109 protein-coding genes and 2 pseudogenes (1 of these 111 running past the window's edge) are annotated in these 115,343 nt (G+C 60.8%); 45 read left to right on the forward strand and 66 right to left on the reverse strand.

The window, feature by feature from the left end; genetic code table 11:
- The 3 genes and pseudogenes from CHB75_RS08060 to CHB75_RS21635 form a co-directional block, all read left to right on the forward strand.
- Positions 1–373, forward strand: a pseudogene (locus CHB75_RS08060) (integrase core domain-containing protein); the annotation flags it as partial.
- A gap of 59 nt (positions 374–432) precedes the next feature.
- Positions 433–811: pseudogene (locus CHB75_RS22015) on the forward strand (transposase); the annotation flags it as partial.
- A 267-nt stretch (positions 812–1,078) separates the two neighbouring features.
- Positions 1,079–1,240: a hypothetical protein gene (locus CHB75_RS21635; protein WP_176439088.1), complete on the forward strand. Its 162-nt coding sequence runs from the start codon at positions 1,079–1,081 to the stop codon at positions 1,238–1,240.
- A 24-nt stretch (positions 1,241–1,264) separates the two neighbouring features.
- On the opposite strand, the gene CHB75_RS22020 is transcribed toward CHB75_RS21635, so the two are convergent.
- The 11 genes from CHB75_RS22020 to CHB75_RS08115 form a co-directional block, all read right to left on the reverse strand.
- Positions 1,265–1,546, reverse strand: a complete 282-nt coding sequence (locus tag CHB75_RS22020) for a hypothetical protein (RefSeq protein ID WP_245840844.1) — start codon at positions 1,544–1,546, stop codon at positions 1,265–1,267.
- A gap of 33 nt (positions 1,547–1,579) precedes the next feature.
- Positions 1,580–2,659, reverse strand: coding sequence for a glycine oxidase maturase GoxB (goxB, locus tag CHB75_RS08070; RefSeq protein WP_089270035.1), 1,080 nt, complete (start codon positions 2,657–2,659; stop codon positions 1,580–1,582).
- Positions 2,656–4,683 carry a CTQ-dependent glycine oxidase GoxA gene (gene goxA, locus CHB75_RS08075; protein WP_217898772.1) on the reverse strand — a complete coding sequence of 676 codons (2,028 nt, stop codon included), beginning with the start codon at positions 4,681–4,683 and terminating at the stop codon, positions 2,656–2,658. Before goxA ends, goxB begins: the two co-directional genes overlap by 4 nt.
- A gap of 214 nt (positions 4,684–4,897) precedes the next feature.
- On the reverse strand, positions 4,898–6,124 hold the full coding sequence (locus tag CHB75_RS08080; RefSeq protein ID WP_089270227.1) for an efflux RND transporter periplasmic adaptor subunit: 1,227 nt from the start codon (positions 6,122–6,124) through the stop codon (positions 4,898–4,900).
- 5 nt (positions 6,125–6,129) lie between these two features.
- Entirely contained in the window at positions 6,130–8,493 is a 2,364-nt protein-coding gene (locus tag CHB75_RS08085; RefSeq protein ID WP_089270037.1) for an ABC transporter permease, read from the reverse strand.
- Positions 8,493–9,200 carry an ABC transporter ATP-binding protein gene (locus CHB75_RS08090; RefSeq protein WP_089270038.1) on the reverse strand — a complete coding sequence of 236 codons (708 nt, stop codon included), beginning with the start codon at positions 9,198–9,200 and terminating at the stop codon, positions 8,493–8,495. Before CHB75_RS08090 ends, CHB75_RS08085 begins: the two co-directional genes overlap by 1 nt.
- 326 nt (positions 9,201–9,526) lie before the next feature.
- Positions 9,527–10,567: a LacI family DNA-binding transcriptional regulator gene (locus CHB75_RS08095; protein WP_089270039.1), complete on the reverse strand. Its 1,041-nt coding sequence runs from the start codon at positions 10,565–10,567 to the stop codon at positions 9,527–9,529.
- Between the two features lie 44 nt (positions 10,568–10,611).
- A complete protein-coding gene (locus tag CHB75_RS08100) occupies positions 10,612–11,418 on the reverse strand; it encodes an ABC transporter permease (RefSeq protein ID WP_089270228.1) in 807 nt (268 codons plus the stop codon).
- Positions 11,408–12,187: an ABC transporter ATP-binding protein gene (locus tag CHB75_RS08105; RefSeq protein ID WP_089270040.1), complete on the reverse strand. Its 780-nt coding sequence runs from the start codon at positions 12,185–12,187 to the stop codon at positions 11,408–11,410. Before CHB75_RS08105 ends, CHB75_RS08100 begins: the two co-directional genes overlap by 11 nt.
- A gap of 64 nt (positions 12,188–12,251) precedes the next feature.
- Entirely contained in the window at positions 12,252–12,965 is a 714-nt protein-coding gene (locus tag CHB75_RS08110; protein ID WP_217898773.1) for a M24 family metallopeptidase, read from the reverse strand.
- A 3-nt stretch (positions 12,966–12,968) separates the two neighbouring features.
- Entirely contained in the window at positions 12,969–13,958 is a 990-nt protein-coding gene (locus CHB75_RS08115; protein ID WP_089270041.1) for an ABC transporter substrate-binding protein, read from the reverse strand.
- Positions 13,959–14,161: 203 nt separating this feature from the next.
- Between CHB75_RS08115 and CHB75_RS08120 the strand changes: the two genes are divergently transcribed.
- The 4 genes from CHB75_RS08120 to CHB75_RS08135 all read left to right on the forward strand — a co-directional run bounded on the left by CHB75_RS08120 (position 14,162) and on the right by CHB75_RS08135 (position 19,882).
- Positions 14,162–14,932: a glutamine amidotransferase gene (locus tag CHB75_RS08120; protein WP_089270042.1), complete on the forward strand. Its 771-nt coding sequence runs from the start codon at positions 14,162–14,164 to the stop codon at positions 14,930–14,932.
- Between the two features lie 17 nt (positions 14,933–14,949).
- Positions 14,950–15,822, forward strand: a complete 873-nt coding sequence (locus tag CHB75_RS08125; protein WP_089270043.1) for a nitrilase family protein — start codon at positions 14,950–14,952, stop codon at positions 15,820–15,822.
- Positions 15,823–16,371: 549 nt separating this feature from the next.
- Positions 16,372–18,366: a S8 family peptidase gene (locus tag CHB75_RS08130; RefSeq protein WP_176439089.1), complete on the forward strand. Its 1,995-nt coding sequence runs from the start codon at positions 16,372–16,374 to the stop codon at positions 18,364–18,366.
- A gap of 286 nt (positions 18,367–18,652) precedes the next feature.
- The gene (locus CHB75_RS08135) at positions 18,653–19,882 is read left to right on the forward strand and encodes a class I SAM-dependent methyltransferase (protein WP_245840815.1); all 1,230 of its coding nucleotides are present in this window, start codon (positions 18,653–18,655) and stop codon (positions 19,880–19,882) included.
- A gap of 380 nt (positions 19,883–20,262) precedes the next feature.
- Here the strand turns inward: CHB75_RS08135 and CHB75_RS08140 are convergent, their stop codons facing one another.
- From CHB75_RS08140 to CHB75_RS08160, 5 genes are all read right to left on the reverse strand, one after another.
- Complete coding sequence (locus CHB75_RS08140; RefSeq protein WP_089270045.1) at positions 20,263–20,664, reverse strand: response regulator; 402 nt, start codon at positions 20,662–20,664, stop codon at positions 20,263–20,265.
- Between the two features lie 217 nt (positions 20,665–20,881).
- Positions 20,882–21,454, reverse strand: coding sequence for a cob(I)yrinic acid a,c-diamide adenosyltransferase (locus CHB75_RS08145; protein WP_089270046.1), 573 nt, complete (start codon positions 21,452–21,454; stop codon positions 20,882–20,884).
- 4 nt (positions 21,455–21,458) lie between these two features.
- A complete protein-coding gene (locus CHB75_RS08150; protein ID WP_089270047.1) occupies positions 21,459–21,662 on the reverse strand; it encodes a twin transmembrane helix small protein in 204 nt (67 codons plus the stop codon).
- 72 nt (positions 21,663–21,734) lie between these two features.
- Entirely contained in the window at positions 21,735–22,559 is an 825-nt protein-coding gene (locus CHB75_RS08155; RefSeq protein WP_089270048.1) for an SDR family NAD(P)-dependent oxidoreductase, read from the reverse strand.
- 73 nt (positions 22,560–22,632) lie between these two features.
- Complete coding sequence (locus CHB75_RS08160) at positions 22,633–23,226, reverse strand: SH3 domain-containing protein (RefSeq protein WP_089270049.1); 594 nt, start codon at positions 23,224–23,226, stop codon at positions 22,633–22,635.
- Positions 23,227–23,401: 175 nt separating this feature from the next.
- On the opposite strand from CHB75_RS08160, the gene CHB75_RS08165 reads away from it, so the two are divergent.
- From CHB75_RS08165 to CHB75_RS08175, 3 genes are all read left to right on the forward strand, one after another.
- Entirely contained in the window at positions 23,402–25,717 is a 2,316-nt protein-coding gene (locus CHB75_RS08165) for a DNA topoisomerase IV subunit A (protein ID WP_089270231.1), read from the forward strand.
- A 311-nt stretch (positions 25,718–26,028) separates the two neighbouring features.
- Positions 26,029–26,787 (forward strand): electron transfer flavoprotein subunit beta/FixA family protein, encoded by a 759-nt coding sequence (locus tag CHB75_RS08170; RefSeq protein WP_089270050.1) that lies wholly within the window; start codon positions 26,029–26,031, stop codon positions 26,785–26,787.
- Positions 26,787–27,713: an electron transfer flavoprotein subunit alpha/FixB family protein gene (locus CHB75_RS08175; protein ID WP_089270051.1), complete on the forward strand. Its 927-nt coding sequence runs from the start codon at positions 26,787–26,789 to the stop codon at positions 27,711–27,713. Before CHB75_RS08170 ends, CHB75_RS08175 begins: the two co-directional genes overlap by 1 nt.
- Positions 27,714–27,777: 64 nt before the next feature.
- Here the strand turns inward: CHB75_RS08175 and CHB75_RS08180 are convergent, their stop codons facing one another.
- A complete protein-coding gene (locus CHB75_RS08180) occupies positions 27,778–28,620 on the reverse strand; it encodes a DUF6473 family protein (RefSeq protein ID WP_089270052.1) in 843 nt (280 codons plus the stop codon).
- Positions 28,621–28,778: 158 nt separating this feature from the next.
- Between CHB75_RS08180 and CHB75_RS08185 the strand changes: the two genes are divergently transcribed.
- A complete protein-coding gene (locus CHB75_RS08185) occupies positions 28,779–29,654 on the forward strand; it encodes a 3-hydroxybutyryl-CoA dehydrogenase (protein WP_089270053.1) in 876 nt (291 codons plus the stop codon).
- Between the two features lie 11 nt (positions 29,655–29,665).
- Here the strand turns inward: CHB75_RS08185 and CHB75_RS08190 are convergent, their stop codons facing one another.
- From CHB75_RS08190 to CHB75_RS08215, 7 genes are read right to left on the reverse strand one after another with little or no spacing between them, the layout of a single operon-like run.
- Positions 29,666–30,547 (reverse strand): lysophospholipid acyltransferase family protein, encoded by an 882-nt coding sequence (locus tag CHB75_RS08190; protein WP_089270054.1) that lies wholly within the window; start codon positions 30,545–30,547, stop codon positions 29,666–29,668.
- A gap of 50 nt (positions 30,548–30,597) precedes the next feature.
- Positions 30,598–30,876, reverse strand: a complete 279-nt coding sequence (locus tag CHB75_RS08195; protein ID WP_089270055.1) for an HPr family phosphocarrier protein — start codon at positions 30,874–30,876, stop codon at positions 30,598–30,600.
- Between the two features lie 18 nt (positions 30,877–30,894).
- Entirely contained in the window at positions 30,895–31,332 is a 438-nt protein-coding gene (locus CHB75_RS08200; protein WP_089270056.1) for a PTS sugar transporter subunit IIA, read from the reverse strand.
- On the reverse strand, positions 31,329–32,252 hold the full coding sequence (gene rapZ, locus CHB75_RS08205) for an RNase adapter RapZ (RefSeq protein ID WP_245840817.1): 924 nt from the start codon (positions 32,250–32,252) through the stop codon (positions 31,329–31,331). The genes CHB75_RS08200 and rapZ overlap by 4 nt, the downstream gene beginning before the upstream one ends.
- Positions 32,253–32,264: 12 nt before the next feature.
- The gene (locus CHB75_RS22025; RefSeq protein WP_245840819.1) at positions 32,265–32,693 is read right to left on the reverse strand and encodes an HPr kinase/phosphorylase; all 429 of its coding nucleotides are present in this window, start codon (positions 32,691–32,693) and stop codon (positions 32,265–32,267) included.
- A 12-nt stretch (positions 32,694–32,705) separates the two neighbouring features.
- On the reverse strand, positions 32,706–34,433 hold the full coding sequence (locus CHB75_RS08210) for a sensor histidine kinase (protein ID WP_089270057.1): 1,728 nt from the start codon (positions 34,431–34,433) through the stop codon (positions 32,706–32,708).
- On the reverse strand, positions 34,433–35,137 hold the full coding sequence (locus tag CHB75_RS08215; protein WP_089270058.1) for a response regulator transcription factor: 705 nt from the start codon (positions 35,135–35,137) through the stop codon (positions 34,433–34,435). The genes CHB75_RS08210 and CHB75_RS08215 overlap by 1 nt, the downstream gene beginning before the upstream one ends.
- A gap of 343 nt (positions 35,138–35,480) precedes the next feature.
- Here CHB75_RS08215 and CHB75_RS08220 point away from each other — a divergent pair, with 343 nt between their 5' ends.
- From CHB75_RS08220 to CHB75_RS08230, 3 genes are all read left to right on the forward strand, one after another.
- Positions 35,481–37,079, forward strand: coding sequence for a phosphoenolpyruvate carboxykinase (locus tag CHB75_RS08220; protein ID WP_089270059.1), 1,599 nt, complete (start codon positions 35,481–35,483; stop codon positions 37,077–37,079).
- A 72-nt stretch (positions 37,080–37,151) separates the two neighbouring features.
- On the forward strand, positions 37,152–37,559 hold the full coding sequence (locus CHB75_RS08225; protein ID WP_089270232.1) for a VOC family protein: 408 nt from the start codon (positions 37,152–37,154) through the stop codon (positions 37,557–37,559).
- On the forward strand, positions 37,556–38,149 hold the full coding sequence (locus CHB75_RS08230) for a DUF3859 domain-containing protein (protein ID WP_089270060.1): 594 nt from the start codon (positions 37,556–37,558) through the stop codon (positions 38,147–38,149). Before CHB75_RS08225 ends, CHB75_RS08230 begins: the two co-directional genes overlap by 4 nt.
- A 39-nt stretch (positions 38,150–38,188) precedes the next feature.
- On the opposite strand, the gene CHB75_RS08235 is transcribed toward CHB75_RS08230, so the two are convergent.
- The gene (locus CHB75_RS08235) at positions 38,189–38,959 is read right to left on the reverse strand and encodes a sulfite exporter TauE/SafE family protein (protein WP_089270061.1); all 771 of its coding nucleotides are present in this window, start codon (positions 38,957–38,959) and stop codon (positions 38,189–38,191) included.
- Between the two features lie 147 nt (positions 38,960–39,106).
- On the opposite strand from CHB75_RS08235, the gene CHB75_RS08240 reads away from it, so the two are divergent.
- Positions 39,107–40,792, forward strand: a complete 1,686-nt coding sequence (locus tag CHB75_RS08240) for an acyl-CoA dehydrogenase family protein (RefSeq protein WP_089270062.1) — start codon at positions 39,107–39,109, stop codon at positions 40,790–40,792.
- Between the two features lie 91 nt (positions 40,793–40,883).
- Here the strand turns inward: CHB75_RS08240 and CHB75_RS08245 are convergent, their stop codons facing one another.
- Together CHB75_RS08245 and CHB75_RS08250 are read right to left on the reverse strand one after the other, a co-directional pair.
- Positions 40,884–41,486, reverse strand: coding sequence for a PASTA domain-containing protein (locus CHB75_RS08245; RefSeq protein WP_176439090.1), 603 nt, complete (start codon positions 41,484–41,486; stop codon positions 40,884–40,886).
- A 568-nt stretch (positions 41,487–42,054) separates the two neighbouring features.
- Positions 42,055–44,556, reverse strand: a complete 2,502-nt coding sequence (locus CHB75_RS08250) for a GcvT family protein (protein WP_089270233.1) — start codon at positions 44,554–44,556, stop codon at positions 42,055–42,057.
- A 355-nt stretch (positions 44,557–44,911) separates the two neighbouring features.
- On the opposite strand from CHB75_RS08250, the gene CHB75_RS08255 reads away from it, so the two are divergent.
- Genes CHB75_RS08255 through rpe form a run of 7 tightly spaced genes read left to right on the forward strand, consistent with a single transcriptional unit; the run spans position 44,912 to position 52,170 of the window.
- A complete protein-coding gene (locus tag CHB75_RS08255) occupies positions 44,912–45,958 on the forward strand; it encodes a rod shape-determining protein (protein ID WP_089270064.1) in 1,047 nt (348 codons plus the stop codon).
- Positions 45,959–45,989: 31 nt separating this feature from the next.
- The gene (mreC, locus tag CHB75_RS08260; protein WP_089270065.1) at positions 45,990–46,910 is read left to right on the forward strand and encodes a rod shape-determining protein MreC; all 921 of its coding nucleotides are present in this window, start codon (positions 45,990–45,992) and stop codon (positions 46,908–46,910) included.
- Positions 46,903–47,442 (forward strand): rod shape-determining protein MreD, encoded by a 540-nt coding sequence (locus CHB75_RS08265; protein WP_089270066.1) that lies wholly within the window; start codon positions 46,903–46,905, stop codon positions 47,440–47,442. The genes mreC and CHB75_RS08265 overlap by 8 nt, the downstream gene beginning before the upstream one ends.
- Positions 47,439–49,382 carry a penicillin-binding protein 2 gene (gene mrdA / locus CHB75_RS08270; RefSeq protein ID WP_089270067.1) on the forward strand — a complete coding sequence of 648 codons (1,944 nt, stop codon included), beginning with the start codon at positions 47,439–47,441 and terminating at the stop codon, positions 49,380–49,382. The genes CHB75_RS08265 and mrdA overlap by 4 nt, the downstream gene beginning before the upstream one ends.
- Positions 49,379–50,518, forward strand: a complete 1,140-nt coding sequence (rodA, locus tag CHB75_RS08275; protein ID WP_089270068.1) for a rod shape-determining protein RodA — start codon at positions 49,379–49,381, stop codon at positions 50,516–50,518. The genes mrdA and rodA overlap by 4 nt, the downstream gene beginning before the upstream one ends.
- Position 50,519: 1 nt before the next feature.
- Entirely contained in the window at positions 50,520–51,455 is a 936-nt protein-coding gene (locus CHB75_RS08280) for a 2-hydroxyacid dehydrogenase (protein WP_089270069.1), read from the forward strand.
- Between the two features lie 31 nt (positions 51,456–51,486).
- Complete coding sequence (rpe, locus tag CHB75_RS08285) at positions 51,487–52,170, forward strand: ribulose-phosphate 3-epimerase (protein ID WP_089270070.1); 684 nt, start codon at positions 51,487–51,489, stop codon at positions 52,168–52,170.
- A 65-nt stretch (positions 52,171–52,235) separates the two neighbouring features.
- Here rpe and CHB75_RS08290 read toward each other — a convergent pair whose 3' ends face one another.
- The 5 genes from CHB75_RS08290 to CHB75_RS08310 are packed head-to-tail and all read right to left on the reverse strand — an operon-like array spanning position 52,236 to position 56,968.
- Entirely contained in the window at positions 52,236–52,646 is a 411-nt protein-coding gene (locus tag CHB75_RS08290) for a PaaI family thioesterase (protein ID WP_245840821.1), read from the reverse strand.
- Entirely contained in the window at positions 52,643–53,623 is a 981-nt protein-coding gene (locus CHB75_RS08295; protein ID WP_089270235.1) for a phosphotransferase family protein, read from the reverse strand. Before CHB75_RS08295 ends, CHB75_RS08290 begins: the two co-directional genes overlap by 4 nt.
- Before the next feature lie 39 nt (positions 53,624–53,662).
- Positions 53,663–54,898: an acyl-CoA dehydrogenase family protein gene (locus CHB75_RS08300; protein ID WP_089270071.1), complete on the reverse strand. Its 1,236-nt coding sequence runs from the start codon at positions 54,896–54,898 to the stop codon at positions 53,663–53,665.
- A 2-nt stretch (positions 54,899–54,900) separates the two neighbouring features.
- Entirely contained in the window at positions 54,901–55,347 is a 447-nt protein-coding gene (locus CHB75_RS08305) for a MaoC family dehydratase (RefSeq protein ID WP_089270072.1), read from the reverse strand.
- Positions 55,337–56,968 (reverse strand): long-chain-fatty-acid--CoA ligase, encoded by a 1,632-nt coding sequence (locus CHB75_RS08310; protein WP_089270073.1) that lies wholly within the window; start codon positions 56,966–56,968, stop codon positions 55,337–55,339. The genes CHB75_RS08305 and CHB75_RS08310 overlap by 11 nt, the downstream gene beginning before the upstream one ends.
- 107 nt (positions 56,969–57,075) lie before the next feature.
- On the opposite strand from CHB75_RS08310, the gene CHB75_RS08315 reads away from it, so the two are divergent.
- Positions 57,076–58,095: an NADP-dependent oxidoreductase gene (locus CHB75_RS08315; protein WP_089270074.1), complete on the forward strand. Its 1,020-nt coding sequence runs from the start codon at positions 57,076–57,078 to the stop codon at positions 58,093–58,095.
- 96 nt (positions 58,096–58,191) lie between these two features.
- Here the strand turns inward: CHB75_RS08315 and CHB75_RS08320 are convergent, their stop codons facing one another.
- The 6 genes from CHB75_RS08320 to CHB75_RS08345 all read right to left on the reverse strand — a co-directional run bounded on the left by CHB75_RS08320 (position 58,192) and on the right by CHB75_RS08345 (position 64,377).
- Positions 58,192–59,724, reverse strand: a complete 1,533-nt coding sequence (locus CHB75_RS08320; RefSeq protein WP_089270075.1) for an ATP-dependent DNA helicase — start codon at positions 59,722–59,724, stop codon at positions 58,192–58,194.
- Positions 59,725–59,761: 37 nt separating this feature from the next.
- Complete coding sequence (locus tag CHB75_RS08325) at positions 59,762–60,400, reverse strand: acyl-homoserine-lactone synthase (protein ID WP_089270076.1); 639 nt, start codon at positions 60,398–60,400, stop codon at positions 59,762–59,764.
- Between the two features lie 86 nt (positions 60,401–60,486).
- Positions 60,487–61,200, reverse strand: a complete 714-nt coding sequence (locus CHB75_RS08330) for a helix-turn-helix transcriptional regulator (protein ID WP_089270077.1) — start codon at positions 61,198–61,200, stop codon at positions 60,487–60,489.
- The gene (locus CHB75_RS08335; RefSeq protein ID WP_089270078.1) at positions 61,154–61,360 is read right to left on the reverse strand and encodes a hypothetical protein; all 207 of its coding nucleotides are present in this window, start codon (positions 61,358–61,360) and stop codon (positions 61,154–61,156) included. The genes CHB75_RS08330 and CHB75_RS08335 overlap by 47 nt, the downstream gene beginning before the upstream one ends.
- A gap of 214 nt (positions 61,361–61,574) precedes the next feature.
- Positions 61,575–62,861: a crotonyl-CoA carboxylase/reductase gene (gene ccrA, locus CHB75_RS08340; protein ID WP_089270079.1), complete on the reverse strand. Its 1,287-nt coding sequence runs from the start codon at positions 62,859–62,861 to the stop codon at positions 61,575–61,577.
- A gap of 169 nt (positions 62,862–63,030) precedes the next feature.
- On the reverse strand, positions 63,031–64,377 hold the full coding sequence (locus CHB75_RS08345; RefSeq protein ID WP_089270080.1) for a 1-acyl-sn-glycerol-3-phosphate acyltransferase: 1,347 nt from the start codon (positions 64,375–64,377) through the stop codon (positions 63,031–63,033).
- A 411-nt stretch (positions 64,378–64,788) separates the two neighbouring features.
- Between CHB75_RS08345 and CHB75_RS08350 the strand changes: the two genes are divergently transcribed.
- From CHB75_RS08350 to deoD, 3 genes are all read left to right on the forward strand, one after another.
- Positions 64,789–66,753: a protein meaA gene (locus tag CHB75_RS08350; RefSeq protein WP_089270081.1), complete on the forward strand. Its 1,965-nt coding sequence runs from the start codon at positions 64,789–64,791 to the stop codon at positions 66,751–66,753.
- A gap of 154 nt (positions 66,754–66,907) precedes the next feature.
- Positions 66,908–67,216, forward strand: a complete 309-nt coding sequence (locus CHB75_RS08355) for an H-NS histone family protein (RefSeq protein ID WP_089270082.1) — start codon at positions 66,908–66,910, stop codon at positions 67,214–67,216.
- Positions 67,217–67,220: 4 nt separating this feature from the next.
- Positions 67,221–67,925 carry a purine-nucleoside phosphorylase gene (gene deoD, locus CHB75_RS08360; RefSeq protein WP_089270083.1) on the forward strand — a complete coding sequence of 235 codons (705 nt, stop codon included), beginning with the start codon at positions 67,221–67,223 and terminating at the stop codon, positions 67,923–67,925.
- Positions 67,926–67,961: 36 nt separating this feature from the next.
- Here the strand turns inward: deoD and CHB75_RS08365 are convergent, their stop codons facing one another.
- From CHB75_RS08365 to CHB75_RS08415, 11 genes are all read right to left on the reverse strand, one after another.
- Positions 67,962–68,804, reverse strand: coding sequence for an urea carboxylase-associated family protein (locus CHB75_RS08365; protein ID WP_089270084.1), 843 nt, complete (start codon positions 68,802–68,804; stop codon positions 67,962–67,964).
- A 387-nt stretch (positions 68,805–69,191) separates the two neighbouring features.
- A complete protein-coding gene (locus CHB75_RS21640; protein ID WP_176439091.1) occupies positions 69,192–69,350 on the reverse strand; it encodes a hypothetical protein in 159 nt (52 codons plus the stop codon).
- Between the two features lie 181 nt (positions 69,351–69,531).
- On the reverse strand, positions 69,532–70,311 hold the full coding sequence (locus CHB75_RS08375) for a succinate dehydrogenase iron-sulfur subunit (RefSeq protein ID WP_089270085.1): 780 nt from the start codon (positions 70,309–70,311) through the stop codon (positions 69,532–69,534).
- Between the two features lie 9 nt (positions 70,312–70,320).
- A complete protein-coding gene (locus tag CHB75_RS08380) occupies positions 70,321–70,650 on the reverse strand; it encodes a hypothetical protein (RefSeq protein ID WP_245840823.1) in 330 nt (109 codons plus the stop codon).
- On the reverse strand, positions 70,650–72,452 hold the full coding sequence (sdhA, locus tag CHB75_RS08385; RefSeq protein ID WP_089270086.1) for a succinate dehydrogenase flavoprotein subunit: 1,803 nt from the start codon (positions 72,450–72,452) through the stop codon (positions 70,650–70,652). The genes CHB75_RS08380 and sdhA overlap by 1 nt, the downstream gene beginning before the upstream one ends.
- 23 nt (positions 72,453–72,475) lie before the next feature.
- The gene (sdhD, locus tag CHB75_RS08390; RefSeq protein WP_089270087.1) at positions 72,476–72,847 is read right to left on the reverse strand and encodes a succinate dehydrogenase, hydrophobic membrane anchor protein; all 372 of its coding nucleotides are present in this window, start codon (positions 72,845–72,847) and stop codon (positions 72,476–72,478) included.
- Between the two features lie 11 nt (positions 72,848–72,858).
- Positions 72,859–73,242, reverse strand: coding sequence for a succinate dehydrogenase, cytochrome b556 subunit (sdhC, locus tag CHB75_RS08395; RefSeq protein WP_089270088.1), 384 nt, complete (start codon positions 73,240–73,242; stop codon positions 72,859–72,861).
- Between the two features lie 564 nt (positions 73,243–73,806).
- On the reverse strand, positions 73,807–74,838 hold the full coding sequence (locus tag CHB75_RS08400; RefSeq protein ID WP_089270238.1) for a MaoC family dehydratase: 1,032 nt from the start codon (positions 74,836–74,838) through the stop codon (positions 73,807–73,809).
- Between the two features lie 12 nt (positions 74,839–74,850).
- A complete protein-coding gene (locus tag CHB75_RS08405) occupies positions 74,851–75,054 on the reverse strand; it encodes a DUF1737 domain-containing protein (RefSeq protein WP_089270089.1) in 204 nt (67 codons plus the stop codon).
- A 4-nt stretch (positions 75,055–75,058) separates the two neighbouring features.
- Positions 75,059–75,604 carry an NnrU family protein gene (locus CHB75_RS08410; protein WP_176439092.1) on the reverse strand — a complete coding sequence of 182 codons (546 nt, stop codon included), beginning with the start codon at positions 75,602–75,604 and terminating at the stop codon, positions 75,059–75,061.
- 3 nt (positions 75,605–75,607) lie between these two features.
- Complete coding sequence (locus CHB75_RS08415) at positions 75,608–76,465, reverse strand: HpcH/HpaI aldolase/citrate lyase family protein (protein ID WP_089270091.1); 858 nt, start codon at positions 76,463–76,465, stop codon at positions 75,608–75,610.
- Between the two features lie 260 nt (positions 76,466–76,725).
- On the opposite strand from CHB75_RS08415, the gene CHB75_RS08420 reads away from it, so the two are divergent.
- The gene (locus tag CHB75_RS08420) at positions 76,726–77,040 is read left to right on the forward strand and encodes a hypothetical protein (RefSeq protein ID WP_089270092.1); all 315 of its coding nucleotides are present in this window, start codon (positions 76,726–76,728) and stop codon (positions 77,038–77,040) included.
- A gap of 83 nt (positions 77,041–77,123) precedes the next feature.
- Here the strand turns inward: CHB75_RS08420 and CHB75_RS08425 are convergent, their stop codons facing one another.
- Entirely contained in the window at positions 77,124–77,879 is a 756-nt protein-coding gene (locus tag CHB75_RS08425; protein WP_089270093.1) for a sulfite exporter TauE/SafE family protein, read from the reverse strand.
- A 159-nt stretch (positions 77,880–78,038) separates the two neighbouring features.
- On the opposite strand from CHB75_RS08425, the gene mdh reads away from it, so the two are divergent.
- A complete protein-coding gene (gene mdh, locus CHB75_RS08430; RefSeq protein WP_089270094.1) occupies positions 78,039–79,001 on the forward strand; it encodes a malate dehydrogenase in 963 nt (320 codons plus the stop codon).
- Between the two features lie 272 nt (positions 79,002–79,273).
- Here mdh and CHB75_RS08435 read toward each other — a convergent pair whose 3' ends face one another.
- Positions 79,274–80,338, reverse strand: a complete 1,065-nt coding sequence (locus CHB75_RS08435) for a glycosyltransferase family 2 protein (RefSeq protein WP_176439093.1) — start codon at positions 80,336–80,338, stop codon at positions 79,274–79,276.
- 258 nt (positions 80,339–80,596) lie between these two features.
- Here CHB75_RS08435 and sucC point away from each other — a divergent pair, with 258 nt between their 5' ends.
- The 8 genes from sucC (at position 80,597) to lpdA (ending at position 90,337) form a co-directional block, all read left to right on the forward strand.
- Positions 80,597–81,790 (forward strand): ADP-forming succinate--CoA ligase subunit beta, encoded by a 1,194-nt coding sequence (gene sucC / locus CHB75_RS08440; protein WP_089270096.1) that lies wholly within the window; start codon positions 80,597–80,599, stop codon positions 81,788–81,790.
- An 88-nt stretch (positions 81,791–81,878) separates the two neighbouring features.
- Positions 81,879–82,229: a hypothetical protein gene (locus tag CHB75_RS08445; protein ID WP_089270097.1), complete on the forward strand. Its 351-nt coding sequence runs from the start codon at positions 81,879–81,881 to the stop codon at positions 82,227–82,229.
- Positions 82,230–82,369: 140 nt separating this feature from the next.
- Positions 82,370–83,251 carry a succinate--CoA ligase subunit alpha gene (gene sucD, locus CHB75_RS08450; protein WP_089270098.1) on the forward strand — a complete coding sequence of 294 codons (882 nt, stop codon included), beginning with the start codon at positions 82,370–82,372 and terminating at the stop codon, positions 83,249–83,251.
- A 97-nt stretch (positions 83,252–83,348) separates the two neighbouring features.
- On the forward strand, positions 83,349–86,321 hold the full coding sequence (locus CHB75_RS08455) for a 2-oxoglutarate dehydrogenase E1 component (RefSeq protein ID WP_089270099.1): 2,973 nt from the start codon (positions 83,349–83,351) through the stop codon (positions 86,319–86,321).
- Positions 86,322–86,324: 3 nt separating this feature from the next.
- Positions 86,325–87,845, forward strand: a complete 1,521-nt coding sequence (gene odhB / locus CHB75_RS08460; protein WP_089270100.1) for a 2-oxoglutarate dehydrogenase complex dihydrolipoyllysine-residue succinyltransferase — start codon at positions 86,325–86,327, stop codon at positions 87,843–87,845.
- Between the two features lie 79 nt (positions 87,846–87,924).
- Entirely contained in the window at positions 87,925–88,470 is a 546-nt protein-coding gene (locus CHB75_RS08465; RefSeq protein WP_089270101.1) for a hypothetical protein, read from the forward strand.
- Entirely contained in the window at positions 88,467–88,862 is a 396-nt protein-coding gene (locus CHB75_RS08470) for an MAPEG family protein (RefSeq protein WP_089270102.1), read from the forward strand. The genes CHB75_RS08465 and CHB75_RS08470 overlap by 4 nt, the downstream gene beginning before the upstream one ends.
- Positions 88,863–88,948: 86 nt before the next feature.
- Positions 88,949–90,337 (forward strand): dihydrolipoyl dehydrogenase, encoded by a 1,389-nt coding sequence (gene lpdA, locus CHB75_RS08475; protein WP_089270103.1) that lies wholly within the window; start codon positions 88,949–88,951, stop codon positions 90,335–90,337.
- 136 nt (positions 90,338–90,473) lie between these two features.
- Here the strand turns inward: lpdA and CHB75_RS08480 are convergent, their stop codons facing one another.
- Genes CHB75_RS08480 through CHB75_RS08495 form a run of 4 tightly spaced genes read right to left on the reverse strand, consistent with a single transcriptional unit; the run spans position 90,474 to position 93,376 of the window.
- Positions 90,474–91,076 carry a pyridoxamine 5'-phosphate oxidase family protein gene (locus tag CHB75_RS08480; RefSeq protein ID WP_089270104.1) on the reverse strand — a complete coding sequence of 201 codons (603 nt, stop codon included), beginning with the start codon at positions 91,074–91,076 and terminating at the stop codon, positions 90,474–90,476.
- Positions 91,063–91,797, reverse strand: coding sequence for a lysophospholipid acyltransferase family protein (locus CHB75_RS08485; protein WP_089270105.1), 735 nt, complete (start codon positions 91,795–91,797; stop codon positions 91,063–91,065). Before CHB75_RS08485 ends, CHB75_RS08480 begins: the two co-directional genes overlap by 14 nt.
- The gene (locus CHB75_RS08490; protein WP_425439495.1) at positions 91,797–92,702 is read right to left on the reverse strand and encodes a cell division protein FtsX; all 906 of its coding nucleotides are present in this window, start codon (positions 92,700–92,702) and stop codon (positions 91,797–91,799) included. The genes CHB75_RS08485 and CHB75_RS08490 overlap by 1 nt, the downstream gene beginning before the upstream one ends.
- Positions 92,699–93,376, reverse strand: coding sequence for a cell division ATP-binding protein FtsE (locus tag CHB75_RS08495; RefSeq protein ID WP_089270106.1), 678 nt, complete (start codon positions 93,374–93,376; stop codon positions 92,699–92,701). Before CHB75_RS08495 ends, CHB75_RS08490 begins: the two co-directional genes overlap by 4 nt.
- 160 nt (positions 93,377–93,536) lie before the next feature.
- On the opposite strand from CHB75_RS08495, the gene CHB75_RS08500 reads away from it, so the two are divergent.
- The 5 genes from CHB75_RS08500 to plsY all read left to right on the forward strand — a co-directional run bounded on the left by CHB75_RS08500 (position 93,537) and on the right by plsY (position 97,996).
- On the forward strand, positions 93,537–94,445 hold the full coding sequence (locus CHB75_RS08500) for a zinc-ribbon domain-containing protein (RefSeq protein WP_089270107.1): 909 nt from the start codon (positions 93,537–93,539) through the stop codon (positions 94,443–94,445).
- A gap of 69 nt (positions 94,446–94,514) precedes the next feature.
- Positions 94,515–95,465: an aspartate carbamoyltransferase catalytic subunit gene (locus tag CHB75_RS08505; RefSeq protein WP_089270108.1), complete on the forward strand. Its 951-nt coding sequence runs from the start codon at positions 94,515–94,517 to the stop codon at positions 95,463–95,465.
- On the forward strand, positions 95,462–96,010 hold the full coding sequence (locus CHB75_RS08510; RefSeq protein ID WP_089270109.1) for a hypothetical protein: 549 nt from the start codon (positions 95,462–95,464) through the stop codon (positions 96,008–96,010). The genes CHB75_RS08505 and CHB75_RS08510 overlap by 4 nt, the downstream gene beginning before the upstream one ends.
- Before the next feature lie 76 nt (positions 96,011–96,086).
- Positions 96,087–97,385, forward strand: a complete 1,299-nt coding sequence (pyrC, locus tag CHB75_RS08515; RefSeq protein ID WP_089270110.1) for a dihydroorotase — start codon at positions 96,087–96,089, stop codon at positions 97,383–97,385.
- On the forward strand, positions 97,385–97,996 hold the full coding sequence (gene plsY, locus CHB75_RS08520; protein ID WP_089270111.1) for a glycerol-3-phosphate 1-O-acyltransferase PlsY: 612 nt from the start codon (positions 97,385–97,387) through the stop codon (positions 97,994–97,996). Before pyrC ends, plsY begins: the two co-directional genes overlap by 1 nt.
- Positions 97,997–98,053: 57 nt before the next feature.
- Here plsY and CHB75_RS08525 read toward each other — a convergent pair whose 3' ends face one another.
- Positions 98,054–98,851: an alpha/beta fold hydrolase gene (locus CHB75_RS08525; protein ID WP_089270112.1), complete on the reverse strand. Its 798-nt coding sequence runs from the start codon at positions 98,849–98,851 to the stop codon at positions 98,054–98,056.
- Positions 98,851–99,450, reverse strand: a complete 600-nt coding sequence (locus tag CHB75_RS08530) for a 2-hydroxychromene-2-carboxylate isomerase (RefSeq protein ID WP_089270113.1) — start codon at positions 99,448–99,450, stop codon at positions 98,851–98,853. The genes CHB75_RS08525 and CHB75_RS08530 overlap by 1 nt, the downstream gene beginning before the upstream one ends.
- Before the next feature lie 109 nt (positions 99,451–99,559).
- Here CHB75_RS08530 and CHB75_RS08535 point away from each other — a divergent pair, with 109 nt between their 5' ends.
- Positions 99,560–100,567 carry a ribose-phosphate pyrophosphokinase gene (locus CHB75_RS08535; protein ID WP_089270114.1) on the forward strand — a complete coding sequence of 336 codons (1,008 nt, stop codon included), beginning with the start codon at positions 99,560–99,562 and terminating at the stop codon, positions 100,565–100,567.
- Between the two features lie 255 nt (positions 100,568–100,822).
- Here CHB75_RS08535 and CHB75_RS08540 read toward each other — a convergent pair whose 3' ends face one another.
- From CHB75_RS08540 to CHB75_RS08565, 6 genes are all read right to left on the reverse strand, one after another.
- Entirely contained in the window at positions 100,823–101,257 is a 435-nt protein-coding gene (locus CHB75_RS08540; RefSeq protein WP_089270115.1) for a F0F1 ATP synthase subunit epsilon, read from the reverse strand.
- A gap of 55 nt (positions 101,258–101,312) precedes the next feature.
- The gene (atpD, locus tag CHB75_RS08545; protein ID WP_089270116.1) at positions 101,313–102,737 is read right to left on the reverse strand and encodes a F0F1 ATP synthase subunit beta; all 1,425 of its coding nucleotides are present in this window, start codon (positions 102,735–102,737) and stop codon (positions 101,313–101,315) included.
- A gap of 16 nt (positions 102,738–102,753) precedes the next feature.
- Complete coding sequence (locus CHB75_RS08550; protein WP_089270117.1) at positions 102,754–103,629, reverse strand: F0F1 ATP synthase subunit gamma; 876 nt, start codon at positions 103,627–103,629, stop codon at positions 102,754–102,756.
- 15 nt (positions 103,630–103,644) lie between these two features.
- Positions 103,645–105,180 carry a F0F1 ATP synthase subunit alpha gene (gene atpA / locus CHB75_RS08555; RefSeq protein ID WP_089270118.1) on the reverse strand — a complete coding sequence of 512 codons (1,536 nt, stop codon included), beginning with the start codon at positions 105,178–105,180 and terminating at the stop codon, positions 103,645–103,647.
- The gene (locus tag CHB75_RS08560; RefSeq protein WP_089270119.1) at positions 105,181–105,747 is read right to left on the reverse strand and encodes a F0F1 ATP synthase subunit delta; all 567 of its coding nucleotides are present in this window, start codon (positions 105,745–105,747) and stop codon (positions 105,181–105,183) included.
- 413 nt (positions 105,748–106,160) lie between these two features.
- On the reverse strand, positions 106,161–106,904 hold the full coding sequence (locus CHB75_RS08565; RefSeq protein WP_089270120.1) for a methyltransferase domain-containing protein: 744 nt from the start codon (positions 106,902–106,904) through the stop codon (positions 106,161–106,163).
- A 61-nt stretch (positions 106,905–106,965) separates the two neighbouring features.
- Here CHB75_RS08565 and gloB point away from each other — a divergent pair, with 61 nt between their 5' ends.
- A complete protein-coding gene (gloB, locus tag CHB75_RS08570) occupies positions 106,966–107,736 on the forward strand; it encodes a hydroxyacylglutathione hydrolase (RefSeq protein ID WP_176439094.1) in 771 nt (256 codons plus the stop codon).
- 155 nt (positions 107,737–107,891) lie between these two features.
- Positions 107,892–110,219, forward strand: a complete 2,328-nt coding sequence (gene clpA, locus CHB75_RS08575) for an ATP-dependent Clp protease ATP-binding subunit ClpA (protein WP_089270122.1) — start codon at positions 107,892–107,894, stop codon at positions 110,217–110,219.
- A gap of 268 nt (positions 110,220–110,487) precedes the next feature.
- On the opposite strand, the gene CHB75_RS08580 is transcribed toward clpA, so the two are convergent.
- The 3 genes from CHB75_RS08580 to CHB75_RS08590 all read right to left on the reverse strand — a co-directional run bounded on the left by CHB75_RS08580 (position 110,488) and on the right by CHB75_RS08590 (position 114,363).
- Positions 110,488–112,539 carry a peptidoglycan -binding protein gene (locus tag CHB75_RS08580; protein WP_089270123.1) on the reverse strand — a complete coding sequence of 684 codons (2,052 nt, stop codon included), beginning with the start codon at positions 112,537–112,539 and terminating at the stop codon, positions 110,488–110,490.
- A 3-nt stretch (positions 112,540–112,542) separates the two neighbouring features.
- Positions 112,543–113,754: a biopolymer transporter ExbB gene (locus CHB75_RS08585; protein ID WP_089270124.1), complete on the reverse strand. Its 1,212-nt coding sequence runs from the start codon at positions 113,752–113,754 to the stop codon at positions 112,543–112,545.
- Between the two features lie 78 nt (positions 113,755–113,832).
- Entirely contained in the window at positions 113,833–114,363 is a 531-nt protein-coding gene (locus CHB75_RS08590) for a gamma-glutamylcyclotransferase (RefSeq protein WP_089270125.1), read from the reverse strand.
- A 68-nt stretch (positions 114,364–114,431) separates the two neighbouring features.
- Between CHB75_RS08590 and CHB75_RS08595 the strand changes: the two genes are divergently transcribed.
- Positions 114,432–115,343, forward strand: partial view of a DUF2125 domain-containing protein gene (locus CHB75_RS08595; RefSeq protein ID WP_089270126.1) — the 5' portion only. It continues 48 nt past the right edge of the window; only the first 912 of its 960 coding nucleotides appear in the window; it begins with the start codon at positions 114,432–114,434; its stop codon lies off the right edge, out of view.

The following is a 115,343-nucleotide window of genomic DNA, read 5'->3' on the forward strand; positions in this document are numbered from 1 at the left end:
TCCGGAGCCTCAACAACATCATCGAATGGCGCGGCAAGCCCAGGACCATCCGCGTGGATAACGGCCCTGAATACATCAGCCATGCGCTGCTGGAATGGGCTGAGAAACACGGCATCGCCCTCGCGCACATCCAGCCGGGCCAGCCGCAACAGAACGCCTGCATCGAGCGCTATAATCGCAAGGTCAGGCACGAATGGCTGGACCAATACATCATCAACAGCATCAAGGAGACCCAACACTTTGCCACACAGTGGCTCTGGACTTACAACAACCCCTCTCATGGTTTGCACGCAAACCACTGCCGGGCAGCGGACCGACCGAACATGGGCATCGGCGGCATCACACCCGCAAGAAACTGAAAATGGCTGCGTAAATTCTACGACCTCGTCACGTTAAAAACGGGAGGATTACCACCTGCCGGTCAGCGGGCAAGCGGACTTCTGCGTCGAGGCGCTGAACGAGGCCATCTATCGGTTTGGACCGCCGGACATCATGAACAGCGATCAAGGATCTCAATTCACGTCGTTTGCCTGGACAGACCGCCTACGGCGGATGGGCGTCCACATATCGATGGATGGCAAACCTGGACAACATCTTCATCGAACGCCTGTGGCGCACGCTGAAATACGAGTGCGTCTATCTGCATGCCTGGGAGACCGGGTCTCAGGCCCACGCGGGTGTCCGGAAATGGATGGAATTCTACAATCACCTCCGCCCGCACCAAGCCCTTGGCGGACAACCACCCGCGGTGGTCTACTCGCTGAAAGTCGCCGCACCGCAACCCGATCAGCAGGAGCAGATCAGAACTTAAAAAGCGCCAGAGCCTGTCCAATGAATGGGGAGCACCTCAAACCTATATTTGAAAGGTAATAAGCGTCGAACCCAGCATGGCCGGTCCTTAAGCTTCTCGTCCCGGCTCCGTATAAGAAACAGGTCCCCCACAGCAAGACATCGGGCGCCGCGGCTTCGATCTGGTCATGGCCGATCACTTGACTGCGTGGCGATCAACGGTGCGGCAAAGTTGGAAGGTATCATCGCTGCTGGCGTAGCCCGAAAGCGGACGCAGCGGGTCAGTGCAATGTTATCGTATTATGTGATCGGCGACATCTACGGCCGCTCTGGTAAGGGGATGAACAAAGGCAAGATCGAAGGACTGACCAGCTATTCCCGTCGCAACGGCATGGTGCCAATGCCCTGCTTTGCGGGGTGGAATGCATTCAACGATGACCTAGTCGGATAATGCCGCAGGCGGCAGGGCGATACCCTACGCGGCTACAAGATCAGCATAGGTGAACGCGAGGTTGCCGTACCCCCTCTCGCCAGCATCCTGCGGATTCGCCTGTCTGCCAGTGGGACGCGATAGCGTGCTGAAGTCGGGCACTGCCCGGTTCAGGCTGAGCAGGCGCAACAGGCTCTCGACGAACCCGGGCGTCTGGCGCTTGAGCGCCTCATTGCAGGCTGGCCAGTTCCTGGCTTCGCAGGTTGGGGGCGCGATCTGATCATGCCGCTCTGCTACCAGGCTGGTTTCACGAGATGAATCCCTCACGAGATTTATGCGTCAAAGCCATGTGGCTTGGCACTAGGCGGATGCTTCAGGGCCCTTTGCGCTGTTGGAATGCCTCCGCGCCCAGAACAGGCTGTTGGCCCACCTTTTCTCGCAACTGTAGACGTGGCATCTTGCGGTCAGATAATCCTGCACACCGCTGGCCACGTTTTCGGCGTAAGCCTGCATTTTCTGGCGATCCTGGGCGACAAAAGCGTCTGCGGCCTGGATTGCGGACCATAGCGCTGTGGTCATGCCATGAGATGACAGCGGATCGAAGGCTGCAGATGCATCACCGATGGCGACCCAACCGGCCCCGATTGCCGGGGCTATCCAACTGCTATTCGTTGTGATGCGTGTCGGATGGCCGGAACTTCCATAGCCGTAGTCGGACAAATAGGCGGATATAACCTTTGTTCTGCGCGCATTCGCGTCCAATTCAGTACTGTCAAATCCTGGCAGGTCCGCATCCGAATAGAAATTCACGACAACGCGGCGATCCGCAAGCACAGACATATACCACCAGCCCCGCTCTTCCGCCTCAATGAGGGTGACTGGTCGGGGCTCTTCCCGGTCGGAACTGGAGAACACTGCGTACTGACAGCTTAGCTTGTCGGCCTGAAACCGGGGCGAGAATTTTGAGGCGACAATTGCCTTTCGCCCCGTGGCATCAAAAACGAAATTGGCCTCGATACACGTCTCGCCCGTGTCCAGTCGCCAATGTCCGTCAGTAATGCGCAGATCAACGACGTCGCGCTCCATCTTTTCGGCACCGGCGGCGATCGCCTGCGCAGAAAGAGCATCCTCAAAGGCCCCGCGATCCAAGACGATGGGAGCCCCTTCGATTTGAGAAATTGCGTTGCGCTGGATTAATGTCTCGCTGCCCCATGCCGAATAGGTGCTGTGGGCGTGCCTGTGCACTTCGGATCGCAACATGGCATCCGACCCGAGGGTTTTGAGCAATGGGATCGCGGCAGCGCTGAGATGCTCGCCCGGCTTGAACGTGTCGCGACGATCCGCAGCGATCCAAACAGGGCGCAGGCCGCCCTGGGCGAGGCGCAAAGCGGCGGCAGCACCCGCGATCCCTCCGCCCAGGACGGCAACCGCATGGATCAATTGGGCAGCATTCCCTGTCCGGGGTTCCAGTCGAACCGCGTCTCCATGTTGTCGGCATGCTGCATTTCAACAAAGACATCGCCCCGTGGGGAGGGCATTCTGACGACAAAGCCCATGCGTTCCCACACGGTAATCATATTGGTGATCCCGTCCCAGTAACTGCCATTGGCATGATATCCGATCCCCGCAGCGCCGCGCGACCAGTTGACCCGGTTGGCAAGAAACTTTTCACGTTCCTCTTCTGACAGGGTCTCGTCAAGACCAGCTGTATAGTAGGGCTCCGGCAACACATCGATGGGCAGCAGAGCTGGCCACCAGACGGCGGTGGGATAGTTCTGTTGCATCAGCACCTGCTGGCAGCTGAATGCGTCGCACTGCCAAGGCAACCCCATCCAGCGTGTCAGATCCCCCGCCATCTGGGGCCCGATTGGCGGCGGGGTGCCGTCAAATCCGCCAAAGGCGACCTCGGGCGTCAACAGGCGACCGAGGTTCTGGTTCAGGCTCGCACGGTCCCCGTGCGCGATGCGAAACGGCTCGGACGTATCATCGTAATTGCGCGCATACATTTCTTTGAGCCGCAGGTAATAGGTCAGCTCCACGCCGGGGTGGAACGCGCCGCCCGAGCACGGTTCGAGTGCTGCCTGAGTCAGCGCGCCGGGCTGCAGTTCCAATGGGATATCGTCGAATGTCTGGTAGTCCGTCACGACATCCTCGGCCACTTGGCCGTCATAATCGTCGACGAATTGTCCAGCGGCCCAGGCGCGCAGATATTCATATTGCAGCTTGGGAAACTGGAACCATTGCAGCGGGCTGCCGTCATAATTGACCCCGTCCCCCAGCATATAAGGGATCTTCAGCCGCTCTTCGAGATAGGCGGTGTCGCTCAGATTGTACGGGTCACGGAAAAGATCGAATATCTGCTCGCGGAATGCGGCATTTGCAGGATCAGGATTGGCCAGTTGCGCAACATATTCTGGATCACCAAGATCACCAATCGCCATCCATCCCTGACGCAGGTTTGCGGCTTGCGTCACCCATTCCATCAGTGCCAGCCGCCTGAATGTCGGATAGATGTATGTCATGAAGGACAGCGGCAGCTCCGGCAGCTCCGACCATCCCTCCTGAACGTTCATATCCGCGATCACGTCATAAAGCGTGGTGATGGGCGGAATTTCGGGCGCGAAGTTTGGCCCGACGCAGGCCACCCAGGACGGCTCCGCTTCGAACACCTCTTCGCCAATTTTGACGTTTGCGGTCACCGGCCCATCGCACCAATCATCATGCCAGGCATTGTTATCGGCAAAACTTGTGATGGCGGCCCCGCTGGGTGAATTCGAGACACCATCTGGCGGCACCACCATCAAACGTCCCGCGTCGTCGGTCTGCAACCTCCCCAGGCCGACAGCTGCTGCGTCAGACTGGCCACCCCAGAAAGTGCCCGCAAACTGGTACGCAGCGTCGGTGCCAGCAAGGTTCGTGTCGAGGCCAGAGATCTGGCGCGCACCGCCATCGATAATCAAATTCTCTTCTCGGTCCTGATCTGTCACAAAGTACTGATTTCTTTTTTGCGAAGGCAGTCCCGGGGCCAGATCACCATTGTCGAGCGGGTTGTTGAACCCGTACCAATTTGCCTTTGTGTTTGCCAAATGAACGCCCCACGTGATGCCCTCGCCGGTCACTTCACCGATGATGTCGTCATTTGCATCGAACGCATAGACGCGGAAACGCTGAACCTGTTTCTTGATCTTTTCCAATCCGTCTTTGAAATTGCCATCACTGGGCATGGGTGGCAGACCGGGCACTTCGGGGGCAAAAAACCACTTTTCAGACCCGCCAACCCGGCAAATTCCAAGCGCCGGGTAGATCCGCACTTTGGCTACGGCTGCGTCCGGCGGCGCAAGTGCGTAAGCGTTTTGTTGATTGATGTTCGCGCGGGCGGGCCATGGCGCGCCTGCGATCAACGCTGCACTGGACGCCATACCAAGAAACTGGCGGCGCGATTTGAAAGACTTTTGATCTGACATAATGTGATCCTAAAAAATATTTAGATGAATAGGGATCATCACTGTAAAGGCGAAAATAATCAACCAGAAGGTGTACGAACTCGAGGACCCCTTGGATCTGACATCTCTGCGGGACTTTGCTGCGCCGCAGTAAATCCTCGTTTCGGAACCTACTGCCCGGTGGCGATGCTACTGGTTCAGCTCTTGCGGCTCGGTAGCTGCGGGCGGCGGCGGTTCAGTCACCGGGATCTTCGCTCAGGGCGCGGGGTTCGATCTTGACACCGCTGTGGATCGCGGCGCCGGGATAGGCGATGACGCGTTCGCCGGGCACGAGCCCCTCCATGACTTCCGCCGTGTCACCCGTCATGTGGCCAACCTCGACATAGCGGAGCGCGGCACGGCCATCTTCTTCCACGAAGACGGCCCAACGTTCGGCATGGCGGAAAAGCGCGCTTTGCGAGATCTGCAGGACATCCTCGCCCGCCCAGGTAACGATGCGCACAAAAACCCGGTACTGGTCACCAAGCCCCTGCCGCTGCTCCGGTGGGGATAGGATATCGAGCAGAAGGCGCACACGCTGTTCTTCGATGCCCAGGGCCGAAACGCGGGCAAATGCCGAAGGGTCAATCCGGCGCACCTGCGCTTTGATCACGCCCTTGCCGCCCCAGCGTTCGACATAGGCGCCTGCGCCACTTTCGATTTCCACTGCGTCGGTGGACAGCAGATCAACCTCGATTTCAAGATCCGACAGGTCGCCAATGGTCAACAGGGCGGTCCCGGCTTCGACCAGCCGGGCGTTGACGTCGACAACATCGAGAACGATTCCATCCTGAGGCGCGGTGATGCGAAGACAGCACTCGCCGGGTTCGCTGTCGGGATCAGGCATGGTCGGGGCCGAAAGCTGGGCCTCCATGCGCACCTTCGTCGCTTTACGCTGCTCCAGTTCGTAAAGCGCAACGTCCCGTTCCGCCCGGGCGGTTATCGCGCTTTGCTCGGCATCTTCCAGCATCGTGACAGACACCGTACCGCGTTTGGCCAGAATCTGGGTGCGCTCCAGCTCGACCTCGATATGCGCAAGCTCCGCATCACTACGCGTGAGGTTGGCCTCGGCCAGCCGCACTGCGGCGGCAGCTTCCTCAACCGACACTTCGGCAAGCCGACGGGCACGCGCGTCAAGAAAGGCAGGTTCGCCCGGCTGAATGACGGCAACCACTGTACTGCCCTTTGCTACCTGATCACCCACATCGACAGGGGACCGCAGGGTGTTGCCCGTCACCGGGGCGATGACCGCCCACTTTTCGCGCACTTTGGTGACTCCTTCGCCCGCGACGGTGACTTCCATCGGGCCGCGCCGGGCTTCGGAAAGGTCAACAAGCACTGGCTTGGGCAGCAGCGCCCAGACAAGCGTCCCAAGGAGGATTGCGGCAAGCGAGATGCCTGCGATGATCCGAAGCATACGCATCTGGTTCATTCTTTCTGTTTCAATGCACTGACAATATCGATGCGGTCCAGCCTGCGCCTGACGAACAGAACGGCGCCCAAAGCCGAGCCTATTACGATCAGAGCGGCCAGCGCAAAGGTGCGTTGGGTGACGACAACCGGGATGGTGACCACATCAGTGGAAAAGCCCTCTGCCATGAGCAGCGCGAAACCGTATCCGGCAAGCCATCCCAGTGGAATTGCGAAGACGGTCAGCACCATCTGTTCGACCACCAGAACATAGCTTACCTCGGACCGGCGGAATCCCAGCACGCGCAGGCTCGCCAATTCATGGGCGCGCTCGGCCAACTGGATGCGGGCGGCGTTGTAAATGACCCCGACCGTGATCAGCATCCCGAGTGTGGCAAAGATCAGCGACATGGAGACAAGGCTTTCGGTGAGGGTGTCGACGAATTCGGCGCGCACATCTTCCCACAGGGTAAAGCCCGCGATGGCCGGGGTTTCCTGCACCTTGGCTTGCAGATCAGCCAGCCGGTTCTGGTCGATGGCGAGATGAATCATGTTGACCTGCGGTGTCTGCCTCAGCCAGTGAAACAGTGTTTCGCGATCCAGATAGGCATCCTGCCCAAGGCTCTGGCGGAATACCGAGGCGACGGGCACCTGCCACGTCTCGCGCGGCGGGCTCAGCAAGTCGAGGCGCAAGCTGTCGCCCGGCGCGACGCCCAGACGCCGGGCTAGTTCTTCGGGTAGATCAACACCCGCGGTCGACGGCGTGATCGGATGACCTTCGGGATCGAGGATCTGGGTCAGCGCGGCCCCCGGCGCGCGCGCCTGTAGTGTCACAAGCCGCGTGCGCGTGCCGTTCACCAACCGGATCGGAATGGCATAGATGCCTTCGGCCCGCAGCACGCCGGGCAGATTGCCCGCGTCGATCACCGCGCTGTCATTCAAGTTGCCGCTGAGGGTGAGCGTGACATCCTGCCGGTTTGTTTCGTCAAAGAGTTCCTGCATGATCAGATCGATCGCATCGAAGGTGAAGAACGACACCACCAGAACGGCAACGGATCCCGAAACCCCGAAAATCGTCACAGCCGCGCGCCCCGGCCAGCGGATAATCGAGCGAACGATCATCATCGTGGTTTGACGCAGAGAGAGCATTTCCCCCAGACTGTCGGCCCAGCCGCGTTGAAAACGGGGGGGCGCAGGCGGCGACATCGCGACCGAAGGGGCAAGCCGAACAGAGGCGCGCACCGCGCGCAGGGCACCGATGATCACGGTCGCCATGCCCAGTATGCCCGAGATCACCAGCGGCCCGGGGCCGGGGCGATAAAGCAGCCAGGGAAATCGAAAGAACTCGGTATACATCTCGGTCATCTCGCGGCCCAGCCACCAGCCAAAGCCCCAGCCAATCAACACGCCAAGGATGCCGATGCCCGCGGTCATCTTGAGATAGTGCAGCGCAATCGTCCGGGTGCTGTACCCCACCGCCTTGAACAATCCGATCTGCGCGCGGTCAAGTGCGACGAGACGACCGAGAACCATGTTCACCAGGAAGGCCGACACAACCAGAAAGATCGGCGGCTGCACCGTGGCCAAGGCCCCCAGCTGCTTCAACTCACCCTCGATGAAGACATTCGACACCTGCCGGTCCCGCCCGTAGGCACCGGTGCCGCCATAAGGCGCAAGAATGCGATCCACCGCGTCGATGACGGCGGCCTCGTTGGCGTCGCGCGACAGGCTGAGGGTGAGATCGTTGAACGCCCCTTCGAGATCCTTGACCGGGGCGGCGGCGGTTTCGCGCATCCAGATCAGGCCGAAATGCCGGTCATCCGGCATCAGTGCGCCAGCGCCGATTGTATAGATATATTCGGGCGACAGCACGATGCCAGTCACCACCAGTTCGCGCTTGCGGCCGTTGAGAATGGCGCGAAAGGTGTCGCCCGGCCTGAGTTCGTTAGCCTCGGCGAAGGGTTCGGAAATGGCGACCTCGTCCTGTTGCAGCGCCTCGGGCAACCGGCCATGACGGATCAGTGGCACGTTCAGGATGGCCCCGCCCGAGGCAGGCAGCGAAATCACCCGGGCCGAAGCCGGTTCAGTCATGTTTTCAAGATCGAGAAGTGCTGTGAAAACGACGCGCCCTTCCACCCGCTTCACGCCGTCGATCCGGGCGATTTCATCCAGAACCTGTTTCGGGGCGCGGGTGAGGCTAGAGAAGACATCGGCAAAGCGGTGGCGTTCGTAATAGACCGCGCGCGTTTCGTTCAGCGACCGCTGGGTCCCGGACGCAAGCATCATGACCATGATACCGCACGCCAGAACCAGCGCGATGGCGAGGCTTTGGGCCCAGATATGGCGCAGGTCCCGCAGTAATTTGAGGTCGAGCGCACGCATCACCAGCTGACCTCGGACGGAGCGACCCGATTGGCGTTTTCCTCGATACGCGAGATGCGACCGTCGGCCATGTATATGACACGGTGCGCAATCCGCCGGATTGCGGCGTTATGGGTGATCAGCGCGGTCGTCGTGCCCAGACTGCGATTTACCTCGATGAGGGCTTCCAGAACGGTAATACCAGTCTTGCTGTCAAGCGCACCTGTCGGCTCGTCGCAAAGCAGGATGTCCGGCCGCTTGGCAATGGCGCGCGCGATAGCGACGCGCTGTTGTTCGCCGCCCGAAAGCTCCGCCGGGAAATGCGACATCCGGTCCGATAACCCCACGCGCTCCAGTGCTTCTTCCGGCGACATGGGGTTTTCGGCGATTTCGGTCACCAGCGCCACGTTTTCGCGGGCAGTGAGGCTGGGAACAAGATTGTAAAACTGGAACACGAAACCCACATGGTCACGCCGGAACTCCGTCAGGGCGCCGTCCGACAGGCCGGTGAGATCTTCCTTGCGGAAGAAGACGTGACCTTCGCTGGGTCTGTCGAGCCCGCCGAGGATATTGAGCAGAGTGGATTTGCCAGAACCCGAGGCGCCCAGAAGCACCACGACCTCTCCTTCGAAAAGAGAAAGATCAATGCCGCGCAAGGCATGCACGTCCACCGCTCCGGTGTGGTAGACTTTGGTGACATCGTCAGTTCTGAGAATGGGCATCCGCATCGGGTGGAGCTGACTTCCTGTTTCGTTCCCGATGTTTGTAAAAGATGACGCAAGCCGCAGTATTGATCTGCCGCAAGGTAGGCATGGTTGCCCTTGGTCTACCGATTTTCGACGGTGCCCCGATCAGGACGTAAATGCCTTCTCAGCACCGAGCCGGACAATAGGAATTGCAGCCGGTTTTCAAAGCCGCATTGGTCCGGTCCCGCACGGGACGCGCGCACCTGAGGCAGGCATATGAATTGGTGAAAATCCTGCCTGTGGATGTGCAACACACTACCGGAGAAGCCTTGCAGCCAAAATGATCGCCGCCAACTCTGGCTTCGCGCTCACTTTGGCGGTTTGGAAACGCTGCCACGGATACGTACATTGGTATCAAAATCGCAGCGCTCTGGTGGCTCGGCTCGAACGCCAATCGAATGGAGCAAAAGATGCGCCGCCGCGCGACCCATGTCAAAACCGGGCTGCGAAACTGTGGTCAATGTTGGACGGGTCCGGCGTGCCTCTGCAATATCGTCAAAACCGGTGACAGAAACCGCCTGAGGGACCGATATCCCGGCTTCTCCGCAGAAATCCAGCACGCCGAGCGCCATTTGATCGTTGGCGCAGATCACTGCCGTCGGCCAATTACCCTCCTCGCCCGAAAACAGCTCTGCCGCAGCTTGATAACCCGATTTCTCAGTATAATCCCCCAGCAGGTAACGCATCTTGTCCGGATCCAACCCGCATGACGAAATCGCTTCTCTAAATCCCGACAGGCGCTGATCTGCCGTCCAGAGGCGTCGGGGGCCTTCAATCACGGCGATTTCGGTATGGCCCGCATCCAGCACGCAGCGTGCCACCTCGCGGGCACCACGGCGGTTATCGCTACAAACCGACGGACAATCGACGCCTGGCAGCACTTCGTCGACAAAGACAACCGTCCCGGTTTTGGTCAGTTCCAGCAGCGATGTCGAAGGCAGGCCCGTTCCGGACAGATAGACCACCCCATCCAGACGCTGGCTGCGCAGCAGTTGGGCAAAATATTCTTCGCGTTCTGATTCAGCCCAGCTCAAACACAGGGTCATGAGGATATCATGACCCGCAATGCCACGCTGCACGCCTTCGGCAACCTGAGAGAAAAAGCTGTTGCGCAGGTCGGGGACGATCAACCCGATCGACGACACAAGATTGCGGCGCATGGCGCGGGCGGCACTTTTGGGCTCATAGCCCATGCGTTTCATCACAGCCTCGACATGGTCGCGGGTCTCACGGGCCACATTGGCGCGACCGTTCAACACGGCACTCGCGGTGCCGACAGAGACCCGCGCCTCGACCGCGACATCCTTGATTGTGGGTCGGCTTTTGTCACGCTGTTTGGCGTCATCCATGCGGTAAAAACCCCTCGCCTCCAGAAGGCTTTAGCACCACGCCCTCAGTTTCGCCAGAAGCGAGACGACCAGCGTGGAACCGTGGGTTTGTGCCGCCAGGGCGTCAGCAGGTGTTCCACTGCGATGACCAGCACAAAAGCCACCAGCCCCAGCAATGCCAGATAAGCGATAGCGGCAAAGGTGCCGGATGTATTCAGCCGCGAATTTGCCTGCATGAGATAGGCGCCGATCCCACCGCTGGTGGATGCCGACCATTCCGCGATCACGGCACCCGTCACCGAAAAAGTCGCAGACAGCTTGAGCGCGGAGAAAAGCGGCGTCAGAGTCGCGGGCATTTTCACATGACGGAAAATCGACCAGGTATTGCCGCCCATCGAACGTGCAAGTCGCAGCAAATCTGCATCCACCGACCGAAGGCCGTCCAGCACGTTCACCACGACAGGAAAGAAGACCACCAGTGCGACAATGACCAGTTTCGGAGCCAGACCAAAGCCCAACCAGATCGTCAGAGCAGCCGAGATGGCAATAATCGGCACCGCCTGGCTGAAGATCAGGATCGGATAAAGCACGCCTCGCACGGTTTTGGATGCATCCATGGCAACCGCCATGGCAAAGCCGGAAAATGCACCAAGCACAAAGCCGATGATGAATTCCTTGAAAGTGACCCGAAAGCCGATCCAGAGCGCGACGTGGTCGTCGAGGATATGCGCCCAGACGTCGCCGGGACTGGGCATCACATAGCGTGGGATGTCATAGGCGATCACCGACACCCACCAGATCCCGATGACCAACAGGAAGGCGATCAGCGGATAGAGGATCGTCTTCCAGACAGGTTGTTTATCAAGCTGCATCAGTGGCTTCCCCATCGTCATAGATATAGGTCATGATCTGATCCTTCAGGTGAAGGAATTCCTTCGAGGTATAGACATCGCGTCCCCGCGGGCGCGGCAGCGTCACAGGTAGAATGTCGCGGATGCGCCCCGGTCGCGGCGACATCACCACCACACGATCGGCAAGAAAGATCGCCTCGTCGATATCGTGGGTGACGAAAACCACCGTGCGTTTCTCGGCAGCCCAGACCGAAAGCAGCCATTTCTGCATGGCCATCCGCGTCATGCTGTCGAGCGCGCCAAAGGGTTCGTCCAGCAACAGGACATCGCGGTGCATGGCAAGGGTCCGCATCAGCGCAACGCGCTGGCGCATGCCACCCGAAAGTGCCGCCGGGTAATGGTTGATGAAATCGCCAAGGCCATAGCGATTGGCCAGGGCAACGCCCTCTGCGCGTTGCTTGCGTGTGGTGCGGCCATGCAGGATCGCGCCAAGGCAAATATTGTCGAGCACGGTACGCCACGGCAGCAGAAGGTCTTTCTGCAGCATATAGCCGACCTCGCCGGCCTTGCCGGTGATGTCACGCCCATCCAGGGCGACACGGCCCGCGCTGGGCTGCAATACCCCCGCAATGATGTTGAACATCGTGCTTTTGCCGCAGCCCGAAGGACCGACGACACAGATGAATTCGCCCTCTGATATTTCGATGTCGGTTGGGGCCAGCGCCAGGTTCTCGTCGAAACTGCGCGACACACCCGATAGTTTCAGCTTCGGGATCGGTGTTTCAGGCATGGGTATTTCCCTTGATCTTCTTTGGGGTGGCAGTCGTCTAGGCGCATCGCCCCAACGGGACGGATCAGATCATCACGCAGCCGTCGCGACCGAACCAAAAAAGGTCTTCGACCTTGACGGCTGCGCCGTCGCGTTCGGCAAATGGCTCAACTGCCCAGGCACCCCACATTGGTGTATCGTTTCCGGCGTCGATAAAGTCATGCAGATAGGCCGCGCCGGGCGTCAGAGAATGGCCGATATTTTCCAGCGTATCGAGAAGGGTGAAACCTTCGGCTGACATCCTGTCATGCATTTCCCCAAACAGGTCTTGCGCCGGCATTCCCGAACGCGCGGTATTCATCACCGCATGATAAAGCGCAGTCAGATCAACAAGGCTTTGGCGGGCCGCAGCTGCCCTGCCCACGATGGCGCATCGGGTGCAGTCAGACCAGAATCCATCCGCCGTGATGGGGTGGACATCGATCATCGCCAGGTCTTCCTCTGCCATCGCACGGTCCGACGGGCCTTGGGTGGGAAAGCAGGTATGGGCGTTGGGACCGACCCCGACATTGGTGATGGTCCAAACGTCTGCGACCCCCTGCCCTGCCAGCCAACGGCTGACCGCCAGAAGTATGTCGATTTCGGTCGCGCCGGATTGTGCGGCGGCACAGCCTGCAGCGGCGGCACCACGCGCGATCTCCTGTGCAGTCACCAGACCGCTGGGGGGCAAAACCGAAACATCCGGCCCTGGACGATAGGTCCAGGGCGGGACGATCCGGCCATCTGCAAGCTGTGGCAAGGTTTACTCCGGCAGGTAGGCGTTGGTGAAATACTCCGACGATGGCAACAGGTTGTCCAGCACGTCGAACTTGTCCAGCGCAGCAACAAGCGTGTCCCAATCTTCGGACTGGTTCACCAGCATAGTGCCGTCGACGTCACCGAAAAGCGGGATGGTGTCCAGCCACTGCTGGTGGATGAACGCCGGATCATAGGCCTTGGCGTAGCGGGTGCCAAAGGCTTCGACTGCCTCTTCGGGATGTTCCACCGCGTAGGTGATGCTTTTGCTTGTCGCCCGCAGAAATGCCTTGGCCAGATCGGGGTTATCAGCCAGCCAGTCGGTATTCGCCGCCAGTGCAAAAATGGGTGTGTTGGGCGCACCATGTTCGATGGCAGGCAGGAACTCTCCGGCCTCACCGGTCACGGTGACGATCGCGGTGCCTTCGGCGTTCGTGATCCCGGTGATGGCGTCGACACGTTCCTGCAAGAGCAGTGGCACGGTGTCATCCGAAGCGGCGACCGTTTTGATGTCATTGATCGTCATGCCCGCGTCTGCCAGAACCATGCCAAGTTGGGCCAAGGTCCAGGCGTCGTTGTAGATCCCGACGGTCTTGCCCTTCAGATCAGCAACATTCATCGGCGTACCCGTGGGCGACAGGATACCCCAGTTGTTGCTGCGTCCATAGCGACCGATCGCAACGACAGGCGCTTCTTCTGCCTTGGCAAAGATGATGTCCATCGACGTGGTGAAAGCGACCTGCGCACGGGCCGTCCCCAGGAATTTCATCGTATCCGCAACAGTCGGCGGCGTGACGATTTCCAGTTCGATACCTTCCTCGGCATAGAAGCCTTTGTCCGAGCCAACGATCCACGGAATCCAGAAACCATCCGGCGTCGGCCATTCCTGAATAAAGGTCAGTTTCGTAAGGTCCTGCGCCATGGCTGCGGGCGCCATCAAGGTCGCGGCACTGGCTATGGCGGCAGATGCCAGAAGGATGCGGCGTGTCAGTTTCATTGGGGTGTTCCCTGTTGTTCGTTTCGACAGAAGTCTTCGCTTCACCCGCCAACTTGAAACGTTTCAACTTGCATCTGTCAACATAAAATTTATGACCGGATTAACTTGATTTAATGCGCGACGCATGGTTCAAGATGAAAATTGAACCGTTTCAATTATGCTCACATCCCTGTCAATTCAGGGCCGAACCTTCAGAGGGCCACATGTCAGACACACCCAAGAAAATCCTGCTGATTGGCGAAAGCTGGGTCAGTTCATCCACGCATTACAAAGGGTTTGATGCCTTCGGCTCTACCACCTTTCACTCCGGCGCAGGCCCGTTTCTGAAAGCCATGGAAGGCACCGGATTCGAGGTCACGCACATGCAGGCACATGAGGCGCCCGAGGCCCTGCCGCTGGAACTTGACGCTCTGCAGAAGTGGGACGCGATCATCCTGTCCGACATCGGCGCCAGCTCACTTTTGTTGCATCCTGATGTCTGGCTGCACTCCAAACCCGTACCGAATCGTCTGACCCTGCTGCATGACTATGTCGCTCAGGGCGGCGGTCTGGCGATGGTCGGCGGCTATCTGACGTTTCAAGGTATCGACGGTCGTGGCCGCTGGCGCAATACCCCGGTCGAACGCACCCTGCCCGTCCGCTGCCACCCCTATGACGACCGGATCGAAGTGCCGGAAGGCACCCGCACGATCCTCAATGCGCCGGATCACCCCCTCCTGAATGCCGTCCCTTCGGACTGGCCCGCCTTGCTGGGCCTGAATGAAGTGACGCTTGCTGATGGTGCCACGCTGATCGCCAGCGCCGAAACCGCACAAGGCACCCATCCGTTGCTGGCCACCACGACCTATGAAAAGGGCAGAACGCTGGCATGGATGTCCGATATGTCACCGCACTGGCTGCCGACTGCGTTTTCCGACTGGCCCGGCTATCGGCAGATGTGGATAAATTATCTGACCTGGCTCACCGCAGCCTGAATCGGAAAGTGACCCCAATGACCTCAGCCGAAGCCAATGTCACCGTTGCGGCCATCCAGATGGAGCCCGTCTTCGGCCAGACCGAACACAACGTGGCGCGCTCCATCGCCATGATCGAAACCGCAGCGGCACAGGGCGCACAGGTTGTTGTCCTGCCAGAGCTCTGCAACACCGGATACATGTTCCAAAGCCGGGCAGAAGCAGCCGCATTAGCCGAACCTGTGCCAGCGGGTACTTCGACCCAGGCATGGATCGAGGCTGCCCGGCGTCTTGGCCTCTACATCGTCGCGGGAATCACGGAATCGCAGGGCGCGCTGCTTTATAATTCGGCCGTGATCATTGGCCCGGACGGATACATGGGGACCTATCGCAAGCTGCATCTTTGGGGGGACGAGGCGCTTTACTTTACTCCGGGCGATCTTGGCGTTCCGATCTTTGACACACCACTGGGGCGGCTGTCCTGCCACATCTGCTACGATTGCTGGTTCCCCGAAGTCTGGCGTCTCCAAGCGATGCAGGGCGCCGAGCTCATCTGTGTGCCGACCAACTGGGTGCCAATTCCCGGGCAGGATCCGGATCGCGAGGCGATGGCCAATATCGTCGTCATGGGCGCCGCGCATTGCAATTCTCTGTTCGTCATCGCCGCCGACCGTGTGGGTACCGAACGTGGCCAGCCGTTCATTGGCCAATCCCTGATTGTTTCGCAAACCGGCTGGCCCGTCGCCGGCCCCGCCAGCAATATCGCCGAAGAGTTGCTGCTCGCCACGATCAATCTGGCTGATGCGCGCCGCAAACGGAACTGGAATGACTTCAACCAACCGCTCCGCGATCGCCGCACGGATCTTTATGACGAAATGCTGGGCAGCGTCCTGCCACGCGGAATGATTTGATAGACCCGCATGTCAGTTGTCATATGAAACGGGACATTGCAGCAGCTTGAGCTCTGGAGGCTCTGGTGCGTCCGCGTGACTGATTTTGCTTAATTGCCTGCAAGCCTCATGGGCCGCCTCAGGAAAACAAAGTTCCTGATCTACCCCGTGCCACAGAGTATACTCCGGAGAACAAGCACCCGAAGCAGTGCGTCCTTTGGCGTGTTAGGCCTGCGGCGCAGCGTGTCGAAAGCACGGCTTTAGTTCCTTGTTAATCAGCGTGAGCCATGATCTGGCATCCCCCTCAGTTGCCCGCGGTCCCGAGTGTACAACAGTCAAGCCTTTGCCCCCCCGCCCGCCACGCACGCGTCGAATCACTCGACATCCAGCGTGGAACGGGCGCCGTTAACCGGCGGCTGGCAAAGCCTGCACCGTCATGGCTTGGCCTCGCGGCGGCTCGCTATGCTCTTGCTGGTCCCGCTTGCCCTCTCCGCCTGCAAAAGTGACGGAGGAAGCGAAACCTCTGCCTCCGACAACGGCCCGATCATATCCACATCCCGGACATCCCCCTTGGCACTCGATGCTTTCTTCGTCGAGAGTTTCGGCCCCTTCGAGGACACCGCGAGGGCCCTGATCGAGCAAGCACCGCGGTATTTGCGGCAGCAAATCGACTGGTACAAGGACTTGAACAACAACGGTGTCTATGACGCCGGGACCGAAGCACGACTTTCGACCTATTCTCTGAAAAGCGCAGGAATCCACTACGCACATGCTGCGGGACTGTCCGGCGCGGGCCAGATCATCGCCTTCACTGACAGCGGCTTTCTTCTGGGCCATGAGACCCTTGCCGGGAAGACGATCTGGCAATCCACCGGCGTCGGGGTTTCAGATCACGGGACGGCGGTCGCGTCGGTCGCGACAGGCAATTCCGGATACATGGTCGGCGTGGCCCCCGGGGCCGATGTCGCCTTCGGCAGCTTCGCCACCTTCGAGACCCGCGCAGATGCCACCCGGCTTGCGCACCGTCTGGGGGCCGTGGCGCAGAACAATTCCTGGGGCTTCGTGGGCGCATCGGCCACCCGCAGCACCTACGATGCAGTATTCTCCAGCGCGGCAAGTCAGGATTACCTGAGAGCGCTCAGAACCTACAGCCAGGAAGGCGTGGTTATCTTCGCGGCCAGCAATGACGAACAAGATGTCCAGGCCGATCTGATGGCCGCCCTGCCCCTATTCGAGCCAACCCTCGAGGCCGGATGGCTGGCCGTCATCAACGGAGCAGCGGATCTGGTGGGGGATGACGTGGTCGGTGCCACGCGCGTTTCCTCCGCTTGCCTTGAAGCGGCGGCCTGGTGCCTGGCGGCAGAAGGTGCCTGGACGGCTGCAAGCTCCGATGCCTCGAACGACTATGGGTTCTGGGTCGGAACGTCCTTCGCCGCACCGACCGTTGCCGGCGCGATGGCGCTCCTTGGCGAAGCCTTTCCCAACCTGACGCCGCACGACCTGCGTATCCGGCTGCTGGCAACGGCGGACAATGAATTTGCAGGGTTCAACGCGACCGGTGAGGTCGAACTCGCCGAGGGCTTCAGCCATGCGATCAGCGACGAATGGGGCCACGGCTTTCTAGACGTCAAAGCCGCATTGCTGCCGATCGGAGAAACCACCGCAACGATGGCGGACGGCAGCACCTACAACGTCGAACAACCGCTCGTGGTCGAAGGCAGCGCCACGGGCGACGCCGTTGCCCGCGCGCTCCAAGGCGTATCGCTCGTGGCCAGTGATGCGCTACAGGCGAATTTCTCGATCCCTGCCACCAATCTGGTCGCCCGGCGCGACCGGCAGCCGATCATCGAAGGGCTGGCCCGGAGGTGGCTGGTCGGACAGGACCATTCGTGCTGCGGTCTCGAACAGTTCTATCAGGATACGCTCCTTATCGCCGGATCGGGCGGGGATATGTCCATCGGCCTGATGCTGCCTTCCGACCCGGCGCAGGCCGGGAATTTCGGAATGGTGGTCGGGCGGACCTTCCACAACGGCTCGGCCGAGATCTCTTTCGACATGAGCCTCGGGCATGACAATGGCCAGTTGCTGCCGAAATGGTATTCCGGCGAAGGCAGTACGATCATGGCAGCAGAAGTGTCGCTTGCAGCGCCTATCGCACCCCTGACGCAGATTGGTATCTCCGCAGCTCTCGGCGGCAGAATTTCGGGCTCCGGCGATCAGGCCGGAAGCGCGACGTTCAACTCGGCCAGCGCGGCGCTGACCCAACGCAGCATCTTTGGCGCCAGAGATCGCCTGTCATTCACGCTGGGTCTTCCTGTGGCCGTGTCACGGGGCCACGCCGCAGTCACGCTCCCGGTGGCAACCCGTAGCGGCAAAGCAGAGTATCAAAGCATTGACGTGGATCTCGCACCGCAGGGCCGCGAGCTTCGTATCGGCATCGAATATCACTATCCCCTGGGCACGGGGGCCGAGATGCTGGTTTCGGCGGTACACGCCGAGAACTTCGGCAACATTTCCGGCGACTCGAGCAGAGGAGTGTTTGTCGGGTTCAGAAGCAGGTTCTGAGAGCTGGCTGCATGAGCACGCAGCACGACCCCCGCAAGAGTGCCCGAACATCCGTGTACTGGCGAACAGCTCGGCCAGACCCAAGCACTGTCCACAATGACAGGCGGGAACGCAACCCTGTGACCGATATCGCCGCTGCCCATTAATTCTCTGATATTGCACGCAGCGAAACGCGATACCGGCGGACCGATCAGTGCGCAGCCAATGATTTCCCTTTACCATATTTTAGATGCTCACGCTCAATATGCAAATCAGCAGAATTTACATCAAATGAGGAAGCATAAAATTGTTAGAAACAACGCCTACTCCTTCGCAAAAAACTCAAGACTTTAATGAAGCCGCGCAAAAAGCAGACGGGCTCGTCCAACTCGCAAAATTCGAATCCCTGGCCGATGGCGGCATGCGGACATCACAGCTTCTCTCGGAAGCTCTCACCATAGCTCCCCACCACCACGAAGCGCAGGTGCTGCGGGAACGGCTCCATCAGATGTTCGTTCCCCGCTGGCATTTTCCAATGCTCGCAGACAAGGTCCGCAACAGCGCTTATGCCAAGGCCATTAAGGCGAAAGTCCGGCCTGGTGACGTGGTCCTGGATATTGGCTGCGGTGCGGGTTTGACGGCGATGTTGGCTGCGCGTGCTGGTGCAAAACATGTCTACACCTGCGAGCAACAACCTCTGATCGCCGCGGCTGCAGTCCGGGTCATCGAAGAGAACGGCCTGAGTGATCGCATCACGGTAATTCCGAAACTATCGCACGAACTTGTCGTTGGCGTGGACATTCCGGAACCTGCAGATGTCGTGATTTCAGAAATTGTCGATACCGTTCTGCTCGGCGAAGGTGCGCTCGCGACACTCACCCATGCAATGTCCGTGCTTGCCAAGCCAGACGCACGGGCGATCCCTGAACGCGGAACACTGATGGCCCAGCTGGTGGAGAGCGACAAACTCCTGGCCCTGTGGCGACCACAAAAGGCAGAGGGCTTTGATCTGAGCGCCTTCCATCGCTTTGCCAGCGTTGCACAAATGACTCCTAATGATTTCGCGGCCTGTGGCCTGCGCGCTTTGGGCCCAGCAACGGATCTGTTTCAGTTTGATTTCACCAAGCCACACACAAAACCGGAGCGAACAACCGAAGAACTCGCTTGCTCCATCGCAGGCACCATCCATGCCGTCTTTGTGAGTTTTGAGATGGAACTGGCACCCGACATTCTGTTGACAAATGACCTGTATTCCGACGGCCATTGGGGGCGAACGGCCTTCTTGCTGGACCACCCGAAATCTGCTGACGCGGGAAGTCTTTTGAGGATTACTGCTCAACATGACTCGGCCCAGTTGAGCCTGTCAGTGCACGATATCATACCCTGTGCCGACGATGCTGGTCACGCTACAGTGTGGATGAAGCGGGCAATGCGTTCACCGCGCCACCTCCAGGATACCCACGACCTTGCCGCGACGGCCAACTCGAAACGCCGCCAGTCGGATACCAAGGAAAGTCTGGAGAACCTCGTGCTCTGAGCGGCTTGGAATGGACTGGGGAGGATGAAGAAGGATGCGATTGGCGGGTGATGGGTGCACATCCTGCGAGGCTGGCCAGCTGGTTTCGGTCAAGCGGCCGATTCCGGTATCAGGGTCAGTATTGGCCTAGCCGTGAAGCTGCCGCAGCCCTGATTGAAGCGCGGTAGCCTCCCGCGTCTCGATCAGCGCTGCACTTTGGGCGTCCAGCTTGGGGATTGGCCCTGATGACATATGCCTCGGCAAGCCGACGCGCTTGTAACGGCTTTACCTTGGCCAAAGAAAACCTCCAGCCAAACATCGTTTCAAAGACCTTGTGTGACAAACCCTTGGCCCAAACACGATCCGGGTTTGTCACATGCGTAACCGTCCGGGCCCTTGCACTAGGCGCCTCGTCTGGCTCCTCCAACATACTTCGCAAAGAGGGCGTTTACAGCGGCCCAGTCGAATTGTTCCTTGGTCCAGATGGCGACCACGTTTTGTGCCTTGGCTTTTGCGTACATGAATGGCGAAGGGAAATCGGTCACCATGACCACCGGGGTATTCTTCCAGATCTTGTGCGCCGCCAATTCCAGAACGAAATCAGCGCCATTGCCATCAGGAAGTGCATTGTCCAGAAATATGATTGCGTAGGATCTCTCACTCAGCTTCACACGCGCATCGGCGAGCGACAGCGCAAAAGTGACATCGCAGCTGCGCCCTAATTTGGTCAGCACCGATTTCATGATCATTCGGTCTACGACGGTGTCCTCGATGACCAGGCAATTGAATTCTGGAGCGGCCATGAAGTCTTTCGTGCTCCAATACAAAAATTCCCGCCCCCTTGTGACACGGGCCTCTTAAAAAAACGGTAAGAAAACTACCTGACCTGGGACGATCTGATCAATTGAAGTCAATCGCCGCTATTCTGGCGTGATCGGGATGCAATCCCGCCATAGGTTCTACCTCGCGCGCCTGTCGGCTATGCCAGGATCAAATCGCCCACCGAACGACCCGCCGCTTTTAGCGGTTCGCCCCCGGAACCCACAATACATCCGCGCGGCCCTCGTCGTTGGCGATCCGGGCGGCGACGAAAAACCAGTCGCTGAGCCGGTTGAGGTATTTCACCGCCGCAGTATTCACCGATTCCATCGTGGCCAGTTCGACGACATGCCGCTCGGCCCGACGCGCCACGGTGCGGCACTGGTGCAGATAGGCCGAGGCAGGCGATCCCGCCGGAAGGATGAAACTGCGCAGCGGCGTGAGCCGGGCGTTCATCGCGTCGATTTCACGTTCCAGCCGGTCGGTCTGGGAATCGATCATGCGCAGCACCGGATATCCGGCCTCGGAATCGCTCTCCATATCAGGGCGACAAAGATCCGCTCCCAGATCGAACAGGTCGTTCTGGATCAGCGCAAGCTGCGCGCTCATCTCCTCGGGTGCGTGCAGGCGGGCAAGGCCGACGATGGCGTTCAGCTCGTCCGTGGTGCCATAGGCCGTGACCCGCATCGAATGTTTGGCCACGCGCGCGCCGTTGCCCAGCGCGGTTTCGCCATCATCGCCGGTCTTTGTGTAGATCTTGTTCAGGACAACCATGATATCAACTACCGCCCCGCAGCCAGACAAACAGAAGGATCAGCACCACGGCCACGAATTGCGCCCCGATCCTGTAGCGCATCAGCCGGTTGGCGTGCTTGCGATTGAACTCGCCGCCCTTGGCAAAGCCGCCGATGCCCAGCATCAGGATGGCGACCACCGCGAGTATCGCAAGCGCCATGACAATGAATAGTGGATCGTGCAGCATCTGCCCGGCTCCTCTTTAAGGTGTCTCTTTCGCCTGATGTAGCGGGTCAGACGGCAAAAGCGAATGGCAATTTCAGCCCCGGCTCAGCAGCCAGTCCAGCATCCGGGTCGGCAGCAGCCGCCGCATGACCGCCATAACCTTGGTTGGTGTGGTCACATGGTAGCGCGCCCGGGGGCGGTTATTCTCAACCGCATGGATCAGCGCGTCGGTCACCGCCGATGCAGGCCATTGCGGCCCTTTCGAACTGCCCTTGTAGAGCTGATCCAAAAGACTGGCGCGGTATTGCTCAACGCGGGCCGAGCGTTCCCAGTCGATCCACTTCTCGAACTGCAGAATCGCGTTCTTGCGAAAATCGGTCTCGATCGGGCCGGGTTCGATCAGGATCACCTTGATCCCCGTATCGGCCATTTCCATGCGCAACACGTCCGACATGCCTTCAAGTGCGAATTTCGTTGCCACATAGGCGCCGCGCCATTTCATCCCGACCAGGCCCAGCACGGACGAATTCATCACGATCCGCCCGTGCCCCTGCGCGCGCATCACCGGGATCACGAGGTTCGTCAACTCGTGCCAGCCGATAAGGTTGGCCTGAAAGATCGCGCGCATGGCATCGCCGGGGATATCTTCCAGCGGGCCCGCAATGGCATAGGCCCCATTGTGGAACAGCGCATCCAGCCTGCCACCGGTCTGCCCCAGCAGTGTGTCAAGCGCGGGGCCAAAGGTCGTCGGATCCTCATAATCGATGTGGAGCCCGACCAGCCCTTCGTCGCGCAGCATGGCACAGGCCTCGGCACTGCGGGCCGAGGCAAAGACCTGCCAGCCGCGCTGCGACAGGCTGCGCGCGGCATCAAGCCCGATGCCAGAAGAACAGCCGGTGATTAGGATAGATTTCTGCATGTCGCCCCGCTCGCATCAGTCCTGTCGGTGATGCAGGCGCGGGCGCAAAGATGCAATGGTGGGCCGTGTCGCCCTATTCAGCCGAGGCCGTCACAAGGAAATCGGCAATCCAGCCAACACGGTCCGAATCCGCCAACCGCAGCTTCAGCCAGCCGTTGCCGTTGTCCTCCAGCACCTCGACCCTGTCGCCTTTGCCCAGCTTGCGCAGGATCGAATGATCGGTCGAGGGCCCGGCGCGCAGGTTGACGCGGCTGCCGTCGATCTTGCGGATATCCGCCTTCTTTTCAACGGCCTTCGCCGGATCCCCGGCGCGACCAAGCGCCTGACTCCCCTTGGAAGAGATGACCTCGCGCGCCTTGATCGGCCCGATTGCTGGCCGTGCCACCACTGGCCTTTCCAGTGAGGCAAGGATAATTCCGGGCGTGTTGATGTCGGGCCTTGCGACCAGCTTGGTCACGGCAGCAGGCTTTGCCTGACGCGTTGCCGTGGCACGCGGCGTGACGGATGTGTCCGCATGCGCCATGGTCTGAGGCGCCTGCACAGGTTTGCGGAAGACGCGTAGCGCTTCGGCGGTCGTGTGGTTGCCAGGCTGAAAATCGGCACCGCCGCTCAGCTCGTAAAACGCAAATCCCATGACTGCAAAAGACAGCAAAACATACCGCGACATGCGATAATCCTCCAAAATTCAGAACCTGTATGATCACCTGAAACGCCACAGGGCACGTCGCCCGACAATTGTGCGTTCCAGCCGTTGAATGTCCGGATCTTACCGCCGGACGAATTGCCAAAAAACGTCAGTCCATCGCTTTACGGCTGTCATGACTGTCGATATCACACCATCCATGACAGATACCGTTGATGACCCCGACATGAACCCTCGCGACGTCTCCGAACCGCTTCGTCGCGCGATTGGGGACCGTTACTTAACTTATGCGCTGTCCACGATCATGCACCGCGCGCTACCTGACGCCCGCGATGGGCTTAAGCCCGTGCACCGGCGTATCCTGTATGCAATGCGCGAACTGCGACTTAGTTCCACTGGGGGCTTCAGAAAGTCGGCCAAGATCAGCGGCGACGTGATGGGCAACTACCACCCGCACGGCGATATGGCGATCTACGACGCCATGGCGCGGCTGGCGCAGGATTTCAACGTTCGCTACCCGCTGGTCGATGGTCAGGGCAACTTTGGCAACATCGACGGCGACAACCCCGCCGCCTCTCGCTACACCGAGGCGCGCCTGACAATCGTGGCCGAGGCGCTGCTGGACGGGCTGACCGAAAACGCCGTCGATTTCCGCGACAACTATGACGGCACGCTGACCGAACCGGTGGTCATGCCTGCCTCCTTTCCGCACCTTCTGGCCAACGGGTCCAGCGGCATCGCGGTCGGCATGGCGACGAATATCCCGCCGCACAACATTGCCGAACTGATCGACGCCTGCCTGCACATGATCAAGGTGCCGGACTGCCTTGACGACACGCTGATGAAATACGTTCCCGGCCCGGACTTCCCCACCGGGGGCATTCTGGTTGAACCGCGCGACAACATCGCACAGGCCTACCGCACCGGCCGCGGGTCCTTCCGTCTGCGCTGCAAGTGGGAGGTCGAGGATCTGGGCCGCGGCACATGGCAGATCGTCGTGACCGAAATCCCCTATCAGGTGCAGAAATCCAAGCTGGTCGAACGGCTGGCCGAGTTGATCCAGACCAAGAAGGTGCCGATCCTCGGAGATATCCGCGACGAATCCACCGAAGACGTGCGCATGATTCTGGAGCCGCGCTCCAAGAACGTCGATCCCGAAGTCCTCATGGGGATGCTGTTTCGCAATTCGGACCTAGAAACCCGGTTCAGCCTCAACCTCAACGTGCTGATCGACGGCGTCACGCCCAAGGTCTGCTCGATGAAGGAGGTGCTGCGCGCCTTCCTCGACTTCCGCCGCGAAGTCCTCGTGCGCCGCTCCACCCACCGGATGGAAAAGATCGACCACCGGCTCGAAGTGCTCGAAGGCCTGATCGTCGCCTTCCTCAACCTTGACCGCGTGATCGACATCATCCGCTACGATGATGAACCCAAGGCCGCGCTGATGCGCGAAGACTGGGGCCGCACCTTTGTGCGCGCCATGAGCGAAAAGGACTATGTCGCCCCGCCCATGGTTGTCGGCGACGACGCACTGGGGCTGACCGAAGTCCAGGCCGAGGCGATCCTGAACATGCGCCTGCGGTCCTTGCGCCGCCTCGAAGAGATGGAGCTGGTGGCCGAACGTGACCGCTTGATGGAAGAGCGCGCCGGACTTGAGGATCTGCTGGAAAGCGGCGATCTGCAGTGGTCCACCATTGCCGATCAGCTGCGCGAAACCAAAAAGAAATTCGGCAAGGACTATGCCGGGGGGGCCCGCCGCACGACCTTTGCCGAAGCTTCTGAGGCACCCGACGTTCCGCTGGAAATGATGATCGACCGCGAACCGATCACCGTTGTCTGTTCTCAGATGGGCTGGATTCGTGCCATGACCGGGCATATCGACCTCAGCCGCGAGTTGAAGTTCAAGGACGGCGACGGCCCGCGCTTTGTCTTTCACGCCGAAACCACCGACCGGCTGCTGGTATTCGGCTCGAACGGCCGTTTCTATACCCTGTCCGCCTCGAACCTTCCCGGGGGGCGCGGCATGGGCGAACCCCTGCGCCTGATGGTGGACCTCCCGAACGAGGCCGAGATCATGGATATCTTCATCCATAATCCCGAACGCAAGCTGCTGCTGGCATCCTCTGCTGGCGACGGGTTTATCGTGCCCGAGACCGAAGTCGTGGCCCAGACCCGCAGCGGCAAGCAGGTGCTGAACGTGCGCGAACCCGCCCGCGCCACCATTTGCAAACCGGTGAACGGCGATGCCGTCGCTGTGGTCGGCGAAAACCGCAAGGTGCTTGTCTTCAAGCTGGATGAACTGCCCGAAATGGGCCGGGGCAAAGGTGTGCGGCTGCAAAAATACAAGGACGGGGGGATGTCGGATGCGACCACCTTTAGCCTTGCAGACGGCCTGTCCTGGCGCGACCCGGCGGGACGGACCCGCACCGAAACCGCACTTGACGAATGGATCGGCAAGCGCGCCAGTTCCGGGCGCATGGCCCCGCGCGGTTTCCCGCGCGACAACAAGTTCAACTGACCTTTCGGGGCCCGCCTGCTGCGCCGTCAGCGTGGCGGGCCCCGCGCCGAATTTGCGGCTGACCCTGCCTTTGGCCCGCGTCAAAGGCTGCCTATTTTTGAAGAGAAGAAGCGCACGAAACCGATACGCGACGTAGGTTGGCGCTAACGTGACGATTTTGCTCTGTTTCACCCGGGCTTCTGACGGTATCACCCCTGTGACGCTTGTCACTCGTGTCCCGGAGCGGGGCGCGGCACACCTGACGCACCAGACGGTGCGCCCAAATCGTCGCACCAAACCGGTGCGCCCAAATCTGAGGGAGACCTGCGCAGATGAAGGTTCTGGTACCTGTCAAACGCGTGATTGACTATAACGTAAAGGTTCGCGTCAAAGCGGACGGAAGCGGTGTCGATCTGGCCAATGTGAAAATGTCGATGAACCCCTTCGACGAAATCGCTGTCGAAGAAGCGATCCGTCTGAAAGAGGCCGGCACAGTCTCCGAGGTCATCGCCGTCTCCATCGGTGTGAAACAGTCCCAGGAAACTCTGCGCACGGCGCTTGCCATGGGTGCGGACCGGGCGATCCTCGTGATTGCAGCGGATGATGTACATCAGGACATCGAACCGCTGGCCGTCGCCAAGATCCTTGCCGCCATCGTCAAGGAAGAAGAGCCGGGTCTGGTTCTTTGCGGCAAGCAGGCGATCGACAATGACATGAACGCCACCGGTCAGATGCTGTCGGCGCTGCTGGGCTGGTCGCAGGCGATGTATGCCAACGACATCAAGATCGACGGCGACCATGCCGTGGTCACACGCGAAGTCGACGGCGGTCTGCAGACGATCAAGGTCAAGATGCCCACCATCATTTCGACCGACCTGCGGTTGAACGAACCGCGTTATGCGTCGCTGCCCAACATCATGAAGGCCAAGAAGAAGCCGCTGGATGAAAAGACCGCCGCCGATTACGGCGTCGATGTCACCCCGCGTCTGACCGTGGTCAAGACAGGCGAGCCTGCGGAACGCGCCGCCGGTATCAAGGTGGGCTCGGTCGACGAGCTTGTGGCGAAACTCAAAGAAGCGGGGGCTGTGTAATGGCTGTTCTTCTGATTGCCGAAATCAACGACGGCGCGCTGGCGATGGATGCCACCGCCAAGGCCATGACGGCTGCCAAGGCGCTGGGTGACGTGACGGTTCTGTGTGTCGGGGCTTCGGCTGCCGATGCTGCAAAAGAGGCCGCGACGATTGACGGCGCGGCCAAGGTGCTGGTGGCCGAGGATGCGATCTATGGTCACCGTCTGGCCGAACCTGTGGCGGCGCTGATCGCCTCGATCGCAGGCGGCTACAGCCACATCGTGGCGCCCGCGACCACGGACGCCAAGAACATCCTGCCGCGCGTTGCCGCCCTGCTGGACGTGATGATCCTGACCGATGTGACCGCCGTGATCGACGCCGACACCTTCGAACGTCCGATCTATGCGGGTAACGCGATCCAGACCGTGAAATCGTCGGACAGCATCAAGGTGATGACCGTCCGCACGACGACCTTTGATGCGGCAGGTACGGGCGGTTCCGCCGCTGTCGAAGCCGTTGCAACCGGTGACAACCCCGGCCTGTCGGACTGGGTCGAAGACAAGGTCGCGGCATCTGACCGCCCCGAGCTGACCTCTGCCGGGATCGTCGTGTCCGGCGGACGCGGCGTGGGTTCGGAAGAGAACTTTGCCCTGATCGAAAAGCTGGCGGACAAGCTGGGCGCGGCTGTCGGCGCATCGCGCGCGGCGGTCGATTCGGGCTTTGCACCCAACGACTGGCAGGTCGGTCAGACCGGCAAGGTCGTGGCGCCGGATCTGTATATCGCTGTCGGGATTTCCGGGGCAATCCAGCACCTTGCGGGCATGAAGGATTCCAAGATCATCGTCGCGATCAACAAGGACGAAGAGGCGCCGATCTTCCAGGTCGCCGACTTTGGCCTTGTTGCGGATCTGTTCACGGCCCTGCCGGAACTGACCGAAAAGCTGTAAAAACCGGGTCTTTGCCGACCCAGAAAACGTTACCAAGGCCCGCCCATTCCCCGGGCGGGCCTTTTCAATCCGGCATTCCACTCGGGAAAAGCAGTGGCTTGATCACTGCGGCCAGAGCTTCGGCCGCCTCTTCATGCGCCCGGGGGCCCATCAGTTCGGCGGCAGCACCGGCTTCGAAATCGTTGAACACCATATCGTCAGTCCCCATGTCGCGCGCCTCTTCCGACGGTGTCGCGACGACCAGCGTGGCGATCCGTGGCCGCAGCGCCTCAAGCATGCTGCTATCGACGAACAGCGGATCACCATCCAACCCGTTGCTGGGCGCGCCGGGGGGAAGCGGCGCAAACCACACCAGAATGCTCGGACCGCGCATCGCCCCCAGCAGGTATTTCATCCGCGACATCCAGGCCGACCGCAGCTCCTTTGCGATTTCCTCGAACCGCTCTTCGGAAACCTGACGCAGATGCCGCAACAAGTGCCGATTGAAATGGAATTCCGTGAAATCGACATCGTCATATAGCGTCTGCAGCAGGGGCGAGGCACGCAGGAACCGGTCATTGCGGCGCGGATGCACGGAATAATACCGGTTCGACATGTTCTGCGCGCCCATCACCTGAATGATGTTCAGGCGCGCGCCCTCAATCGCATTCAGGACCGCCGCATCGTGCATATAAAGATCAACACCCGCGTTGATCGAACCGAAATTGACGCAGGGCTGACCAATCTCCTTTTCGACCAGCTCCGGATAGGGAAAGTTCACAAACCGGCCATAGGTTTCCGTCCCGCCAAGGAAGGCAAGATAGTCGCCCTGTAGTCGCCGTCGGGGTCCCCGGAACAGAACACGCGACCGGCCATATCGGCACGGGTAATACTCAAGACCAGACTGGCCCTGCATCAGATAGGACATGTCACTCACCATTCGTTCACTCACCCGCACTCAGAGTCGTCCATTCACCTTTCAGAATCGCTAAAGCTAAAATGTGTCTCGAACTTGCCGGACCGCCTTGCAGCCCCCCGCTCCCCGCGCCTATTGTTGCGGCGCAGCACAAGCAGGGATAGCAGGACATGGAGATCAGATCGGTCGGCGTCGTGGGCGCGGGACAGATGGGCAACGGGATCGCTCATGTCATGGCGCTTTCGGGCTATGACGTCATCCTGAACGACGTTGATGGCGCGGCACTGGACCGTGCGGTCGAAATCATCGGTCGCAACCTCGACCGTCAAGTCAGCCGGGAAAAGATCACCCAGTCTGACAAGGATGCCGCCATGGCGCGCATCTCGACCACGATGGAGATCAAGGATCTGGGCCAGAGCGATCTGGTGATCGAGGCCGCAACCGAACGCGAAGAGGTCAAGCAGAAGATATTCGACTCCCTGCTACCGCACCTCAAACCCGAAACGATCCTGACCTCCAACACCTCTTCCATCTCGATCACCCGGCTCGCCTCGCGCACCGACCGCCCGGAAAAATTCATGGGCTTCCACTTCATGAACCCGGTGCCGGTGATGCAGCTGGTCGAACTGATCCGCGGCATCGCGACCGACAGCGAAACCTACGACGCCTGCCTCGCGGTCGTCGAAAAGCTGGGCAAGACCGCCGCCAGCGCCGAGGATTTCCCCGCCTTCATCGTCAACCGCATCCTGATGCCGATGATCAACGAAGCCGTCTATACGCTCTACGAAGGCGTCGGAAAGGTAAGCTCGATCGACGAGGCGATGAAACTGGGCGCGAACCACCCGATGGGCCCGCTGGAATTGGCCGATTTCATTGGCCTCGACACCTGCCTTGCCATCATGAACGTGCTGCACGACGGTCTGGGCGATTCCAAATACCGCCCCTGCCCGCTGCTGTCCAAATATGTCGAAGCCGGTTGGCTGGGCCGCAAGACCAAGCGCGGCTTTTATGACTACCGCGGCGAAACGCCGGTCCCGACCCGCTAGGAAACCCGGCCTCAGCTATCCGCCTGCCCCAGCTTCAGCGTTTCGTCGCGCAGCCAGGCCACCATTTCGCGATTGCGCCCGCCCCATGTCCTGAACGCACTGGGCGGGATCGCCGCACCGATCACCGGGGCCTGCGGGCGGTTGCAGGCGTGCACCACCTCGTGGATCAGCAGGCCTTGGCGCAAAGTCGGCGAAATCCGGTTCGCAATCTGATACATGCGCGAATTCTGACCGGGGAAATGTACCGGCACCACCGTCGCCCCGGACCGCTGGATCATGCGCGCGGTGAACGGATTCCACGCCGCCTCGCGCGCCGGGCCAAAATACGTCTCGGACGATGCGACAACCCCTGATGGGAACAGAACGATCACGCCGCCCGCTTCCAGCATCTCCATTGCAGCGCGGCGCATCGCAAGGTTCTGCTCACGCGAATCCGCTTCATGTGGAAAGGGCACCGGGATCATGAATTGTTCGACCTCGCTCACCCCCGTCAGCAGAGACCTCGTCAGGATCTTGTAGTCGGTGCGCACCCGGCCGATCAGTTCGGCCAAAACCATGCCATCAACCAGCCCGTGCGGGTGGTTCGCCACAATGATCACCGGGCCGGTCTTGGGGATGTTCGCAATCTGCTCGGGCGGGGTCTGCAACGCGATCCCCATGATGTTCAGCGCCTGCCCCCAAAACGCCTGCCCCTCAGCGGGCCCCATGCGTTCAAACCGCCGGACCATCCGCAGCAGGGGCAGCTTACCGGTCAGCCATTCCAGCGTGCGGATGACGTTCGCGTTCCAGGGGTTGGTGAAGGTATTGGCATAGCTCAGCTTGCGTTTGTCGTAGGGCGCTAACGTCGGGGGCGGTGCACCGCGTTCGGCTTCGGATGGGAAAGTCTCGACCATACGATTGCCTGCGTCCCGTTCCCTGTTTGAACAACCACCACGCGGTGATCTCAGCGACCCTCACCGAATTTATTGGCGACCAGCGCCTCGATCGCATCGGCCAGGACCGCGGCATCCGGCCCACGCGTTGCCACCTCAATAGAGGTTCCCTTGGAGGCCGCCAACATCAAAAGCCCCATGATGCTGTCACCGCCCGCGCTCATCCCGTCCTTGGAGACTTCGGCGGTGGCATCAAAGCCTTCCACAACTTCAACCAGCTTGGCCGAGGCGCGGGCATGCAGGCCCTTTTCGTTGACGATCCGCAATTCGCGGAGAATAGTCTCGGTCATTGTCAGGTTCAGTCCAATCTATGTCGCGGCGCGGGGTGCATCGTCCATCCCGCCCTGCGCGCCGCCCTGCGGCTTTATATTCTGACTGTCGATATACTTGCGCCCGGCCTCAAGAGCGCTGCGCACGGCGTCAGTCACGCTCATCTGGCGGCTTTTGGCCAGTTTTATCAGCATTGGCAGGTTCATGCCATAAAGGATGCGCCGGTTGTCAGGTTGGCAGGCCAGCAGGCTCAGATTGGACGGGGACCCGCCGAATATGTCGGTCACCACGATCACGCCATTGCCCTCATCGACAGAATTGGCGGCGTCACAGATCTCGTCCTGCTTGGTCTGGCGGTTGTGGTCGGCTTCAATCGCGATGGCGCGGATGCCCGGCTGGCGTCCGACAACATGTTCCACTGCCGAGAGATATTCCCGGGCCAGGCCGCCGTGCGCTACGATCACGATGCCGATCACGACCCAGTTTCTCCGCTCATGTTCAAAACCCGTGTAGATGCCCCCGCAATGCCGCGGCGCTCCAGTTCCCGATGCCTAATTGACACCCGCCAGCCTGCCTGCGCAAGGCCATCAGCCACTTTTTCCGTCACTGCCACAGATCTGTGTTGTCCGCCGGTACACCCGATGCCGACAGCAAAATGCGCCTTACCCTCGTCCAGACAGGCCGGCAGCTGAAAGGTCAGCAACCCAAGCAGATGATCCAGAAAAGGCGCATGCCGCAGGTCCTGCGAAATGAAATCTGTCACCGCCGTATCCAGCCCGGTCAGGCCGCGCAGCTCCGGCTGCCAGTAGGGGTTGTTCAGGAACCGGCAATCGAAAACCACGTCGACCCCATGCGGCAACCCGCGCTTGAACGAAAAGGAATGAACGGACACCGCCATCCCCTGCCCCGTGTCATGCCCGAACCAGCCCTGCAACTGTGCGCGCAGATCATGTGGCGTCAAATCCGTCGTGTCGATCAGAATGTCGGCGCGGCTCCGCACGGTTTCCAGCAGCTGAATCTCCAGCGCGATCCCCTCCGACGGCGCGCCGTTGGGCGCAAGCGGATGACGGCGGCGGGTTTCCGAAAACCGGCGCACCAGCACCTCGGGATTGCAATCGAGATAGAGGATTTCCAGCCCCTGCTCCCCGCCCGCCCGCGCCTGCAGTTCCAGCAGACCGTCCGGGCTGAAATCACGGTTTCGCACATCCAGCCCCAGCGCGAGCGGACGCAAAAGCGCCGGACCTTCCAGCAGGCGCGGAATGAGGCTGAGCGGGATGTTGTCGATCGCCTCATATCCCAGATCCTCAAGCGCGTTGATCGCGGTTGACCGCCCGGCGCCCGAGGGGCCGGTGACCAAAACCACACGCTGGCTGGATCTTTCTGGGTCCGAAATCATCAAGGCGCTCCGTCAGGCATGTCTGCCACATCGCAGATATTGGATCAAAGCTGCGGGAAAGTAGGGCGCAGCGACATTGTGAAGCAAGGGGACGCTGGCCCCCAGAAGCACGGTGTTTCGCACCGGCGGCAACCGGTCCGTTTCGGTCTGGTCAAGGTCGACGACGACGGCCAGCAGGGCCGTTCTGGCAGCATCCGCTTGCAACAGGCCCACGCCCCGGGCCTCGATCAGGCCGCGGATCGCACCCGGCGCGATAAGCGCGATGCCCTCGGGCGTGGCGTGCAGGATAACCTGATCATCGGCGATCAGCTGCGCGCCGCGCGTCATCAACTCTAGCGCAAGCGCGGACTTCCCGCTTCCCGACGCGCCCCGGATCAGCGCCGCGCGTGTCCCAAAACAGACGGCGCTGGCATGCAGGACTAGCTGGCGTTCCTGTTCCATCGGGGTGCCTCCTCAGATCGGAAGGCCGACGACAAAGCGTGCGCCCAGTGGCTCCGAGGTGACATCCGCCTCCGTCGGGCGAATGTTTTCGGCCCAGATCACGCCGCCATGCGCCTCGACGATCTGTTTCGAGATAGCGAGTCCCAGACCCGAATTATTGCCGAAATCCTTGTCGGGGCGGTGCGAATAGAACCGCTTGAAAATGTTGGTAAGCGCCTCTTCCGGGATGCCGGGGCCAGTATCCTCGACCACCACGAGCACGCGGTTTTCCCGACGCCGCGCCCAGATACGGATGGCATCGCCCTCTTCGCAAAAGCTGATCGCATTGGTGATCAGGTTAACAAAGACCTGCGCAAGCCGCGCTTCGAGCCCCTGAATCTCGATCGGTGTCTGCGGCAGGTCGATGATGAACTCGATGCCCCGCTGTGTGGCATCCTCGCCCAGATACTGCGCCAGATTCTTCAGCATCGGCAGCAGATCAAAGCGCAACTCCTCTTCCTTGACCAGTTCGCCATCAAGCCGCGAGGCGTTCGAGATGTCACTGACTAGGCGGTCAAGGCGCTGCACATCGTGTTCGATCACATCCAGCAGCCGGATCCGGTGCTCTTCCTTCTTGATCATGCGCAGCGCGCCCACGGCTGATCGCAGGCTGGCCAGCGGGTTCTTGATTTCGTGTGCAACATCGGCGGCGAACTGTTCGTTGCCGTCAATCCGGCCGTAAAGCGCCGTCACCATGCCCCGCAGTGCGCCGGAAAGGCGGCCAATTTCATCCGGGCGTCCGGTCAGATCGGGGATACGGATCCGGCTCGAAGTGGTGCTGCGCTTGTTGCGGTCACGGCCGATTTCGGCAGCGTCCGCGAGGTCGGAGATGGGGTTGGCGATGGTCGAAGCCAGAACAAGACTGAGACCAATGGAAACCAGCGTGGCAACCACGAACATCTGCAACACGCGCTCGCGTTCCGACCGCACGGCGGCGTCGATCTCGACCGCGGCAGCGGCCATTGCGACGATACCGACGATCTGCTCGCCCTGACGGATCGGTGTCACGGCCTTGAACATTGTATCGCCATGCCCATCCGTAACCGAAGTGACCCGTGTCGTGGACGGATCGCCGCTTTCAACCATCTCCCGCAGCTGTTGCTCTATCGGGGCGTTCGGTTCGTGGGCTGTCAACCCGAGCATTGTGGAAAGACCGTGCCAGACCGCATGCAGAAAATCGGAAATGACGGCCGGTTCCTTTTGCGTCGGTCCCTCGACAGGAATGGCGGGCAGCAGCATGCCGGTCGCCTTGCCCAAAATGGAATGCGCCGCGTCAAAAATCAGCACCTCGACGCCGACGCGCAACTGGATATTGGATACGATGGCGGCCACATCGATCCCGTCGTCGGATCCCAGACTGACCGGCGCGCTTTCGGGTAAACGCGCCTCAAAGATGTCGGCGATCAGCATGATCTCGCTCTGCATCGCATTTGCGCGCTGCACGGCAAGGGAATCACGCGAGGAGTTGATATACAGAATACCCGCCACCAGCACGTTCAGCGCGATCAGATTGAACGTGATGATCTTGCGGGTCAGGGGCGAGCGGTTCAGAGAGAACATTCTGCGATGCGCGCGGCTATCGAGCAATTCTTTCTCTACCGTTGCATCCGGAGCGACCCAGTCATCGCCCAGAACAACATCAGCATCCCGGTCTGCACCGGAGCGGTCTTCGCTTGATTTCGTCCCCCCGGGCAGAGCCATCATCGCTCTTCGTTATAGCGGTAACCGATTCCATACAGTGTCTCGATTGCCGAAAAATCGTCGTCCACGCTGCGCATCTTCTTGCGCAGGCGTTTGATATGGCTGTCGATCGTGCGGTCATCAACATAAACCTGATCTTCGTAGGCAACATCCATCAGCTGGTCCCGCGATTTGACGAAACCGGGACGCTGCGCAAGAACCTGCAGCAGCAGGAATTCCGTGACGGTCAGCGCCACATCCTTGCCTTTCCACACCACGGAATGGCGCAGCGGATCCATGACCAGGCTGCCGCGTGTCATGATCTTGGTCTCTTCGGTGTCGCCCACCACATCGTCGGCCACCGCTTCCATGCGGCGCAACAGGACGCGGATACGTTCCACCAAAAGCCGTTGCGAAAATGGTTTCGTGACGTAATCGTCGGCGCCCATACGCAGGCCCAGAACCTCGTCGATCTCATCATCCTTGGACGTCAGAAAGATGACCGGCATCTTGGATATCTGCCGAACGTGCCGAAGAAGGTCCATGCCATCCATCCGCGGCATCTTGATATCGAACACCGCCACGTCAGGCAGACTCACGTTGAATGCGTCAAGCGCCGCCTGCCCGTCATTATAGGTATCAACCTCGAAACCTTCAGCCTCGAGCGTCATCGAAACCGATGTCAGGATGTTACGATCATCGTCTACAAGGGCTATTCGCGACATGTCTACTTCCTTGTTCAGATCCGGAAACCTGATTTTACAATACTATGCGTGGTCTTACCTCCAACAACATCGAAGTACGAATCACCAGAGCCCCCCGGTTCGAATACACCCGAAATGTTGTAAGGAATGACTAAATTGCCTCACTTTCACAGGCAGTTCTGAAATATGGTTGCGCTAAACTTGATTTGGTTGCGCTAACGAACTGCTTGCGTCCTGTTCACGCCGCAAATTGGCATGCTAAAGCCACCCTTACGGGACGTGATCCGCGTCCGGTTGGCGGAGTGTTCGACGCCGCCAGAATTTTAGGTCTGCCGCCCGATACGCGGCTACAGGAGCTTGGCAAATGACATTTGGACGGGTGAACCCGAACTTCCGCCTCGAAGATCAAGGCATCGAGGGACTGGGAAATGTCTATTACAATCTTATGGAGCCCGCGCTGATCGAAGCCGCGCTCAAACACGGCGAAGGCACGCTGGGCAAGGGCGGCGCATTCCTTGTCACCACGGGCAAGTTCACCGGCCGCTCGCCCAAGGACAAGCACGTCGTCAAGACCGACTCGGTCAAGGACATCATCTGGTGGGAAAACAACGCCCCGATGTCGCCCGAAGGCTTTGATGCCCTGCACGCCGACATGCTCGAACACATGAAGGGCCGCGACTATTTCGTGCAGGACCTGATCGGCGGAGCGGACCCTGCCCATGCCATCGACGTGCGCCTGATCACCGAACTGGCCTGGCACGGGCTGTTCATCCGCCACATGCTGCGCCGCCCGGATCAGGAAAGCGTGGATGACTTCACCGCCGATTTCACCGTGATCAACTGCCCGTCCTTCAAGGCAGACCCGGAAAAGCACAACTGCCGGTCCGACACGGTCATCGCGATGAATTTCGACAAGAAACTGATCCTGATCGCCAACACCGAATATGCCGGCGAAAACAAGAAATCGGTTTTCACCCTGCTGAACTACCTGCTGCCCGAAAAGGGCATCATGCCGATGCACTGTTCCGCCAACCACGCGGTCGGCAACCCGGTCGACACCGCTGTCTTCTTTGGCCTGTCCGGCACCGGCAAGACGACGCTTTCGGCAGATCCGTCGCGCATCCTGATCGGCGATGACGAACACGGCTGGTCGGATCGCGGCACCTTCAACTTTGAGGGCGGCTGCTACGCCAAGACGATCAACCTGTCGCGCGCGGCCGAGCCGGAAATCTACGACACCACGACGAAATTCGGCACGGTGATCGAAAACATGGTCTTCGACCCCGAGACCTTCGAGCTTGATTTCGAAGATGACAGCCTCACCGCGAACATGCGCTGCGCCTATCCGCTGGAATATATCTCGAACGCCTCCAAGACGGCGCTGGGTGGCCACCCCAAGAACATCATCATGCTGACCTGCGATGCCTTTGGTGTTCTGCCCCCGATCGCGCGGCTGACGCCGGCACAGGCGATGTACCACTTCCTGTCAGGCTTTACCGCCAAGGTTGCCGGCACAGAACGTGGCGTGACCGAACCGCAGCCGACCTTCTCGACCTGCTTTGGCGCCCCCTTCATGCCGCGCCGCCCCGAGGTTTACGGCAACCTCCTGCGCGACAAGATCGCCAAGCACGGCGCGACTTGCTGGCTGGTGAACACCGGTTGGACCGGCGGCGCCCACGGCACAGGCTCGCGGATGCCGATCAAGGCCACCCGCGCGCTGCTCTCCGCCGCCCTCAGCGGCAGTCTGGCCGATGTGGAATACCGCAAGGATCCGAACTTTGGCTTCGAAGTCCCGGTCGAGGTCGAAGGCGTGGCCGAAATGCTGCTGAACCCGCGCCGCACATGGGATGACAAGGCCGCCTATGACGCACAGGCGGCCAAGCTTGTTCAGATGTTCGCCGACAACTTTGCGCAATACGTGCCCTACATCGACGAAGACGTGAAAGCCGCCGCCATCGGCTAAGGCTTTCGAAGAAATGACAGATATCCCCGGTTATGATTGCCGGGGATGTCTGCGTATCACGGTGGCCTGCCAATGAACCAAAGTCTGGCCCATATCGCCCTTGTCGTGCGCGACTACGACGAAGCCATCGACTTTTATGTCAATACGCTTGGCTTTGAACTGGTGACCGACACCTACCAGCCCGAACAGGATAAACGCTGGGTCGTTGTGCGCCCAAAGGGGACTGGCACCTGCTCCATCCTGCTGGCACGCGCCGCAACTCCGCATCAGGAAAGCTACATCGGCGATCAGACCGGGGGCCGCGTCTTCCTGTTCCTGAGTACAGACGATTTCTGGCGCGACTATAAACAGTTGCTTGCCAAGGGCGTCACCTTCGAACGCGAACCCAAGCAGGCCGATTATGGCACCGTCGCTGTGTTCCGGGACCTTTACGGCAACCTCTGGGACCTGATCGAATTCACCAGCGACAGGCCAGAGTGACCGCCACCGACACTTTCCGCCACCTTGCCAACCGCCAGACCCCGTCGCATCATCGCTGCATGAAACACGCCCTGCTCAGCCTCGCCCTGACCACCCTGCCCGTCTGCGCCACGGCTCAGACCTCCTCCGCCCCCCCCCAGATCACCGTGACCCAGGGCATCTTTTGCGAGATTGTTTCAGTCGCCACAATGGACGCCCCCGGCACCGCCGCCGGTCAGATCGAACTCTACGACCATACCCCCGAATTCCAATGGCTGGGCAGCACCGTTCCCACGGTTCCCGGCCTGAGCTTTGGTGTAAGAGTCGATACCCAAGGCGGGCTGTCCTTTGGCGGCACGGTCATCACCCTGACCCATCCGCCACTGACCGGCACCGATATCACCGAACAGAGCTATGTGACCACGCTGGGCGGCGAAGGCCCCTCGGTCAACGCCTATACCTTTGATCTGCCACAGGAAATGGTGACAGGCACATGGACGTTCACGGCACAGCAGAACGGCCGCGAACTCTACAAGGTGCAATTCGACGTGGTGCCGCCGTCACAGGTGCCCCAGATTGCCCTCGGCTGCGAAGGCAACCTGCTGTCCTGAAGAAACACCCATAGGGCGGGGGTCACCCCGCCACGCTGCTCAGGCGAAAAACGCCCGCCGCAGCAGGTTCAGCGCCGCAATCAGCAGCACGAACAATGTGGCCTTGCGGAACGCCGCCTGATCGATCCGGTCCTGAAACTGTCCGCCGATCCACATGCCCAGCACCGCCGGCACGATCAGCAGCAGCGAAAACAGCGCCGTCTGCATATTCAGCACGCCAGACACCACATGCGCCCCGGTCAGCGCCACGGCCCCAAGACCATAGATCACGCCCTGAACGCGCATCTGATCGCGCTTTTCCGTGCCCAGCGCCGTGAGGTACGCCACCACCGGTGGCCCCCAGACACCCGACATCCCGCCAATGAAACCCGCAAAGGCGCCGATGCCGATTTCCAGCTTGTGGCTCGGGCCACCCGGCAATTCGCCCTTCCAGCCCAGCAGCTGCGCCGCCGCGAACAGCGCTACCGGCCCGCCGATCACCGTCAGCAGCAGCCAGACCGGCATCACGGTGACCAGCTGCGCCGAGAACAGCATGAACACCAGCCCCACCAGCAGGAACACCTGGAACCGTTTGACCGACCCCCATGCCGCCACCGGCCCCTGCCGCAGCGCCTGCATGCCGTTGGTCACAAGCGTCGGCAGGATCAGCCCGCCCAGCGCCAGTTCAGGCGATACAACCGACCCCAACCCCGATATCATGATCATCGGCATGGCGAATCCGACCACCCCCTTGACGATGCCCGCCAGCAGGGTGATTCCCAGACAGATCCCCAGCAAAGGCAGGGGCATGAGGGTCAATAAACTATCCATAACCGCCTCATATCAGAGCATTTAACCGAGTACCGCAAAAAAGCAACGCGCAATATTTGAACGAATACAAACGTCCGTTGGTATTTTTGTTGCGCTGCACCTGCGAAATAGATATGCCCGGTCGCAACAAACGAAAGGACGTGAAACATGGCACATGACGGTCAGGATCTGACAGGGACAGACGGCATTCTTCTTCCCGATCTCCTCACGCTCACCAGTGCTGCGGTCCCCCCGGTCGAGGCGATCCTCGAGGTGGCCAAAACCTACGTCCGCGCGCTGGTCATCCAGGACGGTCGCGTCGCAGGCGCATTGGTCGAGGCGCACCAGACCGCCGCCCACGGCCTTGCATGGCTCGCCACCTACACCGAAGCCCTGCGCCAGATGCAGCACTGGGCCGGGATGCTTGTCGAGACGGCCAAGTTCTCCGAGGTCGAACAGCTGATCCACCAGATCGCATTCGGCGAATACCTGAACCAGATCGCCGGCGGCATCCCGATGAGCCAGGGCGAAATCCTGCGCCTGTCCGACATGGGCCTGCCGACTGATGTGATCGCGATGCTCGACACCCCCGAAATCGCTGCTCTGCGACGCGCGGGCAACACCCAGGCCGCGCGCACGCGCCTTGTCGAACTGATGCAGGAACGCTCGGCCGAAATCACCGTCGGGGCCACCGGCCTTGATGACGAACTCGAAATGATCCGCGAACAGTTCCGCCGCTTTGCCGTGGACAAGGTCGAACCCTTTGCCCACGAATGGCACCTCAAGGATCAGCTGATCCCGATGGAAATCATCGACGAACTCGCTGAACTCGGCGTCTTTGGCCTGACCATCCCCGAGGAATACGGCGGCTTTGGCCTGTCCAAGGCGTCGATGTGCGTCGTCTCCGAGGAACTCTCGCGCGGCTATATCGGTGTCGGCTCGCTTGGCACCCGGTCCGAAATCGCCGCCGAGTTGATCATCGCCGGCGGCACCGAAGAGCAGAAACAGAAGTGGCTCCCCGCCCTCGCCTCGGGCGAAAAACTCCCCACGGCGGTTTTCACCGAACCCAACACCGGCTCTGACCTCGGATCTTTACGCACCCGCGCGGTCAAGGACGGCGATGACTACAAGGTGACCGGCAACAAGACCTGGATCACCCACGCCGCCCGCACCCACGTCATGACCCTGCTGGTCCGCACCGACCCCGACACGACAGACTACAAGGGCCTGTCGATGTTCCTGGCGGAAAAGACCCCCGGCACCGACGACGCCCCCTTCCCGACCGAGGGCATGACCGGCGGCGAAATCGAGGTGCTCGGCTATCGCGGCATGAAGGAATACGAACTCGCCTTCGACAACTTCCACGTCAAAGGCGAAAACCTGCTGGGCGGCGAAACGGGCAAAGGCTTCAAGCAGCTGATGGAGACGTTTGAATCCGCCCGCATCCAGACCGCCGCCCGCGCCATCGGCGTCGCGCAATCCGCGCTCGACGTGTCGATGAAATACGCACAGGACCGCAAGCAGTTCGGCAAATCCCTGATCGAATTCCCCCGCGTGTCAGGCAAGATCGCCATGATGGCGGTCGAGATCATGGTAGCCCGCCAGCTCACCTACTTCTCGGCCCGCGAAAAGGACGAAGGCCGCCGCTGCGACCTTGAGGCCGGCATGGCCAAACTGCTCGGCGCCCGCATCGCCTGGGCCTGCGCCGACAACGGCCTGCAGATCCACGGCGGCAACGGCTTTGCGCTGGAATACACCATCAGCCGCATCCTGTGCGACGCCCGTATCCTCAACATCTTCGAAGGTGCCGCCGAAATTCAGGCCCAGGTCATCGCCCGCCGCCTGCTGGGCTAACCCCTGTCACCCCCAGACCAAAGCCCCGCCGGTTCATCCGACGGGGCCATAAATGCTTAAGCTCACGATTTTGCCGAAGCAGGAGACTGCCTTAGGGGCAGATACGCCCTGCAGGTGGCGGAAAGCTGCGGTATTCGGTCTTTTTCTTGGTGGTGATCCGCAGCGGGGTCCTGCCCTCGCGCCACTCGGTGCCGGCGGGCGGTGAAATGCTCTCTACAACCGGATACCACACCTTGCTTTCGCACAGATTGAGAGGTCGCGACCCCTCCTCGAGCGAGCCCGCAACATGGGTATAGGGGATTTTCAGCTTACCCAGCTGCCGTGTGGCAACAGAGTACTTCTCGCCAATCAGAGCGGGCACAAAGATGGGCTGCGATGCTGGCCCTTTGGAAACCGAAAGCACCACCAACCTACCCTCCACAATCTCCACTCCGGGGGCCGGGTCCTGCTTGAACACCGTATCCTTTGGGGCGTCATTCGTGGATCTGGCAAGGCCGATTGCCATCTGAGGGTCGAGGTTGCGAAGAATGGAAACCGCCTGACCGCTGCCAAGCCCGACCACATCGGGCATGATGACCAGTGTCTCCGACGCGGCGGTGTCGGCGGGGACAGCCGGGGGTTGGCGCGGGGTCTCTTGCGGAACACAGGCCCCTAATAGAACGGCAGCAAAAGCTATAATAAACGTCTGTTTCATCTTAATACCTCCTGAATTATCTGCGTGAAATTGGACGTCTTCCTGAACACCAGCCGCAAACTTACGTGTACTGCAACAAAATATGCCGCTGACCAGCTCTCTATACGGCATCACCATCGTCGCGTCAGCAACTTGGGAAACATTGGCTCTTTCAGAAGGTTAGAGCCTCAATTTCGCAAAAAAATTCGGCATTCCCTTCGCGGAAACCCTGTATAAACTCGTCCGGCTCTGGGGGGCTCTGCCATCAGGCCACTGCGCGGGAACATCGACAAAGCCCCTGAAAAGACTGTGCACGCGAAAACAGCGCTCATGGCGAAGCCCGTTGAGCTTGTTTTGGAAGAGTTGCTCATCTTTTGCCGAGGGTTTTTACAGCGCTTTATCGCTCGACAAAAAGAGCGGTTTCTGTCGCTTGCCTGAACGTCGCCAAATCCCGCTCACCACCTTTTGCGGCGGTGTCCCCAATTCCTGAGCGTCCGGTCAGAGCCATACGCCAGCCATACGCTTTCCATATGCAAGCCATACGGGTTCCATACGCCGTTTTGGCGGGGTTTCCCCCGCCGCTCCGGTATCAGGCGTCCTTGCGGATTGTCGCGTTCTGGGGGTCGTAGGGGCTGTCCTCGGTCACCGTCGCATCCCACAACTGGTTCAACATCTTGAGTTTTAGCACCTTGCCAACCACAGCATGTTCCGGCTTCACATAGCCCATCCCGATGCTTTTTCGAAAGGCAACAGAATACCCACCCGAGGTCAGACGCCCCACCCGTGTACCATCCTCGGCATAGAGCGCCTCACGTCCCCAAGGGTCCGCATCGCTAGGTCCATCAATCAGCAAAGTGATGCATTTGCTACGGATTCCGGTGGCTTCCATCGCCCCTTTACCGTTGAAATCCTTGGACAAATCCACGAACCGCGGCAGATCCGCCTCCAGCGGCGTCGCATCGCGCCCCAGCTCATTCCCAAACGCGCGATAGGATTTTTCCTGCCGCAGCCAGTTCTGCGCCCGCGCCCCCACCAGCTTCATGCCATGCGCCTTGCCAGCCCCCTCAAGCAGATCAAAAAGATAGGCCTGCATCTCGATCGGGTGGTGCAATTCCCAGCCAAGCTCACCGGTATAGGCCACGCGGATCGCACGCACCGGGCACATGCCCAGCTCGATCTCACGCATCGAAAGCCATGGAAAACGCTTGTTTGTCAGCGCAGTATCTGGATCCGCATCCTTGATCACCGCGTTCAGAACATCGCGGGACTTCGGCCCGGCGATGGCAAACACACCATATTGTGTGGTGACATTCTGGATCTCGATATAGCCAAACTCCGGCGCTTTGTCCGCCGCAGCCTTGCGCAGGAAATCGGCGTCATAATCTGTCCATGCCCCTGCTGAAACGAGGTAATATTCACCATCCGTTAACCTAATGATCGTAAACTCTGTTCGAGTGGTGCCCATGTTGGTCAACGCATAGGTCAGGTTGATCCGCCCCGCCTTGGGTAATTTGTTGCAGGTGAACCAGTCTAAAAATGCGGTGGCGCCAGGGCCTTTAACGATGTGTTTTGTAAATGCGGAGGCGTCGATCAACCCGACGCCTTCGCGAACTGCCTTCGCCTCGGCCACTGCATATTCCCACCAGCCGCCACGACGGAACGACCGCGAATCGTGGTCAAAACTGTCCGGCGCATCCAGCGGACCGAAATAGTTGGGGCGCTCCCATCCGTTGACATGACCGAACTGGGCGCCGCGGGCCTTCTGTCGCTCATAGGCGGGAACAGTGCGCAGGGGGCGGCAGGCAGGTCGCTCTTCGTCCGGGTGGTGCAGGACAAAGACGTGATCATAGGCTTCTTCGTTCTTGCGGGCCGCATATTCCGTGGTGATCCAGGACCCAAAGCGTTTCGGGTCGAGGCTCGCCATATCTATCTCGGCCTCTCCTTGCGTCATCAGCTGGGCCAGGTAATGGCCGGTGCCGCCCGCGGCGGTAATCCCAAAGGAAAAACCCTCGGCCAGCCACATGTTGCGCAGGCCCGGCGCAGGTCCGACCAGCGGGTTGCCGTCGGGTGTGTAGCAGATCGGACCGTTGAAATCATCTTTGAGTCCAACGGTTTCCGATGACGGAATCCGGTGGATCATCGACATGTATTCCTCTTCGATCCGCTCAAGATCCAACGGGAAAAGGTCGGCGCGGAAACTGTCGGGCACGCCGTATTCAAACCGCGCCGGGGCACCTTTTTCATAGGGGCCAAGGATCCAGCCGCCACGCTCTTCGCGGACGTACCATTTGGCATCGGCGTCGCGCAGGACGGGGTGCTGATCGTGGGTCTTGCGGTATTCGACCAGCGCGGGATCGGGTTCGGTCACGATGAACTGGTGTTCGACCGGAATCGCAGGGATCTTGATGCCCAGCAGGCGCGCGGTGCGCTGCGCGTGGTTGCCCGTCGCCGTCACCACATGTTCGGCATGAATCACAGATGTCTCTTCAGACGGCACAAGATTGCCGCCCTTTTCCACCATCTTGGTGATGCCGACGTCCCAGTGATCGCCCATCCAGGTATAGCTGTCGACCTGCCACTTGCGCTCGATCACCACACCGCGCTGGCGGGCGCCCTTGGCCATCGCCATCGTCACATCGGCGGGGTTGATGTAGCCGTCTGTCGGATGAAAGATCGCGCCCTTCAGGTCATCGGTGCGCACCAGCGGCCAGCGGTCCTTGATCTGCGCCGGGGTCAGCCATTCGAACGGAACGCCGCAGGTTTCGGCGGTGGTCGCATACAGCATATATTCGTCCATGCGCGCGTCGGTCTGCGCCATGCGCAGGTTGCCCACCACGGCGAAACCAGCGTTCAGGCCGGTTTCTTCCTCAAGCGTCTTGTACAGCTTGATCGAGTGGTCGTGGATGTGCGTCGTCGCAAAGGACATGTTGAAATAGGGCAGCAGACCCGCCGCGTGCCAGGTCGAACCGGACGTCAACTCGTCCCGTTCCAGCAGCATCACATCGTCCCAACCCGCGCGGGCCAGATGATATGCGATAGAGGTGCCGACAGCGCCACCGCCGACGACCAGTGCTTTGACGTGGGTTTTCATGATTGTGCTACTCCCGCAGGCTTCGCGCCCTGCATAGCGCAGCCCGGGGCCGTTCGTCGACGCGGCCCGACCTGTCATGTCAGGAAAACGACGCAGGATCGCAAGGTGGCCACCATCGGCGCGGGATACCTCCTGCCAAACCGCAGGAAAGGCCGGAATCGGCACCGCTACCCTGTGGAAACGCCTCCCGAAAGGACGTGGCAGAGCGCAAAAATTGGCACCCTGACGCCCCTATGGCAGTTTCACGCTGATTTGCCCAAGAGGAACCCTTTCGCTACCAACGATCCGTGCCTATAAGGGCCACCGGCCTGCCTCGGGAGAGTCGCGGGCCTAAAACGATATTGGGGCGCGTCATATGTTTGGACTAGAAAAGCTCATGGGTCTGTTCTCGGCGGACATGGCCATTGACCTGGGGACAGCGAATACGCTGATCTACGTCAAGGGACGCGGGATCGTACTGTCCGAACCGTCCGTCGTAGCCTACCACATCAAAGACGGCGTCAAAAAGGTGCTCGCCGTGGGCGAAGATGCCAAGCTGATGCTGGGCCGCACCCCCGGCAGCATTCAGGCGATCCGGCCCATGCGCGAAGGTGTGATCGCGGACTTTGACGTGGCCGAGGAAATGATCAAGCATTTCATCCGCAAGGTCCACAAACGGTCCACTTTCTCCAAGCCCAAGATCATCGTCTGCGTACCCCACGGCGCGACCCCCGTGGAAAAACGCGCGATCCGTCAGTCGGTTCTGTCGGCAGGTGCGCGCCGCGCCGGGCTGATTGCCGAACCGATTGCGGCGGCCATCGGGGCAGGCATGCCGATCACCGATCCGACCGGCAACATGGTTGTCGATATCGGCGGCGGCACGACCGAGGTGGCCGTTCTGTCGCTTGGCGATATCGTTTATGCCCGCTCGGTCCGCGTCGGTGGCGACCGCATGGATGAGGCGATCATCAACTATCTGCGCCGCCAGCAGAACCTGCTGGTGGGCGAATCGACCGCCGAACGTATCAAGACATCCATCGGCACGGCCCGGATGCCCGATGACGGGCGCGGATCGTCCATGCAGATCCGGGGCCGTGACCTGCTGAACGGTGTTCCCAAGGAAACCGAGATCAGCCAGGCTCAGGTGGCCGAGGCGCTGGCCGAACCCGTGCAGGCGATCTGCGAGGCCGTGATGACCGCGCTGGAAGCGACCCCGCCGGATCTGGCGGCGGATATCGTCGACCGGGGCGTGATGCTGACCGGAGGCGGTGCGCTGCTGGGCGATCTGGATCTGGCGCTGCGCGAGCAGACCGGGCTTGCGGTGTCTATCGCCGATGAATCGCTGAACTGCGTGGCCCTCGGCACCGGCAAGGCGCTGGAATACGAAAAACTGCTGCGTCACGCGATTGACTACGACAGCTGATCCCCTCAATTTCTGAGAGATAGGGGGACTTGTGGCACGGGACAATTCTTATGGCGACAGCTACACTGGCCCGCTGAAGCGTCTGCTTTTGGCGGTGCTGGTGCTGTGCCTTCTGGGGCTGTTCCTTGTCTGGCGGATCGACAGCCCCCGTGTCGAACGCTTTCGCGCGCAGGTGCTGGATACGGTGGTGCCCAGCTTTGGCTGGGCCATGGCGCCGGTCACGGCCAGCGTAAAGCTGCTGCGCGACTTCCAAAGCTACCAGAACATCTATGATCAGAACCAGGAGCTACGGCGCGAGCTGCGCCAGATGACCGCCTGGAGAGAGGCTGCGTTGCAGCTTGAACAGGAAAATGCCCGACTGCTGGACCTGAACAACGTGCGGCTTGATCCCCGGCTGACCTACATAACCGGCGTGGTGCTGGCGGATTCCGGGTCGCCTTTCCGGCAGACGGTGCTGATCAACGTGGGGTCACGCGATGGCATCGTCGATGGCTGGGCAACTATGGACGGTATCGGCCTTGTCGGGCGGATTTCGGGCGTGGGCGACGACACCAGCCGGGTGATCCTGCTGACGGATTCGACCAGCCGGATACCCGCCGTAATCCAGCCTTCGGGCCAGAGGGCGCTGATTGTCGGGGATAATACCAAGGCTCCGCCGATTGATTTCCTCGAAGACCCCGACCTCGTCCGCCCCGGCGACCGGATCGTGACAAGCGGCGACGGAGAGGTGTTTCCCCCCGGTCTGCTGATCGGTCAGGTGGCCGAGGATCCCGGCGGGCGGCTGCGCACGCGGATGGCTGCGGACTACGAGCGGCTGGAATTCCTGCGGGTGCTGCGCGATCACGGCGCACGCAAGGTAAGCCAGCCAAGCGCCTTGATCCTACCGGATGTGCCGCCGGGCACGGCCACCCTGCCGCCCCCACCCGAACAGCCTGCAGCCAGCGATGGTTGACCAGAGCGCCGCCCGGATCTGGTCCATGCGCGCGGCGTTTATCGCCCTGTGCCTGGTGATCATGTTCTTTCACCTGTTGCCGCTTGAAACGATGCCGCGCCGCTGGGCCGCGCCCGATCTGTTGGTCGCGCTGTGTTTCGCCTGGGCCCTGCGGCGTCCGGATTACGTCCCGGCGCTGTCCGTCGCGGGTGTCATGCTGCTAGCCGATCTGATGTTCCAGCGGCCACCGGGGCTCTGGGCCGCGCTGGTGGTGATGGCGGTGCACTGGCTGAAATCGCGCGAACGGCGGCAAAGGGAAACGACCTTCGTTCTCGAATGGTTTACCGTGGCGGGCTGTCTGATCAGCATAACCCTGATATACAGGGTGGTGTTGCTGATCCTCATGGTGCCCTCCGGCCCGCCGTTCCTGATCCTGATGCAGCTGGCGATGACCATCCTGTTCTACCCCCTGGTTGTCATCCTGTCGCATCTGACCTTGGGCGTGCGCCGCTCGGCCCCCGGTGAGGTGGACAGATTGGGACATTCGCTATGAGACGCACCCCGAGAGAGACCGCCGAAAGCGCCCGCAAGATTTCACGCCGCGGCGTGATGCTGGGCGGACTCCAGCTGAGTTTCGCCGGAATTCTGGCGGCGCGGATGCAGTTCATGCAGGTTGAACAGGCGGATGAATTCCGGCTGCTGGCCGAGGAAAACCGCATCAACCTGCGCCTGATACCGCCCGCGCGTGGCCAGATATTTGACCGCAATGGCATCATCATCGCCGAAAACGCCCCAAGCTACCGCATCACCATGGTCCGCGAAGATGCCGGCGACGTGCAGGATGTCATTGCGCGCCTGTCTTCGCTTGTCGAACTGGACGAGGACGAGCTGAACCGGGCCCTGGCCGAGATGAAGCGTTCGGCCCCCTTCCTTCCAGTGACGATTGCCGACCGGGTCAGCTGGGAAGACATCAGCCGCATCGCCGTCAATGCCCCCGCCCTGCCCGGCATCACCCCCGAGGTCGGCCTGTCGCGGCATTACCCGATGACCACGGCGTTTGCACATGTGGCAGGCTATGTCGGCCCGGTCAGCGAACGCGATCTGGCCCGCTATGAAGACCCCGAACCGGTACTGCGGATCCCGCGCTTTCAGATCGGCAAGGTCGGGGTCGAGGCCAAGTACGAAGAGATTCTCCGTGGTCGTGCCGGCGCCAAGCGGGTCGAGGTCAATGCCGTGGGACGCGTGATGCGCGAGCTAGACCGTCGTGAAGGCGAGGCAGGCGCAGATCTGCAGCTGACCATCGATGGGCGTCTGCAGGACTATGTGCGCGCCCGGCTGGGCACAGAAAGCGCCAGCGTCGTGGTGCTGGATCTTGAACATGGCGACGTGTTGGCGATCTCCTCCTCGCCTGCCTATGATCCAAACAAGTTCGTGCGCGGCATATCTGTCGCCGACTATAGCGTGCTGCGCGACAATGACCGCCGCCCGCTGGCGTCCAAGACGGTACAGGACGCCTATCCCCCGGGATCCACCTTCAAGATGGTTACGGCAATGGCCGCGATCGACGCGGGCGTCATCGGCCCCGAAGACACCGTCTGGTGTCCCGGATACCTAGAAGTCAGTGGGCGGCGCTTTCACTGCTGGAAGCATGCCGGCCACGGGCACATGAACCTGGAAACCTCCCTGCGCGAAAGCTGCGACGTCTATTACTACGACCTCGCGCTCAAGGTCGGGATTGAGAATATCGCCGCGATGAGCCGCCGTCTGGGGCTTGGCATCGCCCATGACCTGCCGATGTCCGCAGTCACATCGGGTCTGATCCCGGACAAGGCATGGAAGCTGCGTGAACGTGGTGCGGGCTGGGTGATCGGTGATACGGTCAACGTCGCCATCGGTCAGGGTTATGTGCTGAGTTCGCCGCTGCAGCAGGCGGTCATGACGGCCCGTCTTGCCACCGGGCGCAACATCACGCCACGCCTGATCAAATCCATCGACGGAATCGAAACGCCTTCGCAGGGCGGTGAAAGTCTGGGCCTCAACGAAAATCATCTGCGCCAGATCCGTCGCGCCATGTTCGCGGTCAGCAACAACCGGCGCGGGACGGGATACGGCTCGCGCATTGTGGATGAAGCGTACCGCATGGCCGGGAAAAGCGGCACCAGCCAGGTGCGCAACATCAGCGCGGCAGAGCGGGCACGCGGCGTGATCAACAACGAAGATCTGCCCTGGAACCGGCGCGACCACGGTCTGTTCGTGAACTTTGCACCCTATGACAACCCCAAGATCGCCGTGTCCGTTGTGGTCGAACACGGCGGCGGCGGGTCATCCGCCGCGGCCCCCATCAACCGTGACGTGACACTACAGGCGCTATTCAACGGCGATCCGCCATTGTCGGCCTATCCGTCCAAGGACCATGAGCGCATCAAGGCCCAGCAGGAGCGCCTGAACAGCGAACGTCAGATGCCCAAGACCGACGGAAACAGCCGCGCATGAGCTATCTTGAATACTCGGTCAAGACGGTCCCGTCGGGTCTGCGCAAGGTGCTTTACCTCAGCTGGCCGCTTGTCCTTCTGCTGACGGCGGTCGCGTCGGTCGGGTTCCTGATGCTCTATTCGGTGGCGGGCGGATCCTTCTCGCCCTGGGCCGAGCCGCAGATGAAACGTTATCTGCTCGGGCTGACTGCCATGTTCTTGGTCGCCATGGTCCCGATCTGGTTCTGGCGCAACATGGCGGTGGTGGCCTATCTCGTGTCGCTCGCACTGCTGGTGGTGGTGGAATTCTTTGGTTCCGTGGGGATGGGCGCGCAACGGTGGATCGACCTTGGGTTCTTTCGCCTGCAACCATCCGAGCTGATGAAGGTCACCATGGTGATGCTGCTGGCGGCTTATTACGACTGGCTGCCGATCCGCAAAACCTCTGGCATCCTTTGGGTTTTGCTCCCCGTGATCCTGATCATGGCGCCTACCTTTCTGGTACTGACCCAGCCCGATCTGGGCACGGCCATCCTGCTGGTGGTCGGCGGTGGGCTGATGATGTTCCTCGCCGGAGTTCACTGGGCCTACTTTGCGACCGTCATTACCGCAGGTGTCGGTTTCGTCGCCACGGTTCTGAAAAGCCGGGGCACGGACTGGCAGATGCTGAAGGAATATCAGTTCCGCCGGATCGATACCTTTCTTGACCCCAATTCGGACCCGCTGGGGGCCGGCTATCACATCACTCAGGCCAAGATCGCCATGGGATCCGGTGGCTGGACCGGGCGCGGGTTCATGCAGGGCACACAGTCCCGGCTGAACTTCCTGCCCGAAAAGCACACCGACTTCATCTTTAACACCCTCGCCGAAGAGTTCGGCTTTATCGGCGCGGTCTCGCTGCTGGCCCTCTATGTGCTGATCATTGTATTCTGCATCATCTCGGCGCTGCAGAACCGCGACCGGTTCTCGTCCCTGCTGATCCTTGGGGTCGGCCTTACGTTTTTCCTCTACTTTGCCGTCAACATGTCAATGGTGATGGGCCTTGCGCCCGTCGTCGGCGTGCCTCTGCCACTGGTGAGCTATGGAGGATCGGCCATGCTGGTGCTCATGGTGGCCTTTGGCCTTGTGCAAAGTGCCCACATCCACAGACCGAGGTAACATGACCATCAACATCCTGTTCGCCGCCCAAGCAGACCGCTGGGCGCAATACGAAGCGCCGCTGACCGTAGCCCTGAATGAAACCGGCCTGGCCTATGATCTGCGCACCGAATTTGCGCCCGGCGACGTCGATTACATCGTCTACGCCCCCAACAGCGAGGTGCAGGATTTCACCCCCTACACCCGGCTCAAGGCGGTGATGAACCTCTGGGCAGGTGTCGAAGGCGTCGTAAAGAACCAGACACTCACCGTGCCGCTGACCCGCATGATTGACGAAAACGGGCTGACGCAGGGCATGGTGGAATGGGTCACCGGCCATGCGCTGCGACACCACCTTGAGATGGACAGGCATATCGTCAACCCGGACCATGTCTGGGATCACACCCCGCCGCCGCTGTCCAAGGACCGCCCGGTGACGATCCTGGGCTTTGGCGCGCTCGGTCAGGCCTGTGCGGCGGCGCTGCTGTCGCTCGGTTTTCCGGTGACGGGTTGGAGCCGCTCTGCCCACCCGATGGATGGTGTCACGACCCACGCCGGAGCAGAGGGCCTGACACAGGCGCTGACGGATGCGCAGATCGTTGTGCTGCTGCTGCCCGACACCCCCGCGACGGAAAATACCCTGAACGCGCAGTCGCTTGCGCAGCTGCCAAGGGGTGCGGTCATCATCAACCCGGGACGCGGACCGCTGATCGACGATGCGGCGCTGCTGGCGGCTCTGGATTCCGGGCAGATTGGCCATGCGACGCTGGATGTGTTCCGGATCGAACCCCTACCGCAGGACGATCCTTACTGGACGCACCCCAAGGTGACCGTGACACCCCACATCGCATCGGAAACCCGCCCCGACAGCGCGTCGCGGGTGATTGCGCAAAACATCCGACGTAACGAAGCGGGCGAAGGCCTGCAGCATCTGGTGGACCGCAGCGCCGGATACTGATAGGGCCAGCGCGCCAGCAGGAGGTTACCCCATGTCCTTTGACCGTTCACTCAAGATCGCACCGTCGATCCTTTCCGCCGATTTCGCCAACTTCGGAGCCGAAATTCAGGCCGTCGAAGCGAAGGGCGCGGACTGGATCCATGTGGATGTGATGGACGGGCATTTTGTGCCCAACATCACCTTTGGCCCCGCCACCTGCGCGGCGATCCGCCCGCATATCAAGACGGTGATGGACGTGCATCTGATGATCGCCCCCGTCGATCCCTATATCGAGGCGTTCGCCGCTGCCGGGGCCGATTTCATCACCGCCCACGTCGAGGCAGGCCCCCACATCCACCGCACGCTTCAGGCGATCCGTGCGACAGGCGCCAAGGCTGGCCTTGCGCTCAACCCCGGCACCCCGGCCGAGGCTGTGGCTCCGCTGCTCGACATGGTGGATATGGTCTGCGTGATGACGGTGAACCCCGGCTTTGGCGGCCAAAAGTTCATCCATTCCTGCGTTGATAAGGTCCGTACCTTGCGCAGCTTGATCGGCGACCGCGAGATCCATATCGAGATCGACGGCGGGGTCGACCCGACCACCGCACCGCTGGTGCGGGCCGCCGGGGCTGATGTGCTGGTGGCGGGCTCTGCTGTATTCCGGGGCGGTTCCGTATCCAACCCCGCACCCTATGGCGAAAACATCCGCGCCATTCGCGCCTCAGTCCCGTCATAACCCCGGCTTCGCGCTTCTTCTCTTCAAAAACACGCAAAATCTGACCCTTGCCATTCGCGCGGGGGTCAGCTGCCTTTGCGATACCGGAACACGCCTGTGCCTGTGGCAATCAACTCGCCGACCTCGTCCACCACCGTCGCTTCGGCAAAAAACGTACTTTTGCCGCCGCCGGTCTGTCGGCCCTCGCCGATCAGCATCTTGCCCCTGGGCCGGGAAAGGTATTGCACGTTCAGCGACAGGGTCAGCGCCATCTGCTTGACCTCGGGGTCGCCGGTCCAGCAACCTGCATAGCCCATCACCGTGTCGATCAGCGATGCATGCGCCCCGCCATGCGGATTGCCGTGCCGGTTCATGATGAACGGTGCCAGCGGCATCTCAAATCGCGCCCAGCCCTGCGACCAGCCGGTCATCTTCATGCCCAGATGCGCGGAATAAGGGTATTCTGGCTCCTGAAACCTTGGGTCCATGTCCGTCATGCCTGCGCCGCCTCCAGTCCCAGTTCCGCGAAACGCGGCACGAAGGAGCCGAGCCGCAGCGCCTTGTCGGGGTTTGACGCATTGCCGTCAAGCGCGCGCCGCTTCACCCCCTGCAGGATCGCCGCCATACGGAAGAACGCAAAGGCGACATAGAATCCAAAGCCAGAAATATGGTCGATCCCGCGCCGTCTGCAATATTGCGCGACGAATTCGGTGTCCGATGGCAACCCAAGCGCGCTTCGGTTCACACCGGCCAGCCCGCGCCCCTCTGGCCCCGGGGGCAACTGCCACTGCATGATGACGCCCGCAAGGTCGGCATAGGGGTGGCCAAGGGTCGACAGCTCCCAGTCAAGGACAGCCCGGCACTCTGGCCCGTCGGGCGCGAACAGCATGTTGTCGATCCGGAAATCGCCATGCACCAGCGTACGCTGCCCATCTTCGGGCGGCAGATTTGCACCCAGCCAGCCGATCAGGGCATCCATCGCCGCCACTTCGCCTGTCTCAGAGGCCCGATACTGCTTGGTCCAGCGGGCCAGCTGGCGTTCATAGTAGTTTCCGGGCGGGCCGAAATTACCCAGACCCAGCGCGTCGGGGTCGACAGAATGAATCGCAGCAAGAACCCGGTTCATCTCGGTCATGATCGCGGCCCGGTTACTAAAAGCCATGCCCGGCATCGAAGGATCGTCTATGTTGCGCCCCTCCACATGCTCCATCACATAGAACATCGCCCCGATCACGCTGTCATCCTCGCAAAGGGCGAGCATTCGCGGCACCGGGACATCCGTATCCGCCAGCGCCTGCTGCACGCAAAATTCCCGGTCCACTGCATGTGCAGATTTCAGCAGGACGCCGGGGGGTTTGCGGCGCAGGACAAAGCTCTGGTTGTCGGTGGTCAGATGGTAGGTCGGGTTGGACTGGCCAACGTCGAACTTCTGCGCCTGCAATACACCTTCCAGCGCTATGCCCTGCCCCCGCATCCATGTCGCGACGGCCTCCAGTTCCCGTTCGTCCACGCCTCAGACCTTGTCGTTGGCATATTTGCGCAGCTCGGCGCGGGCGACTTGTCGGCGATGCACTGCGTCGGGACCATCGGCAAAGCGAAGGGTGCGCACATGGGTCCACATATGCGCCAGATCAAAGTCCTGACTGATCCCGCCGGCGCCGTGCATCTGCATGGCTTCGTCGATCACCTTGCCCGCCATCAGCGGCGCGACGACCTTGATCTGCGAAATCCATGGCTGCGCCTCGCGCACGCCTTTGGTATCCATCATCCAGGCAGCCTTGAGGCACAGCAGCCGGGCCATCTCGATCTCCATCCGGGCATTTGCGATAATGTCGTAATTCGCGCCCAACTCGATGATCTTCTTGCCAAACGCCTCGCGCGCAAGGCCCCGCCTGCACATCATCGCCAGCGCCTTTTCCGCCTGTCCGATGGCACGCATGCAGTGGTGGATGCGCCCCGGTCCTAGACGACCCTGCGCAACCTCGAACCCGCGCCCTTCGCCCAGCACGACATTTTCCACCGGCACGCGGACGTCCGTAAACCGCAGATGCAGATGCCCGTGCGGCGCATCATCCTGACCGAAAACCTGCATCGGCCGCAGCTTTTCCACCCCGGGCGTATCGGCATCCATCACGAACATCGTATGGCGCGCGTGTTTGGCCGCCTCCGGGTCTGTCATCGCCATGACGATATAGAGCTGACAGCGCGGATCACCGGCACCCGATATCCACCACTTTTCCCCGTTGAGCACATAGTGATCGCCATCACGCACCGCGCGGAACTTCAGCTGCGCGGCATCCGACGACGCGATATCCGGCTCTGTCATCACATAGGCTGACCGGATATCGCCCTCCAGCAGCCGACCCAGCCAGCGATCCTTGTGCGCCTGAGTGCCGTAACGCTCCAGCACCTCCATGTTGCCGGTGTCGGGCGCGTTGCAGTTGAACACCTCGGCGGCGATGCCTACCTTGCCCATTTCCTCGGCCAGATAGGCATATTCGACGGTGGTCAGGCCATATCCCCGCTCTGACCCGGTCAGCCAGAAGTTCCAGAGGCCGCGCTTTTTGGCCATGGCCTTCAGCCCGTCAAGGATCTCCAACTGCCGATCGGTGTGGACAAAGCGATCGCCTGAGGGGTGTTTGCCGACCTCGGCGTGGAATTCGGCGTCCAGCGGAGCGATCTCTGTCTCGATCATCTCGCGCACCTGCGCGATCAGCGGCGCGATGCGTGCGGTTACTCCTAGATCCATGCCTATTCCTCCAGTTCGAGACGGGTGATCCACTGGGCCACCAGCGCCGGTTTCTCTGCGTCTTCTACCTCGACAACCACGTCCCAGTGCACCATGGCAAGGCCCGGTGCCGGCCCTTCCTCGACCGAAGCGACCGCAAAGCGCCCGCGCACCCGCGCGCCCGTGTGCACGGGCGAGACGAAGCGGATCCGATCAAAGCCGTAGTTCACGCTGGCCTTCACCCCCGGCAGATCGGCCACCACCTGATAGGACATGGCCGACAGCATCGACAGGGTCAGGAAACCATGCGCCACCGTGCCCCCAAAGGCGGTTGTGGCGGCGCGGTCTTCGTCGAGATGGATGAACTGCCAGTCCTCGGTCGCATCGGCAAAGGCGCGGATTCGGGCGGCGTCCAACGTAAACCAGTCAGAGTTCGTCGCGGACAGGGCGCGCAGGCGATCAATCAGCATCGGGCAACTGGTATCCCTCGAACTGCTTGCGCAGTGTCAGTTTCGATACCTTCCCGGTCGCGGTCAGCGGCAGTTCCTGGACAAATTCCAACGCGTCGGGCAACTGCCATTTCGCGACCGACTCCAGCAGCAATTCGTGCAGTTCCTCAAGCGTCGGTTTTTCATCGCCCTTCGGCACCACGATCAAAAGCGGTCGCTCATCCCATTTGGGATGTGCCACGGCAATGACTGCGCAACTGGCCACCTTTGGACAGGCCATCACGATATTTTCAAGGTCGATCGAACTGATCCATTCGCCGCCTGACTTGATCAGATCCTTGGATCGATCCTGAATGCTCAGGAACCCATGGTCATTGATCGTCGCCACATCACCGGTGCCGAACCAGCCCTCTGAATCCAGCGCCTTATCGCTGGCTTCGGGGTTGTTGAAGTACCCCGACACGACGGTATTGCCACGCACGAACAGTTCACCCATCGCGGTGCCGTCATGTGGCAGCGGCGCGCCCTGTTCGTCGACGATCTTCATCTCGACCCCGAACAGGCGGCGCCCCTGCAGTGACTTCAGCCGCATCTGTTCGTCCCATGGCAGCGCCTTCATCGGTTCGGACAACTGACCATGAGTGCCGACGGGCGACATCTCGGTCATGCCCCAGGCGTGGCAGACGTCGATGCCATCTTTCTCGAACCCTTCGATCATGCTGCGTGGCGCGGCGGATCCGCCGACCATCACCTGCTCGAAACCCTTCGGCGGGCGTCCACGCTTTTCGATCTCGGCGCGCAGGCCCATCCAGACAGTCGGTACCCCCCAGGCAGAGGTCACGCCTTCGGCCTCCATCAGATCATAGAGCGATGCGCCGTCCAGCTTTGGACCCGGCATCACCAACGTGGCTCCAGCCAGTGGCGCCGCATAGGGCAGCCCCCAGGCATTCACATGGAACAGCGGCACGACCGGCAGGATCTTTGCGCCTTCCTTCAGGCTCTTGTTCAAAGTGATCGCGACGGTCATGGCGTGCATCACCGTGGAACGATGGGTATAAAGCGCGCCTTTGGGATGGCCGGTGGTGCCTGAGGTATAACAAAGCGCCGCCGCCGTCTGTTCATCCAGATGCGGCCAGTCGTAGGTATCTGGCTTGCCCGCCAGAATCTCTTCGTAGCAAAGCAGGTCCAAGCGACTGTCCGGCATATGCGCCCGATCGGTCAGCACCACGATTTTCAGGTTCCTTGGAAGGTGTTCGCTCAGGGCCTCAATCAGGGGGACAAAGGTCAGATCGACACAGAGCACCTTATCCTCGGCATGGCCAATGATATAAAGCATCTGTTCGGCGGACAGGCGCGGGTTGATGGTGTGACAGACGGCCCCCATACCCGAGACGCCATAGTAGATTTCGAAATGCCGGTAGCCGTTCCATGCCAGCGTCGCCACCCGATCCCCCCGCCCGATCCCCAGCGCGTCCAGCCCATGCGCCAGTTGCGCGCCACGGGCATAAGCCTCGGCATAGGTTTCGCGGTGAATGTCGCCTTCGGTTCGCACCGACACGATGCCCGCCCCCGGATGTGCGCCAGACGCGTACCGCAGGATCTCCATGATCGAAAGCGGCTGGTTCATCATCATTCCGTGCATCTGGCCCTCCCTTGCCTTCTGCTCTAGACCTTGCCCCACTGTGTGCAATCCAGCGCACCGGACGCAAGCACGATCTTCCGGTGACGTTCCGACGAGAGGCTGACCCCATGACCGACACCCTGACCCGCATCGCCTTGGCCCGCCGCCCCAAGGGTCTGCCCGAGCCCGAGGATTTTTCGTTCGAAACCTCTGCCCTCCCCGAGGTTTCTGTGGGGAACGTGTTGGTCGCCGTCACACATCTGTCGCTCGACCCGTACATGCGCGGCCGGATGGACGACGTGAAAAGCTATGCCCCCTCGGTAGAAATCGGCGGCACGATGACCGGACAGGGCGTGGGGCGGGTCATTGCGTCAAAGGCCGAAGGCTTCACCGAGGGTGACCTTGTGACCGGCATGACCGGCTGGACCAGCCATGCGGTACTTCCAGCGACCGAACTGCGCAAGCTTGATGACAGCCTGCCGCCTTCGACAGCGCTTGGGGTGTTGGGGATGCCGGGGTTTACCGGCTGGGTCGGACTAAAGGAATTTGGTCGCCCCAAGGCCGGGCAAACTTTGGTGGTTGGTGCAGCCACAGGGCCGGTCGGTTCAATGGTAGGTCAACTGGCCAAGGCCGCCGGGATGCGCACCGTGGCCGTTGCCGGTGGGCCAGAGAAGTGCAAGCTGGCGGTCGAGACCTATGGTTTTGACGCTGCCATCGATCATCGCGCCTACGCAGATGCGGGGGCTCTGCGCGCAGCGCTGGCCGAGGCCGCACCGGATGGGGTCGACATCTACTGGGAAAATGTTGGCGGCAAGCTGCTTGAAGCCGTGATACCGCTGATGAACGTCGGCGGGCGCATCCCGGTCTGCGGCATGATCGCGTGGTATACGGGGTTGGACGGCGACGGGTCGGACCGGCTGCCCGCACTCTGGCGCTCGGTGCTGGTCAAGCGGCTGTCGGTAAACGGTATGATTGTCTTTGACCACTGGGGCAGGTTCCCCGAGTTCGTGTCCGAGGTCACGCCGATGGTCGCAAACAAGCACATCGCTTACCTTGAAGACGTCGCCAAGGGTCTTGAAAACGCTCCCAAGGCCTTCATCTCGATGCTGCAGGGCGGCAATACCGGCAAGCAGATCGTGGCGCTCTGAACTCCTTCGGAGATAACCTCAAAACGGTGACGGAGGGTATGCCACCTTAAGGCGATAGACCGCGTCTGATCCGGAGTGATTGCGCCCGCGAGCGCCTTACTGAAACTCCTCTGCCTCCAGAGTCAGAGTCGGCGCGGTTGAGACCTTCAGGTCTTCGACAGTCAGCGGTCCCGTCGGCTTGGACAGACGGTTGCGCACCACCCAGATCAGGCGTTCCTGAGCGCGGGTGATCGCCACATAGGCCAGACGTTTCCACAAAGGCTGACCCGCTTCGACCCGTCCCATGCGCGCGGCAACGAACAGATCCGGGGCAAAAACCTGCACCGTATCCCACTGGCTGCCTTGCGCCTTGTGGATCGTCACCGCCGCGCCATGCAGGAACGTGGCCCCCATGCCGGCTGCGAAGGGGATAAAGGGCTCTTCTTCATCCGGCCTCTCGATCTTCACGATCGAAGCCGCCGACACCTGCGGGTCTTCGGCACCCATCACGTGTAATCTGGAAAATCCGGGTTTGCGCCCCGGTCCAAGGTAAATCACCTGCGCACCCTTGATCAGCCCGCGTGCCTCAAGATCCAACCGCTTCTTGCGGTGCTTGAGCGGCAGCTCCAACCCGTCGCAGATCAGCGGTTCGCCTGCCAGCAGTTCGGTATCCGGCGCGCCGTGCACCGCACGAAAGGCATTGATCAACCGAATGCGTGTATTGTTGCGCCAGACCAGAACAGGCGAGCGGGCCATCAGGTCCACCTCGACCCGCTGCCCCCAGACCACGCGGTCGTCCTGTTTGGACTTTTCCTCGACCATCCGTTCAAAATCGGAAAACTGCAAATCCGGATCGGCCAGCGCATGTGCGAGGTCCAGAATAGGGTTGTCTGCCTCTTGCCGGTGGATGCGGTGCAGCTCCATCTTCTGCTCTGGCTTCATTCCGTCAAAGACCATACCGCCGGGGGCGTTGACGGGGGCCAACTGCGCCGGGTCGCCGAACAGAAGAAGGGTGGGAAAAATTTCCTGAAGATCTTCAAACTGGCGCTCGTCCAGCATCGACGCTTCGTCGACAAAACCGATGTCCAGCGGCTCTTCGCGCCGTTTCCAGCCGGTGATGAAATCAGACCCCCGCAGACCCGCAGAGGCCAGAGCCGCCGGAACAGATTTGTGCCCCTGATACGAGTTGAACGCCCGGTCAAGCGCCTCATCGGTCAGTGCTTCGATCTCGGGCTTCTCACCATTGCCAGTCAGCCATTCGGCGATGCGTTCGTATTCAGGGTCATAGACCGGAGTATACAGGATACGGTGGATCGTCGTGGCCGGCACGCCGCGCATACGCAGAACACTCGCGGCCTTGTTTGTGGGGGCCAGAATGGCAAGGGTCCGCTTCTCCCGACGCTTTCGGCTCTCAAAGTCGCCCGATACGATGTCGAGTCCTGCTGACTCCAACGCCTTGTAAAGCTCAGCGAGCAGCAGCGTCTTTCCCGAACCAGCCTTGCCAATCAGGGCCATCGCCTGCGACTTGCCCTCTTTCGCGGGCAGGACATGTCCCTGGATCAGATCAACACCGGCCTCGCGCAGCAGTTCGGCCACGCGGTCATAGGCTTCGGCCTGATCTTCGGAAAAGGTAAGGGCTGGCAGGGTCATGGCGGGACTCTAGCGCGCCGCCCCACCCGGCGCCAGATCAGGCGGCGCGGTTTTTCCGCAGACGCGGTTCTTGGCCAAAGGCGTGTTCGAACCACATCCGCGACATGTCGGGCGAAATACCTGCGCGCGCGGCAACACGCGCTTGTGCTTCTGGCGAAAAATTCCAGAGGCCCACACTGATCCGGTCACGACCTTCGCCCTGGCTGCCCAGGATGTCCGGCGATGCGCCAATATGGCGATAGATCCGCACCATGCGGGCGTCGAACACGCCAACAAAGTGCTCTACTCCGAAACCTCGCAGGACCTCTCCGCCTGCCAGCATCAGCGCCGCAGCCGTCCCCGGCGCGGTGTCTCGGGCCAGACAGAAACGGGTGCATTCCCAGATAAGCGGGCTCTCGATGCGCACGCCGTCGGTCAGGTGAATAAAGTGGTCGTTGACCATCGTGCGGCCCACGGTCGGCAACAGCCGCATCGACCCGCCATGCCCGCCGCAGGGCTTTTCCCAGATGACATAAAGCGGGTTCTGATCATCATAGTCATCCCGCTCCTCACCGGCACGGTCTACGGCAACCTCCCAGCCAAGACGCTCCTTGAACTGGTCGGCGCGGTCAAGAAACATGCTGCGGGCAAGCTTTGGAAACTGGTGCAGTTGGTTTGCGTAAAGGTAACGGATCATGGTGTGGTGCTCCCTCGTTTTGATATGAGAGAGATTGCGACGGTGCGTTTAACGAAATGAAAAACGACCGTACGCTGGCCGTTGCGTCACACCACGATCACACCGCGCGCGATCGCCTTTGCCACTGCATGGGTGGTGTTGAGCGCCCCCAGCTTGTGTCGCGCGCTTTCGATATAGACGCGGAGGGTGTTCTCCGAAATCGACAGGGTCACGGCAACCTGTGCGCGGCTGTAACCTACCGCAATAAGTGTCATGGCATCAATCTCACGCGGTGAAAGCGCCTGCGCCGCCAATGGTGTTCGTCCGGGTTCTAGTTCAAGCGCCTTCTGGTTGAAGGCATGTGAGAGGATGATCAGATGCTGCCGGTGAGTTTCGGTGAAGTTTGCCCAATCTTCGTCCGAGCAATCATTGTTGACTGTAAAAAGGGCAAATTGTCCATTTGGGCCACGGATCGGTATAGAGAATCCCTGGTTGCCTACCCCGTATTCTATCGCTTCCTTCTGGAACGCGCGGGACGCTTTGCTTGACCAGTCCAGCCGCTTCCAGTCGACCGGGTGAAATTTCTGGTAACATCCTGCGACCACGGGATCGACACGGAGGTAAGCCTGCTCCACATATCGCGCGACCCACTCGGGTGAATAGGTGCCACAACCATATTGTTGTCCGCTGCTGCTGACCCAGTGATAGACGATGTGGGCTACATTATAGTGATCACGCAGCGCGACAGACGCCGTTTGAAGTCCCTCAAGCGCCTCAGCGCATTCCAACTGCTGCAGTATGCCGTCCAGCGACGGCGTCATTAGTGCCAATTCCACAGGCCATTCCTTTGGCATGCGACGCGATCTCGATCTGTGCGACCATCTGGGTGTCATCCAGGTGCTCGGCCAAGCTGGCAAAGCCATTGGAACGGGCGAAGGTCTTCAGATCGGTCAGAACGTCTATAATCCAGTCGTGTGCCATGTGGAGTCTCGCTTTCAAGTGATTAATGATCAGTTAAACAAAAGCTAGCACGGACGTTTGGCCGTTAATATTCACGAATTGCACCTCCCCTAAAATGGTGAGGGAGGTGATTTGAACCCCTTGTTATCAAAAGATGCGCGTCTAGCCGAAGCGAAACCGCCCGCCGAATCGGGGCGATTCGCGGGCGGAGTCATATGGATCGTGGCGTGAAATCCTACTTGCGCGCTTCCAGAGCGTCCTCAAGCGTGCGCAAACCGGTCTTCGGCGCCTGCACGAGGACGGCCATGTTGCCGGGCTTGTGTTCGTTGCGCAGCATCTTCATGTGAGCCTGCGGAATCTCGTCCCAAGGGAATACTTCGGACATGCAGGGATCTAGACGCCGCTCAATCATCAGCTTGTTGGCGGACGAAGCCTGCTTGAGGTTGGCAAAGTGCGAACCCTGCAACCGCTTCTGGTGCATCCACATGTAACGGACGTCAAATGTGCAGTTAAATCCGCTTGTACCGGCGCAGATTACAACCATGCCACCCTTTTTCACGACAAGGGTCGAGACGGGAAAGGTTGCCTCGCCCGGGTGCTCGAACACCATGTCGACGCTGACGCCTTTTCCCAGGATGTCCCAGATCGCCTTGCCGAACTTGCGCGCCTCTTTCAGCCAATCGTTGTATTCGGGCGTGTTGACCGTGGGCAGTTGGCCCCAGCAGTTGAATTCCTTGCGGTTGATCACGCCTTTGGCGCCCTGATCCATCACGAACTGACGCTTGCTTTCATCCGAAATCACGCCGATCGCATTGGCGCCCGCAGTGTTGGCCAGCTGGATAGCATAGGATCCAAGACCGCCAGACGCGCCCCAGACCAGCACGTTCTGGCCCGGCTTCAGTTCATGCGGCTCGTGACCGAACAGCATCCGGTAAGCTGTCGCGAGGGTAAGGGTATAGCAGGCAGACTCTTCCCATGTCAGGTGCTTGGGCCGCGTCATCAACTGCTGCGCCTGCACGCGGGTGAACTGTGCGAACGATCCATCATGGGTCTCGTAGCCCCAGATCCGCTGGCTGGGCGAGAACATCGGATCGCCGCCGTTGCACTCCTCGTCGTCGCCATCGTCTTGGTTGCAGTGGATCACGACCTCGTCACCCACCTTCCAGCGGGTGACTTTTTCGCCCACCTTCCAAACGATGCCCGACGCGTCAGAACCGGCGATGTGATAGGGCTGCTTGTGAACATCGAACGGGCTGATTGGCACGCCCAGACCGGCCCAAACTCCATTGTAGTTCACGCCGGCCGCCATCACGAGAACCAGTACCTCTTGGCTGTCGATTTCCCAGGTATCGACCACCTCGACCTGAAAGCTCTTGTCAGGTTCGCCGTGACGTTCCCGACGGATGGTCCAGGCGTACATTTTCTTGGGCACATACCCCATCGGCGGCATCTCACCCAATTCGTAAAGATCTTTTTCGGGTGCATCGTAGCTGGCGATGCCGGGGTGCGTGTCCAGAGCCATCTGGGGCCTCCATCCTGTTGTTAACTAATATCAGCATGCCGCAGCGCAGAATCGCGACATTTTCACCGGAAGTACCGCCCGACACGCAACATTGCAACAACATTAAGAATGTTTTTGTAACTTTATGACCGAGCAACCGCAGCATTTTGACTCCACCCGCAGTAATCCATCAGAAAAGATGCCGGATAGAGTTTGCATAGTATTCAAGAGCTGCGTTCTGGCCCGTCCGCGCTGAAAAGATACCGTCGCATTCTTCGATGATGCCCCGCGACAAGAGGCTGTTGAGGCCGTATTCCACTGCATACCCCCGGTTGCTGCGCGGCAGCTGCATGTGGTCAGCGCCAAGACCCTGACATATCCGAGAGACGTTTTGTTCGATCTGGACACGCGCCTGCGGTCCCTGTGTGCACAGCACATGCGCCACCATCGGCACGGGAAGTATTGGGACGACGCAGGCAATACGCCGCATGATCTCGGAGGCCAGCGCATCCGCATCGACCGCAAAGGCCGGGTTGTGGCGCAGTGACAGTGCCGGTCCAAAGTTTACGGCGGCATAGCCAAAGCCATCGAAGTTGCCCGTGAGGCGCCGCCAGAGCGTGCGTATGGCAAAGCCCGCAATGACGCTGATACGCGCGCGGAACCGTCGCGTTCCGGCTGCGTCGGCGGCCATCAGGATGCGGTCCTCAAGCACGCGGTCATAGTTCAGCGCCACGGGCACAAAGACGACATCCCGCGCCTCAAGGTCCGCGCCATCAAGAATATATTTCAGCAGACCCATCTTGGGCGGTGCAAGCGCGCCATCAAGGCTCAGACCACCCTCAGGGAACAGGGCCTGGGTCACGCCACCCTGGGTCGCCATCTGCACATAGCGCGCCAGCACACGGCGGTAGAGGGCATTGCGCGATCGCCGCCGTATGAAATACGCGCCCATCGCCTTGATCAGGAAGGACAGTGGCCAGACCCGCGCCCACTCGCCCACCGCATAAGACAGGGCCGAACGATTTGCCGCCAGATAAGTGACCAGCACATAATCCATATTCGAACGGTGGTTCATCACGAAGATCACTGTGGCTTCCGGATCAACCTCATTCGGTGACTGCCTTTCGTACTCGCCCACCCTCACCTTGTAGAGAGCATTGCTGAGCAGCCGGGCCAACCGGATCGCAATGCCGAAATAAGCTGTCGCGGAAAAGGACGGCACGATTTCACGCGCATAACCACGTGCTATTTCAAAAGCGACATCCTCGCGCACCTTGTTGGCGCGGGCGTGATCCACGATGGCCTGGGTGACTTCAGGATCATAGCACAACCGCTGGATCATGTCGCTGCGCCGCGCCAACTTGAATGGCTGGATGGGACGTTCAAGCCTTTTGTTTATTCGGGCCACCACCTTTTCAGCGCGGCGACGAAAGAACCAGCGGACGGAAGGGAACAGGAAATGCGACGCAAAGGTCACCGCCGCAAAGAGCAGGATCAGAACGAACAACCACAGTGGCAGGGACACGGTTGAAGACATGCACAATTGTTGGCAGGAACGGCGCGACGCGGCAAGGGTTCGGCTGTTTTTGGGCAATTGGGCCTCATAGCAAGCAAGGTAAATGTTTGGTCGGCAGACCTAGGCCTGAAACGGTCCGCAAGTGGCGCGCGACTTCCCTCACTCCGGGGGGAGCTTCGGTCGACCTTCCGCAATCGCCTGTCTGGGGTGATGCACGCTTTGATACGAAATGCGGGCCTTTCAGGTAAGTCCCCCAGCGCACAGTTCAAAATCCCTCCTCTTTCCGCCGCTGCGTGCTATATTGCAGTCGCAGCATGAACGTGCCGCAACGCAGCGAATTGACAGCGCCACAAAGTTTCCATTATGCACGTCCGAACGCAATAAAGTTTCCCCTCCGATTCACAGACTCTCTGTAACTGATACTGGTGGCCCATGACCGAGACGATCAAAGACAAGCCCTGGCTGATCCGCACTTATGCCGGACACTCCACCGCCAAGGCGTCCAACGCGCTTTACCGCGGCAACCTGGCCAAAGGGCAGACCGGCCTCTCGGTGGCCTTCGACCTGCCGACCCAGACTGGTTACGACAGCGATCACATCCTTGCCCGGGGCGAAGTTGGTAAGGTCGGTGTCCCGATTTGCCATCTTGGTGACATGCGCGCGCTGTTCGACGATATCCCGCTCGACAAGATGAACACTTCAATGACGATCAACGCGACCGCTCCTTGGTTGTTGGCGCTTTATATCGCTGTAGCCGAGGAACAGGGAGCGGACGTTTCAACCCTGCAGGGCACCGTGCAAAACGATCTGATCAAGGAGTATCTGTCCCGCGGCACCTATATCTGCCCGCCGAAACCGTCGCTCAAGATGATCGGGGACGTGGCCGAATACTGCTACACCAAGGTCCCGAAGTGGAACCCTATGAACGTCTGCTCTTACCACCTGCAAGAGGCAGGGGCGACGCCCGAGCAGGAACTGGCCTTTGCGCTTGCCACCGCGACGGCCGTTCTGGATGAGCTGAAACCGCGCGTGGCGGACGAGGATTTTCCCGCGCTTGCGGCTCGCATCTCTTTCTTCGTGAATGCGGGCATCCGTTTCGTGACCGAGATGTGCAAGATGCGCGCGTTTGTCGATCTCTGGGACGAATTGCTGCGCGACCGCTACGGCATCACGGATGCCCGGCATCGCCGTTTCCGCTATGGGGTGCAGGTGAACTCGCTCGGACTGACCGAACAGCAGCCGGAAAACAACGTCTACCGCATCCTGATCGAAATGCTGGCAGTGACGCTGTCCAAAAACGCCCGCGCCCGCGCCGTGCAGCTGCCCGCCTGGAACGAGGCCCTGGGCCTGCCGCGCCCGTGGGATCAGCAATGGTCGATGCGCATGCAGCAGATCATGGCATACGAAACGGACCTTCTTGAATTTGATGACCTCTTCGATGGCAATCCGGCGGTTGATCGCAAAGTTGAAATACTGAAAGAAGGTGCCCGGGCGGAGCTTGCCAACCTCGGTTCGATGGGCGGTGCGATCAACGCCATAGAATACATGAAGGGCCGTCTGGTCGACAGCAACGCCGAACGCATTGGCCGGATCGAGCGGAACGAAACGGTTGTTGTTGGCGTGAACCGCTTTACCGCGACCGAGCCATCACCCCTGATGGACGAGGACGGCGGCATCATGGTCGTCGACCCAGCGACCGAGCAGGAACAGATCGATCGACTGAGTGCGTGGAAAGCCGACCGCGACAACGCTGCCGTCGAGACGGCGCTAGCCCGACTTCGTGCCGCTGCGAAAGACGGGCTCAACATCATGGAGCCATCGATTGCCTGCGCCAAGGCGGGCGTGACGACAGGAGAGTGGGCAGCCCAGATGCGCGCGGTCTACGGCGAATACCGCGGGCCGACGGGCGTATCCAAATCACGTTCGAACAAGACCGAAGGGCTGGACGACATCCGTGATGCGGTAAACCTCGTCAGTGACCGGCTGGGTAAGCGGCTGCGCTTCCTTGTCGGCAAGCCGGGGCTCGATGGCCATTCCAACGGCGCCGAACAGATTGCCTTTCGGGCGCGCGATTGCGGGATGGAGATAGACTACGAAGGCATTCGCCTGACGCCAGAAGAAATCGTGCGTGCGGCTGGAAACGGTGCCCATGTGGTGGGCCTATCCATTCTGTCAGGCAGCCATATCCCACTAGTCCAGGATATGATGCAACTGATGAAAGAGGCAGGACTGAGCCATATACCCGTGATTGTGGGCGGAATCATTCCCGACGAAGATGCCAAAAAGCTCTCTGCTATGGGAGTCGCCAAAGTCTATACTCCGAAAGACTTTGAATTGAACACTATCATGAAAGATATTGTAACCCTAGTTGACCTTAGGGCAGTTGCCGCTGAATAAGCTAATTTTCGGAAACCGATTTCAGAACAGCCCGGTCAACCAAAAGGCGCGCGATCATTCACGAGTTGCTGCAGGATAATCACACCTGACACAAAAACGTGTCTTGCGATTTATTCATCTTTTTCAAATAAGCAGTGTCTTACAGGAGGCTTGAATGCAAATAAATCTGGACACTCTTTCCAAAGACGAACTTCAAAAACTGAAATCAGATGTCGACAAGGCGTTGAAGAGCATCGACTCCCGTCGCAAAGCGGAAGCCAAGAAAGCGGCTGAACACGCCGCGAAAGAATATGGATTTTCGCTAGATGAGCTGCTGGGCGGCACAGTTAAAGGATCCAAAAGCGCGCCAAAATACGCCAATCCCGCTGATGCCAGCCAAACCTGGACAGGTCGCGGACGCAAACCCAACTGGGTAATTGCGGCATTGGGCGCTGGCCAATCTCTGGACGATATGAAGATCTGATACAGTGACCATCCATATTGGCGCTAAGCCGGGCCAGATAGCCGAAACGGTTCTGCTGCCCGGCGATCCTTATCGCGCAAAATGGGCGGCTGAAACTTTTCTCGACGGCCCTGAATTGGTTAACGATGTTCGCGGAATGCTGGGGTATACCGGTTCCTGGCACGGACATCCTGTTACCATTCAGGGTTCGGGAATGGGTATGCCGTCTCTTTCCATCTATGCAAACGAACTGATCCGGGATTTCGGCGCAAAGACACTGATCCGCATCGGGTCATGTGGCGGGATGCAAGATCGGGTAAAAATCCGCGATGTGATCATCGCGATGACCGCCAGCTCACTCTCAACCCCGTCGCGCGGCATCTTCCGTGAACTCAACTTTGCGCCCTGCGCGGACTGGTCGCTCCTGCAATCCGCAGTTCTGGCTGCCGAGGCGCGCGGCGTTCCGACACATGTGGGCGGGATCTACTCGGCGGATGTGTTCTATGACGAACGTCCGGATCTGAACGAACAGATGATCCGTCACGGCATTCTCGGGGTCGAGATGGAAGCCGCCGAGCTATATAATCTCGCTGCGCGCTATGGCGTGCGTGCGCTGGCAGTGCTGACAGTGTCCGACCATCTGATCACAAACGAGGCGCTGCCCGCTGAAGACCGCGAAAAGAGCTTTGGCGATATGGTCGAGATCGCACTTGAGGCTGCGTTCGCCTGAAACATGTATGGCTCCGGCCCTTTCGGGGGCCGGGGGCTACCTTCCGTGGCTGCGATCATATCCACTGGCGACGGGCGATTTCCAGCCATCCGGCGCTGCCTCTTCCGGCGCGAGTATGTCGACCATCAGTGGATGGCAGGCCGCAGTGTCGCTGGAATGTTCGGCGGAACAATCGCCACCCGGGCACGCACTAAGCGCACCCAAAAGGTCAATCTCAGCAAAGAATGTCAAATGATCACCGGGACGCACCGGGCTGGCCTTCATGAAATACCGACCGGTGTCCCGCGTGAAACCAGTACACATGAATACGTTCAACACATCATGGACATGTAGTTCTGCCTCGGTCAATGACACACCGAGATGATCCGCCAAAGCGCGGGTCAGGTTCGAATGGCAGCAGTGGTGATACTGTTCGCCGTTCAGCAGGTAAGCGGAATACGGATCACACCGCGTCCCAATGACGTCATGCACAGCGCCTCCAAAGCCGTCGATGCCATACCAATCAAGACTGTCCTCCAGAATGGTTGCCAAGGGCCGCATGTGCGGAAAAGTGGACCAGAGCCGATCTCCAGTGCTGATATGGCTGCCATGCAAGGCGCGTGTCTTTCCCGAATAGAACCGTTCAGACAGATCGGCGGCATTCCAGAGATTCAAATCCCCAACCTGAGGCCCATCGATACAACGAATGCGGAATATTTGCCCTGCGGGAACATAGAAAACGGCTGCATCACGGGCTGGGACCAGCACTTCGGATACTTTCCGCGCTCCAGCCAGAGCGCTTGCATACAAAGCCATGTCCGGCTGCGCCAACGTCTCGGTGGGATAGCAAATTACCGGCGCAACTGCGCGGCGGGCTTCGGCGTCGGTGGGCTCTGACATGTCGATCTCCTTACACCACATGTGAACGCTACCAGCGCAAGGGGCAACCCACGTGACGGGGAGTTCACTGGCTGTTTTCTGAAGTTTGGCGCAGGCAGGTCTTAGGCGCCTGCCCCGGCAGACCAGACGTCTTGGCCCCACAGTATATACAGCTATAGGCGGCCTGCCCCTTGCTCCGGTTCTCGCGCCAGCGACACAGCCGCGTCTTACGATTCGAGAAGAGTGCGATCAGGACAAAGGCGACCACCAACCCGGCAACGATAATCATGCCGTGCCCACGTACAGGCTGAAACAAATATACAGACTCATGATGTCACAATACGACGCTTTCAAAGCATGCGCCAACCTCGCAGGTGCCTTTTTTCAGCAACGGCGGTAATTGTTACCTCAGGCTGCGTCGAAATAGGGGACGTATCCAGCGGCATCTTCAGATCCTGCTTGATGTACCGGCGCGGACGTTGGTTGAAAATACTCATATGCCTGATCCAGCGCATCAAGCGCCTGATTGGAACAACGGGCCGGAAGGTGTGCGATCTTGTCGGTCATGATACTGACTTTCTCTTTGGCTATGCGCCTCCCATGCCCGTGAGATAAGCTTACAACCCCGTGGCGTCACCGGCCGTTCGCGCATCCTCGCCATGCATTCGCGTCATGGCCTAGACAAAGGGCCACCCAAAGGCGGCCCCTGTATTACCCGGCACGGGACCTGGTTTTCCAACCGCGCTTATCAGACTGTGCGTTCCACCATCAGCTTCTTGATCTCCGCAATTGCCTTGGCCGGGTTAAGTCCCTTGGGGCAGGTCTTGGCACAGTTCATGATCGTGTGACAGCGATACAGCTTGAAAGGATCCTCAAGTTCATCCAGCCGTTCGCCGGTCGCCTCGTCCCGAGAATCGATGATCCAGCGGTAGGCGTGGAGCAATGCAGCCGGCCCAAGATACCGATCGCCATTCCACCAATAGCTCGGGCAAGATGTCGAACAGCAAGCGCACATCACGCACTCATAGAGCCCGTCGAGCTTTTCCCGGCTCTCGATCGATTGTTTCCACTCCTTGGCGGGGCGGTTGGTCTTGGTCTCCAGCCAAGGCATGATACTGGCATGCTGGGCATAGAAGTGGGTCAGATCGGGGATCAAATCCTTGACCACGGGCATGTGCGGCAGTGGATAGATTGCCACGTCGCCTTTCACCTCGTCCATGCCATAAATACAGGCCAGCGTGTTGATGCCGCCGATGTTCATGGCACAGGATCCGCAGATGCCTTCGCGGCAGGAGCGGCGGAAGGTCAGTGTCGGGTCGATCTCGTTCTTGATCTTGATCAGCGCGTCCAAAATCATCGGGCCGCAGGTGTCCATATCCACAAAATAGGTGTCAACTTGCGGGTTTTTGCCATCATCCGGATTCCAGCGGTAGATCTTGAACTTGCGGACGTTTTTGGCACCCTCAGGCTTGGGCCAGGTCTTGCCCGTCTGGATCCGGGAATTCTTGGGGAGTGTCAGTTCAACCATGTCTCTCTCCTATCGCAACAGCGCGGGCAGGCCCTCGGCCGCCAGACAACGCAGGGTCTCGGGTTTCTGCAGGATGCCGCTGACGACCTGATAGGTCGATTCCGTCGGCCCGGTGACGGAATCCGCAGCCAGCGCCAAAATCTGCTGTGAATTAGCGTTATTGATCACGCAATCAACCGCAGGCTGGAGCGGAACTCCCGGCAGACGCTGGGCCAATATCTTCGATGTCGTCGATCGTGCCGCGCCGCGAGCCAACTGGTCCTGCGACTCGGCGGTGCAGGCAATCAGCATCAGCGGCAACAGGACCAAAAGGACCAACCGGCGCACGAAAGCCATCATCAGAATGTCCGCTCTTTCGGCGCGATCTTCTTTAGAGAAATGCCACCCTCAGCTTCTGTGCTCAGCGGATCGGTGATGACCGGGCGGTGGGTCAGCGTAACCTTTGCGCCCTCGACCCGGCTGATCGTGTGCACACGCCAGTTTTCGTCATCCCGTGTGGAATAATCCTCATGCGCATGAGCGCCGCGGCTTTCCTTGCGTGCCTCGGCACCAACGATGGTGGCCAGCGCGTTTGGCATGAGGTTGGTCAGCTCCAACGTTTCCATCAAATCCGAGTTCCAGACCAGTGAGCGGTCGGTGACCTTGATGTCGTCCATCTTGCCGGCAATCGCGGTCATTTCCTTGACCCCGTGCGAGAGTGTCTCGGATTCGCGGAACACGGCCGCATCACGCTGCATGGTTTTCTGCATCTCGAGCCGCAGGTCAGCGGTGCTAATGGTACCTTTGGCGTTACGCAGCCCGTCGAACCGGTCGAACGCCTTTTCGACGCTTGCGGTGTTCGTCGAAGGAACTGCGGCGTCGCGGTCCACGACCTTGCCAGCACGGATCGCGGCGGCGCGGCCAAAGACAACAAGGTCAATCAGAGAGTTAGACCCAAGCCGATTGGCACCGTGCACCGAAGCACAGCCCGCCTCGCCCACAGCCATCAGGCCTGGGACAACGGCATTGGCATCGTCCGCGGTAGGATTCAACACCTCACCCCAATAGTTCGTCGGGATGCCGCCCATGTTGTAATGCACCGTCGGGATGACCGGGATCGGTTCCTTGGTCACGTCGACACCAGCAAAAATGCGCGCGGATTCAGAAATGCCAGGCAGGCGCAGATGCAGCGCCTCTTTGGGCAGGTGGCTCAGGTTCAGGTGGATGTGATCACCTTCCTTGCCGACGCCACGACCCTCGCGGATTTCCATCGTCATGCAGCGGCTAACATAATCGCGGGGGGCAAGGTCCTTGTAGTTGGGCGCGTAGCGCTCCATGAACCTTTCGCCTTCAGAGTTGGTGAGGTAGCCGCCCTCGCCCCGGGCACCTTCGGTGATCAGGCAGCCAGCGCCGTAGATGCCGGTTGGGTGGAACTGGACGAACTCCATGTCCTGCAGCGGCAGACCCGCACGCGCCACCATGCCGCCGCCATCGCCGGTGCAGGTGTGCGCAGAGGTCGCGCTGAAGTAAGCCCGGCCATAACCACCGGTCGCCAGCACGACAGTCTTGGCGTTAAAGACATGCATCGTGCCGTCGTCCAACTTCCAGCAGACGACACCGGTGCAGGCACCGTCCGTCATTATCAGATCGATGGCGAAATATTCGATGTAGAATTCAGCGTTGTTCTTCAGCGACTGGCCATACAGCGTGTGCAGAATCGCGTGGCCGGTCCGGTCGGCGGCGGCACAGGTGCGCTGCACCGCTGGGCCTTCGCCGAATTCGGTCGTGTGACCGCCGAACGGACGTTGGTAGATCTTGCCCTCTTCGGTGCGCGAAAACGGCACACCGTAATGCTCAAGCTCGTAAACTGCCTTGGGTGCCTCGCGGGCGAGGTATTCCATAGCGTCCGTGTCACCCAGCCAGTCCGATCCTTTGACAGTATCATACATATGCCACTGCCAGTGGTCCGGGCCCATGTTGGACAGCGATGCGGCGATGCCGCCCTGTGCGGCGACGGTGTGCGAACGGGTCGGGAAAACCTTGGTCACACAGGCCGTGCGCAGCCCCTGCTCGGCCATGCCGAGGGTCGCGCGAAGACCTGCGCCGCCGGCGCCAACAACCACGACGTCATAATCATGCGTCTCGTATTCGTATGCAGCCATTTATCTGTTGCTCCGGTGTGCGTTCAAAGGGCCAGCTTGGCGATGGCGAAGAGGCCTGTCGCCGCGGCGCCGTAGGATAGGATTGTCATGCCGATGATGCAGACCTTGCCCATCGGACCATGGACGTAATCCTCGATCATCGTCTGGAAGCCGCCGTTGAAGTGTTTGAAGGACACCACGATGGTCAGAGCCGCAACAATCGCCGGGAAGGGGCGGGAATAGTAGGCAGTCACCTCTTCGTAGGAGGATCCCAGAATGCAGCCGAAGGTAAAGATGAACAGCGGGATCAGGATCAGCAGTGCCACGGCGGATACGGTCATGGACCAGAAGTGATGTGTGCCAGACTTGGCGGAACCCCAGCCCACGGCGCGCTTGCGGTCGGTCAGAAAAGCCATGTTGCGCTCCTTCAGATAATGATGACGGTAAGGATTGTCAGGATCACCGATCCCCCGATCACTGCGTAGCCAAGCTTGTACGCGGTATCGAGGTCGAGTCCCTTGGCCTGGTCCCAGATAAGGTGCCGCACACCTGCAAGCGTGTGATACCACATCGCCCAGAGAGACAGAAACAGGACCAGATCACCGAACCAGCTGGTCAGCAACGCATCCGCCGTAGCAAATGACTCTGCCCCCGTCGCGGCGGCCAGAAGCCACCAGACAATCAGGAACATCGCAACGATCAATGCGTTGCCCGTGATCCGGGTCAGGATCGACGTCATAGACGTCAGCTGTGGGGCATAGATGGTAAGGTGCGGTGACAGCGGGCGGTTGCCCCGGTTCACGTCGGCCATGTGTCTGTCCTTTTCGGTTCCTTACAAGCGTTCTAACCTATTTTATCGTCCTGTCACGAGACGTGCCGCCGCAGGAGAAGGTTTTTTCCAACAAATGCTGCAAATGCGATACTTTTGTGATCACACCATTAATCGTGTGATCACAAAAGTAGAGGCATCGACATCCGAACCGGAATCACATCCCCACGAACCCCTTTCTGGTAAGAACGACAAGATCAGGGCGAGCCCTGCGTCACGATAGCTCCCCGACACCACACCGACAAAGGTCCGGTGGCCCGACAAGAAACCATAAGAGTAAAGGAAATTGATGAATTCTAGGATTCGAACGAAATTCCGCAAAATTATCGCCAAGGCAAGCTGAATTCGCAGGTTTAATTCGGCGCAACATCAACGATTACCACAAACCGGTGGTAGCATTTTCATCTGGCCCCAACAGGTTGGGTGACAGGACCGGACTCCCACAGGGTACTTTCTTTTGGGCTGCATCAAGACCTGGCTGGATCAGCCTGCCCATATGTACGGGTCTCAGCATGATCACAAACGCCAAACCAATGCTTTTCATGGTCAGACCGGCATCAGCGCCCAGTAATCCAGATCCAGTAAAACGTGGGGCAGGTATTTGCCGCTATCGTCCTTGAGCGTGAACGGAGCACCGCCTTTAGTTGCGACCAGACGCAATCGGATAGCACCGACGCCGGGGGCCGTTGTCGCGGCCGTGTCCAGCACCTCGGACCAGGCGCGAACGGTATCCCCGGAAAAGCAAGGGTTAGCGTGGCTGCCAGCATTCAACCCGACGATCATCTGCGCATTGGCGAGACCATTGAACGATAGCGTCCGCGCCATCGAAATCACGTGGCCGCCATAAATCAGCCGCGAACCGTCTTCACGCATCGTCCCGTCAAAGTGCGTCTTTGATGTGTTCTGCCACAACCTTGTGGCCATCATGTGTTCGGCTTCTTCGATCGTGACACCATCCACATGGTCAATCGTCTCGCCCACTGAATAGTCGCCCAACCGATGCGGCTCTCCGGCAAGCGTGTTATCGTAACGGGTAAAATCAAGGCCTTCGGGCACGACCAAATCCGCCGGGTCAAGAACATTGGCGAGATCCGGAACAACGGTTTCGGGAGCATCCGACGCGGGGTCACGTTTCTTGACCATGACCCAGCGGACATACTCCAACACTGTCTCATCCCGCTGGTTGAGCCCACGAGAGCGCACCCAGACCACCCCGGTCTGTCCGTTTGAATTCTGCTTGAGCCCAATTACCTCGGATCGGGCGCGCAGGGTGTCGCCGGACCAAATCGGCTTTAGCCACTTGCCCTCAGCATATCCCAGATTGGCACGGGCGTTCAGGGACACATCCGGCACTGTCTTGCCGAACACGACATGGAAGGCGACCAGATCATCCAGCGGGCTTTCGCTCAGGCCGCAGGACTGGGCGAAAGCGTCCGACGAATAAAGCGCATGCCGCGCGGGATAAAGCGCGTGATACATCGCCCGTTCGCCCGTGCCGACGGTGCGGGGCACGGCATGGTGGATGACCTGACCGATGCTGTAATCTTCAAAGAAACGTCCGGCATTTGTCTTTTGCACCGTCTTCGGCATTCACTGCTCTCCCAGTTTGATGTCCGGGCTATATGTACCGGGCGCGTCCTTGGTGACGGCCTGACCACAGCGCATCACGCCATTGGCAGCGTCAAAGGCATAGGTGGGGGCGCCATGCAGCGCCCACCCTTTGTTCAGTGCGGCTGTGACCTTGTGGCAAAAGGCCGATGTGTCATCTTCGCTGAGGAATCTATATAATTTCATGGCGTTACCCCGGGAACGGCGAAACGCCGAGCCATGTATGGATAGCGGTAATAACACCGAACATGACCAACGTGATGACCACCAGAAGAATGTCCTTTTTCGCTGGACCCGGCTCTGGCCGCTCCCACGGACCGGCGCGGTTGATCAGGATGACCTCTGCAACAGCCCAGGCCAGCATGGTGCCGAACAGCATGATCGACGCAAGATCGCCATTCACCAGCAGGTGCGCGGCGGCCCAGATCTTGACCGCCGTCAGCTGTGGGTGACGCATCTTGCCGCGCAGACGTCCGGTTGTCGCGCTCATCCCGTAGACGAACACTGCGATCAGCATCATCAGGTTATTGATGTGAACCATGAACGCGGGCGGATTCCACACCGGAACAAAAGCTGCCGCGCGATAGCCAAGGATGATCAGCACCAGACCTGCGGCTATCAGGGCAGCGATAAGCCCCCTCCCCGACGTGCCAAGCTCGGCGCGCCGGACGGGGGCCACCCGTTTGAAAATATGTGCGCCAACCCAGAGGAGAAGGCCGAGGACGAGGAATGGCATGATTTACTCCGCTGCAATTCTTTCAATTGCCTGTGCTTTTGCCAGAACTTCCTGTGCCGTGGCAACGTGCAGGTTTTCCACGATCCGTCCATCCACTACCGCAACCCCTTGTCCCTGCGCCTGCGCGGCGTTGAACGCGGCGATGTGACGCCGGGCAAGATCCAGCTCCGCCTCACTCGGGGCGAATTCCGCGTTGACCACATCGATCTGCGCAGGGTGGATCAGCGTTTTCCCGTCAAAGCCCATGTCGCGCCCCTGCGAAGATTCGGCGCGAAGCCCCGCGTCATCCTTGAAGGCATTGTAGACACCGTCGATGATCACGATACCCTCGGCCTTTGCGGCCAGCAGGCAAAGCCCCAGCCCCGACATCATCGCGGTTCGACTGGGATCGGCACGGCTGTTCAGTTCGCGCGCAAGGTCGTTGGTGCCCATGATCATGCCGCGCAGCCTGGGATGTGCGGCGATGGCGGCGGCATTCAGCATCCCGCGCGGCGTCTCCATCATCGCCCAGAGGTCAAGGTCCCCGGTGATCGCCGACAGCGCGTCCAACTGCCCGGGATTGTCGACCTTTGGCGACAGCACCGCGTCGCATGCCATTTGCGCGACGGCCCTGGCATCGTCCTGCCCCCATTCGGTGTCAAATCCGTTGATCCGCACGATCTTCATCCGGTGGCCAAACCCGCCTTGCGCCAGAGCGCTACCCAGAATTTCCCGGGCATGCACCTTTTCGTCAGGGGCCACAGCATCTTCGAGATCAAAGATGATCGCGTCCACCGGTAGTTTACGCGCCTTGTCCAGCGCACGTTCCCTGGAAGCCGGAATGTACAGGACCGAACGGTAAGGGCGGGCACGCATTTCCATGGGACTCTCCTGCGGAATAATGTTGCGCGGTTCTGGTCATATATTTGCAAAAAGATCAAGCAGGAATCCGCTGCAATGCAGCATTTTGACCTAATCGCAGAAGCGGTCGACGCGTTAACCCATATTTCAATACATGTAGCGCAGGCTGCAGATGGCCGGAACGCATGCGACGGGACGCGGCGCACTTCGGGAAGAAGGACATCATTGGGCAGGAAGGTGCAGTGCAACACACCCACGCCCCAGATCCGAAAGGGTACTTCATGAAACGGAGTATGAATGCGGTCTTGACCGGAGCAGTTCTGGCGCTGAACGTCGCAGGCCCTGCGCTGGCGCAGGGCAATAACTGCGCACCACGCGAAAAAGTCGTGGACCGGCTCGCCTCAAAATACGGCGAGACTCGACAGTCCATAGGGCTGGGGACAGACAACGCGGTGGTGGAGGTGTTTGCCTCGGACGACACCGGAACCTGGACCATCACGGTGACGCGAACCGACGGCATGACTTGCCTTGTCGCCAGCGGTCAGGCGTTCGAGGCTTTGGCCGAAGCGCTGCCGACCCAAGGCAACGATGCCTGAGCCCTGACCCGACGCGGACACAGTGCTGCGGGCCCCACAGAAATACTGCCCCGCAGCAACGACAGCCGTCCTGTCGAGAGTTCTCAGGTCAACGCGTCCCAGATCAGCTTGGCTCCGGTCAACATGAGTAACGCATAGGTCAGCCCAAAAAACACGCCTTCGGGCACCATGGAATGGGCCCGAATCCCAATCCAGGTGCCCAGCACGGCAAAGGGCGCCAGCGCGAAGTCGAGCGTAAGTGTTTGCAGGGTAAAGATGCCCATGAACGCATAGAATGCGGCTTTGAACAGGTTAACGGCCCAAAAGACCAATACCGTAGTGGCCTGATAAGTCGTCTTGGGCAAACGCCGACCCAGCAGATAGACCGCAGCAGCGGGTCCACCTGCGTGGCTGACGAAACTGGTGAACCCGATCGCGACTCCGGCAGTCAGCCCCATCCGCGCGCCAAAATGCTGCTGCGCCAACCGGATCAACCCGGCCTTCTGCGCCATCTGCCAGAGCACGAAGGCGATGCCGATGGCACCGATCAAAAAGCGGATCACATCGGGATTGGCCATTCGATAGAACATCGCCCCCAGAATCGTGCCCGGCACCGCGCCCAGTATCAGGATGCGCGAATCGGGCCAGCTCCACTTCTTCCAGTAGCTCGGCAGGCTGGCGGCATCGATCAGCATCAAAAGTGGCAGCATGATGCCAAGCGCCTGCCCCGGTTCCAGCACAATGGCCAGAATCGACGAACTGGCAAAGGCCGCGCCCGACCCGAAGCCGCCCTTCGAAATGCCTGCGAACAGCACAGCTGGGATGGCCAATGCCAGAATCGGTAGGGTCAAAAGCTCCACGACTCAATCCTCTAACTTCTTTATTCGGCTAGACTTATCCGCAAGCGGTGCGGTGTGACAGCCCCGAGAGATCACCCCGCCGCGCCGCAGCGCACTTGCACGAACCGGCGCAAAGCACTAGCCATTGCGAGAAATTCCAACGGAGCGGAGACAGCATCCATGGCCAGACCGAAGATTGCCCTTATCGGCGCGGGACAGATCGGGGGCACGCTTGCCCACCTTGCAGCCATCAAGGAGTTGGGCGACGTCGTCCTCTTCGACATCGCCGAGGGCACGCCGCAGGGCAAAGCTCTCGACATCGCCGAATCCGGGCCATCCGAAGGCTTTGACGCCTCGCTCAAGGGTGCCAATGATTACGCCGATATCGCGGGCGCAGACGTCTGCATCGTGACCGCCGGCGTCCCGCGCAAGCCCGGCATGAGCCGCGACGACCTGCTTGGCATCAACCTCAAGGTCATGAAATCTGTCGGTGAAGGCATCGCCGCGAACGCGCCTGACGCCTTTGTTATCTGCATCACCAACCCGCTTGACGCGATGGTCTGGGCGCTGCAGCAGTTCTCAGGCCTGCCCGCTCACAAGGTCTGCGGTATGGCCGGCGTGCTGGATTCCGCGCGCTTCCGCCACTTCCTGAGCCTTGAATTCAACGTCTCGATGAAAGACGTGACAGCCTTTGTTCTGGGTGGTCATGGCGACACGATGGTGCCGTTGATCCGATATTCCACCGTAGCCGGCATTCCCCTGCCGGATCTGGTCCAGATGGGCTGGACCACGCAAGAGAAGCTGGACGCGATCGTACAGCGTACCCGCGATGGCGGTGCTGAAATCGTTGGCCTGCTCAAGACTGGGTCGGCCTTCTACGCCCCGGCGACTTCTGCCATCGAAATGGCCGAAGCCTACCTGAAAGACCAGAAACGCCTGCTGCCCTGCGCGGCCTGGTGTGACGGCGAATTCGGGCTCAAGGGCTTTTATGTCGGCGTGCCGACGATCATCGGCGCCGGTGGCATCGAAAAGGTCGTAGACATCAAGATGACCAAGGACGAACAGGCCATGTTCGACAGCTCCGTCAATGCTGTCAAAGGTCTTGTCGAAGCCTGCAAGGGTATCGACTCCTCGCTGACCTGATGAGCGATAGCCACGGGGCCGTGTCGCGAAACCGACACGGCCCCGTGGCAGTCAATGCTGGTCGCTCTCTCTGCGCTGTGTGTGCCACAGCCCCAATCGACTTGTTTCGTGACACCATTTTCGCGACACCAAGGTGCCGGAGAATGGGGTCTTCGATCAGGCTCACTATACCACCACCCGAAGCCTTGTCAGACAGGTGGCTAGGAGGGTTAATCTCCAAGGTCTGGCGCAAGTCGCTGCTGCTCATCTGGCAGTGGAAGATCTGAACTTCCTCAACCCCGATCCGGGACATCGCGGATCAACCCACCAAGGCTCTGCGATCCCTCATAGATCAAACTTTGCGCGGTGATCGGCGAGCGGCTCAAGCCGCCACTCTCCAGCAGTTTGCGGTAATACCGGCTCCCCCCTGCGTGCTGACCACGATTGACGATGTATTCGATCCCTGCCTGCCCCCTCGTAAAGGGAAAATGCAGCAGGGCCGAAACGCTTTCTGACATGACCAGACGACGGTCCACCTTGTGACCGTTGAACATCATGCCCCTCTGCCAGCGGAACAGACCTACCTTGGTGGCGTTCAGCGCATTTTCAAACAGATGCCGGGTCAATTGGCGCGCGACCATTCGCATCGGCATATCACGCGCAGTGGGCGTGATACGCTGGTCCATCCGCAGATACCGCTCGATCAGCCAGGATTGCAGGCGAGTCGCCCGAAGGTCGCTCAGAAAAAACAGCCGGTCACGCGCACCACCGTTGAAGCGCACGGGTGGGGTCGGACGCTCTCGCGACTGTGCGGCCGATATAGGCCGCATGAAATACCCCAGCGGAAAAGGCCCCGGCCCATCGAACAGCGGGAACCGGTCGTGAAGGGAAACGCCATCCTCGGGATCGTGCACATGATCGCTCAGCGGCAGATCGCCATACATGTCGATCATCAGAGACGCGACCGCTTCGGCCCCCTCGGACTCGAGCGCGCTGATGTACTGAGCAAGGCTACGATCGGGCATTCCCGGCCAGACGAAATGTTCGTCGATGTCCGGGGCCATACACCATTTGCCGCTGCCGTAGTGATCCAGCAGCCCGGATTTCCAGATTGCACGCTCTTTCAGAAACTCGGCACCAGCGACGGGTTGGAACAGGGTCACATCTGGTTGCGCCGCAAGGTATGCACGACTGCCGTCGGTGGAATGGTCGTCCACGATAAAAAACGACGCGGCACAGAGGCTGCGGTAATGCGCCAGGAAATCCGGCAGGATGTTGCGTTCGTTGTGTGCCAAGGCGACGATGGGCATGGCGCACGGATCGTGCCGTTCCTCGCTGATCCGTTCAAGACGCTGCATGAGGATGTCCTTGTCTGATGCATCACCCGGTCTATCGCCCGCAGCAAAGCCTGACAACCGGGGCTGCGATTCTGGGACAAGCGTACAAAGCGAGCAAGCGCGCAAAGCTCCGCCGATTTTGTGATCACAGTATTTTACCATGTGATCACAAATGTGGAAAAATCCGCCAAATGCATAGTAACCAAGATATTTCCGTTAAACATGAGGAAACTCTATGCTTATACAGAAGGCAATCGCAGCAAGACGGGACAGTTTTCAATGAACATCCACGAGTATCAGGCGAAAGCCCTGCTGCGCAGCTACGGCGCTCCGGTGTCCGATGGCCGCGTAGTTCTAAAGGCAGACGAGGCCAAGACGGCCGCAGGCGAACTCGACGGACCGCTCTGGGTCGTCAAGGCGCAGATCCACGCAGGTGGTCGCGGCAAGGGTTCCTTCAAGGAGGCCGACGCCGGCGAAAAGGGCGGCGTGCGCCTGACCAAGTCGGTCGAAGAGGCCGCACAGGAAGCCAAGAAAATGCTGGGCCGCACGCTGGTTACGCACCAGACAGGTCCGGCAGGCAAACAGGTCAACCGCATCTACATCGAAGACGGCGCCGGCATCGAAACCGAACTTTACCTCGCCCTTCTGGTAGATCGCCAGACAAGCCGCGTGTCCTTTGTGTGCTCGACCGAGGGCGGCATGGACATCGAGGAAGTTGCCGCCAGCACTCCGGACAAGATCCTGTCATTTTCCGTCGATCCGGCCACCGGCTACCAGCCGTTCCACGGCCGCCGCGTCGGTTTCTCGCTGGGCCTGACCGGCAAGGCGATGAAGCAGTGCGTCGGCCTTATGGGTCTGCTCTACAAGGCATTCATCGAAAAAGACATGGAGATGCTTGAAATCAACCCGCTGATCGTCACCGACGCGGGCGATCTCAAGGTGCTTGATGCCAAGGTGAGCTTTGACGGCAACGCAATGTACCGCCACGCGGACATCGCCGAGCTGCGCGACACCACCGAAGAGGATGCCAAGGAACTCGAGGCTTCGAAATACGACCTCAACTACATCGCCCTTGATGGCGAAATCGGTTGCATGGTCAACGGTGCCGGCCTTGCCATGGCGACGATGGACATCATCAAACTTTACGGTGCCGAGCCTGCCAACTTCCTTGACGTCGGCGGCGGCGCAACCAAGGAAAAGGTGACCGAGGCGTTCAAGATCATCACCTCTGACCCGCAGGTCAAAGGCATCCTGGTCAACATTTTCGGCGGCATCATGCGCTGCGACGTCATCGCCGAAGGCGTGATTGCCGCGGTCAAAGAGGTCGGCCTCAAGGTTCCGCTGGTTGTCCGACTCGAAGGCACCAACGTCGAGAAAGGCAAGGAAATCATCCGCAACTCCGGCCTCGACGTGATCGCCGCAGACGACCTGAAAGATGGTGCCCAGAAGATCGTCAAGGCGGTCAAGGGCTAAGCCATGCGCGCTTTTCGGCACCACATCGGCAGATCGGCGGAACAGAGTGCCGCCCTCACGGGTTTCCCTTGCAACAAAGGAGCCTGTGATGTCGAATATAGTGCCGGGGCGCGACAGCCTGCCCGTATTAGTGGACCACTACCTGCCAGCAGCACGCCGGGAACGGCTGAGCCCGCTTCTCTACGCGGGCGGCATGTTGGCCTTGGGCGCTGCCTTGCTGATAGCCAAACCCCGTATCGGGCATGTGCCGCGTGCGACGCTAGCCGAGGGCCCTCCCACGCGCAGCCACAGTCGGCGCGCGGTGCAGGGTTCACGGGATATAATAGCGCCCTTCGCCCCAAGCAATGTCACCGATTCCATCGGACGGTCGCTCATGATCGGCGGCGTGGCGCTGGCGCTCACACGGGTGTTGGACGAAATGGCGCACCGCAGGGGCTAGGACTCTCCTCAGTTTACAATCCTTTCGGGCAGGGCGCGTCGCTGGACGCCGCCCTGCCTTTTCGTATCCGCGGCCCGCATTTTGCGGTGCCCTTCCAGAAATCACGCCGCCTCTGCGCGGCCGGATAAGGAGACTGCCTCATGGCCATTCTCATCGACGAAAACACCAAAGTGATCTGTCAGGGCCTCACCGGCTCGCAGGGCACATTCCACACTGAACAGGCCATCGCCTATGGCACCAAGATGGTCGGCGGCGTGACCCCCGGCAAGGGTGGTCAGACCCATCTTGACCTGCCGGTCTTCAACTCGGTTCACGAGGCAATGCACGTGACCGGGGCCAATGCGTCGGTCATCTACGTCCCGCCGCCCTTCGCCGCCGACAGTATCCTCGAGGCGATCGACGCCGAGATGGAACTGATCATCTGCATCACCGAAGGCATCCCGGTGCTCGACATGATGAAGGTCAAGCGCGCGCTCGAAGGGTCAAAATCCCGCCTGATTGGCCCGAACTGCCCCGGTGTCATCACGCCCGACGCCTGCAAGATCGGCATCATGCCCGGCCACATCCACAAACGTGGCTCCGTCGGTGTTGTCAGCCGTTCGGGCACGCTTACCTATGAGGCCGTGAAACAGACATCCGACAGCGGCCTTGGCCAGTCGACAGCAGTCGGCATCGGCGGCGACCCGATCAAGGGGACCGAGCATATCGACGTGCTGGAAATGTTCCTTGCCGATCCGGAAACGCAGTCGATCATCATGATCGGCGAAATCGGCGGTTCCGCCGAAGAGGATGCCGCGCAATTCCTAGCCGACGAAAAGAAGAAGGGCCGCTGGAAGCCGACCGCCGGTTTCATCGCGGGTCGTACCGCCCCTCCGGGCCGCCGCATGGGCCACGCGGGCGCGATTGTCGCCGGCGGTAAAGGTGGTGCCGAAGACAAGATCGAAGCCATGAAGTCCGCAGGCATCGTCGTCGCCGAAAGCCCCGCCGGGCTTGGCGAAGCCGTGCTCAAGGCAATCGGCTGAAAGTAACCGGGATGGGCTGTGCTCATCCCTACGGAGCGGGCAGGACAGCCTGCCCGGTTCTGCCCGTTTCAGGTTCAATCTCGCCCGAGGTGCCAAAATGACCGACCAATCCCCCAACGACCAGTTCCACGCATCTTCCTTCATGCAGGGGCACAACGCCGCTTACCTTGAACAGATGTATGCGCGGTATGCCAATGACCCCAGCGCTGTGGATGAATCCTGGCAGGCCTTTTTCAAGGCTCTGGGGGATGACGATATCGAGGTCAAGAAAGAGGCTTCCGGCCCCTCCTGGGCGCGCAGCGACTGGCCACCGCAGCCGCAGGACGATCTGACCGCCGCACTGACCGGCGAATGGCCCATGCCCGCCATGGCGCCCGAGGCGAAGGCCGCAGGCAAGAAGATTACCGAAAAGGCCGCCGAAAAAGGCCTGAGCCTGACTGACGAACAGGTCAAGCGCGCCGTGCTGGACAGCATCCGCGCGCTGATGATCATCCGCGCCTACCGCATCCGGGGCCACCTTGCCGCCGATCTCGACCCGCTGGGCATGCGCGAGGCGACCCACCACCCAGAGCTCGATCTTAAAAGCTATGGCTTTACCGACGCGGACATGGACCGTCCGATCTTCATCGACAACGTGCTGGGTCTGCAGATCGCATCCCTGCGCGAAATCCTTGATATCGTGAAACGGACCTACTGCGGCACCTTTGCACTTCAGTACATGCACATTTCCGACCCGGAACAATCCGCCTGGCTGAAAGAGCGGATCGAAGGTTATGGTAAAGAGGTCAAATTCACCCGCGAAGGGCGCAAGGCGATCCTGAACAAGATGGTCGAGGCCGAGGGCTTCGAGAAGTTCCTGCATGTGAAGTACATGGGCACCAAGCGGTTCGGTCTGGACGGCGGGGAATCCCTCATCCCCGCGATGGAGCAGATCATCAAGCGCGGCGGCGCGCTGGGTGTCCGGGAAATGATCATCGGCATGCCCCACCGTGGGCGTCTGTCGGTGCTCGCCAACGTGATGAACAAACCCTACCGGGCGATCTTCAACGAATTCCAGGGCGGCAGCTTCAAACCCGAGGACGTGGATGGTTCCGGCGACGTGAAATATCACCTCGGCGCAAGCTCGGATCGTGATTTCGACGGCAATTCGGTCCACTTGTCGCTGACGGCCAACCCCTCGCACCTCGAGGCAGTGAACCCGGTCGTTCTGGGCAAGGTCCGCGCCAAGCAGGACCAGTTCAGCGATGCCACCCGCACGCAGGTCATGCCGATCCTGCTGCACGGCGATGCGGCCTTTGCAGGCCAGGGCGTCGTGGCGGAATGTTTCGCCCTCTCCGGTCTGCGCGGTCACCGCACCGGCGGAACCATGCATATCGTTGTAAACAACCAGATCGGCTTCACCACTGCACCGCACTTCAGCCGCTCTTCGCCCTACCCCACCGACAACGCACTGGTGGTCGAAGCGCCCATCTTCCACGTTAATGGCGACGACCCAGAGGCGGTCGTACACGCCGCCAAGGTCGCAACAGAATTCCGTCAGAAGTTCGGCAAAGACGTCGTTCTGGACATCTTCTGCTACCGCCGGTTCGGCCATAACGAGGGCGACGAGCCCATGTTCACCAACCCGCTGATGTACACGAAGATCAAGAAGCAGAAGACCACTCTGACGCTGTACACCGAACGTTTGGTCAAGGACGGCCTTATCCCCGAGGGCGAGATCGAGGATATGAAAGCCGCGTTCCAGGCCAAGCTGGGCGAAGAATTCGAAGCGGGCAAGAATTACAAACCCAACAAGGCCGACTGGCTGGATGGCCGCTGGTCGCACCTCGACCGGCAGAAGCAGGGCAAATATCAGCGCGGCAAGACATCGATCAAGCCCGAGACGATGCAACAGATTGGCACCGCGCTCACCACGGCACCTGCTGGATTCCCCCTCCACAAGACCGTTGGCCGCCTGCTCGACACCCGTGGCGAGATGTTCAGCACCGGCAAGGGCTTTGACTGGGCTACTGCAGAATCGCTGGCCTTCGGCTCCCTGCTCACCGAAGGCTATCCGGTGCGGCTTTCCGGTCAGGATTCGACCCGTGGCACCTTCAGCCAGCGGCATTCGGGCCTGATCAACCAAGAGACGGAAGAGCGTTACTACCCGCTCAACAATATCCGCGAAGGCCAGGCCCGGTACGAACCAATCGACTCGGCCCTGTCGGAATACGCGGTTCTCGGCTTTGAGTACGGCTACAGCCTTGCCGAGCCGAACGCCCTCACCGTCTGGGAGGCGCAGTTCGGCGACTTTGCCAACGGCGCGCAGATCATGTTCGACCAGTTCATCAGTTCAGGCGAATCCAAGTGGCTGCGCATGTCGGGCCTCACCGTCTTGTTGCCGCATGGCTACGAAGGTCAGGGGCCGGAACACTCTTCGGCGCGTCTGGAACGGTTCCTGCAGATGTGCGGTCAGGACAACTGGATCGTGGCGAACTGCTCGACCCCGGCCAACTACTTCCACATCCTGCGCCGCCAGATGCACCGGTCTTTCCGAAAACCGCTGATCATGATGACGCCGAAATCGCTGCTGCGTCACAAGCTGGCCGTGTCGGATGCCGAAATGTTCCAGACCGGATCCAGCTTCCACCGCGTGCTGTGGGATGACGCCGAAAAGGGCCATTCGGACACCAAACTTGTCGCCGACGACAAGATCAAGCGCGTCGTGATGTGTTCCGGCAAGGTCTACTACGACCTGCTGGAAGAACGCGACGCCCGCGGCCTCGACGATGTCTATATCCTGCGGTTCGAACAGTTCTATCCCTTCCCGGCCATCTCGGCCGTCAAGGAGTTGGAACGCTTCCCCCAGGCCGAAATGATCTGGTGCCAGGAAGAGCCCAAAAATCAGGGCGCATGGACCTTCATGGAGCCGAACCTCGAATGGGTCCTTGGTCGCATCAAGGCCCAGCACCTGCGCCCGCGCTACGTGGGCCGTGAGACATCCGCCTCGCCGGCCACTGGTCTGGCCAGCATGCACAAAGCACAGCAAGCGGCGCTCGTTGACGGCGCGCTGACGATTGAAGGGAAATAAACCATGACCACCGAAGTCCGCGTACCAACACTGGGCGAATCCGTGAGCGAGGCCACCGTTGCAACCTGGTTCAAGAAACCCGGTGACTCTGTTGCGGTTGACGAAATGCTGTGCGAGCTGGAAACAGACAAGGTGACGGTCGAAGTGCCGTCGCCCGTCGCAGGCACACTCGCCGATATCGTCGCGCAAGAGGGCGAAACCGTGGGCGTCGACGCCCTTCTGGCCAACATCGCCGCGGCGGGCGAGGCCGGCTCGGAAACGCCCGAACTCCGCCCCTCCGAACAAAAGAAGGACGCCGCGGCGGCCGCACCTGACGCCAAAGGCAGCAGCACCGACGTCATGGTGCCGACGCTGGGCGAATCAGTCTCCGAAGCGACCGTTTCGACCTGGTTCAAGAAGGTCGGCGACACCGTGGCGCAGGACGAAATGCTGTGTGAGCTTGAAACAGACAAGGTCTCGGTCGAAGTGCCCGCCCCCACCGCAGGCACCCTGACCGAAATCATCGCCGGCGAAGGTGCCACCGTTCAGGCCAATGGCAAGCTTGCGGTCATCGGCGGATCGGGCGCTTCCAGCGCACCGGCCCGGACGGTCGAAGCGCCCGCCGCAGCGGCACCTGCGTCAAGCGGCAAGGATGTCGAAGATGCACCCTCGGCCAAGAAGGCCATGGCCGAGGCCGGCATCAGCCGCGATCAGGTCACCGGCACGGGCCGTGACGGCCGCGTGATGAAGGACGATGTGGCCAAGGCCCTTGCCGCCGCAACTGCCGCCCCCGCCAAGGCCGCCGCCCCCGCTGCGCCCCGCGCCCCGGTCCCGGCCGATGACGCGGCGCGCGAAGAGCGGGTCAAGATGACCCGCCTGCGCCAGACCATCGCCCGCCGCCTCAAGGATGCGCAGAACACCGCCGCCATGCTGACCACCTACAACGAGGTGGACATGACCGAGACGATGGCCCTGCGTTCTGAATACAAGGAGCTGTTCGAGAAGAAGCACGGCGCACGGCTCGGCTTCATGTCCTTCTTCACTAAGGCCTGCTGCCACGCGCTGAAAGAGGTCCCCGAGGTCAACGCCGAAATCGACGGCACCGACATCGTCTACAAGAACTTCGTGCACATGGGCATCGCCGCCGGCACGCCGACCGGCCTTGTGGTTCCGGTGATCCGCGACGCCGACAAGATGTCCTTTGCGGAAATCGAAAAGGCCATCTCGGAAAAGGGCAAGCGCGCCCGTGACGGCAAGCTCTCCATGGCGGAAATGCAGGGCGGCACCTTCACCATCTCGAACGGTGGTGTCTACGGCTCTCTGATGTCCTCGCCCATCCTGAACCCGCCGCAGTCCGGCATCCTCGGCATGCACAAGATCCAGGACCGCCCTATGGTCATCAACGGCGAAATCAAGATCCGCCCGATGATGTACCTCGCCCTCAGCTACGACCACCGCGTTGTAGACGGCAAAGGCGCCGTGACCTTCCTCGTCCGCGTGAAAGAGGCCCTCGAAGATCCGCGCCGTCTGCTGATGGATCTGTAATTGATACGGCGGGGCGGTTTCGCCCCGCTACCTTCAATTCTTACGTCGATGCCAAGTCAAATAGTTGTACGGTGAAAAAATGGCTGAATATCGCAGTATTCCAACGTCTTGGAACCGCACATTCAGTGCCCTGGGGATAGGCGGCAGCTTTTTTCTCTTTTTTGGATGGCATTTTGGAGATAAATTGGCTCTAGCTATTGTAGAACACCTAGGAGGGGCCATTGTACTCTCCGAGTTTGCAATAAACCTTCTCATCGTGTTCGCAGCGTATGTTATGGGCGAGCTTTTAATATCTGTTGGCAGCGGATTACCAGTTGGCCGCCCGCACCGATCTGCACTCTACGCTATGTTCCTCTTCTGCAAGGAAGATGCTAGCGGATTTTGGTTTGAAAAATTGCGACTAGCGGAACTGCGGAACGAGTTATTTCGGTGTCTAGGCACTTCAACAGCCATCGGCTCAGTTATTCTGGCACTAGATTATTGCCTGCTTGAACAAGTATGGCCTTCTGCGATCGGGACTTTGGCGCTCGGCTTATTTCTCGCGTGGATTTTTTCATATGAGGCTCTCAAAGCTTTCAGTGAATTGGAAAATACCTTGGCTGAAATCGCGGAACCGAATAAATGACCCCCGAACTCACCATCCTCACCCTCGCAGCCCTGCTTCAGGTCGTGCAATACGTGCTCTTCGCGATCCCTGCGAATATCGAGCTTGGCACCGGCTATACGTCTTCGGCCCGCGACCGTCCGCCCAGCAGACAGCTCAGTGAAAAAACCGCCCGCCTCCAGCGTGCGATGAACAACCATTTCGAAGGGCTGATCCTGTTTTCGATCGGGGTCTTCATCATCACCTTTTCTGATCAGGGCAATGCCGTCACCGCTCTCTGCTCCATGGCCTACCTGATCGCGCGCATCGCCTATGTGCCGGCCTACTACTTCGGCCTGCGCCCGTGGCGCTCGCTGATCTGGGCCATCGGGTTTCTGTCCACCGTGATCATGCTTCTGGCCGCACTCGTCTAAGGGCATCATCTGCCCACAAATATTCCGGGGGAGTCGCGCCTGCGCGACGGGGCAGCGCCGCCCCCACCAACAGAAAGGACACCACCATGGCATCATACGACGTCATCGTCATCGGCTCCGGCCCCGGCGGCTATGTGGCCGCGATCCGCTGCGCCCAGCTGGGCCTGAAAACCGCATGCGTCGAAGGGCGTGAAACCCTTGGCGGCACCTGCCTCAACGTGGGCTGCATCCCGTCCAAGGCGCTTCTGCATGCCACCCACATGCTGCACGAAGCGGAACACAACTTTGCTGCCATGGGCCTGAAGGGCAAGACGCCGACCGTGGACTGGAAACAGATGCTGTCCTACAAGGACGAAGTGATCGGACAAAACACCAAGGGCATCGAATTCCTGTTCAAAAAGAACAAGATCGACTGGCTCAAGGGCTGGGGTTCGATCCCCGAGGTCGGCAAGGTCAAGGTCGGCGATGAAATCCATGATGCGAACAACATCATCGTCGCCACCGGATCGCAATCCAGCAGCCTGCCGGGTGTCGAGATTGATGAAAAGGTCGTCGTGACGTCGACCGGCGCGCTGGAACTGGGCAAGATCCCCAAAAAGCTGGTGGTGATCGGCGCCGGCGTCATAGGGCTGGAACTCGGCTCGGTCTATGCCCGCCTCGGCGCCGAAGTGCAGGTGATCGAATTCCTCGACACCATCACCCCCGGCATGGACGCAGAGGTGCAGAAGACCTTCCAGAAACTGTTGACCAAGCAGGGCCTGAAATTCACCCTCGGCGCTGCGGTACAGGGCGTTGAGGCCAGCAAGACCAAGGCCACCGTGACCTACAAGCTGCGCAAGGATGACAGCGAACACACCGTGGATGCCGACACCGTGCTGGTTGCCACAGGCCGTAAACCCTATGTGGATGGGCTGGGCCTGGATGCGCTGGGTATCGAGATGACCGAACGCGGCCAGATCAAGACCGACGCCCACTGGCAGACGAATGTCAAAGGCATCTACGCCATCGGCGACGCCATTGTGGGCCCGATGCTGGCCCACAAGGCCGAGGATGAAGGCATGGCCACAGCCGAAGTCATTGCCGGTAAGGCAGGACATGTGAACTACGGCGTGATCCCGGGTGTGATCTACACCCACCCCGAAGTGGCAAGCGTGGGCAAAACCGAGGAAGAGCTGAAAAAGGACGGGCACGCCTACAAGGTTGGCAAGTTCTCGTTCATGGGCAACGGCCGCGCCAAGGCCAACTTTGCAGCAGACGGCTTCGTCAAGATCATTGCCGACAAGGCCACTGACCGGATCCTAGGCGCGCATATCATCGGCCCGATGGCTGGCGACCTGATCCACGAAATCTGCGTGGCCATGGAATTCGGGGCGGCTGCGCAGGATGTTGCGCTGACCTGCCATGCGCATCCCACATATTCAGAGGCTGTGCGCGAAGCTGCGCTCGCCTGCGGCGACGGTGCAATCCACATGTGAGTGATGCCAAGGGCGGGAACCGTGCCACCAGCGTGGGTCCCGCCCCTGGCCCTTCCGGGCGCTCCATCTCAATGCGCGCCCAAGGATTTTCAGAAAATCCTTGCCAAGAGTTTTGGCAAAACTCTTGTTCGCGCCCCTACCAGAGTGTGTTCGCGGCCTGCTTCGGGTATGTCTGATCCCACTCTTGCGCCGCAATGTCGCCCGATGTCATCTCAGCCAGGATCTCTCCCAGAGACGGTATTCCTGCGGCATCGTCTCGCGCCCAGAGGCCCGAGCGCAGCAGCGCCTTGGGGCATTGCGCATAGACCTCGGCGATATCCACGACAATCACCGTTGCAGGCTGTCGGCCTGCCTGAGTGAAACGCGCCCGCAGGTCTGCATCCTCGGTCACGACAGCACGCCCGTTCACCCGCACAACGATATTGTCACCCGGCACCATGAACATCAGCGCCACACGCCCGTCCACCACGATATTGCGCAGCGAATCCAGCCGGTTGTTCCCGCGCCAGTCAGGCAGGATCAATGTGCCGGGATCCAGTTCCTGCACCACTGGACCGTCATCGCCCCGCGGTGTCGCATCGCAGCCTTCCGGCCCGACAGTTGCCAGGATGCAGAACCGCGACGCCGCGATCCAGCGCCGGTAGGTCGGTGTCATGCGTCGTGCCACCTTGCGCAAGGCCGCCTCGCCCGGGGTGCTGTAAAGCGCCTCCAGAGCCTCGATCGTCTCAATCTTTTGCATGAAATCCTGCCTCTGCCATCAGGGCATTCGACCTGCCCTCGACCTCTGCTTCAAGCTTGGCAAGAAACTTTGCCCGCTCCATTCCGCTCGGGATACGCGGCATGAATTCCACAACCGCCACACCCGGCTTGCGATAGATCCCGTGCTTGGGCCAGAACACGCCGACATTTGTCGCCACCGGCACACAGTCCTGCCCCAGCTGTTCATACAGCACCGCCGTGCCGACCTTGTAGGGTGCCTTGGCCCCCGGGGCGACGCGCGTGCCCTGTGAATAAATGATCAGCTGCCCGGGTTGCGCAGCCCCTGCGGCAACATCATCGGCCATCTTCCGGATGGCCGCGCCCCGCTTGCCGCGATCCACCGGCACACAGCCGATGCGCAGGGCGTATTGCCCAAGGATCGGAGCCCACAGCAGTTCGCGCTTCATGATGAACTTGCCCGTCGGCACCGCGCCAAAGATCAGGATGATATCTAGGAACGACTGGTGCTTGGCCGCCACGACAACCTCGTCCGTGGGCACCTCGCCACGCACCTCGGTCTTCAGACCGACCATCCAACCCAACGTCCAGCGTACCCAGCGGCAGAAAGAGACGCAGGCCAGCCGCGCGCCGCGTGGCGACACCACCGCCCAGGGAAAGAACACGATCCCCAGCACCAGCATCCCCAGATACATCGAAACGATGAACACCAGAGAGCGTACCCATTGCACAGCATATGCCATTACGTCAGCTCCTTCAAAACCCGTTGGGCCGCAGCCTGTGTCGCGTACAGCGCCACCAGCGCGGCCAGCGGCGGCACGACCAGCGGCAGGATCCAGTGCCACCCCTGAAAACCAATTCCCGCCAAAAAGCCGCCAGCCTCTCCGGCATCAGGCAGCACCAGGATCGCACCTATTGCCAAAGCGGTGCCCAGTGCAGCCCCACCCAGCGTACGCAGGGTGAATCGGCGCACAAAGGCTCCGGCGATATAGGCATCCGTCGCGCCGACAAGGCGCAGCACGGTGATCACCTTTGCATTCGCCGCCAGCGCCGCATTTGCCGCCAGCGTGATCATCGCCCCCGTCGCCGCCGCGATCAGCCCGATAGACACCCAGCCCAGCAGCCGCAGCCGTGACGCTGCCGCCACAAGCGGCCGCCGCCAGCGGGTGTGATCGTCCAGAACAGCGCCAGGCACCTCGGCACTCAGCCGCAGGCGCAGACCGTCGCTGTCATATCCCTCTGGTGTTTCGACAATGTCGATCAGCTGGGGCATCGGCAGCGTATCCACCGGCAGATCCGGCCCGAACCAAGGTTCCAGTAGCGCCTGCTGCTCTTCGGCACTCAGCGGCCGCGCCTCCTCGACTCCGGGCGTGGTTTCCAGCACCCGCAGGGCTGCGGCGGTCTGGGCCGACAACTCCTCGGGTGCCGCAGATATCCGCAGGGTCGATGAGCGGGCCAGCGCCTCACCCCACTCCTGAGCCACCCGTCCCGCGGACAGCGACAGCGCCAGTGCAAAGACCGCCAGAAAGGCCATGGTGGCGGCGGAAAACATAGTCAGCCGCGCAGTATACCCGGAGGGAGGCACCACCCGGTCGGCGGCGGCATCAGAGGTCATCAGCCCCTTCAGAACCATAAGATCCAGTTTCAAAGGTCGGTACCTGCCAGCTGCAGACGCCGCTTGGAAATCCGCAGGACCCGCGCCTGCACCTGCTGCTTTGCTGCCCGGATCAGCGATAGGTCATGGGTCGCGATCAGGATCGTCTTTCCCATGCGGTTCAATTCGACAAGCAGTTGCAGCAGCCTTTGTGACATCTCCCAGTCGACATTCCCGGTCGGCTCGTCCGCCAGGATCACATCCGGCGACATGATAACCGCACGGGCCAGCGCCGCGCGCTGACGTTCACCACCCGACAATTCCGGCGGCAGCGCATCAGCCCGCCCGGTCAGCCCGACCCAGCCCAGCAATTCGCGCAGGTTGGCCCGTTCGTCCGCGCTGTCCTGCCCCGATACGGCCAGCGGCAGGGCAATGTTTTCGGCCACCGACAGATGGTCCAGAAACTGGCAATCCTGATGCACGACCCCGATGCGGCGTCGGCTGATCGCCACGGCGTCGCGGTCCATCTGGGTCACGTCACGGTCAAACAGGCGTACATGCCCGCCGGTTGGCCGCAAGGCCCCGTAGCAGAGTTTGAGAAGGGTACTCTTGCCCGCGCCGGACGGCCCGGTCAGGAAATGGAATGTTGCCGGCGCCAACCCCAGGGAAATGTCGGTCAGCAATTCGCCTCCGCCATAGGAATAGGCCACATTTTCCAGTTCGATCACACGGGCACCTGCCTGATTTCGGAATTGCCCTGTTGTGCAGCAGCCTCGCGCCGGTTTCAATGCGTCGGCTTCCAGACAATAGACTTTTCCGCCGACGCGGCCCGCCTTATGCTGTCACGAACCGTTCCGGCCGGAACAAAGTACAGGACAAGGTAACGACATGCGGCTGACATGCCCGAATTGCGATGCCCAATATGAGGTTCCGGTCGGGATGATCCCCGAGGCCGGTCGCGACGTGCAGTGTTCAAGCTGCGGGCACGCCTGGTATCAGAACCGCCCCGGTGACGACTCCATGCTGACCGCAAAATCCGATCAACTGGCCGAAGCTGTGGCCACGTCAGAGGCTACTGAACCGACCACAACGCCGTCACAGCAACCATTACACGACGCAAATGACGACGACGAGGATGCGCCCTCGTCGCTGCCACGCGATTCGGCCAGACTGGCCATCGTGCGAACCCGCGCGCTCGACCCGGCGGTGGCAGAGGTGCTCCGAGAAGAGGCCTCGCGCGAAAGCCGCCAGCGCGCGACCGAGTTTTCCAGCCTCGAAAGCCAGCCTGAACTCGGGCTGAATCAGCCCCGCGTCGCAGATGCAGCCGCCCGGCGTATCCGCGAATCACATGAATTCACGGCCCCGATGCAGCGCCACCAACAGCCTGCCGAACCCGTAGCTACGCCATCGGCGCCGAATACGGCGCCTGCCCCCGATTTACCATTTCGGCGCGACCTGCTGCCGGATGTGGAAGAAATCGACCAGAGCCTGCGGCCCACCCGCGAACAGCCCCGCGCGCAGCGCAGGTTCGAACCGCCGCAAAGCCGCGCGATTCCCGATGATGAACCGCGCAGCAGTTTTGGCCGCGGCTTCATCGCGGTGCTGCTGCTGGCCGTGATCATCGGCGCGCTCTACATCTTTGCGCCGCAGATCGGCGAGGCGCTGCCTGCGGCCAAACCCTTGCTGGTGGAATATGTCAGCAGGATCGACCTGATGCGGCTCTGGCTCGATTCTCAGGTGTCATCTCTGTTATTGTACCTCGAAGGCCTCAGCGCAGAGCCGACCGCCGACAACTGAGCCTCTCGGCCCCCTTGCCGCGCGCAATAGCGGTTCCTATAACCGCTCCGACCAGCAAGGAGCCCGCCTATGCGTTTCGATCAGCGTCATCTATTGGGGATAGAACCCCTTCGGCCAGACGAAATCACCGCCCTGCTGGACCTGTCCGACAAATACGTGACCCTGAACCGGGCACGCGACAAGCGTTCGACCACGCTGTCGGGTCTGACTCAGATCAACATGTTCTTCGAAAACTCGACCCGCACGCAGGCCAGTTTCGAACTGGCGGGCAAACGGATGGGCGCGGATGTGATGAACATGTCCATGCAGGCCAGCAGCATCAAGAAGGGCGAAACCCTGATTGATACCGCCATGACGCTGAACGCCATGCATCCCGACCTGCTTGTCGTGCGCCACCCCCATTCCGGTGCCGTCGATCTGCTGGCGCAAAAGGTCAACTGCGCTGTGATCAACGCCGGTGACGGAAGGCACGAACACCCCACGCAGGCGCTGCTGGATGCGTTGACGATCCGCCGGGCCAAGGGCCGTCTGCACCGGCTGTCCATCGCCATCTGCGGCGACATCGCCCACAGCCGTGTGGCCCGCTCCAACATCATGCTGCTGGGCAAGATGGAAAACCGCATCCGCCTTGTGGGCCCCGCCACTCTCATGCCCGCAGGCATCCGCGACCTTGGCTGCGAAGTGTACGAGGACATGAACGAAGGCCTTCAGGACGTCGATGTCGTGATGATGCTAAGGCTGCAAAAGGAACGCATGGACGGCGGGTTCATCCCATCCGAACGGGAATATTACCATCGCTACGGCCTGGACGCGGAAAAACTGGCCCGCGCCAAGCCGGACGCCATCGTCATGCACCCCGGCCCGATGAACCGCGGGGTCGAGATTGACGGCACGCTGGCCGATGACATCAACCGGTCCGTCATTCAGGAACAGGTGGAAATGGGCGTCGCCGTGCGCATGGCGGTGATGGATCTGCTTGCCCGCAATCTGCGCGCCCGGCCCAAGGAAGTTCTGGTATGACCCGGATGGCCATCTCCGACTACGAAATCGGCCTGCTGCGCGTTTTCGTCATCGACCTGCCATCTCACACGATCGAACACTTCGCGAACGAGGCCGCAACCGGTGAATGGCCGCTGCGCGATGCCCTTGGTGCCAGCCTCTTGCGCGGTGCCTATGTCGAAACGGTCGCGATCGACGATCTGGGCGCCATGACCCTGTCGTCCTATCTTGCCGAAGGCTACGGTCTTACCGGCGAAGATTTCAGGGCCGCCCGCCCACAGCTGGACGCGCTGAGCGGCCATGTGCTGCTGCTGCCCTCAGCCGCATTCGGTCAGGTTGAACAGAGCCTGAAGATATCACCGCCCCTGCGTTGGATCGGCACCTTTTCCGAAGAAACCCGCCCGGCAGAGCTCACTCCACTCCGGTCGAAATCCGCACGCGGCCGCATCACCGACGGTCGGGCCAGCCCCTCATGGGGTGACCTGAGCCAGCTCAGCGGGCCGATGCTGGGACTGGGCATCGTGCTGCTGGCGATCCTGCTTTTTGCAATCGGGGTCAGAAGATGAACCACCCGGACCTCGAACCTATTTGCGACGCACATCCGGCACACAGCCCGCTGCGCGATATCCAGAAAGACGCCGCATGACCGACCTGCTGATCACCAACGCCCGTATCATCGACCCCGAAGGCGACATCATCCGCCCCGGCGCACTGCTGGTCCGCAATGGCGTCATCGCCGAAATCTTTGACACCCCCACGCCCGAGGTCAGCCGCGATCTGCTCCCCGACCATCTGCGCCGCGATGCCAACAACCGCTTTGTCGCGCCGGGCATCGTGGATATCGGCGTCAAGGTCTGCGAACCGGGTGAACGGCACAAGGAAAGCTTTGGCTCGGCCGGAATCGCGGCCGCCGCCGGGGGCGTGACCACAATCGTCACCCGCCCAGACACCCTGCCCGCCATCGACACACCCGAGGTGCTGGAATTCATCCGCCGCCGCGCGAACGAAGCCGCCCCGGTCAAGGTTCTGCCCATGGCCGCCCTGACCAAGGGTCGCGAGGGCCGCGAAATGACCGAAATCGGCTTTCTTATGGATGCCGGGGCCGTCGCCTTTACCGACTGCGATCACGTCGTGGCCGACACCCGCGTCCTGTCGCGCGCCATGACCTATGCCCGCTCGCTTGGCGCGCTGGTCATTTCGCACCCGCAGGACCCCGGCCTGTCGCGCGGCGGCGCCGTGACCAGCGGCAAGTTCGCCACCCTGCGCGGATTGCCCGGTGTGACAGCCATGGCCGAACGCATGGGGCTGGACCGTGACATCGCGCTCGTTGAAATGACCGGCGTGCGGTACCACGCCGACCAGATCACCACCAGCCGCGCCCTGCCCGCACTGGAACGCGCCAAGGCAAACGGGTTTGACGTGACGGCCGGCACCTCCATGCACCACCTTACCCTGAACGAACTCGACGTGAGCGACTACCGCACCTTCTTCAAGGTCAAGCCCCCGCTGCGCGCCGAAGAAGACCGTCAGGCGATCATCGAGGCCGTCCGCTCGGGCCTGATCGACGTGATCTGCTCCATGCACACGCCGCAGGACGAAGAATCCAAACGCCTGCCGTATGAAGAGGCCGCATCCGGTGCCGTCGGTCTTGAAACCCTGATGCCGGTCATGCTGCGGCTGTATCATTCCGGCGATCTGACCCTGCCCGGCCTGTTCCGGGCCATGTCGCTGAACCCGTCCCGCCGTCTGGGTCTGGACACCGGGCGCATCGCAAAAGGCGCACCCGCCGATCTGGTGCTTTTTGATGCGGACAAGCCGATGATCCTCGACCGGTTCAAGCTGAATTCGAAATCGAAAAACACCCCCTTTGACGGCGCCCGCCTGCAGGGTAGGGTCCTTGAGACATTCGTCGACGGCCTGTCCGTCTACCGGAGCCAGTGATGCCAGCAATTGAAAACACCGCAGTCGTACTCGCCCTCTGGGGGCTGATCGGCTATCTGCTGGGGTCGATCCCCTTTGGCCTGCTGCTGACCCGTGCTTTCGGCATCGGCAATCTGCGCGACATCGGGTCCGGCAATATCGGCGCCACCAACGTGCTGCGCACCGGCAACAAGAAGGCCGCCGCGCTGACGCTGCTGCTGGACGGCGCCAAGGGTGCTGTCGCCGTGCTTCTGGCCCGTCACTTCGCGGGCGAAGACGCGGCGCAGCTGGCCGCGCTTCTGGCATTTCTGGGCCATTGCTTTCCGGTCTGGCTGGGCTTCAAGGGCGGCAAGGGCGTGGCAACCTTCCTTGGCATATTGCTCGCGCTGGTCTGGCCGGTCGGCATGCTGTGCTGTATCACCTGGCTGGCCGCCGTCGCCGCAACCCGCATCTCAAGCCTTGGCGCATTGGTCGCCGCTGCCGCCTCTGCGCCCTATACGCTCCTGCTGGGACAGCGCGAGGCAGCTGTCCTCGCCCTCCTGCTGACGCTGCTGATCTTCTGGCGTCACAGCAGCAATCTGTCCCGCATCAGGGCCGGGATCGAACCGAAAGTCGGTCAGAAAAGCGCCTGAACCACGGACAGAAACGGATCGACGCGCGTTACATAACGTGACGCGCATCGATCCGATTCAGCCGATCATTGCGCGTATCGCTGCTTCAACCTCGACCGGATGCGAAATCGGTGCCATGTGTCCGGCCCCCTCGATCACAACCTCACGCACATCCGGGATCCGCGCTGCCAGCGCGGCATGAATGTCCTGCATGATCAGCTGCGTTTCAGACCCGCGCACCAGCAACACCGGCATGTCCAGCGCTTCCAGACGTCCCTCAGCCAGCAACCCGACAGAATCGTCGTGCAGGGTCTTGTTGGTTTCGGCGATGATCGGGATGCGTTTGATCAGCGAATCCTTTTGCTTCTGGTTCAGGTCTTCCCAGCCTCTGCCGTCGCCCCAAAGCGCGCTGAACAATCGGGCCGCCGTATCCTGGTCGCCCACCGCAAGCGCATTCGCAAACGGCCGCGACTTCTTGAGATGCGCATTAAACGCGGCAGGGGCACTGTCCTTGGCGGCGGCGAACAAAACCGGTTCGATCAACGTAAGCGACCGCATCCCCGGGTTTTCCAGCGCCAGACGCAACGCGACCGTCGCGCCAAAGGAATGGCCGATCACATGCATCCCCGGCTCAAGGAAACTGGCCGCGATTTCGGTCATCTGGTCGTGGTAATCCGACCGTTTGTCCCAGTCCCCGCTCAGCCCGTGGCCCGGCATGTCGGGTGCCGCAACCCGCAGACGGTCGGCAAGACCGCCCGCCATCCGGATCCAGGCCCCCGAATGGGCCAGCGCCGGATGCAGCATCAGCGCGGGTTCGGGGCCAACCCCGAATTCGTTCCAGTGCACCGGGAAACCGGCGCGGGTATCATACGGCATCAGAGCTTGCCCGCGAGGTGCAGATCAAGGTCATCCAACCGGTCCTGACCCCAGAACCGTTGCCCGCTGTCCGTGATGTAAAAGGGCGATCCAAAGACACCCTTCGCCACCGCCTCTTCCAGATTTGCGGCATAGGTTTCCGCTCCGGTCAGCAGCCCGGAGTCCGCCAGCTTGGGATCGAACCCGGCGGCACTCAAACAGTCACGCACCACCGCATCCTCGGCGATATCTTTTTCCTCGGCCCAGCAGGCCCGCAGGAACGAATGCACCAGCTTGCCCAGATCACCGCCCCCGGCATTCTGCGCCGCTATGATGGCATATCCCGAAGGCGCCGCATTGGTCGGCCAGTGCGCCGGCTTCAGCGTCAGCGGCATATCCAGCTTTTTCGACATCCGCGCCAGTTCCTGTGCGCGGTATTCCATCCGGCTCGGGTGACGATCCTTGGGCACGGTGCCCCCGGTCCGAACGAACAACGCCATCGCATCCAGCGGCTTGTAGGTGATGTCAGCCCCGTGCGATGCGGCGATTTCTTCCAGCCTGTTGCCTGCCAGATAAGTAAAAGGCGACAGTGTCGTGAAATAGTAGTCAATATGTGCCATCTGATCTCTCCCCGGTCGCATCGGCTTTGCCGGAACCTATGCGCATGCTAAGGCGAGCGCAATGTCACGAATCCTTCATTCCCCGAACCAAAGCCGGAGCTGCCCTCCAATGCCAACACTGATCGAACCCAAGCTGATTTCTGGTAACGCGAACCTGCCGCTCGCCACTGCCATCGCCAAGCGTATGTCGCTCTATCGCGGCATGACCGTCGGGCTGGTCAATGCCCGGGTCGAACGCTTCAACGATCAGGAAATCTTTGTCGAGGTTTACGAAAACGTCCGGGGCGAGGATATGTTCATCCTCCAGTCAACCTCGAATCCCGCCAATGACAACCTGATGGAACTGCTGATCATGGCCGATGCGCTGCGCCGCTCGTCGGCTGCGCGTATCACTGCCGTGATCCCCTACTTCGGTTACGCCCGTCAGGACCGCCGCACCAAGGCACGCACACCGATCACCGCCAAGCTGGTCGCCAACATGATCGCCGAAGCCGGGATCGAACGGGTCCTGACCATGGACCTGCACGCGACGCAGATCCAGGGCTTCTTCGATATCCCGGTGGACAACCTCTATGCCTCGCCGGTCTTCGCGCTGGATATCCTGAACCAGTTCAAGGACATGTCCGATGTCATGGTCGTCTCGCCGGACGTCGGCGGCGTTGCCCGCGCCCGCGAATTGGCCAAGCGGATCAACGCGCCCCTGTCGATCGTCGACAAACGCCGCGAAAAGGCCGGCGAAATCGCTGAAATGACGGTGATCGGGGATGTGACGGGCAAGCGCTGCATCATCGTCGACGACATTTGCGACACCGCCGGTACGCTCTGCAAGGCGGCCGAGGTACTGATCGAAAATGGCGCCTCCGAGGTACACTCCTACATCACCCACGGCGTCCTGTCCGGCCCGGCGGTTGAACGGATCACCAATTCGGTGATGAAATCTCTGGTGATCACCGATTCAATCAATGCCCCCGAGGCCGTGCGCAACGCGCCCAACATCCGCATCGTGCCCACCGCGCCGATGTTCGCACAGGCGATCCTCAACATCTGGAACGGCACCTCGGTGTCTTCCCTGTTCGAGACGGAAACACTCGGCCCGATCTACGAAGGCATCCTCTGAACCACCACCCCAGCCCGGTGGCCTATACCGCCGGGCTGACAGAACTGCGCATGGGCCGTATGACGTCACAGACCGCGGCGCCCGATGCACCTTCCAGACGGACCCGGTCCGTAATCCCCCGCTTTTTATCGTTCCAATTGCGCCCACCGGAGGCAATCCGGCGGCACCGCTGAACGGGCATCACCCCGCGCGCAAAGAAAAACCCCGCAGAACCAAGGGTTCCACGGGGTTTTCAGTCTGTAATGTCAGTTCAGATCAGAGCGACGGCTGCTTAGGCGACAGACCGATATGGGTGCCAACGGCAACCATGTCCGACAAGAGCTTGGCCGCATCATCCACCGGACCCGGCTCGTTCTTGAAGGTTTCTTTCGCCTTGCCATAGGCTTCATGTGCTTCGTCGACCAGCGCCTCATAGGCTGCCTGATCCACATCGCCACGCGGCAGGGCACGCTCGGCCAGTACCGAAATGCTCTCGCCGATTTCGGCAAAGCCGCCAGTCACAACGAATTCTTCCGTGCCCTTCTCGGTCTCAACGCGCAGCACACCGGGGCGCAGCGTGGTGATCAGCGGTGCGTGGTTGGGCATCGCCGTCAGATCGCCATCGGCGCCGGGGATGATCACCGACACGACCTGTGCGGACATCAGGCTCCGCTCCGGGCTGACGAGATCGAATTGAATAGTCTCAGCCATTTGGGCCTCCTGTTAGGTGTTCGGGGGGCCGCAAAGCCCCCCGAAGCAGATCCGTTTAGGCTGCGTCAGATGCCAGACGCTCGGCTTTCGCCTTCACGTCTTCGATGCCGCCAACCATGTAGAAGGCGCCTTCGGGCAGGTGATCGTATTCGCCGGCCACAACCGCCTTGAAGGACGAAATCGTGTCCTCAAGCGGAACCTGCACACCGTCGGAACCAGTGAAGACCTTCGCAACGTCGAACGGCTGCGAAAGGAAACGCTGGATCTTACGGGCACGGGCAACGGTCAGCTTGTCCTCTTCGGACAGTTCGTCCATCCCGAGGATGGCGATGATGTCCTGAAGCGACTTGTAACGCTGCAGGATACCCTGCACGTCACGCGCAACCTGATAGTGCTCTTCGCCAACGATCTGCGGGTCCATCAGACGCGAGTTCGAGTCGAGCGGGTCCACGGCCGGGTAGATACCCAGTTCGGAAATCGCACGGTTCAGAACCGTCGTTGCGTCAAGGTGCGCAAAGGTGGTCGCAGGCGCCGGGTCGGTAAGGTCATCCGCGGGAACGTAAACGGCCTGGATCGAGGTGATCGAACCGTTCTTTGTGGATGTAATCCGCTCCTGCATCTGGCCCATGTCGGTCGCCAGCGTCGGCTGATAGCCCACGGCAGACGGGATACGACCCAGAAGCGCCGAAACCTCGGAACCCGCTTGGGTAAAGCGGAAGATGTTGTCGACGAAGAACAGAACGTCGGTACCGGACTGGTCGCGGAACTGCTCGGCCAGTGTCAGACCGGTCAGGGCAACACGGGCACGCGCACCCGGAGGCTCGTTCATCTGACCGTAAACAAGTGCCACCTGAGACTCCGACAGGTTGTCGGGCTTGATGACGTTGGATTCGATCATCTCGTGGTACAGGTCGTTACCCTCACGGGTCCGCTCACCCACACCGGCGAACACGGAATAACCCGAGTGCACCTTGGCGATGTTGTTGATCAGTTCCATGATCAGAACGGTCTTGCCAACGCCGGCACCGCCGAACAGGCCGATCTTGCCGCCCTTGGAGTAAGGCGCGAGCAGGTCGATGACCTTGATCCCGGTAACCAGGATTTCCGATTCCGTCGACTGCTCGGCAAAGCCGGGCGCGTCAGCGTGGATCGGGCGATATTCGTCCGCGTTCACGGGACCCTTTTCGTCGACGGGCTCGCCCACGACGTTCAGGATGCGGCCCAGTGTGGCGTTGCCGACCGGAACCATGATCGGGCTGTCGGTGTCGGTCACTTCCTGACCGCGCACGAGACCCTCGGTCGCGTCCATCGCGATGGCACGAATGGTGTTCTCCCCGAGGTGCTGCGCAACCTCCAGGACCAGTTTCTTGCCGTTGTTGTCAGTGGTCAGTGCGTTGAGAATCGCCGGGAGGTGATCCTCGAACTGCACGTCAACCACGGCGCCAATGACCTGGGTCACTTTGCCTTTTGCGTTTGCCATGTTTCGTCTCCGGTCCTTAGAGCGCTTCCGCGCCCGAGATAATTTCGATCAGTTCGTTGGTGATGACGGCCTGACGCGAACGGTTGTACTCGATCGTGAGGTCTTCGATCATCTCGCCTGCGTTTCGGGTCGCGTTGTCCATTGCGGACATCCGCGCGCCCTGTTCGCTGGCGGCGTTTTCCAGAAGCGCCGCAAAGATCTGCACCGCAACACCGCGCGGCAGCAGGTCTGCCAGAATCTCTTCCTCGCTGGGCTCGTAATCATACAGCGTCTGTTCCGCACCGGCTTCGGGTGCTTCAAAGGACGCAGGGATGATCTGCTGCGCGGTCGGGATCTGGGTCACGACGTTTTCGAACTCGGCATAGAAGATCGTGCAGACATCGAATTCGCCCGCGTCGAACCGGTCGAGGATGTTGCGTGCAACACCCTGCGCATCGGCATAGCCAAGGCGCTTCACACCCGACATGTCGACGTGATCAACGAACAGATCGCTGTAGTCGCGACGCATGCTGTCGCGACCCTTCTTGCCAACGGTCATGACCTTGACCGTCTTGCCCGCACTCCTCAGTTTGAGGATGTGCTGGCGTGCAAGCTTGGCGATGTTGGCGTTGAAGCCACCACAAAGCCCGCGTTCCGAGGTCAGAACAACCAGCAGATGCACCTTGTCCTCGCCCGTCCCGGCCAGAAGCCGGGGCGCGCTTGCACTGTCACCGACAGAGGCGGCCAGCGCCCCCATCACCGCGCTGAAACGCTCGGTGTAGGGACGCGACATTTCCGCGGCATCCTGCGCACGGCGCAGCTTTGCAGCTGCAACCATTTGCATGGCCTTGGTGATCTTGCGGGTCGATTTGACCGACGCGATCCTGTTTTTCAGGTCCTTGAGATTCGGCATGGCCTTATCTCCCTTTTATGCGAAGTCGGCGGCGAATTCGTCAAGCGCTGCGCGGATTTTGGCCTCGGCGTCGCCCTTGATCTTGGGGTCTTCCGTGGTGATGAAATCCAGCACATCCTTACGCTTGCCGCGCAGGTGCGCCAGCAGACCTTTTTCAAAGCGACCGACATCCCCAACCGCGATCTTGTCCAGATAGCCTTTGGTGCCTGCAAAGATGACGCAGACGATCTCGGCATTGGTCAGCGGCGAATACTGCGGCTGCTTCATCAGTTCGGTCAGACGCGCGCCACGGTTCAGAAGCTTCTGAGTTGCGGCATCGAGGTCGGAACCGAACTGCGCAAAGGCAGCCATTTCGCGGTACTGAGCGAGCTCGAGCTTAACCGGACCGGCAACCGACTTCATCGAGTTGGTCTGGGCAGACGAACCCACACGCGAAACCGACAGACCGGTGTTCACCGCAGGACGGATGCCCTGGTAGAACAGTTCGGTCTCAAGGAAGATCTGGCCGTCGGTGATCGAGATCACGTTGGTCGGAATGAACGCCGAAACGTCGCCACCCTGGGTTTCGATGATCGGCAGAGCCGTCAGCGAGCCCGAACCGTGATCTGCGTTCAGCTTTGCCGAACGTTCCAGAAGGCGCGAGTGGAGATAGAAAACGTCGCCGGGATAGGCTTCGCGGCCCGGCGGGCGACGCAGCAGCAGCGACATCTGACGGTAGGACACGGCCTGCTTGGAAAGGTCATCATAGATGATCAGCGCGTGGCGGCCGTTGTCGCGGAAATGCTCGGCCATGGCGGTCGCGGTATAGGGTGCCAGGTACTGCATCGGCGCGGGGTCGGACGCGGTTGCGGCCACGACGATCGAATATTCGATGGCGCCGGTCTCTTCGAGCTTTTTCACCAGCTGTGCAACGGTCGAACGCTTCTGACCGATGGCAACGTACACGCAGTACAGCTTGTCGCCTTCGGTTGCGGCGGCGTCGTTGTACGACTTCTGGTTCAGAATGGTGTCGAGCGCGATTGCGGTCTTGCCGGTCTGACGGTCACCAATGATCAGTTCGCGCTGGCCACGGCCAACGGGGATCATCGCGTCCACGGACTTGAGGCCCGTTGCCATCGGCTCGTGAACCGACTGGCGCGGGATGATGCCGGGGGCCTTGACGTCGGCCAGGCCGCGCTTGTCCGATGCGATCGGACCTTTGCCGTCCAGCGGGTTGCCAAGACCGTCAACGACGCGGCCCAGCAGGCCATCGCCAATCGGCACGTCCACGATGGACTTGGTGCGCTTGACGATATCGCCTTCCTTGATGTCCCGGTCGGTGCCGAAGATCACGACGCCGACGTTGTCGGTTTCGAGGTTCAGCGCCATGCCCTGGATACCACCGGGGAATTCGACCATTTCGCCGGCCTGGCAGTTGTCCAGACCGTAGACGCGCGCGATGCCGTCACCGACGGACAGAACACGACCGACCTCGGCAACTTCGGCGTCTTGGCCAAAGTTCTTGATCTGCTCCTTCAGGATCGCAGAAATTTCGGCTGCTTGGATACCCATTTATCCGACCTCTTTCATTACATTCTGGAGGGAATTGAGCTTGGAGCGGATCGACGTGTCGATCATCTTCGAGCCCACCTTGACGACAAGACCACCGATGAGGGTTTCATCGACGGTCGCATTGATGAGAACGTCGCGGCCGATCTGGGCCTTGAGCGTCTCGGAAAGTTTCTTGGCCTGCGCATCGCTCAGCGCGGTGGCCGAGGTAACGTCCGCAGTGACTTCGCCTTTGTGGCTCGCGATCATCTCGCGCAGCTGGGCAATCATTGCGGGAACGACAAACAGACGACGCTTGGATGCCATCAGCGACAGCACGTTCTGCATTGCCGCGATCAGGCCCATCTTCTGTGCGATGGCTGTGATCGCCCGACCTTGAGTTTCACGCGTATAGACGGGTGAATGGATCAGGTCGCGCAGATCAGCGCTTTCGCTCAGGGCGGTGGAAAGTTCGCCCAGATTGGATTCGAGATTTTCGAGCTGATTGTTCTCTTGGGCGATTTCAAAAACCGCTTTGGCATAGCGCGAGGCGATGCCGGAGGAAATCGAAGCTGAGTCTGACACGTCCACCCTTCCGATATTATGCCCCCGTGGCCCCGCATTGCTTTGGGGTCCGGAGGCGTTTGTCTGCGCCCCGAGCAAGCTCTGGGCATTAAAATCAGCGCGGATGTACCAGAGGCATCCCCCCCTCGCAACATGCTTAGACGCATTTAACTGCTGCGCCAAACCACTTATTTTACTGCGGCTCACAGCAACCGCGACCTATTGCCTAGCTCAGGCCTTTACAATTTATACACTTTTTCGCGATCCAACCTGATTCTTTCGTTCAGGAAGGACGGGATGCCGCAGCATGACTGATAGCGCCACCACCCGGCCGTCTTCCCGCGCCGCGCCGCAGCAAGGGAAAACTGCCCGATAATTCATCAACTTATGCGCTGGCAGACACTAGGCGCAGGTGACGTCAGGTAGCGCGTTCATCACCGTTACACCGGCTTCGCCGAGGGCGATGGCGACAGCGCGCCCAGCGGTTTGCGCACAGCGTCCTTGACGGCCGACCCGCCACTGCGCGCCGGGGTGCGTTTCGCAACCTCGACCATCAGCACGCCACCGGCCATCACCGGGGCCGCCGCGCGACCGGTTTTTTCCCACATCGCGCCGGTCTTCATCCAGAACCGCCGTGACGACGGCGGCTGATACAGCGCCGCGACGGTCCGCTCGGGCACAAAACTGTGACGCTTCAGCTGTGCCTCCAGCTGACTCAGCGAATAGGGACGACCAAAACCAAAGGGCGTCAGATCGCTGCGCGCCCACAGCCCGGACCGGTTCGGCACAATGAACAACGCCCGCCCCCCCGGCCCCAGCACGCGGTAACATTCATCCAGCAGCGCCGATGGATTCTCCGATGTCTCAAGCCCGTGCATCAGCACCAGCCGGTCCACATGTCCGGTTTCGATCGGCCAAAGCGTCTCTTCACACAGCACGGAAACATTGGGCATTCCGACGGGCCAGTGGATCACCCCCTGCGGTGCCGGCATCAGCCCGATCACCCGACGCGCCTGCGCCAGATAGGGGCGCAGCAACGGCACCGCGAAACCGTAGCCGGCCACCGTCAGCCCCTTCGCCTCGGGCCAGAAAACCTGCACCTGATTGCGCACGACCTTCTGCGCAGCCCGCCCCAGCGCACTGCGATAATAAAAGCTGCGCAGGTCCGTTACATCGAGGTGCATTGCAGCCTCCTCCCTGATCGGCCAATCTGTGCCCACCTTACCCAGCCAAAGCGGAATGACCATGCCCCTTGAACTTCTGACCATCCCCGCCCGCAGCGACAACTATGCCTTTATCGTCCATGACGCGGAATCAGGCGCAACTGCGGTGATCGACGTTCCCGACGCCGCCCCGGTGCAGGCCGCGCTGGTCGCCCACGGCTGGACACTCACCGATATCTGGCTGACCCATCACCACGGCGACCACACCGAGGGCGTCGCCCCCCTGCGCGCGCTTTACCCTCAGGCCCGCGTCAGCGGTGCCGCCGCCGACGCCCACCGCCTGCCCGCCCTTGACCGGCAACTAAAGGAAGGCGACAGCTTTTCCTTCGGCGGCGAAGATGTGCAAATTTTCGAAGTCTCGGGTCATACCCTCGGCCACATCGCCTTTTACATGCCAGGCTCCGGCTATGTCTTTACCGCCGACAGCCTGATGGCCCTGGGCTGCGGCCGCGTAAACGAAGGCACGCATGAACAGATGTGGGAAAGCCTTTCCAAGCTCGCCGCGCTGCCGCCGGAAACCGTCGTCTGCTCGGGTCACGAATACACCGCGAACAACGCGAAATTCGCCCTGACCATTGAACCCGGGAACGAAGCGCTTAAATCTCGTGCAGATGCAATCGCCAAAGCCCGCGCCAAAGGGACCCCAACGGTCCCTTCCAGTCTGTCGGACGAACTGGCCACAAACCCCTTCCTGCGCGCCGGTCTGCCTTCGGTCAAGGCAGCGCTCGGCATGCAGGACGCCTCGAATGTAGACGTCTTTACAGAAATCCGTCAGCGTAAAGACCGATTTTAGGGTATTTTGACGTCACCAATCGGCACCACCCGCGAATGTGACAGGCGGTTTCAAAGAAAAAACTTGAAGCAGGGCAATAATCGACCAAACTTTAACCGTAAGAGGCCAGTCTGGACCGGCGCACCGGTCCGACACAGATAAGAAGGAGCACCAACGTGCCTTCATTCTCGAACACACTTGAGCAGTCCATTCACGCAGCGCTCGCGCTGGCCAACTCGCGTTCGCATGAATTCGCCACGCTAGAGCATCTTCTTCTGGCGCTTGTTGATGAACCTGACGCCGCCCGCGTGATGAAGGCCTGCAACGTCGATACCGAAGAATTGCGAACCACATTGGTGGAATTCATCGACGACGATCTGGCCAACCTTGTCACCGACATCGACGGCTCCGAAGCAGTGCCCACCGCCGCCTTCCAGCGCGTGATCCAGCGCGCCGCCATCCACGTCCAGTCATCAGGCCGCACCGAAGTGACCGGCGCGAACGTGCTGGTCGCGATCTTTGCGGAACGCGAATCAAATGCCGCCTATTTCCTGCAAGAGCAGGAAATGACCCGCTATGACGCGGTCAACTTCATCGCCCATGGCGTCGCCAAGAACCCGGCATACGGCGAAAGCAGACCCGTAACCGGCGCTTCGGACGACCACGAGGAAACCTCCTCGACCGAGGCCCCTCCGGGCGAGGCAAAGGAATCGGCGCTGTCGAAATACTGCGTCAACCTCAACGACAAATCCCGTCACGGTGACATCGATCCGCTGATCGGCCGCGCCTCAGAGGTTGAGCGCTGCATTCAGGTGCTCTGCCGCCGCCGCAAGAACAACCCGCTTCTGGTGGGCGATCCCGGCGTGGGCAAGACCGCCATCGCCGAAGGCCTCGCACGCAAGATCGTCGCCGGCGACATCCCCGATGTCCTGGCAAAGACCACGATCTTTTCGCTCGATATGGGCGCGCTGCTGGCCGGCACCCGTTACCGCGGCGACTTTGAGGAACGACTCAAGGCCGTCGTGACAGAGCTTGAGGCGCATCCTGACGGCGTCCTCTTCATCGACGAAATCCACACCGTGATCGGTGCCGGGGCCACATCCGGCGGCGCCATGGATGCATCGAACCTGCTGAAGCCCGCGCTTCAGGGCGGCAAGCTGCGCACCATGGGCTCGACCACCTACAAGGAATTTCGTCAGCACTTCGAAAAGGACCGCGCCCTGGCGCGCCGGTTCCAGAAGATTGACGTCAACGAACCCTCCGTGCCCGACACGATCAAGATCATCAAAGGCCTCAAGCCGTACTTCGAGGAGCATCACGGTGTGAAATACACCGCCGATGCGGTCAAGACGGCTGTCGAACTCTCGGCCCGCTACATCAACGACCGCAAGCTGCCGGACAAAGCCATCGATGTGATTGACGAGGCCGGCGCCGCCCAGCATCTGCTGCCGGATTCCAAGCGTCGCAAGACCATCGGCACCAAAGAGATCGAGGATGTCGTGGCCAAGATTGCCCGAATCCCGCCAAAAAACGTCTCCAAGAACGATGCAGAGGTGCTTCGTGACCTCGAGGCGTCGCTCAAGCGGGTCGTTTTCGGACAGGACGACGCCATCGTGGCCCTCGCCTCGGCGATCAAGCTGGCCCGTGCGGGCCTGCGCGAACCCGAAAAGCCCATCGGCAACTACCTGTTCGCCGGGCCGACCGGTGTGGGCAAGACCGAAGTGGCCAAGCAGCTGGCGGATTCGCTGGGCGTGGAACTGCTGCGCTTTGACATGTCCGAATACATGGAGAAACACGCTGTTTCCCGCCTGATCGGCGCGCCTCCGGGCTATGTCGGCTTTGATCAGGGTGGCCAGCTCACCGACGGTGTGGATCAGCATCCGCACTGTGTGCTTCTGCTGGACGAGATGGAAAAGGCGCACCCGGATGTCTACAACATCCTGCTTCAGGTCATGGACCACGGCTCGCTGACCGATCACAACGGGCGCACGGTGGATTTCCGCAATGTTATCCTGATCATGACCTCGAACGCCGGCGCCATCGAACAGTCGCAGGCGGCCATCGGTTTCGGCCGCGACCGGCGCGAAGGCGAAGATACCGCCGCGATCGAACGCACCTTCACGCCTGAATTCCGCAACCGTCTCGATGCGGTGATCAGCTTCAAACCGCTGCCCAAATCCACCATCCTGCGTGTGGTCGAAAAGTTCGTCCTCCAGCTCGAGGCGCAACTGATGGACCGCAACGTGACCATCGAACTGACCGATCCGGCGGCCGCATGGCTTGCCGACAAGGGCTATGACGACAAGATGGGCGCACGTCCCCTCGGCCGCGTGATCCAGGAACACATCAAGAAGCCGCTGGCCGAAGAACTGCTTTTCGGCAAGCTGATGAAGGGTGGCGTGGTCAAGGTGGTCGTCCGCGACGGCAAGCTGGAACTCGACATCGAAAGCCTGCAGAACCCGCGCCTGTCGGGCAACAAACCGCCGCTCCTGACTGCCGAATAACCCGGGCACAGGCACGCCCCGAATCTGACAACCTCCGCCGCGCCCACCGCGGCGGAGGTTTTGTTTCTACTGCCGAAAAAAGTGTGGAAAAAACGCGGCGGCAGCGCTCATGCCGCCCCGCGAACCAACCGCAGCCTTCTATGGCAACCTTGCACCACACGCAGCGCTGCGCGCACAGGCAACCGCACCGGGTCGGCCCCGTGACGCTTGCGCTTCTTCGCTTTCCAAACACGCCAAGACGGCCTGCCCACCCTTGGGAAAACCATCGCTACTTTTCGGTGAATTTCAACTCGATCCGGCGGTTCTGCGCACGGGCCTCGGGCGTGTCTGCCGGGTTCACCGGCTGATACTGGCCAAACCCGTTTGCCGCCAGCCGCGTCGGGGGGATTCCAAGGAAATCAATCATGTAGCGCACAACTGACAGGGCCCGCGCCTGGCTCAGCTCCCAGTTATCGGCGAATGCGCCAAAGCCCGACAGCGGCACGTCATCCGTATGCCCGTCCACCCGGATCACCCAGTCGATGCCTTCGGGGATGGCGTCCGCAACCGACTTCAGGATCGCCGCCACCTTGGCCACCTCGCCCTGACCGGCGTCCGACAACGTCGCGGACCCCAGCGGGAACAGCACTTCAGAGGAGAAGACGAACCGGTCGCCCTCAATCCGCACGCCTTCCTGATTGCCCAGCACATCCCGCAGCCGACCAAAGAATTCCGACCGGTAGCGTTCCAGATCCTGCGTCTGCGCCTCCAGCACCTCGGTTTCCGCCTCCAGCCGCTTGCGCTCGGCCTCCTCAAGCAGCCGCCGCTTGCGTTCTTCCGCAGCCACCCGCGCCAGTGCGGTGTTCAGGTCCGACCCAAGGTTCTGCAACTGCACCTGCGCCGCCGCGTCACTGTCGCGCGCCTCGTCCAGCAGCCCCTGCAAGGACGACAATTGTTCGCGTAGCGCCGCCACCTGCCGGTTGAGCAGTTCCGTCTGCTTCTGCGCTTCCGTGGCCCGCGCCGCCTCCGTGCTCAGTTCTTCCCGCGCCGTTGATAGCAGCGCCGCCCGCGTCTCGGCCTGCGTCAGCGCCGTTTCGGCCTCGGCCTCAGCCGCCCGCCGCGCCGCCAGCGCCACCGTCAGCTGCTTGCGCACCTCCTCGGCATCGCTCTCGACCGACAGTTTTGCCGCCAACGCCGCTGCCAGCTTCTGCTCCAGTGACTGCGAATCGCCCGTCTGCTCGGCCAGTTGCGCCTGTGCCGCCGCCAGCTGCTGCCGCAGATCGGCCAATTCGGCATCCCGCTCCTGCCCGGACGCCTGCGCGTCGCGCAGATCCGTCTCGGCCTGCTGGGCCTGCACCAGCGCCTCGGCCAGACGCGCCTCAGTATCCGTCAATTGCCCTGCCGCAGCGTTTGCCTCGGCCAGCTGATCCTCAAGCGACGCAACCCGCGCCGCGCGATCCTCGCCCTCGACCAGCGCCGCCGCCAGCCGCGAATCCAAATCCGCTTCGGCCTTGCGCGCCGCCGCCAGCAGCGTCAGCGTTTGCTCGGCCCGGGACCGCTGTTCCTCAAGCGACAGCGTCATCGCCGTCAGCTCCGCGTCCGATGCCTCAAGCCGCTCGCGCAGCACCGCAGCCGCCTCGGCCTCGGCCAGCCTCTGCGCCTCTTCTTCCGTCAGGGCCGCGCCCAGTTCCGACACCCGTTCGGTCAGCGCGCCGACCTGAGATGTCACATCGGCATTCTTGGCCCGCAGATCGGCAACCAGCGCATCCAGCGCCTCGCGCCGGGCCGCAGCCAGCCGCGCCGCTTCGGCCTGGGCATCGACCTCGCTGCGTGCGGTGGCCAGCGCCAGATCCAGCGCCGCCTTTTCATCCGTCAGGGTCGCGCGCGCCTGTTCAAGGTCCGCCAACCGCGCCTGCGCATCCCACTGTTCCGCAAGCAGCCCGGCCACCTGTTCCTCGAACGACGCGATCCGCGCACCCGCACTCTCAAGCTCTGCCGCCTGCCGGTCGCGGCTCGCGGTCAGCGTCGAAATAAGATTGGCCTGTTCCGCCAGCCGCGATTCCCGCGCATCCAGCGTGGCCTGCACCTCGCCCAATTCATCGCTCAGCGCCGTGTTCTGCCGTTTTTCAAGGCCCAGCGCCTGCGCAATCGCCGACAACTCGCCCGACAGCGTGCTCAGCTCGCTTTCCTGCCCGGTGATCGTCTCGCGCAGCACGAACTGCACCACCATGAAGATGGTCAGCACGAACATCAGCACCAGCAGCAGCCCGGTCATCGCATCGACGAATCCCGGCCAGATCGAATGCTGAAAACGTGCCCCGGTGCGGCGCGAAAGAGCCATGGCCTAGCTCTCCTGACCCGGTTTCATCACACGGGGGCGCGGCACCGCGGGTGCGGCGGGCGCGCTCACCTGTCGGCCCATCTGCGCCAGCACGCGGCTCAGCGCAGAAATATCGGTGCGCAGCTCGGCCATGCTTTCCTGCCGTCCGGCGCTGATTTCTTCCAATATCCGCAGCATCTGCACGTCGATCGACCGCAGCCGCATCCGGCTTTCGGCGTCCAGCCCTTCAGAGGCCTCCTTGCGCGACAGTACATCAATCAGCCGTTCCTGCCCGTCAGCAATCCGCGCCAGCGCGTTGGACGACGGCGCCGTCGCCTCCATCCGTTCGGTCATCCGCTCGACCGCATCGGCCAGTTGGCCCAGACGCGCATCGACTTCGGCACGGCCCTCTTCAGAGCGGGCAAAGATGCCTTGCAGCACCTCCATCTGATCCGCCATCGCGTCCAGTGCGATGGCCGCGCCGCCCATTTCGCCGGTGCTGTCGCCATCGGCAAACCCCAGCCGGGTGATCGAACTCAGCCATTCCTCAAGCTCGCGGTAGAACCGGTTCTGCCCGTGACCCGCGAACAACTCCAGCAGACCAACGATCAGCGACCCCGCCAGACCCAGCAATGACGAGGCAAAGGCCACGCCCATGCCGCCCAGCTGGTTTTGCAGACCCTCCATCAGGCGCGAAAACACCTCAACGCCGGATTCGCCCTCTTTCGGGACCAGCGACTTGATGGTTTCAACCAGCGCCGGCACCGTGGTCGCAAGACCGTAGAAGGTGCCCAGAAGGCCCAGAAAGATCAGCAGACTGACGATATACCGCGTGATCTCACGCTCTTCGTCGATGCGCTGTGCCACGGATTCAAGGATCGACCGGGTTGAACTGGTCGCAATCTGCATCCGCTTGCCGCGCGTGCGCAGCAGCGTCGCAAGCGGCGCCAGCATCTGCGGCGCCTGCGTACCCTTTTCCCGGTCCGCGGCGAAACTCTCGATCCAGCGGACCGAGATGATCAGTTGCGCCACCTGCCAGAAACAGGCGATCACGCCGATCAGAAAGACAAGAAAGATGAACCCGTTGAGGTAGGGGTTGGATTCAAAGATCGGCAGGACGCGCGGCAGCGCCATCATGCCGCCAATGCCCGACAGCACGAGCACCGCCAGCATCAGCACGATCTGACGCACGGGTTGCGAGAAATGGGGGTCGGCCGTGAGGTCCGGCTTGTCCATGCGGACCGCTCCTGACGCTGGAATTGCTAAGGTTTTTCAGAGCAGACCCTATGACCTATCCCCAGACAAGCCAAGCGGTTAAGCGCCGAGAACCTGCACGCGCTCGCTCAACCATTGCAGTTCTGCATCGGGAATGCCCAACTCGACCAGATGTCGGGTGGTATTGTGCAGATATTCGGCATTCGGGCCACGCCCGCCGACGGCACGGGCGATGATCTGCGCCTGCTCTTCCAGCGGCAGACCGCCGCAATACTGCACATGCGCGGCGTCGATCACATAGGTCACCGCCTCCACATCGCGCCCGTCCCGCAGGCGCACCTGCAGCACCCGTTCAACGTAGGCGGAAGAGATCAGTTCGCGTTCGCGCAGATAGTCCAGCGTCGCATCCTCGTGCCCGCCTGCAACCCGCAGCGCCAGCCCGTCACAAACGGCATCGGCATGCTCATCAAGCGCGAGCACCAGCCCCGGCGCCTCTTCGGTGCCCCGGTGGTGGATCGAACGCATGCAAAAACTGCGCGCATAGCCCGGCAGGGACGCGGGCGCACGTTCGGCAACCTCGAACCCGGGGTTCCACAGCAGCGATCCATATCCGAAAACCCACATCACCATCATTCTGGCCCTTCTCTGACGGGGGCTGTAAACACCAATCAGACAGTTTCCGAAAGGGGTCCAGCACCATGAAACGGCTACTCTTTGTCATCATTCTGGCGGGTCTCGCCTGGTCCGGCCACTGGTTCTGGTCCGCGCACCAGCTGCGCCAGCAAACCGCCGCCTGGTTCGACGCCCGCCGCACCGCCGGGTGGGAGGCGCAGTATGGCGACCTCACGGTCCTCGGATTCCCCAACCGTCTGGATGCGACCCTTACCGACGTCACCCTTGCCGATCCCGCGACCCGGATCACCTGGCAGGCGCCGTTCCTTCAGATCTTCCGGCTCGCTTACAAACCGAACCACCTGATCCTGATCTGGCCCGACGATCAGACCCTGACCACGGCCACCGGCACCACGCGGATCACCGACACGGGCATGCGCGCCAGCCTGATCCTTGACGGCGACGCCCTGCTGCGCAGCAATCTGGAATCCGAAAGCCTGAGTTTCGCCGCGCCCTCGGGCACGCTGGCGCTGGCTGGTGTCACCGGTGCCTTCACCCATATCGACGGTCCGACCTACCGCCTTGCGCTGAACGCCACCGGTATTGCCGACAGTGCAGCGGCCCTTGCCGCACCCAACGCCAGCGGTCTCAGCGTCGATGCCACCGTGACCTTTGACCAGCCGCTCACCAAGGCGTCGCTGACCGGCCCCCGCCCGCACCCCGTCCAGATCGCGCTGCGCCTTGCAGAATATCGCCTCGGGGCGCAGTCGCTGAAGCTCTCCGGCGATCTCACGCTGGACGATCAGGGCCTTGCCACCGGCACCCTGTCTCTACAGGCGACCGACTGGCCACAGATGCTGACGCTGGCGCGTGCATCCTCTGGCCTGCCACCCGCCCTATTCGCACCGCTGGAACAGGCGCTGACCCTGTCCGGCAACCTCAACCGCACGGATGGCGCACGCGACCTCACCCTCCGGGTCAACGACGGTGCCATATCC

The organism is Puniceibacterium sediminis, assembly GCF_900188035.1.
GTDB classification, from domain to species: Bacteria; Pseudomonadota; Alphaproteobacteria; order Rhodobacterales; family Rhodobacteraceae; genus Puniceibacterium; species Puniceibacterium sediminis.

Coding starts and splice junctions, on each gene's coding strand:
- CHB75_RS08445 (WP_089270097.1), top strand. CDS start 81,879: ATGTCGAATATAGTGCCGGGGCGCGACAGCCTGCCCGTATTAGTGGAC.
- CHB75_RS08195 (WP_089270055.1), bottom strand. CDS start 30,876: ATGACCGAGACTATTCTCCGCGAATTGCGGATCGTCAACGAAAAGGGC.
- lpdA (WP_089270103.1), top strand. CDS start 88,949: ATGGCATCATACGACGTCATCGTCATCGGCTCCGGCCCCGGCGGCTAT.
- CHB75_RS08585 (WP_089270124.1), bottom strand. CDS start 113,754: ATGGACAAGCCGGACCTCACGGCCGACCCCCATTTCTCGCAACCCGTG.
- CHB75_RS08090 (WP_089270038.1), bottom strand. CDS start 9,200: ATGCGGATGCCCATTCTCAGAACTGACGATGTCACCAAAGTCTACCAC.
- CHB75_RS08315 (WP_089270074.1), top strand. CDS start 57,076: ATGACCGACACCCTGACCCGCATCGCCTTGGCCCGCCGCCCCAAGGGT.
- CHB75_RS08550 (WP_089270117.1), bottom strand. CDS start 103,629: ATGCCGAATCTCAAGGACCTGAAAAACAGGATCGCGTCGGTCAAATCG.
- CHB75_RS08145 (WP_089270046.1), bottom strand. CDS start 21,454: ATGGTTGTCCTGAACAAGATCTACACAAAGACCGGCGATGATGGCGAA.
- plsY (WP_089270111.1), top strand. CDS start 97,385: ATGCCAGCAATTGAAAACACCGCAGTCGTACTCGCCCTCTGGGGGCTG.
- sdhC (WP_089270088.1), bottom strand. CDS start 73,242: ATGGCCGACGTGAACCGGGGCAACCGCCCGCTGTCACCGCACCTTACC.
- CHB75_RS08405 (WP_089270089.1), bottom strand. CDS start 75,054: ATGAAATTATATAGATTCCTCAGCGAAGATGACACATCGGCCTTTTGC.
- CHB75_RS08565 (WP_089270120.1), bottom strand. CDS start 106,904: ATGCACCTCGATGTAACGGACCTGCGCAGCTTTTATTATCGCAGTGCG.
- CHB75_RS08470 (WP_089270102.1), top strand. CDS start 88,467: ATGACCCCCGAACTCACCATCCTCACCCTCGCAGCCCTGCTTCAGGTC.
- CHB75_RS08535 (WP_089270114.1), top strand. CDS start 99,560: ATGCCAACACTGATCGAACCCAAGCTGATTTCTGGTAACGCGAACCTG.
- CHB75_RS08310 (WP_089270073.1), bottom strand. CDS start 56,968: ATGCACGGAATGATGATGAACCAGCCGCTTTCGATCATGGAGATCCTG.
- rapZ (WP_245840817.1), bottom strand. CDS start 32,252: ATGATTTCGGACCCAGAAAGATCCAGCCAGCGTGTGGTTTTGGTCACC.
- CHB75_RS08080 (WP_089270227.1), bottom strand. CDS start 6,124: ATGCGTATGCTTCGGATCATCGCAGGCATCTCGCTTGCCGCAATCCTC.
- CHB75_RS08325 (WP_089270076.1), bottom strand. CDS start 60,400: ATGATCCGTTACCTTTACGCAAACCAACTGCACCAGTTTCCAAAGCTT.
- CHB75_RS08140 (WP_089270045.1), bottom strand. CDS start 20,664: ATGGCCGCTCCAGAATTCAATTGCCTGGTCATCGAGGACACCGTCGTA.
- CHB75_RS08175 (WP_089270051.1), top strand. CDS start 26,787: ATGGCTGTTCTTCTGATTGCCGAAATCAACGACGGCGCGCTGGCGATG.
- CHB75_RS08235 (WP_089270061.1), bottom strand. CDS start 38,959: ATGGATAGTTTATTGACCCTCATGCCCCTGCCTTTGCTGGGGATCTGT.
- CHB75_RS08590 (WP_089270125.1), bottom strand. CDS start 114,363: ATGGTGATGTGGGTTTTCGGATATGGATCGCTGCTGTGGAACCCCGGG.
- CHB75_RS08165 (WP_089270231.1), top strand. CDS start 23,402: ATGACAGATACCGTTGATGACCCCGACATGAACCCTCGCGACGTCTCC.
- CHB75_RS08500 (WP_089270107.1), top strand. CDS start 93,537: ATGCGGCTGACATGCCCGAATTGCGATGCCCAATATGAGGTTCCGGTC.
- ccrA (WP_089270079.1), bottom strand. CDS start 62,861: ATGGCTCTGGACACGCACCCCGGCATCGCCAGCTACGATGCACCCGAA.
- CHB75_RS08375 (WP_089270085.1), bottom strand. CDS start 70,311: ATGGTTGAACTGACACTCCCCAAGAATTCCCGGATCCAGACGGGCAAG.
- pyrC (WP_089270110.1), top strand. CDS start 96,087: ATGACCGACCTGCTGATCACCAACGCCCGTATCATCGACCCCGAAGGC.
- sdhD (WP_089270087.1), bottom strand. CDS start 72,847: ATGGCTTTTCTGACCGACCGCAAGCGCGCCGTGGGCTGGGGTTCCGCC.
- CHB75_RS08305 (WP_089270072.1), bottom strand. CDS start 55,347: ATGCTGATTGATCGCCTGCGCGCCCTGTCCGCGACGAACTCTGACTGG.
- CHB75_RS08295 (WP_089270235.1), bottom strand. CDS start 53,623: ATGCGGGGGCAGGGCATAGCGCTGGAAGGTGTATTGCAGGCGCAGAAG.
- CHB75_RS08125 (WP_089270043.1), top strand. CDS start 14,950: ATGACCTCAGCCGAAGCCAATGTCACCGTTGCGGCCATCCAGATGGAG.
- CHB75_RS08345 (WP_089270080.1), bottom strand. CDS start 64,377: ATGTCTTCAACCGTGTCCCTGCCACTGTGGTTGTTCGTTCTGATCCTG.
- CHB75_RS21635 (WP_176439088.1), top strand. CDS start 1,079: ATGTTATCGTATTATGTGATCGGCGACATCTACGGCCGCTCTGGTAAG.
- atpA (WP_089270118.1), bottom strand. CDS start 105,180: ATGGGTATCCAAGCAGCCGAAATTTCTGCGATCCTGAAGGAGCAGATC.
- goxA (WP_217898772.1), bottom strand. CDS start 4,683: ATGTCAGATCAAAAGTCTTTCAAATCGCGCCGCCAGTTTCTTGGTATG.
- CHB75_RS08365 (WP_089270084.1), bottom strand. CDS start 68,804: ATGTCAGAGCCCACCGACGCCGAAGCCCGCCGCGCAGTTGCGCCGGTA.
- CHB75_RS08150 (WP_089270047.1), bottom strand. CDS start 21,662: ATGCTGCACGATCCACTATTCATTGTCATGGCGCTTGCGATACTCGCG.
- CHB75_RS08105 (WP_089270040.1), bottom strand. CDS start 12,187: ATGCCTGAAACACCGATCCCGAAGCTGAAACTATCGGGTGTGTCGCGC.
- CHB75_RS08410 (WP_176439092.1), bottom strand. CDS start 75,604: ATGCCATTCCTCGTCCTCGGCCTTCTCCTCTGGGTTGGCGCACATATT.
- CHB75_RS08210 (WP_089270057.1), bottom strand. CDS start 34,433: ATGGCTCTGCCCGGGGGGACGAAATCAAGCGAAGACCGCTCCGGTGCA.
- CHB75_RS08465 (WP_089270101.1), top strand. CDS start 87,925: ATGGCTGAATATCGCAGTATTCCAACGTCTTGGAACCGCACATTCAGT.
- CHB75_RS08240 (WP_089270062.1), top strand. CDS start 39,107: ATGGCACATGACGGTCAGGATCTGACAGGGACAGACGGCATTCTTCTT.
- CHB75_RS08225 (WP_089270232.1), top strand. CDS start 37,152: ATGAACCAAAGTCTGGCCCATATCGCCCTTGTCGTGCGCGACTACGAC.
- CHB75_RS08420 (WP_089270092.1), top strand. CDS start 76,726: ATGAAACGGAGTATGAATGCGGTCTTGACCGGAGCAGTTCTGGCGCTG.
- CHB75_RS08320 (WP_089270075.1), bottom strand. CDS start 59,724: ATGACCCTGCCAGCCCTTACCTTTTCCGAAGATCAGGCCGAAGCCTAT.
- CHB75_RS08510 (WP_089270109.1), top strand. CDS start 95,462: ATGACCCGGATGGCCATCTCCGACTACGAAATCGGCCTGCTGCGCGTT.
- CHB75_RS08155 (WP_089270048.1), bottom strand. CDS start 22,559: ATGCAGAAATCTATCCTAATCACCGGCTGTTCTTCTGGCATCGGGCTT.
- CHB75_RS21640 (WP_176439091.1), bottom strand. CDS start 69,350: ATGACCGACAAGATCGCACACCTTCCGGCCCGTTGTTCCAATCAGGCG.
- CHB75_RS08220 (WP_089270059.1), top strand. CDS start 35,481: ATGACATTTGGACGGGTGAACCCGAACTTCCGCCTCGAAGATCAAGGC.
- CHB75_RS08160 (WP_089270049.1), bottom strand. CDS start 23,226: ATGTCGCGGTATGTTTTGCTGTCTTTTGCAGTCATGGGATTTGCGTTT.
- CHB75_RS08100 (WP_089270228.1), bottom strand. CDS start 11,418: ATGCAGCTTGATAAACAACCTGTCTGGAAGACGATCCTCTATCCGCTG.
- CHB75_RS08215 (WP_089270058.1), bottom strand. CDS start 35,137: ATGTCGCGAATAGCCCTTGTAGACGATGATCGTAACATCCTGACATCG.
- CHB75_RS22025 (WP_245840819.1), bottom strand. CDS start 32,693: ATGGAACAGGAACGCCAGCTAGTCCTGCATGCCAGCGCCGTCTGTTTT.
- CHB75_RS08095 (WP_089270039.1), bottom strand. CDS start 10,567: ATGGATGACGCCAAACAGCGTGACAAAAGCCGACCCACAATCAAGGAT.
- CHB75_RS08525 (WP_089270112.1), bottom strand. CDS start 98,851: ATGCCGTATGATACCCGCGCCGGTTTCCCGGTGCACTGGAACGAATTC.
- CHB75_RS08455 (WP_089270099.1), top strand. CDS start 83,349: ATGACCGACCAATCCCCCAACGACCAGTTCCACGCATCTTCCTTCATG.
- atpD (WP_089270116.1), bottom strand. CDS start 102,737: ATGGCAAACGCAAAAGGCAAAGTGACCCAGGTCATTGGCGCCGTGGTT.
- CHB75_RS08245 (WP_176439090.1), bottom strand. CDS start 41,486: ATGAAACAGACGTTTATTATAGCTTTTGCTGCCGTTCTATTAGGGGCC.
- CHB75_RS08435 (WP_176439093.1), bottom strand. CDS start 80,338: ATGCAGCGTCTTGAACGGATCAGCGAGGAACGGCACGATCCGTGCGCC.
- CHB75_RS08380 (WP_245840823.1), bottom strand. CDS start 70,650: ATGATGGCTTTCGTGCGCCGGTTGGTCCTTTTGGTCCTGTTGCCGCTG.
- CHB75_RS08280 (WP_089270069.1), top strand. CDS start 50,520: ATGACCATCAACATCCTGTTCGCCGCCCAAGCAGACCGCTGGGCGCAA.
- CHB75_RS08505 (WP_089270108.1), top strand. CDS start 94,515: ATGCGTTTCGATCAGCGTCATCTATTGGGGATAGAACCCCTTCGGCCA.
- sucD (WP_089270098.1), top strand. CDS start 82,370: ATGGCCATTCTCATCGACGAAAACACCAAAGTGATCTGTCAGGGCCTC.
- CHB75_RS08120 (WP_089270042.1), top strand. CDS start 14,162: ATGTCAGACACACCCAAGAAAATCCTGCTGATTGGCGAAAGCTGGGTC.
- CHB75_RS08190 (WP_089270054.1), bottom strand. CDS start 30,547: ATGGTCGAGACTTTCCCATCCGAAGCCGAACGCGGTGCACCGCCCCCG.
- CHB75_RS08265 (WP_089270066.1), top strand. CDS start 46,903: ATGGTTGACCAGAGCGCCGCCCGGATCTGGTCCATGCGCGCGGCGTTT.
- CHB75_RS08255 (WP_089270064.1), top strand. CDS start 44,912: ATGTTTGGACTAGAAAAGCTCATGGGTCTGTTCTCGGCGGACATGGCC.
- mdh (WP_089270094.1), top strand. CDS start 78,039: ATGGCCAGACCGAAGATTGCCCTTATCGGCGCGGGACAGATCGGGGGC.
- CHB75_RS08170 (WP_089270050.1), top strand. CDS start 26,029: ATGAAGGTTCTGGTACCTGTCAAACGCGTGATTGACTATAACGTAAAG.
- CHB75_RS08355 (WP_089270082.1), top strand. CDS start 66,908: ATGCAAATAAATCTGGACACTCTTTCCAAAGACGAACTTCAAAAACTG.
- CHB75_RS08185 (WP_089270053.1), top strand. CDS start 28,779: ATGGAGATCAGATCGGTCGGCGTCGTGGGCGCGGGACAGATGGGCAAC.
- rpe (WP_089270070.1), top strand. CDS start 51,487: ATGTCCTTTGACCGTTCACTCAAGATCGCACCGTCGATCCTTTCCGCC.
- CHB75_RS08330 (WP_089270077.1), bottom strand. CDS start 61,200: ATGACGCCGTCGCTGGACGGCATACTGCAGCAGTTGGAATGCGCTGAG.
- CHB75_RS08415 (WP_089270091.1), bottom strand. CDS start 76,465: ATGGAAATGCGTGCCCGCCCTTACCGTTCGGTCCTGTACATTCCGGCT.
- CHB75_RS08300 (WP_089270071.1), bottom strand. CDS start 54,898: ATGGATCTAGGAGTAACCGCACGCATCGCGCCGCTGATCGCGCAGGTG.
- CHB75_RS08250 (WP_089270233.1), bottom strand. CDS start 44,556: ATGAAAACCCACGTCAAAGCACTGGTCGTCGGCGGTGGCGCTGTCGGC.
- mrdA (WP_089270067.1), top strand. CDS start 47,439: ATGAGACGCACCCCGAGAGAGACCGCCGAAAGCGCCCGCAAGATTTCA.
- CHB75_RS08180 (WP_089270052.1), bottom strand. CDS start 28,620: ATGTCCTATCTGATGCAGGGCCAGTCTGGTCTTGAGTATTACCCGTGC.
- CHB75_RS08530 (WP_089270113.1), bottom strand. CDS start 99,450: ATGGCACATATTGACTACTATTTCACGACACTGTCGCCTTTTACTTAT.
- odhB (WP_089270100.1), top strand. CDS start 86,325: ATGACCACCGAAGTCCGCGTACCAACACTGGGCGAATCCGTGAGCGAG.
- gloB (WP_176439094.1), top strand. CDS start 106,966: ATGCCCCTTGAACTTCTGACCATCCCCGCCCGCAGCGACAACTATGCC.
- rodA (WP_089270068.1), top strand. CDS start 49,379: ATGAGCTATCTTGAATACTCGGTCAAGACGGTCCCGTCGGGTCTGCGC.
- CHB75_RS08350 (WP_089270081.1), top strand. CDS start 64,789: ATGACCGAGACGATCAAAGACAAGCCCTGGCTGATCCGCACTTATGCC.
- CHB75_RS08540 (WP_089270115.1), bottom strand. CDS start 101,257: ATGGCTGAGACTATTCAATTCGATCTCGTCAGCCCGGAGCGGAGCCTG.
- CHB75_RS08335 (WP_089270078.1), bottom strand. CDS start 61,360: ATGGCACACGACTGGATTATAGACGTTCTGACCGATCTGAAGACCTTC.
- sucC (WP_089270096.1), top strand. CDS start 80,597: ATGAACATCCACGAGTATCAGGCGAAAGCCCTGCTGCGCAGCTACGGC.
- CHB75_RS08580 (WP_089270123.1), bottom strand. CDS start 112,539: ATGGCTCTTTCGCGCCGCACCGGGGCACGTTTTCAGCATTCGATCTGG.
- CHB75_RS08290 (WP_245840821.1), bottom strand. CDS start 52,646: ATGACGGACATGGACCCAAGGTTTCAGGAGCCAGAATACCCTTATTCC.
- CHB75_RS08480 (WP_089270104.1), bottom strand. CDS start 91,076: ATGCAAAAGATTGAGACGATCGAGGCTCTGGAGGCGCTTTACAGCACC.
- CHB75_RS08115 (WP_089270041.1), bottom strand. CDS start 13,958: ATGAAACTGACACGCCGCATCCTTCTGGCATCTGCCGCCATAGCCAGT.
- CHB75_RS08085 (WP_089270037.1), bottom strand. CDS start 8,493: ATGCGTGCGCTCGACCTCAAATTACTGCGGGACCTGCGCCATATCTGG.
- sdhA (WP_089270086.1), bottom strand. CDS start 72,452: ATGGCTGCATACGAATACGAGACGCATGATTATGACGTCGTGGTTGTT.
- CHB75_RS08485 (WP_089270105.1), bottom strand. CDS start 91,797: ATGGCATATGCTGTGCAATGGGTACGCTCTCTGGTGTTCATCGTTTCG.